The sequence below is a fragment of the Paraburkholderia metrosideri genome, from assembly GCF_904848625.1.
In the GTDB taxonomy this organism is placed as follows: Bacteria; Pseudomonadota; Gammaproteobacteria; order Burkholderiales; family Burkholderiaceae; genus Paraburkholderia; species Paraburkholderia metrosideri.
On sequence record NZ_CAJHCP010000001.1, the window covers coordinates 287281 to 399485 of the forward strand.

Here is a 112205-nt window from a genome sequence, read left to right on the forward strand (position 1 = left end):
GTCCTGTGGCGCTCGTGATGGGCGCGGAAGGCGAGGGCATGCGTCGCCTCACCCGCGATACCTGCGACGTCGTGATGCAGATTCCGATGGCCGGCACGGTCGAAAGCCTGAACGTCTCGGTGGCGTCGGGCGTCTGCCTGTTCGAAGCGGTTCGTCAGCGCTCGGTGAAGAAGAAGTAATCCAGCGGCGCTCGCGCGCCACTCCGGTAAACTAGGCGTTTTTACTGCACGCCAGCCTTTCCCATGACCCAAGACGAACTCAAGCAACTGGTCGGCCAGGCCGCCGCCGACTACGTGAACGCCAACGTGCCCGAGGGCGCGATAGTCGGCGTCGGCACCGGCTCCACCGCGAACTGTTTTATCGACGCGCTGGCCGCCAACAAGTCGCGCTATCGCGGCGCGGTGTCGAGCTCGCTCGCCACCACCGCACGGTTGCAATCGCACGGCTTCAAGGTGCTCGACCTGAACGAAATCGACTCGCTGCCGGTGTATGTGGACGGCGCGGACGAGATCGACCACAGCGGCGCGATGATCAAGGGCGGCGGCGGTGCGCTGACGCGCGAGAAGATCGTCGCGTCGGTGTCGGACGTGTTCGTCTGCATTGCCGACGCGAGCAAGCTGGTCGACACGCTCGGCAACTTCGCGCTGCCCATCGAGGTGGTGCCGATGGCGCGTACCGCAATCGGTCGCCGTGTCACGGCTCTCGGCGGTGTGCCGGTCGTGCGCGTGACGAAAGAAGGCGTGCCTTTCATTACCGATAACGGTAACGAAATCATCGACGTCAAAGGTTTGCGTATCAGCGATCCGCGCACCCTGGAAATGCACATCAATGCATGGCCGGGCGTGGTGACGGTCGGGCTGTTCGCCGGCCGTGGTGCGAATCTGTGCCTGCTCGGCACGGATACCGGCGTCGAAACGATCGAGTACAGCAAGGGCTGAGCGGGATCGTTCTGAAGTCGTACATGAACCCGTTCCGACGGGTTCATGCTTGCGGCGGTTGCACGGCCGGCATCTGACCGACTGTGTTATCCGCTGCAAACATTCACTCAATCACTTACTGAAAACTCTTTCCGCAGATCATCGTCACGCAACGTGACGCGCGCATTAACCGATCATTGCAGTAGCAATCACCGGATGCCACTTCCTCACTGCACATTCCCCTGCTGAAAACGCATGACGCGGTTCGACTCGGACTGACCTGCATCCGTCTATCCGGACGCAGCCGAGGCGATAAAACGGCTCCATCAGAACACGTTAAACAGAGGTATTAAGCAACCGGCATAGCGTCAAAAGCAGCGACTCTCGTAACGCGTTGTAATGAAGCGTAGCGCTTTGTCGCAAGAGAGCCAGGAGGCCTGATTATTCGCGCACTGTCGCATGTCGAATGTGGGCACCCGCACGCACAGCAACTAATGTGGCACATACACTCGTTGCTATGCCAAGGCCTGAAGGCCTGACCCCGACACGCAGGAGAGTTCATGAAAGTGGCGATCGTGCATGACTGGCTCGTTGCGCCGGGTGGAGCAGAGAAAGTGCTCGAGCAGATTATCGAGTGCTTTCCCGACGCCGACCTTTTCAGTCTTGTCGATTTCCTCGAAGACCGCAGACTGCTCGGTGGCCGGACGGTGACGACCTCGTTTATCCAGCGTCTGCCGTTTGCACGGCATCGCCTCAGCACGTATCTGCCGTTGATGCCGCGCGCGATCAGGCAATTCGATCTGTCGGAGTATGACCTCGTCATCACGAGTTCCTCTGCGGTCGCGAAGGGGGTCGTAATCGGCCCGCATCAGACGCATGTGAGTTACGTGCACTCGCCGATGCGCTGCGCGTGGGATCTGCAACATCAGTATCTGCGTGAAAGGAAGCTGACGCGTGGGCCGAAGTCGTGGGCGGCGCGTGCATGGCTGCACTATCTGCGTGGCTGGGACGCGCGATCCGCGAATAGTGTGGATCGGTTGATTACGGGTTCGCATTTCATCGCGCGTCGGATGATGAAAACGTATCGGCGCGACGCGGCCGTGATTCCGCCGCCGGTCAACGTGCATGAGTTCGAACTGCGTACGCACAAGGACGACTTCTATCTGACCGCATCGCGCATGGTGTCTTACAAGCGCATCGATCTGATCGTCGATGCGTTCAACGCGACGCCGCACCGCAAGCTGGTGGTGATTGGCGACGGCCCGCAGATGGCGGCGATCCGTGCGAGGGCGGGTCCGAATGTGACGGTCCTCGGCTATCAACCGGCCGAGGTGTTCAAGGACTACTTGCAGCGCGCGCGGGCTTTCGTGTTTGCCGCCGAAGAAGACTTCGGCATCGTTGCGCTCGAAGCCCAGGCATGCGGCACGCCGGTGATTGCATTCGGTAAGGGCGGTGCGCTCGAAGCGGTTGTGCCGGTTGGCGAACCACGCGCCACGGGCGTCTATTTCGCACGACAAACCGTGGAATCGATGCGCGACGCGATCGACCGCTTCGAACGGCTTCGCGACCGCATCACCCCGGCGGCTTGCCGCGCAAACGCCGAACGTTTCTCAGCAGCAGTTTTCCGGCGCGCGTTCATGGCGGAAGTGACGCGCACGATCGCGGCGGCGGGTTTGGATCGACAGGCGGCAAGCGTGGTGTCGGCCGAACACGATCGGGCGACCGCGGACGTCGCCTGGTCACGCGAGACATCGCCGAAAAACAATTAGCGACACTGATTGACCGAAAACCAGAGGCGTCGGCCGGATCCGCTCACGCGTCAGCCAGTGCACGAGGATGGACCAGAGGACCGCACAGCCCGTCCCGATACGCGTGCATCGACAGGCTCACAGTGCGCGAATAAAACGAGTTTTGTCTTACTGTAGTGTGTTGTAAACCGTCGCTCGGGCGATGCCAGTCCGACCGGCTATCGATGTCGATCCGGTTTGCCACGCCTCGCAGGCGAGCGCGCATGTTCGATGCGCGGTCACCTGCGGGGAACAACGATGCGGGTCACTTCAAAGAAAGCGTTGTTGGACTTCATAAAGAGACATCCGGGGGCGTGCAGGCGCTATTGACGAGCTATTCACTGGCGCAGGCTTGCCTCGCGTATGGCCATAACGACCTGAAGCAGACGTTCGCTAGCGTGGACTGCGACCCGCCCCCATGCACCGTTTTCGGTGGGGATGGGAACCAGTACCGGATAGTCGCGGCGATTCACTACAACAGGCAGTCGTTATTCGTTCGTCACCTATCGACGCATGCGGAGTACGACCTTTGGACGAGGAAGAATTTAAACTCATGAACGCCGATCGCCTTCCGGGAGCCTTTCCCGACATCGCTCAAACCTGGGCCGCGCTGCAAGCCGAACTGCCGATCAAACCGATTCGCACAGAAGAGGATTATCAGCAGATGGTGCGGGTCGCCAACTCGTTGTCCGATCATCTGAATGGCAGCGCGGAGAACCCGCTTGCCGATCTGTTTGCGATCGTGACGGATCTGGTCGAAAGCTGGGAAATACACCACGTGACGATTCCGAAAGCGGAGCCTCGCGAGGTGCTCCGGCATCTGCTGGAAACGCACGGGCTCAAGCAGAAGGACCTGATAGGTATCGCGTCGCCCACGGTGGTGAGCGATATTCTCGCGGGGCGGCGCGCCATCAGCAAGAAGGTGGCGAAAGCGCTCGCACTGCGTTTTCATACGGACGTCAGCGCGTTTCTGTAGAACACCGGGCGGCGCGAGGCGGCTTCTGCTTGCCGCGCGCTGTGCCGGGCAAACCTGCCTCTCGCACTTCAACGTCACGTTCTAATTCACGCGACGCTGGCGGCTTGTGTTTCGGTCGCCGGCGTCAGCGGTTTTTCTGTACTTCGTATTCCGCAGCCGCTGAAAAATTCTTGAGCCCATGCAAAAGGGCCGCGCCTCGATCCGGCGCGGCCCTGCTTGTCCCATACGAAATCAGGCGACGTTCGACGCGCTCGTCATGAGTGTCTTGCCGGATACGATTCGCTACCGGTATCGCGGGCATCGCGCCATTCACGGTGAACCTTGCCGATGCGCGCGGCTTCCTGCGACGCGGCGCGCATCGAATGCAAACCTAACTGCCATTTGCGAAGCGCAAGCGCAACGCCGCCACGCGCGAAGATCTGCAACAACGCGCGCAGCAAGCCCGGTTCCGTGCGCTCGCCGATCAACGCAGAATAGGCGACGAATGCCCGTCGACCGGCAGGTGTCAGGTATTCGCACAGGATCAGTCGCAGATTGAACGATGCGTGGTAGAAGGCCGTGTCGTTGAAGGCTGAAGCGATGCGCGCATCGTCGTCGCTGCGTCGGGGCGGGAAGTGATCGACCCGTAGCGAAGGATCGTAAATCAGGGTCCAGCCGCGCCGTTGCACGTCCAGGCTGAACGCCATGTCGCAGTGAGCTTCAGCACCGCTGCCGCGCAAGCGCCGGTCGAACCGCAGCGCGCCGATCGCGGCGCGCCGGAACGCCATGTTCACGCCCTTGAGCACCTGAACGGCGCGGGCTTCACCGGAGCCGATCGCATGATTGCCGATCACGCGTCCATACCAGCTGACGAGTCCGACCTGCGGCTTCTGTGCCGGCGCCATGCCGTCGCGTTCATGCAGGACGTCGCGGCCGCCCAGGCCACCTAGCTCTGGCACGCTTTCAAAGGCGCGGGCAATGCGTGCGATCCAGTCCGGATGCGGAGCGGCGTCGTCTTCGGTAAAGCAGAGCACGTCGCCGCTCGCGCTTTCTATGCCGAGGTTGTACGCGGCCACCATGCCGGGTTTGCGCACGAGCACGACACAACGGCGCGGATCGGGACGGCTGGCTTCGCGGCTGCGCAGCCAGTCGAGCGTCGCGTAATCGTCGTGGCGTGCGATCACGATCACTTCGTCCGCGCGGCGCTGCTGCGCATCGAGCGCGGCGAGACAACGCGCGAGATCGGCGGTGCGTCGCCAGGTCGGCACGATCACGGAGACTCTCACGGTCGGTTCCCGTAGCGGCATGGTCAGAATGCGTTGCGTCCGATAAACCCTTTGAAGATCGTGATGAACACAATTTTCATATCGAACCAGAACGACCAGTTGTGGATATAGAACAGGTCGAATTTGACGCGTGCTTCCATCTTCTCGACCTTGTTGGTAGCGCCGCGATAGCCGTTCACCTGGGCCCAGCCGGTGATGCCCGGCTTGATCCGGTAGCGGTACATGTAGCCGTACACCTGATCCTTGTAAAGATCGTCGTGTTCGACCGCATGCGGACGTGGGCCGACCACTGACATTTGACCCAGCAGCACGTTCAGAAACTGCGGCAGTTCGTCGAGGCTCGTGCGACGCATGAAGCCGCCGAGTTTCGTCACGCGCGAATCGTTGCGCGAGGCCTGCGTGATCTGGCCGTGCGTTTCTTGATGCACGCTCATCGAACGGAATTTGTAGATGCCAAACGGCTGGCCGTCCACGCCTTTGCGCGTTTGCCGGAAAAACACCGGTCCCGGCGACGTGAGCTTGATGCCAATCGCGAGCACGACGAACACCGGGGCGAGGGCGAGCAGCGCGCACATCGCGAACAGGCGGTCGAAGATCAGCTTGGGCCACATCTGCGGCGACGAGAACGGCGTCGCGCTCAGGTTGAGTGTCGGCAGGCCGACCACGTCGACCAGCGTGTGATTGAACAGCGAGAGGCTGCGAATATCGGGAATGAAGCGCAGGTTCACGAAGTCATGTCGGAACGTGCGCGTGAAGCGGTAAATCGTATGTTCTTCTGACAACGGCAACGCGAGCCAGACTTCGTTCACGCGATCGTTGCGGACCTTGTCGGCGAACGCATCGAGATCGGTCAGCACCGGCAGGCGGTTAAGACGTGGGCCATAGCTCTGCGCGCCTTCAATGCTGGTGTCGAAAACGCACACTGGCTTAAAGCCGGCTTGCGGCGCATGTTCGAGATGGGCGAGCAGCGTGCGCGAAAAACCGGGCGCGCCGACAATCGCGACTGTGCGCGAATTCATCCCACGGCGCCGCACGCTGCGCAGTGCGACATGCACAATGCACTTGGCGACGACGATCAGCGCACCGGAGATCAGCGTGGAATAGCCGAACCACAGCCGCGACACCGCATCCATACGATGCAGCGTGAACGCCAGCACGAGGGCGGTGGCGACCACGACCATCCATGCGGCGGCGACTCGAGCCAGCATCGGCGCGAGTGCCTTGCCGCGCCACGTGTCGTAGACGCCAAAGCCTGGAAACAGCAGCAACACGAGCACGCAGTTAAACGCAATCAGAAGGCGCTCGGTATCCGACAACGCGATAGGCGGCGAAAAACGCATCCAGTGAGCGATCAGGCCTCCCGCAATCACGAAGAGTGCGTCGAGGCATCGCGCAGTATTCCTGAACATAGTTGAGTTTTATCCGGTAGTCGGACCAACGATGCTGTGCTTATTCGACAGTCTCGGCCTGACGCAGGCGCGGCAGAAGGCGGTCGAATTCGCGCTTGACGAGGCCGTAGCATTCGCATGCACGTGCTTCGAGGCCGGCGCGGTCGAGCACCTTGATGTGGCCGCGGCTGTGATGAATCAGGCCTTCGTCGTGCAACTTGCCGGCTGCTTCGGTAATGCCTTCGCGGCGCACGCCGAGCATGTCGGCGATCAGCTGCTGGGTCACGGTCAGATCGTTCGAGGCGACGCGATCCACTTCGATCAGCAGCCAGCGGCACAGCTGCTTGTTCAGCGCGTGGTGGCGATTGCACGCGGCCGTTTGCGCGACCTGAGTGAGAAGGGCGTGCATGTACAGCAGCATCAGGCGGCGCAGGAAGTCGGAGCGGCCGAATTGCTGCTTGAGCGCCTGTGCGCTCATCCGGTACGCGAAGCCGGCGCATTGCACCTGTACGCGGTTCGGCATGGTTTCGCCGCCGGTCAATACGGGAACGCCGGTCATGCCTTCACGGCCGACCGCGGCGATTTCGACCGAGCTGCCGTCTTCCATCGTCGAGAGCATCGAGATAATGGCGGTGGTCGGGAAATAGACGTGGTGAATACGTTGGCCGGAATCACACAGCAATTGCTCAGTGCGCAGGTGAACCAGTTCAAGATGAGGAGCTAGCGCTTGCCATTCATGGGACGGCAGTGCGCCGAGCAAATGGTTACCGTGCAGATCTGATTGAAGTGTCAACATGATCGGTCCTCGCGTGAAAGTCGCGGTGTGCGTGACTTTCTGATTTTTTGATCCGATGCCTGCATCCGCTGATAAACAGCGCGCTGCCTGGCGAGCAGCTAAAGGATGAACAGGACCGGCCCCGTATTGGCCTTGGTGCGTCGCCGCTTGTTTGTAAATGCCGTTTGCGATGACGCTGCGTTGCGCTCATCTATTAGCGAGGAGCGTGCCAACGACAGGGAAAACGAGCACTGGTGCGGCGCAGCGAACCAGGTCCGGGCTCCGCGCTAAGCGAAACGACGCTTTTTGTTTCATATTTGTACAACGACCGTTTGAATAGTCCGCGTTTCGCGGGGCATTTTTATCCGGCCTAAGTCCTTGACGGGATTGGCTTTGCCGCTGCTGGGCGGGGTCCTCGGGAGGGGCGAGAAGCGTTGCACTATGCCTTCAAAGCCTGTTTTAACGTGATGTCCGGGATGTGCCGGAATTGATTCAGATGTGTTCAGCCCGCTTCGTACGCTGCCGTACCGATCGTGTTTTTGCAGAGGAAAGAGTCGCGTCGAACCCAACAGTGATTCCGCAGACCAGACAGTTGATTCATATGACGCTGGTTCAGGCGCTCCAGTGGTCACGCGAGTAGAGCGCAGCAGACGGCAAGCAGCAGGAGTGGCGGATAACACCTTGGGCGCCGGTAGTTTGTTCACGATGCAAGCGTTGTTTCGTCAGTTCAAAAGGAGTGAGTGGATGCGCTCACAACGATGCATTAGTGAGAAACAGACGGTCTGTGACCGACTCGAAGACAGGTAAGCGGATCTAGACGCCAGCTTCCGACGAAACATCAGATCAGAGGCTTGGTAGTTGAAAACGGCCATACGTAGATGACCTGGATCGCGGACTGCGTTTTTTGTCCGAAGGTTCGCATGCAGCATTCACGACGGGTCGGTCATGAGCACTCGATGCTTTCAACCTTCAACAGGGAAGCCTGGCGTCATTCTCTGTCGTGCTAAATGGTCATGTGCAAGTGCAATGTCGCGGCACCGGCGGCGATTAAGTTACCGATATCGGCATCTTCTCTATAGTTGAATTTCGCCATCGGGAAGTCTTGCTTCGGAGCACGCTGTGCTCGCGTGCAAATGCAGAAAATGTATCGCACTCGAACACCCTGTCGCGGTTTGCGAAAAATGCGTTCGGGCGGGGCCTGTGACCGAGCAAAGAGCGCAGCGCAATTGCATGTGAGCAATGATGAGCGTGGACATCGGCTCGTCATAATCATGAGGTTCAAAGCTTGCACGATTCGACGATGGCAGAGCGGTGGATAGGCATCGAACCACGTCAGCGAAGAGTCGAGCGGCATCCGATTGGAGGTCTCACAGCAGGTTGCGAAGCTGGGCCCGCGCGCGAAATGTACCGGGAATGAAACGACGGCTTCGACATTTTCGAAGTAGGCCACCCGCTACGATTGATGTCGGTTCGCGCCGCGCTCATTGCCATTCGCCTACGTGATCGGCGTGTAGTGCTTTATCGCCACTAGTGGCGGTAATGAGCGCACGTCAATGGTTATGCCGCAAGATTCTCCGCAAGTGCGCTTCATCATCAGTAATGTCCGACTTATCGTTGAATTCATGTCGGCATCAACACCGCGGCTTTCATGAAACGCTCAATGGCCCCTTAAATAAAGGTGTTTTAAAGAAAATCGGACCGCTCGTTTTTCGTTTATCGACCCTCGCCATCACTTCTGTCGTCGATAAATCTCATACAGGTTTTATCAAACTCCAGCGTCAGTGCGAAAGCGCACGGAAACACGCGCGTCACAAGACGTACCGTGTAGCCATCACAACGGCCGGCATGTTGAGCCAGGCCATCGAGGGTGGCGTGTGCTTGTCCGCCGTGCTGAACTAAATTGACCGCTGGGGAACGTGATGAACTGGAAAACGCTGGAATTCGATCAGCTTTCGGCGCGTGAGTTGTATCTGATCTTGCGTGCGCGCAGCGCGGTGTTCGTGGTCGAACAGTCGCATGTCTGCCTCGACGCCGACGGCCGCGATGAAAACGCGCTGCACGTGTTCGCGGTGGAGGACATGGCGCGCCCGATGCCGATTCTTGCGTACGCACGTGTGCTGCCTGGCGATGCCGAAGATCCCGACATCACCATCGACAAAGTATTGACGAGTCCGCTGCGACGCGGCGACGGCACCGCCGAACTGCTGGTCGAACGCATCCTCGAGGCCATCGCGCAGCGTTGGCCCGGGCACGCCGCGCGCGTGAGTGCGCCGCTCGGCTTGCGCACCTTCTACGAGCAATTCGGTTTTCGCAAGACAGAAGGTCCGTACCTCGAACACGGTGTGCCGTTTATCGGCCTCACGCGTCAGGTGCGCGGCAGTCAACCGCGGTTTGGCGTATTGCGTCGCGCGCGTGAAGGCGCGTCACTAGTGAATACGTTTGAGTTGCTTTGAGTGCGGGCGCAGGTTAGCAGTACCTTGTTTTTGACGCAGGCCAGCGACGAACGCCATTCACTGTGCGTGCGATTTTTGTTGTCGTCGTGATTCTGCAAGTTCCCTGGGATGGACTCTGACGCACCCAGGCCAGCGGGTCGACTGTTTGATGACGACCCGCTCATTCGGCTTCGTCTGCTGGCCGTTTTTCCTGACGCCGCAAGTGCGGCGCTTCGCAGACTCGTCAACGATTCGTGTCGTCACCCATGTCGGATCACCGGGACATCGTCGCGCTCTTTGCCATGCGCAACATCAAACCGGATCGCGACGTCGGCACGTATCGGGCCACGACGAAACCTCCCACGCACTGCATGTGATTGTCTAACGACGCTGTCTGAACGGCGCGGGCAACCTGACATAGACCGGCCTATCAGGCAGTCTGGGTTCAGGCTGCCATCAAGGCGAGTAGATCGCCGCCAATATGGGAGACAGCGACGCCAGGTGGTTTCAATCTATCGTTCACCAATCGTTTGCCGTCTGCTGCTTTGACTGACTTTCGTGGATCGGAGGGGGGCATACGCGCGGTGTTTCGCGTCACCCCTACGACAGGAACAGACCAGATTGAACAGGGACTCGCTCATGAATCGCATCGTGGAACCAGGCAATCCGCTCGCTTCGGGCGCGGGCAATAACGAAACGCTCACGCGTCTATCCGTGCAGCCCGCGATTCTCGCGGGCGGCGCGAGTTCGCGGCTTTGGCCGCTGTCGCGCGAGCGCAATCCGAAACAGTTGATCGATCTGATGGGAGACGAATCGTTGCTCGAAGCCACGTTGCGTCGTCTCGATGCAGCGTTCGTCGTGGCGGCGCGCAGTGCGACAGCGTCCGGCATGGCGACTGCCGAGCCACTCGCGACGAGCACGCCGCTGGTGGTGTGCTGCGAGGACCTGCGCTTGCAGACGCTAGGCTGTCTCGAACAATGCGGACGTCGCGCGCGCATGGTGCTGGAACCGGCGTCGCGTAATACCGCTCCCGCGCTGACCGTCGCTGCGCTGGCCGCGCGCGCGGCAGCGGCGGAGGGCGACGACCCGATCCTCGTCGCTTTGCCGTCGGATCATCTGATCGTCGATCACGCGGCATTCGGTGCGGCGCTCGCCGAAGCGCTGGTACATGCAGCGCGCGGTGCGATCGTCTCGCTGGGTGTGCCGCCGCATCGTGCGGCGACGGGATACGGTTATATCCGTACAGGTATGGCGCTTGGCGCGCAGGGTGCGCGTGCAATCGATCGCTTTGTCGAGAAGCCCGACGCCGAACTCGCGGAACGTTATGTCGCGTCCGGCGAGTATTGGTGGAATAGCGGCATGTTCGTCGTGCGCGCGTCGGTGTGGCTGGCGGCGATCAAGTTGTGCCGCCCGGTGATTGCGGCGGCATGTGGGCAAGCCTTCGAGCACGCCACGGTAGATAGCGACGGCGCAGTGCATCTCGCGCGCGATTCGTTTGCCGCGTGCCCATCCGATTCGATCGACTACGCGGTGATGGAGCGTATCGGCACCGATGCGCGCCTGGCTGGCGTCGCGGTGCCGCTCGTCGCCGGATGGTCGGACGTGGGGGCGTGGGACTCGGTGTGGGACGCTTCGACCAAGGACGCCGATGGCAATGTCGCGCGAGGCCGCGTGGTGTTTGCCGGATCGACCGGCAGCTTCGCGCATTCGGAGGGGCGACTGGTGGCGTGCGTGGGCGTGAAGGGCGTGGTCGTGGTCGAGACCGCCGACGCGGTGCTGGTCGCCGCCAAAGACCGCGTGCAGGACGTCAAGGCGATTGTCAGCCGTCTGAAGGCGCAGCGTAGCGCTGAAGCACACGAGCATCGCAAGGTCTCGCGGCCATGGGGCTATTACGATTCGCTCGAACACGGGGAGCGCTTCCACGTGAAGCGCATTGTCGTCAAACCGGGCGGACGCCTTTCGTTGCAGATGCATCATCATCGCGCCGAGCACTGGATCGTGGTGCGCGGCACGGCTCTCGTCACGCGCGCCGACGAGCAGTTCCTGCTCTCGGAGAACCAGTCGACGTTCATTCCGCTTGGCGTCACGCACCGGCTCGAAAACCCGGGCAAAACACCGCTGGAATTGATCGAGGTGCAGTCGGGCACGTATCTCGGCGAAGACGACATCGTGCGCTTTGACGATCAGTATGGCCGCGACCAGCAAGCCAGCGACGCGGGCAACAGCGTTTCACGTTGACGCTTCATATTGACCGCTCGCATCGACGCTGCGCTCTCGCGCCTCCCACGGAAACGGACGCCGGTCCGGCAACGCTGGGGGCGCTTTCATTATCGTGATGCAGGGCGTTTTCGCGCTGTCCATCTCCCCATCTTTTCGACGAGCCTGGCAACACGAGAGCGACACGGATCAGACAATTCGTGCCGCTACGTGCGTATTCGCACGATGCAAATTTAGTAACGCAGGCACGCTTGAGACGCAAGCTTATGGCCCGTCAAAACATGCTGCGTTACATAGAAGAAACAATTCTCCAGAGGGATAACCCTGTCAGGAAGTATCCCACTGGCGCATCTGTTTTGAAGCTAGCAACGTATCGTAAAAGAACAGATCGACTGATAAAAAAACGACACGCAAGGGCCGCTTCATCAACAGGCTACGCGGGGGAAACACCGCTTCGGGGAGAGTGTCATGGAACAGGCAAATAAAGATCGATCGTTGGTGAGCAAAGTGATGGATGGGCTTGTCACCGGGATCGTCGAAGAGAAATACGGCGCCATCCTGCCACCGCAGGATGTGTTGTCAAAGGAGTTCGATGTCAGCCGCACCGTCATGCGCGAGGCGCTGTCGATGCTGCTCGCGCGCGACATGCTGGACGTGCGGCCGAAGATCGGCACGCGTATCAGGTCGATGAGCGACTGGCGCATGATCGACGAGGATGTCGTGAACTGGCGCTTTCGCGCGAAGCCTGATCCGCTGTTTCTGCGCGACGTGATCGAGTTTCGCATCCTGATCGAACCACGTGCATCGGCGCAGGCTGCTGCGCGCGGCAGCGCCGCGGACATCGCCGCGATTCGGGAGGCGTTCGAAGCGTTTCGCGCAATCCGCCCGGGCGATCCCGGTTATCAGGAGGCCGATGAACTGTTCCACACCCGCATCGTCGTGGCGAGTGGCAATCAGTTTTTCAAGCAGATGGCGGCGATCATTCGCGGCGCGTTGTCGACCACCAATCCGATCGTTACCGACAAGGATGGCTTGTGGGAAACCGCGGTGAATTCGCATCGGCGAGTGGTGGAAGCGATCGAACGGCGCGATCCGAAGGAAGCGGAAATCGCGTCGCTCGCGATGATCGACTACACGGCGGAAGAAGTGGGCGGCGCGTTATCCGCCGAGCCGCCTTCGCACGGCTAGAGGTGCGGCTGTGGTCGCATCGTGTGATTGGCGAGACTGTGCATGAAGAACGGCGTGAGCCCGTGTCCGCGCATTGACGTGCGGCATGCGCGACAATAGCGCCTGTTCTGAACTGCATGGACTCGAAGACACGATGACAATCGCAACACAGGAAAACCCGTCGGATCGCGTGATCCGCTGGGGGATCGTCGGCACCGGACGGATTGCCCGCCGCTTTGCTCAAGGCCTCGCTTATGTGCCGCACGCGCAACTCACCGCGCTGTGGTCGCGTCGCGTGGAACCGGCCAAAGCGTTCGCCGAAGAATTTGGCGCCGGCACCTGTGAGGTCTGCGCCGATTTCGACGCGCTGCTCGCCAGCGGCATCGACGCGCTGTATATCGCCACCGTTCAGGACAGTCACGCCGACTACGCAGTCGCCGCGTTGCAGGCCGGTTTGCACGTGTTGTGCGAAAAACCCGCCACTATCAATACGCCGCAACTCGAACGGGTACTCGACACCGCGCGTGCGTCGCAACGGCTGTTCATGGAAGCGATGAAGCCGCCGTTTTATCCGCTGTACAAAAAATTGCGCGAGCATCTGGCCGGCGAGCCGATCGGCGATGTCGGACTGGTGCGCGCGGGTTGTTCGGTGCCGGGTGTGCCGGATGATCATCCGTCTCTGTCGTTCGAGCATGCGGGCGGCGCGCTGCTCGATATCGGCGTCTACGAAATGTTCCTCGCGGTGGACTGGCTCGGCGCACCGCTCGACGTGCAGACGCTCGGCCGGCTCGGTGCGACCGGCGTCGATACATTTGCGAGTCTGAATAGCCAGCATGAACGCGGTATCGCGCAGTTGTTCTGCGGACTCGATCTGCACGGCAAGGGCGACGCGCTGCTGATGGCCCCCCATGGCCACGTGACGATTCACGAGCCGTGGTGGAATCCGTCGCGCGCAACGATCCGTTATAAAGACGGGCATACGGTCGAACTCGACGAGCCGTTCGAAGGCGGCGGTCTGAACTACGAGACCGCGCACTTCTGCGAACTGATTCGCGCGGGGCAGGTGGAAAGCCCGGTCATGCCGCATCACAAATCGTTGCAGATGATCGCCATGGCCGATGCCGCGCGCGCGGCGCTGGGGCTCAAATTCGCGGGTGAGTGAGCGGCGCCGCGGTTGCGCTCTGGCGGTCGTTCAGTACCGCCGCAGTGATACGATTTGCGCGGGCACGGGAATGCGCAGTCAGGCGTCCGTGCTTGCCGCTTTCGAACACATTCCGTTGGAACTGGAGTCGCTTGCCATGCGCATAGCTGGAAAATTGTGGCGCGAGAGTAAAAGCCTCATCGCGTTTATCTTTCTGATGGTGCTGTTTCGCAGCGCCGTCGCCGACTGGAACGTCGTACCGAGCGGTTCGATGCTGCCGACCATCCGCGAAGGCGACCGGATTGTCGTCGACAAGATGGCTTACGACCTGCGTGTGCCGCTGACCCATATCACCATCGCGCATCTGCACGACCCGCAGCGCGGCGATATCGTCACGATCGATTCGTCGGCCGCGCATGAGCTGCTCGTCAAACGGCTGATCGGTTTGCCAGGCGACAGCGTGGCGATGCGTGACAACGTGCTGGTTGTGAATGGCGTGCGCGCCGATTATCAGCCGCTCAAACTGAAGCCGCTACCGGGCGACGCCGCGTCTCCCGGCGATTATCTGACCGAACGCTTTGACGGCGTCGCGCACACTGTGCGGCTTTCGGTCGATGCGCCGAGCTCACGCGATTCGTTCGGTCCGGTCACGGTGCCCGCCGGCGAGTATCTGATGTTGGGCGACAACCGCGATAACAGCGCCGATTCGCGCTATTTCGGTTTCTTTCCGCGTAACGAGTTGATGGGCCGCACGCGTCACGTCGCGTTCTCGCTCGACCCGGATCACTATTACAAGCCGCGTTTCGAGCGCTTTGGCGCGGCGCTGGATGGGGCGTCGAAGGTGGCGAGCCGCTAGCTCTGAGGGGCGTCGGTGCTGCCTGATGCAGCCTGGCGTCGTTCAGTGCCGCGACGGCAGCGCAAGCCGTCGCTCATACCAGCGCTGCGCCCATTCCAGCACCTGACACAACACCCAGTACACGGCGGCCGCCGCCAGATAAAGCGGCAGCGGTTGATACGTCGATGCGATGATTTCCTGCGCGCTGCGCAGCAGTTCGGTCACGGTAATCACCGACACGAGCGAGGTGTCCTTGATCAGGCTGATAAGACTGTTCGACAGACTAGGCACTGCAATGCGCAGCGCTTGCGGTGCGATCACGTAGCGCAGCGTCTGACGGCGCGACAGCCCCAGGCTGTACGCGGCCAGCCATTGACCGTCGTGAATTCCGAGAATCGCGCCGCGCATGCTCTCCGACAGATATGCCGCGACATTCGCCGACAGCGCGATGACGCCGGCGGGCGTGGGATCGAGCGAGATGCCGAAACTCGGCAAGCCGTAATAAATCACGAAAATCTGCACCAGCAGCGGCGTGCCGCGCATCACGCTGACATAGATGCGCGCGAGCCAGTTCAGCGGACGGCTGTGGCTGACACCCATCAACGCGAGCACAGCCCCGGCGATCAGGCCGAAGATCATCGACAGGATCGCGAACTTGACCGTCAGGAGGGCGCCCTGTGCGAGCACAGGAAGCGATTGGACGAGCAGGGAGGTGATAGACATGAGCGGTGGTCGGGTTGGCGCACGAAGCGCACATCATAAACTTTGGCGGGGAATTGGGGATCAGGTGCGCGTGCACGGGGCCGGCGTGAGGTGCGCACTAGCTGCGCCGCTGCCAGGCGCGCGGCGACATCCTGATGGTAACGCCCGGTCGGCGTTTTAAAAGCACAAAGGGCGGCATCGTACACGATGCCGCCCTTTGCTTCATCCCGCGTGTCTTACTGGATCGGCTTGCTGACGTCGATACCGAACCACTTGTCCGAGATCTTCGCGAACGTGCCGTCGGCTTCGAGTTGAGCCATTGCGTCGGAGATCGCCTTGGCGAACTTCGGATTGCCCTTCTTGAACGGAATGCCCGACGGGTTGCCCGGGCCGACGTTCGAGCCGGTGCGCAGCGGCAACTGCGAGTTCTTCAGCAGGTACGCGAGCATCAGACGGTCGTTGAGCGCCGCGTCCAGACGGCCGGCGGCCAGATCGCGCAGATATTCAGGCGCGCCCGGGTACGTCTTCACATCGATGCCCGGCACCGACTTGGCCATGTCCATGTAGTTCGTGCCCAGACCGACGCCGAGCTTCTTGCCCTTCAGGTCGTCGAGCGTCTTGAACTCGCGCGTGTCGTCCTTGCGCTGGATCAACTGCGCGGCCGAGTACGTGTAAGCCGGCGAGAAATCGAGCGCCTGCTTGCGCGCATCCGTAATGCCGACCTGGTTGACGATCACGTCGAACTTGCCAGCCTGCAGACCGGCAATGATGCCGCTCCACTCGGTCGTGACGAATTCCGGCTTCACGCCGAGCTTCGCCGCGACGGCTTTGGCGATGTCGACGTCATAGCCGACCAGTTCGCCCGACGGCGATTTCGAGTTGAACGGCGGGAAGGTGCCCTCCAGGCCGATGCGCAGCGTGCCGCGTTGCTTGACCTGGTCGAGCAGGTCGTCGGCGTGCGCGGTGACGGCAGTGAACGACGCGCCGATCAGACCGGCGACGAGAATCTTTTTCAGCAGGCCAAATTTCATCGTGTTCCTTGGTTGTTCGACTGGCGTTTTAACGGACGAAAGCATAGCAAAGCAGGCTATCGAAACGTAAATACCGTTTGTTTATGTCTATATTCCATGCGGGCCGCATAAGTCTCGTCGACCAGGCCGCCCGCGTTGCTGCCGCTCAGCGCAGCGCCTGCGCACATTCGGCGACCAGCGCCGGTCCGCGGTAGATGAACCCAGTATAGAGTTGCACCAGCGCCGCGCCGGCTGCCAGCTTGGCGCGCGCATCGTCGCCGGAGAAAATTCCGCCGACACCGATGATCGGCACCGTCTCGCCCACTTCCGCGCGCAGCTTGCGGATCACTTCGTTCGACGCGTCGAATACCGGCTTGCCCGACAGGCCGCCAGCTTCGTCGCCGTGCTGCATGCCGGTGACGGCGGTGCGCGACAGCGTCGTGTTGGTGGCGATCACGCCTTCGAATTGATGGCGCAGCAGGGTGTCGGCGATCGACTTGATCTGTTCGTCGTCGAGATCCGGCGCGATTTTCAGCGCGAGCGGCACCAGCTTGCCGTGCAGGTCGGCGAGGCGTTGCTGCTTGTCCTTGAGCGCTGCCAGCAGCGCGTCCAGTTCGCCCGCGCCTTGCAACTGACGCAGATTCTTCGTATTCGGCGACGAAATGTTGACCGTCACGTAGCTCGCGAACGGGTACACGCGTTCGAGGCAGTACAGATAGTCTTCGGCGGCGCGTTCGATCGGCGTGTCGGCGTTCTTGCCGATGTTCAGTCCGAGCGTGCCGCGATAGCGCGCGGCCTGCACGTTCTTCACGAACTGGTCGACCCCGGCGTTGTTAAAACCCATCCGGTTGATGATGCCGCCCGCCTGCGGCAGACGGAACATGCGTGGACGCGGGTTGCCCGGCTGCGCGCGCGGCGTGACCGTGCCGACTTCGATAAAGCCGAAGCCGAGCGCGGCCAGCCCGTCGATGCAGGCGCCGTCTTTATCGAGGCCCGCGGCGAGCCCGACCGGATTGCGGAACGTCAGCCCCATCACGGTACGCGGCGCATCCGGCACGCGTGGCGCAAACGCGCCCGCGAGGCCGGTGCGGCCGGCGGCGCCGAGCATGCGCAAGGTGAGGTGGTGAGCGTCTTCCGCGTCCATGCGAAAGAGTTGGGCGCGTACGAGCGGATAGAGGGAACTGAACACGGGACGAAGCCGGGCGGCCGAAAAATGGGAACCCGTCATTTTACCGGCTTTGGCGCGTTAATGAGACGGAGTGGTGGGGCGCGGGTGGATTTGGGCTGAGCGATGGGGATGGCTGGGTGGTCGAGGTGGAGGCGAGGGGCGGCTTGTTGCTGCGGAAGGGGCTGCAGTTGGGTTGCGGTTGCGGGCTTGTGCCGTTGCTACCTTGAGGTTCCTGGTTCCTGGTTCCTGGTTCCTGGTTCTTGGTTCCAGCGAAGCGTGCTGGAGGTTTTTTAGGGCACTGACTCGTGGCGAGGGGCGCCGCAGCTTTGCAAGGCGAGATGAAGGCAACGGGTGGTGCCAACCGCCAACCGCCAACCGCCGCCCATCCCCTTGGGAAACCCGCCAAGCCGAAACCCGCCAAGCCGAAACCCGCCCCTACGGCTTAAGCGGCCCACGCCGTCCATGAATCGCCAGATCGACCGGCGGCAGGTCCACTCCGGCCGGGTCCAGCACCCGCCACGCTCCGTCGATCAAACCTTCCAGCGGCCGGAAATTCGCCTTATACGCCATCTTCGGACTCTCGCGAATCCAGTAGCCGAGATAGACGTAAGGCAGCTTCAGGCTGCGCGCCTGTTCGATCTGCCAGTAAATGTTGTACGTGCCGAAGCTGGTTTGCTCGAGCCCGGGCTCGAAGAACGTATAAACCGACGACAACCCGTCGCCGAGAATATCGATCATGCTGATCATGCGCAGAATGCCCGGCGCGTCCGGCCGATCGGGTAATGGCTCACGGAATTCGACCAGCCGGGAATTGATCCGGCTTTGCAGCAGGAACTGCTCGTACTGGTCGCGGCTGTCGCGGTCCATGCCGCCGCCCGCATGCCGCGCCGACTGATAACGCATGTACAGCGCGTAATGTTCCTCGTCGTAATGGAGCGGCGCGACCGTCGCAATCAGTTCGCCATGCTTTTTCCAGACCCGGCGCTGCGTGCGGTTCGGCTCGAACTGCTCGACCGGCACTCGCACCGGCACGCATGCCCGGCAACCGTCGCAATACGGACGGTAGGTGAATACGCCCGAGCGCCGGAAGCCCGCCTTGACGAGATCGGTGTAGACGTCGGAGTTGATCAGATGACTGGGGGTGGCGACCTGCGAGCGCGCGATGCGCCCGTCCAGATAACTGCAGGGATAGGGCGCCGTTGCATAAAATTGCAGCGCTGAAAGCGGGGAAAGAGGCAGCTCGTTAGGATGAGTCACGTTGGCAGCTCTCGAAGCATCTCTGGTAATGCAAACCCGGCGCCATGCGATCTGAAACTCGCGGCTCGTGACCCGCGGCCCGTAGACGGCGGATCCGGATTCGGCCTGATTCTTCCTACGCCGCCCGCGTGACGACCTCGAGCAACGCGGTCTTGTCGAAGCGCCATGGAATAGACGGTGCACCGACAGACGCGCGAACATGCGCGACGAACGCCTTGCGTGCTATCTCGCGACCGCCTAGCGATGCCAGATGCGACGTGTTCTGCTGGCAGTCTATCATTTCTATTTTGTGACGTCGCAGGTGTCCGACAAGCGCGGCCAGAGCCATTTTCGACGCATCGGTGACCTCCGCGAACATCGATTCGCCGAAGAACATTGTGCCGAACGACACGCCGTATAAGCCGCCCACGCGCCTGCCTTCGAACCAGGTTTCGATGCTGTGCGCATCGCCCACCCGATGCAGCGACGAATACGCTTCGATCACGTCGGCGGTGATCCACGTGCCGCGCTGTCCATGTCGCGGTGCCTGCGCACAGGCGCGCATCACGGCGGCAAAATTATCGTCGACGCGAATTTCCCACGCGTCGTCGCGCAGCACGCGCTTGAGCGTTTTACGCAGTGACGGTGACACCTTGAACTCGGCGGGGCGCAGGATCATGCGTGGATCGGGGCTCCACCACAGCACCGGTTGTCCGTCCGAATACCAGGGGAAAATGCCGCGCCGGTAAGCATCGATCAAACGTGACGGCAGCAGGTCCGCGCTGGCCGCGAGCAGGCCGGGTGCGCCGCTGGACGCGCCAAGTGCGCGTTCAACGGACGGGAACGGATCGTCAGCACCGAGCCAGGGGACCATGCGCGACGCTCAACCTTCGCGCAGCGAGCGGAAAATGTCGCCCGTGTGCAGGCCGAAACTGCCGGCAGAGCGGTCGGCGAAGAAGAACCGCAAGGTCTGGCCGACCGTGGGGAACGCGATCTCGTCCCACGGAATTTCGTGCTCCTCGAAGAGCTTCACTTCGAGACTTTCCTCGCCGGCGGCAATGTCGAGATCGAGCAGGCGCGCCATGTAAAACAGATGAACCTGATGCACGTGCGGCACGTTCAGCAGAGAGAACAGGCTCTGTACTTCGACGCGCGCGCCGGCTTCTTCCAGCGTTTCGCGCGAGGCGGCCTCGGCGGTCGTTTCACCCATTTCCATGAAGCCTGCGGGGAGCGTCCAGTAGCCATAGCGCGGTTCGATCGCGCGACGGCACAGCAGCACCTTGTTGTCCCACACCGGGACGGTGCCGACCACGTTGCGCGGATTTTGATAATGCACCGTGCCGCAACTGCCGCAGACGAAGCGCTCGCGGTTGTCGCCCGGTGGAATGCTCAGACTGACTCCGTGACCGCAGACAGAACAGAATTTCATAGGAGGGGGACGAGAAAGAGTGATGGGAGTTTATCACTGGCCCGGGCTTTTTCTGAGGTCGGGCTGAGGTGGATGGCGCAACGCGATCCCCTGGCGCGGCGAATTCCGCAACCCACGTCGCACTGCAAGCAGCCGCGAGAAGGTGGGATGTCTATTCGGAGTCCGGATATTTGGCGCACGCGATCACGCTGCGGACACAGAGATCGAGTCGAAGCCAGCGTCCGTTGATGCGCGGCGTCCGCGAGATGCCGGCCAGCTCGCGTGAATCGCGTGGCCGTCGGATAGGGCAAGGGAAGGGCGTGAGAAAGGTGTGACTCGTCGAAGTGACTTTCATGTTGCGCATCAACACAAGCGACAGCACAAACAAAAAAAGCTTGCCGAATTGGCAAGCTTTCAATGTTTTTCGACGTCTCGAACCAAAAGTGATACTTGGTTGCGGGGGTAGGATTTGAACCTACGACCTTCGGGTTATGAGCCCGACGAGCTGCCAGACTGCTCCACCCCGCGTCCGTCGAAGAAAAGATTATAGAACAATGTATATGCCAATGCAATAGCTAATTAAGAACGGGCTTCAATTGACGCTTGCGCCGACCGCCGCGTAACGACACGACGTGTCATGCGGACGCCTTCGCGAAGTCGCTGCATGTATCGACACGTGTCGTATGCCCGAAAGGTTGCGTCATACGCTGCGCTAGAATCCAGATTCTGTTCGCGGTTCGCCACGCCTGCAGGCTCTCATGCTCCCAGGCACCAAGGCGAGCGCCTCAACTCCTACCTTGCTCTGAATTCCATGGATATCGCACACGATCTGCAGGTGATTGCCGCTCAGGAACACACGCTGGTGTTTCCTCAATTCGACGCCGACCGCGCGTGGCAAATCGGCGCGTACTTGCACGAAGTCGCGAAGGCGCGCGGCATCGCGGCGGCCATCGACGTGCGTACTTTCGGTCAGCCGTTGTTCTTCAGTTCGCTCGGCGGCGCGACCCCGGACAACGTCGATTGGGCTCGCCGCAAAGGCAACACGGTCGCGCATTTCCGCCGCAGTTCGTACGCGATCGGCCTGAAAATGCAACAGGCTGGCAGCACGCTCGCCGACAAACACGGTTTAGCCGCCACGGAATACGCGTCGCATGGCGGCGCATTTCCGCTGACGGTGGCAAGCGCTGGCGTCATCGGTTCGATCACGGTGTCCGGACTGCCGCAACGTGCCGATCACGAACTCGTCGTCGAGGCGCTGTGCGCGCATCTCGGCCACGACTACAGCAAGCTCGCCCTTGCGAAGGCCTGAGGCGATGCGGCTGCCTCCTTATGCCTTGCTCGGGATCGCTATCGTCGCCGAAGTGATTGCGACTTCGGCGATGCGCGCGTCGGAAGGATTCTCGCGGCTGTGGCCGTCGGCGATCGTGGTGGCTGGCTACGGCGTGGCGTTTTACTGCCTGTCGCTCACGCTCAGGAGCATTCCGGTCGGCATCGTGTACGCGGTGTGGTCCGGCGCGGGGATCGTACTGATCACGCTGGTCGCGTTGCTGTTGTACCGGCAGGTGCCCGATGTGCCGGCCATCATCGGACTCGGGCTCATCATTGCCGGCGTCGCGGTGCTGAACATTTTTTCGAAGATGCAGGCGCATTGACGCCGTGAAGCATGACCGCGACAGCTGGCCTCAGGCGCGCGTCTCGTGCTTTCCCGTGCTTATTTGCAGCGCACGATCATCGAGCGGTTTTTCACGTTGGCCGAGACAACGTTGGTGATGCTGCCGCCCGTCACACCGCTTTCGTCGTCTTTCGACACGATGTCGTAGCCGGTCGCGCCGCATACCTTGCCCGCCTGCACGTAGCAGGAAGCCCAACTGGAAGCGGCGTCCGCGCCGCTGCAGTTCACTGCAAAACCGGTCTGGCCGTTCGGCAGATTGATCAGCGAAGTCGTGTTCGACGACGCACAGCCCGCCAGACCCGCACCCATCAGAACGACGGCCGGCAGCGTCGCGCGCCGAACCAAGGCAAGCGCGGCGCTGGGCTGGATACGATGGAATAGGCCGGTGCGGCGCGGTTGCGTCATGAAATGCATTGTGATGTTCCTTTCAGATTGAAAATCGGGCCTGCCGCCGACCCCCCGCGTCTGTGCTGGAAGTCAGGGCGTTTCGATCGTGATGCCCGCCGCGCCGATCAACCGGCGGCTTTCAGCGCCTTCTTCGGTGGCGGCGTCTTCCCAGATGCTGATGGCTTTCGGAACGTCGATGCCGTGGCTTTCGGCGTACGCGAACCATTTGTTTGCCGCATCGGGCTCGGGCAGTTCGTGGCTCTGCAGAAAATATTTTCCCATATTGCGCTCGCTGGACTCGAAAAGGCGGTTTGTGGGCAGCACGGATCGTGCCGACGACGGGTTCGACCGGTACCGGCAGAACAAGTGCGATTCAATCGATGCAAGTGGGATTGCGCAGAACTTATTGGTGGATGACGCGCCTTACTTATCGATTGCGGGTTTATCGCGTTGTCGGGCGCGCTTGACGGCGCGGTGCGCTCGACAGGTCTGGATGCAAGCGTGAGCTTGCCGGGCAGGCGGGTCTGCGGACTCGTCTGCGACGCGTATCGAATCACGCGCGCAGGTTGGCCGAGGTCGACGCTGCGCCCGTCCATCAATTGCAACGAGGAGAAAGAATATGGCTGAACGGGTCAGCGGTCCCTATCGCGGCTATTACATCAGTGCCGCCGCGCGTCTCGTGCCGGCGGTCGAGACCTCGGCTGCGGGTGAGAGTGCGAAGGGCGGTACTTACGTCGGATCGGTGAGCCTCGCCGAACTGGGTCCGGACGACCCGCATCGAATGGAAACATTGCTCGAGCTTGGCGGTGAGCAACGCTTCGGCAGCGAAGAGGAAGCGCTGGTTTTCGTCGAACAGGCGGCGCGCAATTACATCGACCGCTTGCTGGGAGCTAATTGATGGTGGCACGCAATAGCGAACCCGGTGCGACCGGAAGCGAAGCGGAAGAGTTCGGCACCCACACGCGTGACCGCAACGACGTTCGCGAACAAGCCGCGGTAGCGACCCCCACAAACCTCCGCGACAATCTCCGCGCGACACGCGACACAACCGCTCAAGACCGCGGCTTCCATAACACTGACAAAAGCCCCGCCGCAGGCTGGACCGCCGTCCAGCCCCGCGAGTACCATAGCGGGGTCGACGGCGGCCGGCTGTTTCTGGCAGGCGCCGCTCTCATGCCGGAACCTTCTGATGAGGCGACCATGGAAATTCGCTTCCCCGCGGAAGCGCCTGCTTACCGCGGCTCCAATCTGACCGTTGTCTTTGCCGCGCTGGTAGATGGCGAAACGGTGCCATGCGCGATCTCGGTCGAAGCGCTGGAAGATCACTTTGGTGCCTATTCCGAAGATCTCGAAGGCTGGATGCGCGCCTTCGACGCCGGCCGTCCCCGCATCGAGGCCGTTGCGCGCGAACATCTGCAGATCAGCAACGGCACGCCGGTATTGCTCAAGAGCGGCCACTTCCCGCCCGGAAACGTCGCGGACTAGTCAGATCCTGCCGCGCAGATCGTGACGTTTGCAGCGGACATCCCACCGACCGAATAGTGCTCTCAGGCAAGCCGCCAGCAAGCGGGTGCTGCCGTTATTCAGCGTGCAGCCCGTTGCTCACTTTGCGTGGCGTGCCGATGCGGCGGCGCGGGCGGCATCGAACGAATGCCGGATTCCCTCTTCATACGACGTCTTTGCGATCGGCCCGATCAGCCTGGTCAACGCGGAGTCGTCGAGCACGAGCGGTTCGGTCATCAGATAGTTCATCTCCACCAGTTCGCGCATCAACGGATTGAACAGGCCGAGCACCCGCAGCATGGATTTGCCGGCGACTATCAGTTTCGGCTCGCGGCCCGCCAGCGTGTAGGCCTGTCGTGCGACTTCACGTTGCGTAATCGTGCCCGTGCCGGCAAGGTGCCACCAGCGGCCATAAACCTCGGGCGTGCGCGTAAGCGTTTCGACCACGGGCCCGACGTCCGGCAGATAGATGAATTCGTGCGGGACATCCACCGGGCCGACCACCTGCGCCCGTTTGCCCGTCGCGGCGCCGTCGAACACGCCGTTCAGCAGGCTGCGCTCGATGCACGGACCGTAGAAATCGGGCAGGCGCAGCACCAGCGTTGAAAGACCATTCTGGCCATGGGCGGCCAGCACCAGGTTTTCCTGCGCGAGCCGCATTTGTCCTTTGAACGTATGCGGCTCCCGTGGATGCCCCTCGCTCACCGGATTGATACGCGCCCGGCCATACGGATACACCGTTCCAATCAGAATGAAGCGTTCGACGCCTGCCGCCTTGACGCCGGCCAGCGTTCTCTCCACCAGCGGCGGATGTTTGGCGAACTGGTCGTAAGGCACGCCGACGAGGTAGATCACGGTTTGCAAACCGGCTGCAGCGGCGCGAATCGAAGCAGGGTCGTCAGGGTTCCACGTGACGATTTCCGCGTGCGGATCGTGACCGAAAGCCTTCTCGAGCGGCTCCCGCGTGCGGCCGACCACCCGGTAGTCCCGTCCCGCTTCGTTCAATGCCGCCGCGATGCTTTGTCCCGCTGCGCCCGCCGCGCCGAATAAACCAACCTTTCCCGTGGCTTGCATGACAACTCCTCCAAGGTGGCGCGGCAACGCGCGCGGATGCATCTGACTGCATCGAATTGATGATTGAGAATTTACTGAACGCCGTTCACTAAACAGCGTTCAGTTTAATTTGACTTTTCAGTTTGTCAAACTGAAAATGCCTGTCATGGGAATCGCTGAAAGAAAAAGCCGTCAGAAACATGCGCTGCGCGAACGCATCCTCGATGCCGCGCGGCGCATCGTAATGCGCGAAGGTTTCGCTGCGCTGTCCATGCGCAAGATTGCCGACGCCATTGAATATTCGCCCGCCACGCTGTATCTGCATTTTGCGAGCCGCGATGAGATCGCGCACGCGTTGTGCGAAGAGGGCTTTGCGCAATTGCTGAAGACGTTCGAGCCGCTCGTGGCAATCGCCGATCCGGCAGAGCGGCTCAAGGCGTTCGGGCGCGCCTACGTGGCGTTCGGAGTGACGTATCCGCAGACGTATCGGTTGATCTTCATGGAAGATCCGAGCTACACGGGGGCGGCGTTTGGCGGAGCGGGGAAAGCAAGGGCGCTTGCAGACGACGCGTCCGGTCGGAGCGGTGAAGACGATGTGCCGCCGCCCGCAGCGACTACCGCCTCCGATCCTGGCGCGAACGGTCAGGCGGCCAACCCGCCACTAGCAGCCGATGACGACGCCGGCACGGCGTCGCTGCTCATCATGATCGCCGCGCTCGAAGAACTGAAAGCCGCGGGGCGCCTGCCTGCATCGACGGATGCCGCTGTGTGGGCCGAGGCTTTCTGGGCGACCATGCACGGTATCGTTGCACTTCACCTCACCTGTCCGGTGTTCCCGGTCGCCCCGCTCGACACGGTGGTGGACGTTTCGCTCGACGCCTGGCTGGGGGCGGCCTCGACGGCGCCGCGGCTCGCACGTCAAACGGCTAAACGGGCCGCACGACTGAAGGGCGGCGCGGCTGCTGTGGAAGCAGGCGGCGAGGATTAACCGGCCCGTGCGCCGATAGCGTCGTTGCCGGGTCAGAGTGGGTCAGAGCGGGGCAGAGCGGGGCAGACGGTGCAGCAAACGACGCAGCAGGAACCAGCCGCCACCAGACGCCGCCCCGCAACCCTGCCCGAACCGCAAATCCGTCCTCGCGTGATAACGTTCAGTTTCACCTTATCTCGCGCCGGTGCGCGTCGTTCTCCATGTCCATTTCCGTCTCGCCCGCTGTCAGCGACGAAGTCGCGACGTACATCGCCAACCGCATCGGTTTCATCGAGCTGGAACGGCCGAAGGCGCTCAACGCGCTGTCAACCGGCATGATCCGCGCGATCCACGCTGCGCTCGACCAGTGGCGCGAAAATCCCGACGTGCTGGCCGTCGTGATCCGTAGTCGGCATCCGCGCGCGTTCTGTGCGGGCGGCGATATCCGTTTCCTGTACGAGTCGGCGCAACGTGGCGAAAACGAAGCACGCGACACGTTCTTCACCGAGGAATACCGCCTCAATCACCTGATCTTCACGTATCCCAAGCCGTATATCGCGTTGATGAACGGCGTCGTGATGGGAGGCGGCATGGGTATTTCGCAGGGCGCGCATCGCACCGGCGGTCTGCGCGTCGTGACTCAATCGACCAAAATGGCGATGCCCGAAACGCGTATCGGCCTATTCCCCGATGTCGGAGCAAGCTGGTTTCTGGCCCGCACGCCGGGCGCGATCGGGCGCTATCTGGCGGTGACCGGAGAGACGATCGGCGCGGCGGATGCGCTCTACGCCGGTCTCGCCGACGTCTATATCGACGATGCCGCGTTGCCCGCGCTCGTCGACACCTTGCGCAGCGAACTGTTCGAACGGGGCGCAGACGTGGTGGCCTGTGTCGAGCGCGAGGCGCTCGCTTATCAGGTCGAGCCGAAGCCCGACGCTGCGCCGCTCGCGAACGCACGCGCGTTGATCGACCGGCATTTTGCGTTGCCCGATCTCGCGCGCATTCTCGCGTCGCTCGAACAGGAGCGCGATCGCAACGGCGATGCCGCTGGATGGGCCGAACAGACGATTGGCGTGCTACGCGAACGCTCGCCGCTGTCGATGGCGGTCTCGCTGCAAGTGGTGACGCGCGCCGAGGGGTCGATGGCCGAGGTGCTGCGCGGCGATCTCGATCTGACGCGGTCGAGCTTTCTTATGGGCGATTCGATCGAAGGCATTCGGGCGCGCATCATCGACAAGGACAACGCGCCACGCTGGCGCTTTGCGCGCATTGAAGACGTGAGCGCCGTGGACGTCGACAGGATGTTCGAAAGCCCGTGGGCCGCCGGCGAACATCCGCTGCGCGATCTGCGGGGGTAACCAGCCAGCGAAAAAAAAGCGGGCGGCCATGTTTCGATTGCCGCCCGCCCGCCCGCCCGCCCGCCCGCCTGACCTTGCAACCCGCCAGCCGCCGAACCTTCAGGCGGCAAGTCGTGCCAGCGCGTTATTCCTCGTCCTCACTCGCCATGAACGCGCGCATGAACACCAATGCGCCCCAGCCCCACATTGCGTTTGCCGCGAAACCCACCGCCAGCCGCGGCAGCATATTGCCGCTCGGCCAGATACCGCGCAGCGGATCGACCACGAACACGCTCGCCGCCGTCAGCACGATTCCGCCAAACACAAAGGCCGGCACCCACGGCGCGCGGCGATGCGGCGCGACGCGCAGCAGCCATGCCATCAGTACCGCCCAGAACGCGCTCCAGATCGCGTTCGCGATGAACTCAGGCAAGCCGAGCGGTAAAAACGGCGCAGTGGAAAATCCGGTTGGGTCGATCAGGCCGGCAGCGTGCATCAGCGCCAGCGTCGATTCATGGAAGAACAGGGAAGCCAGAAAGCCGGCAACGAAAGGCAGAATGAGTTTTTGCATGCATTGCACCGCCAGGGTACAGGCGGCGTGCTTCGCGTGGCCTGCACCGGGTTATTGGAAACGAGCGCCATTATATATAGGGGTCCCTCGTTTTCCGCGTGCTTAAAGCGCAACACCCGTATGCTTTAGCGTCGGGCTAATCACGAAAGTGGAAAACCTAAGCTAAAAAAAATCGTTCAAAAGGCGCGGCCCGATCCATAGACTGCTTCTTCATACAGACGGCAATCGTTGCCGTCGTCCGTTGAGTCGAGCGCGTGACGCGCCCGTTTGGTCGAGGGAAGCCGTTGTGATGTCCTGCCTGATGCCGATCTTCACCCGCCGTATCTGCCGTATCCCGCATACGGAACGCTTGCGCCGCGGTTCGCGCTGTCGCCAGTAAGCCGCGTCAACACCGCTCAGAGCTTGGTCCTTTTTTGCGCAGCATCGCCCGGCCGCTGTCAATGGCCGGCTGGATGCGCGTGGCCGGCGTGTGCGCAGGCGCTTCGCGCACCGTCTCCATTCAATCCAGTTTCGAATTAGCAGGAGCAGCACATGAATGTGTTCTGGTTCATTCCGACTCACGGCGATAGCCGCTATCTCGGCACCTCCCGCGGCGCACGCGCAGCCGATAGTGACTACTTCAACCAGATCGCGGTCGCCGCCGATACGCTCGGCTATGACGGCGTGCTGTTGCCCACGGGCCGTTCGTGTGAAGACGCGTGGGTGGTCGCGTCGAGTCTGATCGCCGCGACCAAACGGCTGAAATTCCTGGTGGCGGTTCGGCCGGGTCTGTCGTCGCCGGGTCTGGCTGCGCGGATGGCGTCGACCTTCGACCGTCTGTCGAATGGACGCCTGTTGATCAACGTGGTGACCGGCGGCGACGTGGTCGAACTGGAAGGCGACGGCCTGTTCGTCGATCACGACACGCGCTACGAAATCACCGACGAGTTCCTGCACATCTGGCGCAAGCTGCTGAGCGCATCGCATAAGAAAGAATCGATCGACTTCAACGGCAAGCATCTGGTTTCGAAAGGCGGCAAGGTGTTGTATCCGCCGGTGCAGAACCCGCATCCGCCGTTGTGGTTCGGCGGCTCGTCGCCGGCTGCGCACGAACTGGCGGGCGAACATATCGATACCTATCTGACGTGGGGCGAGCCGCCCGAAGCGGTGGCGGCAAAGATCGCCGACGTGCGCGCGCGGGCCGCAGCGCATGGCCGCGAGATCAAGTTCGGGATTCGCTTTCACGTGATCGTCCGCGAGACCGAAGAGGAAGCGTGGGCCGCGGCTGACAAACTGATCAGCCGCCTCACGGACGAAACTGTCTCGCGTGCGCAGACCTCGTTCTCGAAGATGGACTCCGAAGGACAGCGCCGCATGGCCGCGTTGCATGGCGGCAAGATCGGCAGCCGTGAAGAACTGGAGGTCTATCCGAACGTGTGGGCCGGTGTGGGCCTCGTGCGCGGCGGCGCGGGCACGGCGCTGGTCGGCAGCCCCGAGCAGGTGGTCGAGCGGATGAACGAGTACGCCGCACTCGGCGTGGACACCTTCATTCTGTCCGGCTATCCGCATCTCGAAGAGTCGTATCGCTTCGCCGAACTCGTGTTCCCGCTGTTGGACCGCAAAGTCAAGGTTTCGAACGGACCGTTGTCGGGACCGTTCGGCGAAATCATCGGCAATCACCATGTGCCGGAAGCGGTGAGCGCGAGCTGAACGTATAGCGCTGAAAGTCGCGGTGGGTTTAAACGGACCCGGCCGACTTTAGGCAAGCAATGAGGAACGCAATCATGGCTTCATCGAGTTTGACCATGCAACGGGACCCCCGCGCCAGTGCGCTGCGCCGGATCGGCGCGCACCTCGCACCGTGGCTCGCGCCGCTCGCGATCCTGCTGGCCTGGGAGTTCGCCGCGCGCAGCGGCGTGCTGTCCACGCGCGTGCTGCCCGAACCGCTCGCGGTCGTGAAGGCGGCGTGGTCGCTGATCCAGTCCGGCGAAATGTGGGCGGACGTCAAGGTCAGCACGTGGCGCGCGGTGTCGGGGTTCGCGATTGGCGGCGGCATCGGTCTCGTGCTCGGACTCGCCACGGGGCTGTTCAAGCCGATGGAAATCGCGCTCGACTCGACCGTGCAGATGGTCCGCAACATCCCCGCGCTGGCGATGATCCCGCTCGTGATCCTGTGGTTCGGCATCGAAGAAGAGGCGAAGGTGTTGCTCGTCGCGCTGGGCGTGTTTTTCCCGATCTACGTGAATACGTTTCACGGTATCCGGTCGGTTGACGCGAACCTGATCGAGATGGCGCGCAGTTATGGCGTGAAGGGTTTCGCGCTGTACCGGCATGTGATTCTGCCCGGCGCGTTGCCGTCGATTCTGGTCGGCGTGCGCTTCGCGTTCGGTCTGATGTGGGTCACGCTGATCGTCGCCGAAACCATTTCCGCGCAATCCGGGATCGGCTACATGACGATGAATGCGCGCGAATTCCTGCAAACCGATGTGGTGGTCGTCGGCATTCTGCTGTACGCGGCGCTCGGCAAACTCGCCGACGTGCTCGCCAAGGGGCTGGAGCGCGTGTCGCTGCGCTGGCATCCGGCTTATCAATCGGGAGCGAAATCATGAGCGCAACGACCTGGTCGACATCGTTCAGCGGAATCACGGGCAGCGACCTCGAAGCCGAACTGGCGCAGCCGCGCATTGCCGATCATGACGCGGATCAGGCGGCTGATCTGGAATACGCCGATCAACCGCACTCGCACGAGCACTCGCTGGCCGAAGCCATTCAGCCGGCTGGCCCGCTTGCACGCAAGGACGCAGGCAGTCCCGCCGATTACGCGGTGCAACTGCGCGGGGTCGGCAAGCGCTACGGCGAGCGCACGGTGCTGTCGGATTTCGATCTGTCGATCGAACGGGGCAGTTTCGTGGCGATCGTGGGCCGCAGCGGTTGCGGCAAGTCGACGTTGCTGCGGCTGGTTGCCGAGCTGGAAAAAAGCACCTCGGGCGTGCTCGACAAGCGTGCCGCCGATGGTGGTCCGCTCGACACCCGCATCATGTTTCAGGATGCCCGTCTGCTGCCGTGGAAAAGCGTGCTGCAAAACGTGATGCTCGGCCTCGGCCGCGGCGCGCGCGAAGATGCGCGTGCCGTGCTCGCTGAGGTCGGCCTGCTCGAACGCGCAAACGACTGGCCCGCGCAGTTGTCGGGCGGTCAGCGTCAACGCGTGGCGTTGGCGCGGGCGCTGGTGCATCGTCCGCAACTGCTGTTGCTCGATGAGCCGCTCGGCGCACTCGATGCGTTGACGCGAATCGAAATGCACGCGTTGATCGAACGGCTGTGGCGCACGCACCAGTTCACCGCGCTGCTGGTTACGCACGACGTGCATGAAGCAGTCGCGCTGGGTGACCGGATTCTGCTGATCGAAGAAGGGCGGATCGCGCTCGATCAACCGGTGGCGCTGGCACGTCCGCGCGCGCGAGCGTCGGCGGGATTTGCGGCGCTCGAAGAACATGTGTTGCAACGCGTGCTGAAAACCGCGCCAAACGACGATGCGTTGTCTCGACGCATTGACGACGCGCGTGATGAAGGCCGCTCAGTCAAGCCGACCGAAGTCCGCTGGGCCATCTGATTCTCGCTGCTATTAATCGCCTTGTTTTTTATCGCTTCACTGGAGCCACTCGCTATGAGCATTTCCGCAATCAACGTACGTAATCAGTTCAAAGGCAAGATCAAGGAAATCATCCGGGGATCGGTGGTGTCCGAGGTCGATGTGGAAACGCCGTTTGGTATCGTCACGTCCGTCATCACCACGCGCTCCGTCGACGAACTCGAATTGAAGGTCGGTTCGGAAGTCGTCGCGCTGGTGAAGTCGACCGAGGTGTCGATCGCCCGGCTTTGATCGGCAACCATCGACAGAGAACCCCACAAAAACCGCGCTATTTCGCGTTCGCGCCGCTCGCGGGCGGCTGACGGCTCATCTTGTCGTTAGTCGGCTGGTCGGGGCGCCTGATCGGCATGTTGTCGGGATTGGCGGAACCGGTCGTGCCGGACGCGGCGTTGGGCGGCTTGACCATCGGCGACTGGGCCGGCGGCGCGGGCTGCGAGTTTGACTCGGCGATTTTTTCCACCTGAGCGGCCTGGGCCGCGCGCACGATATCTACCGTTTGTGCAAGTGCGGTCGTGGCATGGGTGCCGACCAGTGCCAGCGCGACGCCAGCCGTCAGCATGGTCCGTTTGCTTCGATTCATATCGCCCTCCGTTTGTGACGCGGCGCGCCGGTGATAAAAACGGCGGCATCACCTTTCCCAATACTGACTGCAGGCACCAATGGAATGTCGGAAAGGCCTTCTGACGTTGTGGGCCGGGTGTGTTCGGTGTGTCCGTCCGCCGGCGGTGCGTTGCCCGCATCAGATTTCCAATGGCTTGCGCCAATCTTCGCACGCAATGTGCGTGCCTTGACGTTCACCGGCCGGCGCATATGCAACTGTCCCCGAAACTTGCTACGATGAATTGATCATCTCGACGGAGACGGCCATGTCGAAGTCATTGAGTCCCGAAGCCATTGAAGCCCTGCGACGTCTGAACGACATTGGCGTCGGATTGACGGCGCCGGAGCTGGCGCCGTCGGTCAAGGCGGAATTGCTCGCGAACGGTCTGGCGGCCGAGGCGGGTAGCGGGGAGATCGAGATTACCTGCAACGGCCGGCAATATCTGTCAGGCGATTGCGATTGATCGTCGGACAAAGCGGGTCGGGTAGCGGGTTCATCAACGAATGCCGCGAGCACGACGGGTACCGTCACGTGTAGCGATGAATCGCGCGCGGCACCGTCATTCAGGGCGTACCAACACCCACTACACCACGGAGACGAACATGAAGCCGAAGGGCCTCGATATGGGGGACTACGAGGAGCGTTATCAGGCCTACGACATCGAAGTCGCGGTTGAACAGGTGCTGACCGGTGTAAAAGCGCACTTTCGAGTCTTGCGTGACGCCGTGGTGGTCGTCGACTGGCGGCTAGTGCATATCGACAGTTTGTGGCCAACCGAGCATGCCGCCGCCGAGGCTGCGCTACGTGCCGCGCGCGAGTTGATCGACGCGGGTTTGCCGACATAGCCGCGAGCGCGTGATTTCACCTGTAGTCGCTGATTCCCCGCTCTGATCCCCCGATTTGACCCGCAGGAGACCTCTGTGCATTTTTCGCGCGCAATTCCGATCATCCGTATTTTTTCCGAGGACAACGCCCGGGAGTTCTATGTCGGCTTTCTCGGCTTTGCAGTCGAATGGGAACACCGCTTCGAGGACAATTTCCCGCTTTACATGCAGGTGCGGCGCGCTGACCTGATCTTGCATCTGAGCGAGCATCATGGCGACGCGACCCCGGGGTCGGCGATTTTCGTACCGATTCAGGACATCGAGGCGTTCCACGACGAATTGCTCGGCAAACAGTACAAGTATGGGAAGCCCGGAATCGAGGTGCTGCCTTGGGGGAAGGTGCTGGAGACAACGGATCCGTTTGGCAATCGCATCCGCTTCTGCGAATCGCCGAAAGAGGAATAGCCTTGAAGCGGGACATCATCGAATTGGCGCAAAGCACCTTGGATTGCGGCGTAAACGCAACCAGACGCCGGCATTAGTACTCCATGCGCGGCGCTTGGTTGATCCGCGGCCCTGACGGGCAGCGGGATCGGCTACGAGTGCTTAGTGACCGAAGTAGACCGATTGCGGGCCCGAAGTCGGCGTACGCGTACCCGATTGCGACGACACGTTGTTCACGCCGCCGTATGCATTCGATTCGCTGTTAGCACGTTCAGCCGCGACGGTCTGCGAATTCTGGCCTTGTTGCGATGCCGGTGCGCCAACCGCAGGGCGGTAGAACGGTGCCGGGCCGTAGCCGCTAGCGAATGCGGGAGCAGCGATCGAGGCGGAAACAGCAACCAGCAGGGCAGCGATGAACTTGGTCTTCATGGTAGGACTCCGATAACGTTTCGACTTCATGTGTCAGGAAAGCGTCGCAGGGGCCAAAGAGCTTGTGTCTGCAACGTCGATGGAAGGCAGTGTATACCCCTACTATCGAAAATTTGTACCGATAATGTGAATTAACTGTTCTCTAAGCTGAAATAATCCTTCAGACGTAGAGATGAGAAGGGTGAGCGGTGGTCCGACCCCGTTGACCAAGCGTTTTTGAGGGCAAAAGACCTGATTGCGAGAGCGGGTATCCGAGGGCGGAGAACGGCGGAATAGACCGCGTGGGGTGGCGGGGACCACGATGGCGAGCGTCCGGGCGGCCGCGCCAAACAAAAACGGCGCTGTGATTTTTCACAGCGCCGTTTGCAAAACTCTTTACTACCTGAATTCTTTGGGGTGGCTGATGGGGCTCGAACCCACGACAACAGGAATCACAATCCTGGACTCTACCAACTGAGCTACAGCCACCACTGTCTGACATCTGCCAACCATCGGCAGGCGGGCATTGTACACATTGCGGTAAAATCTGTCCTTTGAATTTCAGCCGTCGGGCCGCCCCATGTCTTTTCCTCAATCTTCCAGCCCGCGCCGCGTCTCCGTTGCGCCCATGATGGACTGGACCGATCGGCATTGTCGCTCGCTGCATCGGGTCATTTCCCGTCATACGTGGCTTTACACGGAAATGGTGACGACTGGCGCGTTGCTGCATGGCGACGTGCCGCGTCATCTGGCGTTTACGCCCGACGAAGCACCGGTCGCATTGCAACTCGGCGGAAGCGAGCCGGACGATCTCGCGCGCTCGGCGAAGCTCGGCGAGCAATGGGGCTACGACGAAATCAATCTGAACTGTGGCTGCCCGTCCGAGCGCGTCCAGCGCGGCGCGTTCGGCGCGTGTCTGATGAACGAGCCGCAACTCGTCGCTGACTGCGTGAAGGCAATGCGCGACGTGGTGTCTGTGCCGGTCACGGTCAAGCATCGTATTGGCGTCGACGCAGTGGAAGACTATGGCTTCGTGCGCGATTTCGTCGGCGCAGTGGCCGATGCTGGCTGCACTGTCTTTATCGTTCACGCGCGCAATGCGATTCTGAAAGGCTTGAGCCCTAAGGAAAATCGCGAGATCCCGCCGCTCAAATACGAATACGCGTATCAGCTGAAACGCGACTTCCCAGAGATGGAAATCATCATCAACGGCGGTATCAAGACGCTTGATGAAGTGGAGACCCATCTTCAACACGTCGACGGTGTGATGCTTGGGCGCGAGGCTTATCACAACCCGTATCTGCTCGCCGATGTCGACGCACGCTTCTACGGCTCGACCGAAACGCCGCTGACCCGCGAGCAGGTCGAAGCGAAACTGATTGAATATTGCGCGGCTGAAATGGCGCGCGGCACGCATCTCGCGCATATCACACGCCATGCACTCGGTCTGTATCGCGGCGAAGCGGGGGCTCGTGGATGGCGTCGCGTGTTGTCCGACAGCAAGCGTCTCGCCGCACGCGATCTGAGCATCTTCGACGAGGCAAGGCAGCATCTGCGCGAGCCAGTCGAATTTTTTGAATAAAGGGCTAGGCAAACGAGATTCTTGTTGGCATACTCTCGTTTCTTCACTGACTTGCAGAGTTTCTCGGCAACGAGATGCAAGCAAGTTAAGCAGATGTCAGTGGTGGCTGTAGCTCAGTTGGTAGAGTCCAGGATTGTGATTCCTGTTGTCGTGGGTTCGAGCCCCATCAGCCACCCCAAAGAATTCCGGCAGTAAAGACTTTTGCAAGCGGCGCTGTGAGAAATCACAGCGCCGCTTTTGTTTTTGCTGAGCCGTTTTGAACGTTGCATCAACGTGCGCGCAAACGCGCGTTCGCCGCCGTCGCGTCAATGCCCGTGGCCGCCGCTGCCATGGCCCCCGCCGCTCCACGCGCTGCCGCCATGCCCGCCATATCCGCCGCCGTGCCATCCGCCATGGCCACCGCCATGGCCGTGCCAGTACCCATGGCCTCCATGGTAGTAACAGCAGCCGCCCCATCCGCCGTAGATTCCCACTGTGCCGAACCCGGGATAGTAGGGCGGCCCATACGCGTAGCCGTAGCCGGGATAGTACGGCTGGCCGTACGCATAGTAGGGCTGCCCGTATGCATAGTCATAACCTGGCGCGACTGCGCATCCAGCGAGTCCGGCTGCTGCCGCCAACAACGCGATCGATGCAATGAGCCTGCTCACGATTTTCTCCTTCACGTAAGAGTCAGAAAAATCGCCTGCGGCGGAGTTCACCGGCATTTGTGTCCGCGCATTACTGTTAATACGCGCCGACTTGTAGCGCGGATTCATACGCGCGAATCGAATGCCATGACAGCGAGGCATCGCGGCTATCTTCCTGCACCTTACCAATTCCGCTTGCTGTAACAGTTAGTTAAATATTCGAAAAGAAACTGTAGGGCGGCGCTGTTAAGTTGGGTCAGACAATTGGCTTTGAATCCGGTCCGATGTGCGTGGTGTGCTACGTCCACGCATATCGGGGTGCGCTAACTCGCATTGAAGCGCAGAAAGCACCCTGGCGCCGGACGAGAAGATCGCATTCGCCCCAAGTCAGGGCCGCTTCACGCGACCCCTGCATACCACCAGCCGTCAATGACGAAAGATCTACAGCCGGCTACCGCGTCCGAATGGCGCGTTCAAGGCGAAGCGCACGCCGCGCGCAACGAACTCGACGCCGCGCTGCACTGTTTCGAAGCCGCCCGCACGCTCGATCCCGCCGATGCCGCCAATTACGAGCGCCTCGCCGCGACGCTCTCCGCGCTAACCCGCTATGCCGAGGCGGCTGAGCGATACCGCGAAGCGATCGCGCGCAGTCCACTCAACGCGGACTTGTATCATGCGCTCGGCTGGACGCTCGAACTCTTGCATCAACTCGAGGACGCGATCGCCGCCTACGGCGAAGCGGTACGCCGCAATCCACAAGCAGACGGCTCGCACAACAACATGGGCAATTGCCTTCAGGCGCTCGGCCGTTTCGACGAAGCGCATGAAGCGTACCGCCGCGCCATCACCGGTGCGCCACGGGTCCCGCTGTATTACCGCAACTTCGTGCAGACCAAGCGTCTGTCAGCTGACGACCCCGTGTTCGTGTCGCTTCAGCGGCTCGTTGCCGATACCGCTTCGCTGAGCGTCGCCAACCAGGCGGAGGTTCACTTCGCGTATGGCCAGGCGTTATCGGATGTGGGCCGCAACGACGACTCGTTCGATCATCAACTGAAGGGCAACGCGTTGCATCGCGCCGGCGTGCGCTATAACGAAGCGGATTCGCTCGGCCTGTTCGCCCATATGCCGACTTTGATGAATGCGGAGGTACTGGCGGCGGCGCGCGGTCTTGGCGATCCATCGGCCGCGCCGGTTTTTATCATCGGCATGCCGCGTTCGGGTTCGACGTTGATCGAGCAGGTGCTGGCGAGTCATCCGCAGGTGTTCGGCGCCGGTGAGCGCACGGAATTCGGCGAGGCGCTGGTCACGAGTATTCGTCGTCCGCCGGACGATCCGCTGAGGATCAGCATCGAGGCGATGCAGGGCGTGGGCGCTGCGCAACTGAGCACGCTGGGGGGGGGACTATCTGCGGTTCATGCACAGGTCGCTGCCGGACATTCAACGCGAAGCGAGCAGCGATGCGCCGCGCTACACTCGTTTCACCGACAAATATCCGTTCAATTTCATCAACGTCGGGCTGATTCATCTGGCGTTGCCGAATGCGCGCTTCATCCATAGCAGCCGGTCGCCGTTGCAAACCTGTCTGTCGATTTTTTCGCGGATTTTCCACGACGTGCCGTTCGGTTACGACCTCGGCGAACTCGGCCGCTACTATCGTGCGTACGATACGTTGATGAAGTACTGGCATAGCGTGCTGCCCGAGGGCGTGATGATCGAAGTCAAATATGAAGACCTGGTCGGCGATTTCGAAGGCAACGTGCGGCGCATGCTCGCGCATTGCGGACTCGATTGGGACGAGCGCTGCCTCGCGTTTCATCAGACGACGCGCCAGGTCAACACCGCGAGTTCGGCTCAGGTGCGTCAGCCGATCTACAAGACATCGCTGCGGCGCTGGCAACCGGCAGCGGAGTTGCTCAAGCCGCTGTTCGAAGGGTTGGGGCCGGAGTTGGCGTACGCCGATGAGCTTGTCGAGCCGCACTCGCGCGCCGCGACTCCAGGCACTGTTGCCGTCACGGAGAGCCGGTCATGAGCGAGTCACGCGGTGCCGTGGTCTGGATGACGGGTTTGTCCGGTGCCGGTAAATCGACGCTGGCCGACGCGCTGCACCGGCGACTTACTAAGGAAGGACGCGCGTCGATCGTGCTCGACGGCGATGTGTTGCGACGCGGACTGAACGCGGACCTTGGCTTCACTGCCGAAGATCGCACCGAGAACCTGCGTCGCGTCGCGCACGTTGCGGCGCTTTTCATGCAGCAGGGTTTCATCGCGATTGCCGCGGTGATTTCGCCCGAGCATCAGCATCGGCGCGCCGCGCGTGACATCGTCGGCAACGGGTTCGTTGAAGTATTCGTGAATACGCCGCTGGAGGTGTGTGAAGCACGCGATGTCAAAGGACTTTACGCACGCGCAAGACGTGGCGAGATTCCTCATTTCACCGGTATTTCCGGGGCCTACGACACGCCGGTCGAACCCGACGTCGTGATTGAAACCGCGTGTATGTCGGTTGATCAATCGGTTGATCAGCTGATTGCCAGACTGATTTTGACGGGACGTTTGTCCTGACTTCCGACTATCGCCACTGCCACGACACGCGCGTGACGTCGTGTCGCGTCAGGTGTGAGCGGATCAATGCATCAGTACCGTCGAATGATGCAACGCGGGGTACACCCCGACAATAAACGCCGCGTATAAAGCGGCCATCGTTACGCCGGCGGCGGTGCCCCAGATATCGCGCGACGCAGCGCCCTGGCGAAAATGCACGGGCAACCCGACGATCAGGTAACCGATCAGAAAAAATGCAATCACCGCGCGGACGGGAGACAGGTCGTGACCGATAAATTCCAGTAGGGCGGGCAGATTAAAAGCGGGCATGAACAGGCGGCAAGATGACAAGCGAACGGTTGCGTGTGAGTGTTTCGCTGCGCAACGACCTATGCCGATTTAAGTCCACTAACGCATGACGCGCAAGCAAAAGTCTGTATGAATTTGTACAAGCCTACATTGCTTGCATGCTGCCTTCGAAGCAACTTTCATCTGGCTTCGTTGCGCTTCAACTGGCTTTCAGTTTTGTGGTTTTGTGCGCGGGTTTCGATAGCGATCAGCGTTTGCGCAATGGTTCGAGCAGCGGCTTCAAACCGTTGTGATCGATCTCCTGCATCAACGCCAGCAGGCGGCCAATTTCGCCGGGCGGAAAGCCTTGGCTCGCGAACCAGTTCAGATAGTGACCGGGCAGGTCCGCAATCACGCGCCCCTTGTATTTGCCATAGGGCATGACACGTGTGACCAGCAGTTCGAGGTGTTCGGGATTCATGGCAGGCGAGGGCGGTGCACAGTGCGTTGAGCGTGAAATGGCGGGCGACGTGTAGAAACACCACCGGACCACGATGCAGCGAGGAGGCATGTCTGTCGCTCGAGCATTCTAGCGTTGCTGCAGGCATTGCGCCGGCGTGGTAACTTCAGCGTTTTCATTTCACACCTTCAACAGGACAATTAGATGGAATACCGCAGACTTGGCGACTCCGATGTGCAGGTCAGCCTGATCGGTCTCGGCACCATGACTTGGGGCGAGCAGAACAACGAACAGGAAGCCCATGCGCAGATCGATTACGCGCTGGATCACGGCGTCAACCTGATCGATACCGCAGAGATGTACCCGGTGCCTCCGCGTGCGGAAACGCAGGGTTCGACGGAGCGTTATATCGGTACGTGGCTCGCGCAGCATCGCAGCGCACGCGAAAAAATCGTGCTTGCCACCAAGATCGCCGGTCCGGCACGCCAGCCGCACAATCCGCGCCATATTCGCGGCGAAGGCAATCAGTTCGACCGCAAGAATCTGGAAGAGGCGCTCAACGATAGCCTCAAGCGTCTGCAAACGGATTACGTCGATCTGTATCAACTGCACTGGCCAGATCGCAGCACGATGACGTTCGGCCGTCCGTCGTACCCATGGGTCGACGACGCTTATACGGTGCCGATCGAAGAAACGCTGTCGGTGCTCGGCGAGTTCGTGAAGGCCGGCAAGGTGCGTCACATCGGTGTGTCGAATGAAACGCCGTGGGGCGTCGCGCAGTTTCTGCGCGCGGCTGAGAAGCTCGGCTTGCCACGCATTGTCAGCATCCAGAATCCGTATAGCCTGGTGAACCGCACGTACGAAGTGGGTCTGTCCGAGTACGCGCATCGAGACAATATCGGCTTGCTCGCGTATTCACCGTTGGCGTTCGGCTGGCTGTCCGGCAAGTACGAAGGCGGCGCGCGTCCGGCCGGTGCGCGCATTTCGCTGTACGAGCGCTTCGCGCGCTATAGCAAGCCGCAAGCCGTTCAGGCAACGACGCGCTATGTTGAACTGGCGAAGCGTCATGGCATGACGCCCGCGCAATTCGCGCTCGCATTCGTCAATAGCCGCCCCTTCGTGACGAGCAATCTGATCGGCGCGACGTCGCTCGAGCAGTTGAAGGAAAACATTGCCAGCGCCGAGGTGACACTGTCGGCGGACGTGCTCGCGGAAATCGACCAGTTGCACGAACTGCAGCCGAATCCGGCGCCTTGAGGTTCTAGCGCTCCGGATTGCCACCCCGGCTCGATAGTCGGGGTGGCGTTGCTGTTTCAGTTATCTCTGCCTCCTCAGCGAATTTTCAGTGCCCCCCGCATCGCATACCGCCCCAGCGGGCTCACCGCTGCGCACGATCCGCTCAACCATCGGCAGGCAGACCGCGCGCGAGCCGCGTTGAGCCGATGCAATGACAGGCCAGCGCAAATGTCCCTGCTGGAACGCAAATCACGACCTACACTGTGGTGGACGGTCGGCCTGGCAAGGCGGCCTGTCCGGCTGGCCATGCTGCAACGCACACCGATGGTAGCATTCAGCCCGAAAAATGGAGCGCGGTGTGCAATCGACGCCGCATGCCGCGCACAACAGAGCGATAGGACTCAGGACATCGAATGGCGCAACAAAAAACAAACCCAAAACTTGAACAGGCGCTGACGCGCGGGGATCTGGCAATCCGTCAGGCGAACTCGGCACGCGCCACCGCGCTGCTGCGTGCGTTGGGCAAGATGATCGTGGACGCATCGGCGACCATCGGCGTGGAAGCGTTCACGCTGATCCCCGATGGCGACAAGATTTACGATCCGGCCGATGGTCTGTGGCCGCAGGAATTGCAGATTTCGCTCGACGGTCCTGTCGAGGATTCCGATCCGGACGAGGTCCGCACGGTCCGATTGATCTCCGACGATCCAGGCACGGTGTTCCGGGTTGAATGGCAACGCGCCGACGGCAAGATCGGGCGTCAGGATGGCGGCCCGTTCGCGACCGTCGCGTTCATCTCGGACGTGGATATTCCATGGACCGACGACGAGGACTGAACTCGTTTGTGATGCCGCAGGCGGACAGGTCCAATGCCTGCGGCTTTTGATTACCTCAAGCCTATTTCATCATCCTGCGACGGAACAGAAGCGCGCAAACGATGAAGCCGCCCACCGCGTACGCGGCCAGCACGGCCAGATGCAAAACCGCATTGTCGATTGGCCGACCGAGCATGGCCGGCCGGATCAGATCGACCGCATGCGCGAGTGGCAATACGCTGGTGGCGATCCGTGCGGCAGCGGGCAGTTGTGACGACGGAAAGAACACGCCGGAGAGCAATAGCATCGGCGTCAACACCAGCGTCTGGTAAAACATAAAGAAGTCATACGACGGCGCGAGCGCTGTCACCACCATGGCAACCGACGCGAACGCGAGGCCAGTCAGCACGATGACCGGCAAAGCCAGCAGCATCGACGGAAACGTGGCGTAGCCAAGCGAGCCGGCCACCAGCATGATCGCGGCCCCGGAGAGCATCGATTTACTGCCGGCCCACACGACCTCGCCGAGCACGATGTCGCCGAGAGTCAACGGCGTATGCATGATCGCCTCCCACGTGCGCTGAACATGCATCCGCGAAAAGCCCGAATACATCGACTCGAAACTCGCCGACATCATCACGCTCGACGCCACCGTGCCCGCGGCCAGAAACGAGATGTACGGCACGCCGTCGACATGCCCGACCATCAGTCCAAGCCCGAAGCCGAGGCCGAACAGGTAGATCATCGGGTCGGCGAGATTGCCGAACATCGACGCGAGTGCGAGCTTTTTCCACACCAGATAGTTGCGCCGCCACACGGCGATCCAGTTCACGGCGTTGGCCGGGAAGGCGGCGAAGAATTCCTGTCTCGACGAGGCGTCGCCCGGCGGGTCGTAAGTGCGTGCGTCCATTGCTTCGTGTCTCTTGCTGGGTTGTGATGGCCGTAGCGGCTTGCAGCAGGCGGGCACGCCTGTGCCGCTGTTCGTGAGCGTTAGTCCTGCATTTCGCGGCCCGTGAGCCGCAAAAACACATCCTCCAGATTGGCCGGCCGATGCAGATAGCGCAGATCGGCGCGTTGCTTGAGTCGCGCGTGCACAGGTTGCGCGTCGTTCACGTAGCAGAACAGCGTCTCACCGCTGATTTCGCTGCGCTCGACCAGCGGCGCCAGTTCGTCGCGCAACGTGAACGGATCAGGACCAAATATCTCGATGACATCGCAGCCGATCTCGGTGGCGATCAACTCGCTCGGCGCACCTTCGGCGATCTTGCGGCCTTCTTCGATCACGCACAGGCGATGACACAGGCGCTCGGCCTCTTCCATGAAATGGGTGGTCAGCAGAATGGTCTTACCGCGCGCCAGCAACGAGCGCAGCCGCTCCCAGATCAGATGCCGCGCTTGCGGATCGAGGCCGGTGGTCGGCTCGTCCATGATCAGGACGTCGGGATCGTTGACGAGCGCGCGTGCCAACGTGAGGCGACGCTTCATGCCGCCTGACAGTTCGCTCACGCGTGCGTCCGCCTTGCTTTCGAGCCGCGCGAATTCGAGTAGCGACGGCACGACCGCGCGGCATTGCGCGGCGCTCAGCCCGAAGTAGCGGCCGAATACCAGCAGGTTTTCACGCACCGTGAAATCAGGATCGAGGTTGTCGAACTGCGGCACCACGCCGACGCGCGCCCGCGCTACCCGCGCGCGGCCGGGAATCGGTTCGCCGCACAGATGGATCGCGCCGGAGTCGGGTGAGGCAATGCCGAGCAGCATCCGCAACGTGGTGGTCTTGCCCGCGCCGTTCGGGCCGAGCAGGCCGAAACATTCACCGGCGTTGACATGAAACGACAGGCCGTCGACGACGGTCTTTTCGCCGTAGCTCTTCCTGACCTGGTGAAACTCGATGGCGGCTTCAGACATAAATCAGCTCGATGCTCCGGAAAAGAACGCGAATGGCCGAGGAGGCCGCTTATTCTAGGGCATCGCGATGCGGATGTTAGCGGGGGCGAATTCGCCCGATGCCGCGTTTTGCACTGCCGCAATGCCCGCGTTCTTCCCCGCCATGGTGCAGAGGTTCGCCCAAACCTGCTGCGCGTAGAGGTTTAGGCCGAATTGGCCGCTAGTTAGCGTTTTCCATCCCTTGCAACCTGAATTGCGGCGCACCATGATTGAATCAGATCGCGCTTTCCGCGCGAGGGGAGAAAATCATGGCGAGCTACCAGAAAATCCTGCTGTGCTACGACGGCTCGCGCGAAGGCCGAAAGGCGCTGCGCTGCGGCGCCGATCTCGCGCTGGACCTGAAGGCCGAAACGCATTTGTTGTCGGTCGTGGATATGCGATCGAGCATTGCGCAAAGCGCCGGGCTACTCACCGACGTAGCCTGTGGCAGTTTCGAAAAGACCGCTCGTGACATTCTTCAGGAAGGGGTGAACTGGCTCACCGAGCGAGGCGTCAGTGCGCAAGGGCACTTTGCGTTCGGTCACCCTATCGACGAAATTGCGAATCTCGCCAATGACCTGAATGTCGACCTCGTCGTGGTAGGACACCGCTGCCGCACGGGTTTGTCGCGCTGGTGGATGGGGGCGGGTAACACGCCGCTGCTCGATCGGATTTCATGCAGCATCCTGGTGGCTTGCTCGTCAGCGCAGGAGCAGCAGCAAGCCGAGGCGGCTTGATGCGTGGCGGATAGTCGCGACGGCTTCGGCTTCGCTTCGCCATGAAGCGAAGCCGTCCGCTGCAAGTGGGCAGCACTCGCTGCGGTTATTGCCGCCGAGCGCGGCCTGAACGCTTTGATGCGCTCCTCCACGCACGGCAGACATTCGCGCTCCACACGTGCGCGACGAGCCAGCCGGCTCTCCGATCCACCATTCACGCTCACTCGTTCAGATTGATTGCAGTGAGTTTCCAGGTGAACAAACCTTCGCGCTGAAAGATCGCCGAATAATTTGCGTTCGCTTCGCCACGCCGGTAGGTGACGACAAACTCGTTGATGCCGCGATAACCCGCCGTGGTTTCCCGCGCTGGTGGTTGCGTTGCGTTGGCCGCGTCTGCAGCCGGAGGTGAGGCGGGTGTATCTGCTGCTGCGGGCGGATTGTTTGCATCAGGCGGCGCGGCCGGCCGCTCGCCCGGATCGCCGCGCGGCGGCATTCCGTTCAGCAATGCCGCGACGCCGTCTGGTGTCGCGTAGGAATCCACTAGCGGACCAATCAACGTGACGCCGATCATTGCGCCAATGGTGGCTAACTTGCTGTTGGCATCGGCGTCCAGCCGACGCGTCAGCATGCCTGTGATCTGCTGCTTGAGGCTGTCGCGTAACGCAGGAAAGTCGACGTACTGGTTGACGGTTTCTGCGTCGCGCGCATCGGCTGCGCGTTTGAGGTTTCTTAGCGCGATATAGGGCGACGCGTACGCGAACCCAAGTGCAGCGATCACCACAATCACGATCAACGTAATGATCAGCGGACGAGCGGCGCTGCCCTTCATGCGTGTCGGAACTGTCATCGAATGGGACTCCCGATCAGGTTTAATGTAATCGTGGACCACGGCCCCGCAAAAACAATCCCATTCTATGCAAATATCTGAGTGCCAGGTCTTAAAAGCGCGCAGAGCAAGCGACGATGTGTCATGTGGCAGGACCGGCTTCTTACTTGGCACTTGCTCAAACCTCACTCGCGTGAGTCAACCAGATTGCGGCGCGACCAGGCACTGAACCCGGTTTCACTCAGCCTTCGAACACGGCGCCGTGAAGGTTGGCTTCTTCCGCAATGCAGTGATCGATCATCCGGCATACCGCGTCGACCGTGCCGACCATGATGAGTCGCGACGGCCCGTGATAGACCCGCACCGGCGCACGCCGGGCAGGTTCCGCGGTATTCAGCCCGGAATTCAACGACACGCGAGCAAACGCCGGCAACGAAGAAGGCAAGCCAGCGACACCCTCTGACGCGTCGAACAGCGATGGAGTGCTCGCCGCCGGTGCCTCGTTCAATGAGCAGGGCACCAACTTGCGCAGATGGCGCAAACGACCGAACTGGCGAAAAGGCAGCAGGCGGGCAAGGCGTTCCATAAGTCTCTCCGATGCAGCAGTGATGCAGCGTGGGTTAAGCGAGCCGGCGCAAGCGGGACAAAGCGAACCAAAGGTGAAGCAAACGCGTGCGCGGACAAAGTGAAAACTCAGCGCGGACCAGGCGCTGACGAAGCACGAAGCAGGCGCAGGCGGTTAGAACTCGCCCGGCCGAATCAACCCGACGGCGATACCTTCCAGCGCAAATTCCGCGCTGCCGGTTTCGACGAAGATGTTGTCGTAATCGGGGTTTTCCGCGATCAACTCAAGGCCGTTGGGCCGACGCTTCAGCCGCTTGACCGTTACGTCGTCGCCCAGCCGCGCAATGATGATCTGGCCGTCTTTGGCCTCGCTCTTCTTCTGCACTGCAAGCAGGTCGCCGTCGAAGATGCCTGCGTCGCGCATGGACAGCCCGCGCACCTTCAGCAGATAGTCAGGCTTGCTCGAGAACAGCGCCGGGTCGCACGCAAAGTGCTGCGAGATATGTTCTTGCGCAAGGATCGGGCTGCCTGCGGCCACCCGGCCGATGAGCGGCAGCGACAACTGCATGATGCTGGGATGCGGCAGCGTGAACTGATGCGGTGCGTCGTCAGGGCCCGCCAGCAGGCGAATGCCACGCGAGGCGCCAGCCGCGAGTTCGATCACGCCCTTGCGAGCAAGCGCGCGCAAATGCTCTTCTGCCGAGTTGGCCGAGCTGAAGCCCAGCTCGGCGGCAATTTCCGCGCGGGTGGGCGGGAAACCGGTGCGTTCGATCGCCCGGCGGATCAGATCGAAAACCTGCTGCTGTCGTGCGGTGAGTTTTGTCATGGCCACTGTATGTATGAACAGGTAACTGTATTTTTATACAGTATTCGGCGTAATTCAAGCTTTACTTTAAGTTCGTCACGAAAGGGGCCGCTCCAGCGTCGGTGCAGGATGTCAAAACAGCCGTTTTCGTGCCGCAACGCCTTATCCCGCTGTCGTTACCACTTTTACGTATTAAAGAATGAATAAACATTATTTTTAATGATGAAAGCCCTTCGATAGACTGGCCTCCGAGTTGGCGCTCATGTGCACGTGACCGCGACGCAAAACAACATCACACGCTGTTTTCAGCGGACCACACGCGGAGAAAGTTGGCATGAACCATCGCAACACGGGACTGGCGGGTAGAACGAAAAAACTGATCGCGGCGCTGGCGTTCGGCGCGGCGAGTGTCGCGGGTGTCGTTGGTGTGGTTACCCAGGCGCACGCGGACACCACGCTGCTGAACGTCTCCTACGACCCGACGCGCGAGTTGTATCAGGACGTCAATCAGGCCTTCGGCAAGGAATGGAAGGCGAAGACCGGCGAGAGCGTCACGTTCAAGCAGTCGCACGGCGGCTCGGGTGCCCAGGCGCGCTCGGTGCTCGACGGCCTGCAGGCGGATGTCGTCACGCTGGCACTGGCTTACGACATCGACGCGCTGGCGAACAAGGGCATCGTCGACAAGGGTTGGCAAAAGCGTTTGCCGGATAACGCGTCGCCGTACACGTCGACGATCGTGTTCCTCGTGCGCAAGGGCAACCCGAAGCACATCAAGGACTGGGACGATCTGGCGAAGCCGGGCGTGTCGATCGTCACGCCGAATCCGAAGACCTCGGGTGGCGCGCGCTGGAACTACCTCGCAGCATGGGCGTATGCCGAACATCAGCCGGGCGGCAACGCGCAGAAGGCGAAGGAATTCGTCAGCGCGGTCTACAAGAATGCGGGCGTGCTGGATTCGGGCGCGCGTGGCGCGACCACCAGCTTCGTGCAACGCGGTATCGGCGACGTGCTGATCGCGTGGGAAAACGAGGCGTTCCTGTCGCTGAAGGAATTCGGTCCGGACAAGTTTGAAATCGTCGTGCCGTCGGTGAGCATTCTGGCCGAGCCGCCGGTTGCGGTGGTGGACAAGGTGGTCGACAAGCACGGTACGCGCAAGCTGGCTGAGGCTTACCTGAACTTCCTGTACAGCGAGGAAGGCCAGGAAATCGCCGCGAAGAACTTCTATCGCCCGCGTTCGAACAAGGTGCCCGCTGAGCTGACCGCGAAGTTTCCGAAGCTGAAGCTGTACACGGTAGATGACTCGTTTGGCGGCTGGGCGAACGCGCAGAAAACGCACTTTGCCGATGGCGGCGTGTTCGATTCGATCTACCAGCCTCAGTAATTCCGCCGCGGCCTGAAATGGCAAAGGCATAGCGGCGCGGTAACGCGCCGCTTCCGAGCGCGCCCAGTGGGCGCGCTTTTGGCTAACCGGAGCACGGTGGCCACAAGCGGTGATCAAAACCGGTGATCGAAGCCAGTGATCAAAAACGTAAGCATCAACCTGAAAGAGTATCCAGCATGACGACGTTCACCTTCCGGAAACCGAGCGCGTTGCCCGGTTTTGGTCTGACACTCGGCATCACGGTGGCTTATCTGAGCCTCGTGGTGCTGATTCCGCTTGCGGCGACCTTTCTGAAAACCGCCACGCTCGACTGGAATCAGTTTGTGCGCGCGGTCACGTCGCCGCGCGTGCTCGCGTCGTATCGGCTGACGTTTTTCTCCGCGCTGGGCGGCGCGTTGATCAATGCGGTGTTCGGCTTTCTGGTTGCGTGGGTGCTGGTGCGTTATACGTTTCCGTTCAAGCGCATTGTCGATGCCGTGGTCGATCTGCCGTTCGCGCTGCCCACGTCGGTTGCCGGTATTTCGCTGGCGGCGGTGTACTCGGGCAACGGCTGGATCGGGCAGTTTCTCGAACCGCTCGGCATCAAGATTGCGTTTACGCCCGCGGGCGTGCTGGTCGCGTTGACCTTCATCGGTTTGCCGTTCGTCGTGCGCACGGTGCAGCCGGTGCTCGAAGAGTTCGAACGTGAGCAGGAAGAAGCGGCTGCGTGCCTGGGTGCGACGCGCTGGCTGACGTTCCGGCGAGTGGTCTTGCCGGCTGTTTTTCCGGCGTTGCTGACGGGCTTCGCGCTCGCGTTCGCGCGTGCGCTGGGTGAATACGGTTCGGTGATTTTCATCGCCGGTAATGTGCCGATGAAGTCGGAAATCACCTCGCTGCTGATCATCACGAAGCTCGAGCAATACGACTATGCCGGGGCAACCGCGCTGGCCGTGGTGATGCTGGTCGTGTCGTTCCTCATGCTGTTGCTGATCAACACGTTGCAGTGGTATTTGCAGCGTCGCACGAAGCGCGGCAGTGCGGGGCCGGCGCCAGGCCCGACTGTGCCGGGTGTCGCAGCGATTGGCGGAGGTGCGCAATGAGCCGCCATTCCGTGAACGATGCAAAGAGCGCAAATGGCAAGAATGGCACGAATGGCGCGGCGGCTGTCGCGCTCGCGCCGCGTTCGCCGCTGAATGCGTCGCGCCGTCCCGATCCCGTTACCGAGCGCCCTCTCGTGCGCTGGGTTCTGATCGGCATCGCGCTGCTGTTCCTCGCGCTGTTTCTGGTCGTGCCGCTGGTTTCCGTGTTCTACCAGGCGTTGAGCAAGGGCCTCGGCTTCTATTTCGAGTCGCTTGCCGATCCGGATGCGCTGTCCGCGATCAAGCTGACCGTGATCACCGCCGCCATTGCAGTGCCGCTGAACCTCGTGTTCGGTCTGGTTGCGTCGTGGTGTATCGCCAAGTTCGAATTCCGCGGCAAGGCGCTCCTGACCACGTTGATCGATCTGCCGTTCTCGGTGTCGCCGGTGATTTCCGGCCTGATCTACGTGTTGATGTTCGGCGCACAAGGCTGGTTCGGCCCGTGGCTCGAAGACCATAACGTGCAGATCATTTTTGCGGTGCCGGGCATCGTGCTCGCCACCATCTTCGTCACGTTCCCGTTCGTCGCACGCGAACTGATTCCGTTGATGCAGGCGCAAGGCAACGACGAAGAAGAGGCCGCGCACGTGCTCGGCGCGTCGGGATGGCAGATTTTCCGCCGCGTCACGCTGCCCAATATCAAATGGGGCCTGCTGTATGGCGTGATTCTGTGTAATGCACGCGCGATGGGCGAGTTCGGCGCGGTGTCGGTGGTGTCCGGTCATATTCGCGGACAGACCGACACGATGCCGCTGCACGTCGAAATTCTCTACAACGAATACAACTTCTCGGCAGCGTTCGCCGTGGCGTCGGTGCTGGCTCTACTCGCACTCGTGACGCTCGGGTTGAAGCTGCTCGCCGAGCGTCATATGTCGGCGGAACTGTCGTCCGCACGCGATGTGCCCGCATACGCCGGTCCTGTGCCGCAATCCGCGCAAGCTGGCGGTTCGCAGTCAGGCCACGCGTCGCCGGGTGGGCCGAAGTCCGTCAATGCAACGCATGCACCCCAGCAACACCCGCTCAAGCAAGGAGAGCTGTAATGGGTATCACCGTTCGTAACCTGCAGAAGCGCTTCGGCGATTTCGTCGCGCTCGATAATGTCTCACTCGACTTTCCGCCGGGTGAACTGGTTGCGCTGCTCGGGCCATCGGGTTGTGGCAAGACCACGTTGTTGCGTGTGATCGCCGGTCTCGAATATGCGGATGGCGGCCAGGTCGTGCTGCAAGGTCAGGACGTCGCGACGGTCGGCGCACGTGAGCGTGAGGTCGGCTTCGTGTTCCAGCATTACGCGCTGTTCCGTCATATGACGGTGTTCGAGAACGTCGCGTTCGGACTGCGCGTGAAGCCGCGCAAGGAGCGTCCGTCGGAAGCGGTGATTCGCGAGAAGGTGCATGAACTGCTGAAGCTCGTGCAACTCGACTGGCTGGCACAGCGGTATCCGTCGGAATTGTCGGGCGGTCAGCGGCAACGGATTGCACTGGCGCGCGCGCTGGCTGTCGAGCCGAAAGTGCTGTTGCTCGACGAACCATTCGGCGCGCTCGACGCGAAGGTGCGCAAGGAGTTGCGTAGCTGGCTGCGTCGTCTGCATGACGATCTGCATATCTCGACGATTTTCGTCACGCACGATCAGGAAGAAGCGCTCGAAGTGGCCGACCGTATCGTCGTGCTCAATCGTGGGCATGTGGAGCAGGTGGGCAGTCCGCAAGACGTGTACGACCATCCGCAAACCTCGTTCGTCTATGAGTTTCTCGGCGCGGCGAACCGTCTGCATGGCAATGTCGATGCCAGAGGCTTCGTCGTCGACGGCGCGGCGCTGCCGGTATCGGTCACGGCCGGTTTTAGCGGCCCGGCGTTTGCGTATGTGCGGCCGCACGACCTGCAGTTGTATCCGCAGGCGGCGGGGCATCGCGAAGGCATCGTCGTCGACGTGCGGCGCGTGGTCACGCTCGGCGGCTCGGTGCGCGTCGAACTCGCGGGCCGCGAGGGCAATCTGCTCGAAGCCGAACTCGACCGCGAATCGTGGCGCGATCTGCAACTGTCCGTTGGCGATGGCGTGACGGCCGTGCCGCGAGCGCTGCGTGTCTTCCCTGCGCAATGAGCCGGATGAACGCGCGAGACAGGAAACGGTAACGCAGCATAAACCGGCGTTTTAGCCGAACCCAAGAACTCAAATAACTTAACTCTGGCCGAACCGGAGAGACAAAGATGAATTTCCAGCAATTGCGCTTCGTGCGCGAAGCCGTGCGTCAGAACATGAATCTGACGGAAGTCGCGAACGTGTTGTACACGTCGCAGTCGGGCGTGTCGAAACAGATCAAGGATCTGGAAGACGAACTCGGCGTCGACATTTTCATTCGACGCGGCAAGCGTTTGACGGGTCTGACCGAGCCGGGCAAGGCGGTGCATCAGCTGATCGAACGGATGCTGCTCGACGCGGAAAATCTGCGCCGCGTGGCCCGTCAGTTCGCCGATCAGGACAGCGGCCATCTGGTCGTCGCAACGACCCACACGCAGGCGCGTTACGCGCTGCCGAAGGTGATCCGCCAGTTCACCGAAGTATTCCCGAAGGTGCATCTGGCGCTGCGTCAGGGCAGCCCGCAACAGATCGCGCAGATGATCATCAACGGTGAAGCGGATATCGGTATCTCGACTGAAGCGCTCGACCGTTTCCCGGACATCGTCACGTTCGCATGCTACTCGTGGCATCACATCGTGGTGGTGCCGAAGGGGCATCCGCTGGTGGGCCGCGAAAACCTCACGCTCGACGAGATCGCCGAATTCCCGATCGTCACGTACGACCAGGACTTCACGGGCCGCTCGCACATCGACCAGGCGTTCGCCAAAGCGGGCGCGTTGCCCGACGTCGTGCTGACCGCAATCGACGCCGACGTGATCAAGACCTACGTCGAACTCGGCATGGGTATCGGCGTGGTCGCGGCGATGGCTTACGATCCGAAGCGCGACACCGAACTCGTCGCGCTCGACACGCAGCATCTGTTCGAAGCGAGCACGACGCGAATCGGCCTGCGCAAGGGCGCGTTCCTGCGGGCGTACGCATATCGGCTGATCGAGATGTTCGCGCCGCAACTGAAAGAGGCGGACATCGCCGCGCAACTGCGCGAAGCGGTCTGATCTGCGTGCCGGGCGTTTGACGCCTGGCATGCATGGCGACGCGTTCCGAATCGAACGGCCATCCGTTTATTTCTCACGTGGCGGCGTGCGGGCATCGCTTACAATCGCCGCCATGACTACTTTGACCTCTTCTTCCGCAACGCCTTCGGGCGAGGACGCCACGCCTGTGTTGCCGCGCATCGCCGTGCTGGCAACGGGCGGCACGATTGCCGGGGCGGCGGCGGACGCCACCAACACGTCCGGTTATCAGGCGGGTGTGGTCGGTGTCGATCGCTTGCTGGCGGTGGTGCCGGCTTTGTCGACGGTGGCGCGTATTGCGCCGGAGCAGATTGCCAGCGTCGACAGTAAAGACATGGCGATGCCGCTGTGGACCACGCTCGCACAACGCATCAACATGCTGCTGGCTTCCAGTGAAATCGACGGCGTCGTGATCACGCATGGCACCGACACGCTCGAAGAAACCGCCTACCTGCTGCATCTGACGATCAAATCGGCCAAGCCGGTCGTGCTGACCGCGGCGATGCGTCCAGCGTCGGCGCTCTCCGCCGATGGACCGCTGAATCTGCTGAACGCGGTGACGGTGGCAGCGCACGCGGGTTCACGCGGGCAGGGCGTGCTGGTCGCGTTCAACAACCGGATCCATAGCGCACGCGATGTGGTCAAGACGAGCACGTACGCTGTCGACGCATTCCAGTCGCCGGAAATCGGTGCACTCGGTTGGGTTCAGGATGGCCGCGTCGAATTCCAGCGCAGCGTGGTGCGGCCCCACACGGTCGCGACCGAATTCGTGATCGGCCCGAACTGGCCGCATGTGGAAATTGTGACGAGTTATGCGGGCGTGTCGCGGATCGCCGTAGATGCCCTGGTGACCGCCGGCGTGCGCGGTATCGTTGTCGCCGGAACGGGTAACGGTTCGATTCACGTGTCGATGCAGCAGGCACTCGCCGATGCCGCATCGCAAGGCGTGGCGGTGATACGCGCGTCGCGTGTGGGCTCGGGGCATGTGATGCGCAATGGCGCAGCCGCCGATGACGCACTTGGCTTCGTCAGCGCGGGTTCGCTGAATCCGTACAAGGCGCGCGTGCTGCTGATGCTGGCACTGGCCGCAGGCGGCACAGGGCCAGTTGCATTGCAGAAGATATTCGATACGTATTGATGTGACGCGATGTGACGCTGCGCAGTGTCGCAATGGCAATCGCGCAGATTTTTCTTAAAGCACGACCGTCAAACGACAACGCGGCTTCGGGACTATCCGTCTCGAAGCCGCGTTGTCGTTTCAGCAAGCAGTTTAATGCGGGCCGTCACACTTGAAGGCAAACCTCACACCGGCGGAATGACCAGCACCTGGCCCGGGTAAATCTTGTCCGGGCTTTTCAGCATCGGCGTGTTCGCCTGAAAGATCACGTCGTTCTTCGCGCCGCTGCCATAGTATTTCTCCGCGATCTTCCACAGATTGTCGCCGGCCACGACAGTGTGAAATTGCGTTGGCGCAGCGGCGGGCGTGGTGACGGTCAGTTGATCGTCGACCTTGTCGACGTTCTGCACATTGCCGGCCGCGACCAGAATTTTGTCCTTGGTCGGCTGATCGGCGGCTTCACCTGACACCGTGACCGCGTGACTCGTGCCGTCATACGCGACTTGCAGGTTAGTGGCGTCCAGACCCTGGCTGCGGATATACGTGGCGATCGCGTCGCCTGCCGTTTTATTCAGCGCGGCAAGATCGGGCGCGGCGGGAGCGGCTGCGGCCTGAGCGGGCGCAGAACCGGCGCTGAACAGTTTTTCGCCGGCTTCCTTGATAAAGCTGAGAATACCCATCGATCACACTCCTGACGTGGCGGCGCAAAAACAGATTGCGCACGGGGTTGGGACACTGGTCGTGAAGCAAACGAATGACGTGGAATACGCACCTGTGTGACGCGAGATGCGCGTGCCGAAGCAGGCAAATGCGCGCAATAGCGACATGCGAAGCGTCATGCAGATGCAGGCAACCAGACTCAACGAGTGTAGGAGAAAAGTGCGCGACGAAGTGTCAAAAAACGTACGGCGAACAGCGCGGAGTTGCAAGCAAATGCAAGCGTGCGTGCACGCAAGCGGCGTGCATGCTTGCCTCGCGTTGCGAGAGATTGGCGGAAAAAGCAGAACGATGAATCCGACAGCCGGACACCCGACGACGACGTCTGACCGACCAAGGCTTCCCCGGCGTCGCCGGGTGCCGCTGCGGACCCCACTTGCCGCTCTCAGCCCAGAGCGGCACGATTTGCCCGTTCCACCGCGCAAGCTGCGCACGATGAACGGACGCCCCACCTGTGATTGCGATGACGTTAAACATTCGACGCTCATCGCAATCTGTATGACTGCATGATGTATTTTTTATGTTCCGTGTATGACGCTCGCCATACACGCTCCCAGTGCGGCCTGTCGTTGGGCTTCGCCGCCGTTGAGTGTTCCCGGCGCTGCGGCGCGACTCATACGGGCATCGTGCGTGGTACGAATTGCGCAGCAGCGTCTGCACCGGCCCTGTCGATAAAACCTCTCACGCGACCTTAAGCTGCCTTCGCTTCGCTATCCGGCGCTTGCGCGACTTCGTAATTCGCCATGATTTCCAGCGCGCGCACCATGGCCGAGTGATCCCATGCCTTGCCGCCGTTCGCTGCGCACACGCTGAACAATTGTTGCGCGCTAGCCGTATGCGGCAGAGCGATGCCCAGCTTGCGTGCACCATCGAGTGCGAGGTTCAGGTCTTTCTGGTGCAGTTCGATACGGAAGCCCGGATTGAACGTGCGCTTCGTCATCCGCTCGCCATGTACTTCGAGAATCCGCGATGACGCGAAGCCGCCCATCAGTGCCTTGCGCACGCGCTCGGGATCTGCGCCCGAACGCGACGCGAACAGCAGCGCTTCAGCTACCGCTTCGATATTCAACGCGACGATGATCTGGTTCGCGACCTTGCAGGTTTGACCCGCACCGTTGTCGCCGATCAGCGAGATGTTTTTGCCCATCAACTCGAACAGCGGCTTGGCCAGTGCGAACGCTTTTTCCGGACCGCCAACCATGATTGTCAGCGACGCTTCACGCGCACCGACTTCGCCACCCGATACCGGCGCATCGAGATAGTCGACCCCGAGTGTATTGATCTTCTTCGCGAACGCCTGTGTGTCGAGCGGGGAGATCGAGCTCATGTCGATCACCAGCTTGCCCTTCGTGAGACCGGCGGCGACGCCGTCGTCGGCGAACAGCACGTTGGCGACGTCAGGGGTATCCGGCACCATGATGATGACGATCTCGGCGGCTTGCGCAACGGCGGTGGAATCGGCGACGACGCTGGTGGTTTTCGCGAGGTCTTCCGGCACCGGGTACGCGCCGTTCACGACCAGCGAGTGACCGCCCTTGATGAGGTTGCGCGCCATATGCGCGCCCATGATGCCGAGGCCGATGAAACCGATCTTTGCCATGTGTCTGAATCTCCAGTGTTGTGTGATGCGTCCCGTTCAGCGACTTCGGGACGTCGTGCGCCTGCTATGCGTTGCTCACGCCGCTGCGTGCGCTGCGCCGCGAGTTTGTCCGGCCACGCTTTGCACCCAGCCAAGGCCGGCCGCCGTCGTCGTACGCGGCTTGTATTCGCAACCGATGTAGCCGTCGTAACCCAGCGAGTCGAGCAGCGCGAACAGATACGGATAGTTGATTTCGCCCGTGCCCGGCTCATTGCGGCCCGGGTTGTCGGCAAGTTGAATATGCGCAATCTGCGGCAGATTCTTTTTGATCGTGGCGGCGAGTTCGCCTTCCATCCGCTGCATGTGATAGATGTCGTATTGCAGGAACAGATTGTCGGAATCGACTGCGCGAATCACATCGAGACCTTCGTCCGAACGGTTCAGCGCGAAGCCGGGGATGTCGTACGAATTGCACGGTTCGACCAGCAGTCTGATGCCGGCCTTTTTCAGTTCGCCCGCGGCAAAACGCAGGTTGTCGACGATGGTCGACCGCGCTTTATCCACATCGACGCCGGCAGTCGGAATGCCGACGAGGCAATTCAGTTGCGGCACTTTCAGCGCGCGTGCATATTCAATTGCGCGGCCCACGCCTTCCTGGAATTCGCCCACCCGATCAGGCAGGCATGCGATGCCGCGTTCACCTGCTTCCCAGTTGCCCGCAGGCAGGTTGTGCAGCACGAGCTTCAGGCGATTCTGTTGCAGGCGTTCGCTCAGTTCCGCGATCTGATACGGATACGGGAACAGGAATTCGACGGCGTGAAAGCCCGCATCCGCTGCTGCTGAAAAGCGCTCGAGGAACGGGACTTCGTTGAACAGCATGGTGAGGTTCGCTGCGAATTTCGGCATGATGCGTGTGTCTCTCTGGTCGGTCAGTGAAGTGGCGTGATGAAGCGACGCGCGGGTCTCAGTCGCGATGCCGCGCAGTCGCTTTCATACGTAGCCAGTTGATGCAGTTCAGTCGAGCATGCTGATCGCGGTCGGCGCGTCTTCACGCTTCGCGGCCAGTTCCTCGAACTCGTTGATCGCGTCGATCTCGGTGCCCATCGAAATGTTCGTCACCCGTTCGAGAATCACTTCGACGATCACCGGCACGTTGAATTCGGAGAGCATCGCCTGCGCTTTTTGCAGCGCCGGCTTCAACTCTTCCGGCTTGAACACGCGAATCGCCTTGCAACCCAGACCCTCGGCGACTGCCACGTGATCCACGCCGTAACCGTTCATCTCCGGCGCGTTGATGTTCTCGAAGCCGAGTTGCACGCAGAAGTCCATATCGAATGCACGTTGTGCCTGGCGGATCAAACCCAGGTACGAGTTGTTCACGACCACATGCACGTACGGCAGCTTGAATTGCGCACCGACCGCGAGTTCTTCGATCATGAACTGGAAGTCGTAGTCGCCCGAGAGCGCGACGATCGGACGTTGCGGGTCGGCCGCACGCACGCCGAGCGCAGCCGGAATGGTCCAGCCGAGCGGGCCGGCCTGGCCACAGTTGATCCAGTTGCGCGCCTTGTACACGTGCAGGAATTGCGCGCCGGCAATCTGCGACAAACCGATCGTGCTCACGTAGCAGGTATCGCGGCCGAACACCTGGTTCATCTCTTCGTACACGCGCTGCGGCTTCATCGGCACGTTGTCGAAGTGGGTCTTGCGCTGCAGGGTCTGCTTGCGTTGCTGGCAATCGGCGACCCATGCGCTGCGGTCCTTCAGCTTGCCCGCGACCTTCCATTCCTTCGCGACTTCGACGAACAGTTCGAGCGCAGCCTTCGCGTCCGATACGATGCCCAGGTCCGGTCCGAACACGCGGCCGATCTGCGTCGGTTCGATATCGACGTGCACGAACTTGCGGCCCTTCGTATAGACCTCGACGCTGCCCGTGTGGCGGTTCGCCCAGCGATTGCCGATGCCGAGCACGAAGTCGGACGCGAGCATCGTCGCGTTGCCGTAGCGGTGCGAGGTTTGCAGACCGACCATGCCGGCCATCAACGGATGGTCGTCGGGAATCGCACCCCACGACATCAGCGTCGGGATCACCGGCACGCCAACGGTTTCGGCGAACGCGACGAGCAGGTCTTCAGCCGCTGCGTTCAGCACGCCGCCGCCCGAGACGATCAACGGCTTGTCGGCGTCGTTCAACAGCGTCAGCGCCGCTTCGATTTGCTTGCGCGACGCTTTCGGCTTGTAGACCGGCAGCGGCTCGTAGGTGTCGATATCGAATTCGATTTCAGCGAGTTGCACGTCGATCGGCAGATCGACCAGCACTGGACCCGGGCGGCCCGAGCGCATCAAATGAAATGCCTGCTGGAACACGCGCGGCACCAGCGCCGGCTCGCGCACGGTCACGGCCCACTTGGTGACGGGCTTCGCGATCGATTCGATATCGACGGCCTGGAAGTCTTCCTTGTAAAGACGCGCGCGCGGCGCCTGACCTGTGATAGCCAGAATAGGAATCGAGTCGGCCTGGGCAGAGTACAAACCGGTGATCATGTCGGTACCGGCGGGCCCCGACGTGCCGATGCACACGCCGATGTTGCCCGGCTGCGCACGGGTGTAGCCCTCGGCCATGTGCGATGCGCCTTCGACGTGGCGCGCCAGCACGTGGCTGATGTTGCCGGCCTTGCGCATCGCCGAATAGAACGGGTTGATCGCGGCGCCGGGTACGCCGAACGCGGTGTCGATGCCTTCTTTTTCGAGCACCAGAACGGCTGCGTCGACGGCTCTCATCTTGGCCATGAATGTCTCCTGAATGTCTTTGAATCGGGCGAATCAAGGGGGTTGAGAGCACTTTAGGACCGACTCAAAGGTTTGATAAGATCAGTCCGGGTCGCTTATTTCGAAACAAAAAGTATGGAATGGCGCGCAGCCTGGGATTTCGGCTGACGCGCGACGGCTGGCAGGAGACCACCATGGATCGCTTCAAACAGATCGAGACCTTCGTGCGCGTAGCCGATGCGGGCAGCCTGGCGGCGGCCGCGCTGGAGGAGGGGGTGTCGCCGGTGATTCTCGGTCGCCGGATCGACGCGCTGGAAAAACGCCTCGGCGTGAAGCTGATGTATCGCTCGACGCGGCGGCTGGTGGTGAGCGAGGAGGGCGCCGCGTTTCTGGAGCGCTGCCGGGGTCTGCTGACCGATTGGGATCAGGCGGAAAACGAATTGAGCGCCGGGCGGCGGGCGGTGAACGGTCACCTGATTGTGTCGGCGCCGGCTGCGTTCGGGCGCAAACATGTCGCGCCGCTCGCGCCGGATTTTCTCGCCGACAAGCCCGGATTACAGCTGTCGTTCAATCTGACCGACCGGGTGGTGGACCTGGTGCGCGAAGGCTATGACCTGTCGATCCGGATCGGCGGCGCGGTCGATCCGAATTTTGTCGCGGTGAAGCTGGCGTCGAACCGGCGCGTGGTGTGCGGCACGCCCGACTATTTCCGCCGGCACGGCAAGCCGAAAACACTCGAAGACTTGCCGCAGCACAACTGTCTCGCGTTCAATCTGCAGGGCGGGCAAAACCGCGGCTGGTATTTTCGGCGCAACGGCAAGCTGGCGACGGTGCGGGTCGGCGGATCGCTGGATTGCAACGACGGGGAATTGCTGCACCGGTGGGTATCGGAAGGGCTTGGGCTCGGCTGGCGCTCCACGTGGGAGATCCAGCAGCAACTGGCGCGCGGCGAACTCGAAACCGTGCTCGACGAATTCGCACTGCCCGATTACGACATTCTCGCGGTGTATCCGCAGCAGCGTTATGTGCCGGCGAGGGTGCGGTATTTCATCGACTATCTGAAAGAGGTGTATGCGAGCGAGGATTATTGGAATCGGCCGGGGTATTAGGGGTGGGGGGGCGAGAGGTGCGCGCTGGAGGACCAGCTTGGCAGTTCACCAGCGCACCAGCTCGCCAGTTCACGAGGTCACCAGCTCACCAGCTTGCCAGCTCACCAGCTCACCAGCGCACCAGCGCACCAGCGCACCAGTTCACCAGCGCACCAGCTCACCAGCTCACCAGCTCACCAGCTCACCAGCTCACCAGCTCACCAGCTCACCAGCGCACCAGCGCACCAGCTCACCAGCCCACCAGTCCACCAGTCCACCAGTCCACCAGTCCACCAGTCCACCAGTCCACCAGTCCACCAGTCCACCAGCCCACCAGCCCACCAGCTCACCAGCCAAGCACTGCTGCGTGGCGCCGCGACTACGCTGATCGCGCCGTTGTATCGCCCGCCCCGCCGGTTCTGCCGCCCCTCCCGGCAAGCGGGCCGCTGCGCCGCGCATCTTTTCGCCGATCTGCGGCGATAGCGGGAATAAACTCGCCAGAAGCCCGGTTATGCATTGAAAGGAAGTCACGACGAGCCGCACCGCATAGCCGCAATGCCCTGGAGGGCCGAGGTGGTCCAGACCGAAACAGATGCCGTCGCCCGCGAGCGAGGCGATACCGATGCAGCGAGGAGCCGCCGTTTTCAGCAGCTCGCGCTGCCGCATCTCGACGCTGCGTACAATCTCGCGCGCTGGCTGTGCGGCAACCCGAGCGATGCCGATGACGTAGTCCAGGAAGCCTTCCTGCGCGCCTTCCGCTTCTTCGACACGTTTCGCGGCGACACCGCGCGTCCCTGGTTGCTGGCGATTGTGCGCCGGACCTGGTACACGGAATGGCGGCGTCGGGCGCCGTCGCACGACATGCTTGAGTTCGACGACACCATGGACGATGCGACCTTCGATGGCTGGAGCGCAGGCGGTGACGATCCACAGACACTGCTGATCCGCGATGAGGATACGAAGCTCGTGCACGAGGCGCTGGCGCAGTTGCCGGTGGAGTATCGGGAGGTATTGATCCTGCGCGAACTTGAGGAGATGGGCTATCGGGAAATCGCCGTGGTGGCGGATTTGCCGATTGGGACGGTGATGTCGCGGCTTGCACGAGGGCGCCGGAAGCTGGCGGACGTGTTGATGAAGAAGCAGGGGGCGAAGCCCTCGAGCGCGGGCACATCGGCCTGCAAGGTGCGGATGCCGGCGGGCGGGGCCGCATCGCAATCAGCACGTCAGGAGGATTCGGACGATCCGGCGTCTTCCGGCTCTCCGGAGCCGCCGCAACATTTGGCTCGCCCGGATCAATCCGCGCAATCGATGGGTAGGCCGCCGGATTCGTCCGGCAGCGCCCATCCCGGCACTGGAAGCCAGGCAGCGCCGCAGCGTGCCGATGGACGCGCCGCAGACGGACCCGCTGCCGCGTCCGTTACCGGCAAGTCTGGCACCGCGGCCACCGCAACTGTCACCCCGCTCCGGGCGTCTGCAAACGGCCGGCCACTCAATTCGCCCGGCGCAAGCGCCGCGGGCTCCGCTCAGGAGACGCCAGATGGACTGTAAAGAAGCCCGGCCGCTCCTCGATGCGAACGCCGATCATGAGTTGCCCGCGCCGGATGCGCGGCGCGTCCAGCAGCATATTGAAAGTTGCGATGCCTGCCGTCGTGAAAGCGACGGCCTGCGGGAATTGAGCGGTGCGCTGCGCGCGGCGCCTTATCATCGCGCGCCGCCTTCGCTGAAGGATCGGATCATTGCGGGGTTGCCGCCATTGGAGGACATGCTGGCCGTGACGGCGGCGGAGGGTCGTCCTGCCGCGACCGAGGAACCCGGTACAGCTGGCGCGAGGGGGAGCAGCGGGTTCAGCGAAGCCGGCGACCCAGACGGCGCGCCGGACCCAGTGGCGAAGTCGCGTCCGCGTCAACGGCGCCGGCCCTTCTGGTCCGCGTTGCTCGACGGCTGGCGCGGCCAGCCGGGTGGCTTCGGAGGCCCGCTCGCCACCGGCGGCGCCAACCGGCTGTTTGCTTCGGGCTGGCTGGCCGCGCTGATCGTCGCATTGGGCGCGGTGGCGGCGGGCGTCGCGTTGAACGCCCATCGTTCCGCGGATATTTCTCCATTTACCGACGAACTGGTGGAAAGCCACGTGCGAGCCCAGGTGTCGGGCCGCGACATCGACGTGATTTCGACCGACCGACACACGGTCAAGCCGTGGTTTAACGGCCGGCTGGACTACTCGCCGCCGGTCGAGGATCTGGCCGCCAGCGGCTTCCCGTTACAGGGTGGGCGGCTCGACTACCTCGCGCATCAGCGGGTGGCGGTGCTGGTGTACCGGTATGGCAAGCACGTGATCGACGTGTACGTGTTTCCGCAGAGCGGCTCGGGTGCGGCGCCGTCGACGCTGGGGCGGGAGGGCTACTCGATCGCCCACTGGAACGCTGAAGGCATGACCTGGTGGGCGATTTCCGATGCCGCGCCCGATGCGTTGACGGGACTGGAGACTGCGTTGAAAGCGCGTCTGCAAAGCGGCAGCGAGCGCACGGAAGGTGGCTCGTAGCCGGCTTACGGGAACGTGTGCCGCATGGGTGTGCGGGTGGCTTTGGCGGAATCGCCCCGGTCGCGCATGTTGGCTGCTGCACAGAACAGCGGCCGCGCGCATCTCAAGTGCACCAGGCCGTTCTACGACCGTTCAAACGAGGTCCAGACGGCACCCGGGACCAGCCGGGTGTCGCTCTCCGCTCCGATTCCCACCTTTAACGGGTCGCCGCCTTCCGGCCAGTCTTGGCCCTAAACCTTTGAAAACACACCCGATTCGTGCGTTTCATTAACGGGATATCTTGCAACCCGGCCCCATTCGGGTTACACTCTTTGGCTTCTCACTTGCCGCACCGGTTCGACGCCCGGGTGGCTTTTATCCATAAGTCAGCACAAGGAGTGAATATGCGTCATTACGAAATCGTTTTTATCGTGCACCCGGATCAGAGCGAGCAAGTGCCCGCCATGATCGAGCGTTACAAGTCCACGATCACCTCGCACGGTGGCCAGATCCACCGTATCGAAGACTGGGGCCGCCGCCAACTGGCCTACATGATCGAGAAACTCGCTAAGGCTCACTACGTCTGCATGAACATCGAATGCGACCAGGCTACGCTCGACGAGCTGGAACACGCATTCAAGTTCAACGACGCTGTTCTGCGTCACCTGATCGTCAAGCTGAAGAAGGCCGAAACGGCCCCGTCGCCGATGATGAAGGAAGTGCAGCGCGAAGAAGCCAAGAAGTCGGCTGCTACGCAACCGTCCGAAGCGCAGGCTTAAGACACACTATTTAAGCTACCAGAACAGGCGTCGTTTTCGCCCAAGGCTACATGAACCGGCTGCAACTCAAGGCCAGCGTCGTCGAACGCGAACCGGTGCGGTACACCCCCGCCGGCGTTCCGATTGCAGGTTGCACGTTGCACCATCGCACGGAAGTCGTCGAAGCCGGCATCGCCCGGCAAGTCGAACTCACCATGCAGGCAGTAGCGGCAGGCGAGGCGAGCGGTAGGCTGGAAAGCTGTCCGATGGGCGTGGAAACGCTCTTCACAGGCTTCCTGGCAAAAAAGCACCGCAACGCACGAACTCTGGTATTTCACATCACAGAATTGCAGGACATTGGAAAGGACTGAACATGCCCCGCCCGACTGGTAAGAAATTCGACAAGCGTCGTCAGCAACAAAATCCGCTCTTCAAGCGCAAGAAGTTCTGCCGTTTCACGGCCGCTGGCGTCGATCACATCGACTACAAGGACCTCGAAACGCTGAAGGACTTCATCGGCGAAAACGGCAAGATCACGCCGGCGCGTCTCACGGGTACGAAGTCGCATTATCAACGCCAGCTGGATACGGCAATCAAGCGCGCACGTTTCCTCGCGCTGGTGCCGTACACCGACCAGCACAAGGCCTAACCCGACGACGCGATAAGGAGCATCTGAATGCAAATCATTCTTCTGGAAAAAGTCGTCAATCTGGGCAACCTGGGCGATATCGTGAAGGTCAAGGACGGTTACGCACGTAACTTCCTGATCCCGAACAAGCAAGCTCGCCGTGCAACGAAGGAAGCCCTGGCTGAATTCGAAGTCCGCCGCGCAGAACTCGAAAAGATCGCCGCTGAAAAGCTGGCTGCAGCTCAAGCTCAAGGCGAAAAGCTGGGTGGCTCGACGGTTCAGATCGGTCAGAAGGCTGGCGTCGACGGCCGTCTGTTCGGCTCGGTGACCAACGCTGACATCGCTGACGCGCTGGTCAAGCAAGGCTTCGCAGTGGAAAAGGCGCAAGTGCGTCTGCCGGAAGGCCCGCTGAAGATCGTCGGCGACCACGCAGTTCAAGTCTCGCTGCACACCGACGTTCTCGTCGATGTGACGGTGGCTGTGATCGGCGAACACGCCTAAGCATCATGTAGTATTTGCCAGGATTCAGCTGGCGAAAGGCAGGGGCCGGGTAACCGGCCCCTGCTTTTTTTGTGCCCGTTTTTTTAGTTTTTGCGCTCGCCGTCGCCGCCTGATTACCCGATAATTCCTCTCCATGAACGCACCGTCCAAAGATCCCCAACTCGAGTCGCTGAAAGTCCCGCCGCATTCGATCGAGGCCGAGCAATCGGTGCTGGGCGGCTTGCTGCTCGACAACGCGGCTTGGGACCGCATCGCCGACTTCCTGTCGCAGAGCGATTTTTACCGCTACGACCACCGCATCATCTTCGAACACATCGGCAAACTGATCGCGGCCACGCGTCCGGCCGACGTGATTACCGTGTACGAGGCGCTCGGCACCTCGGGCAAGGCAGAGGAGGTCGGCGGTCTTGCGTATCTGAATGCGCTGGCGCAGAACACGCCGAGTGCGGCCAATATTCGCCGCTATGCGGAAATCGTGCGCGATCGCGCGGTGCTGCGCCGGCTGGTTTCCGTGGCCGATGAAATTTCGGCTGATGCATTCAACCCGCAGGGCAAGGAAGTCCGGCAACTGCTGGACGAAGCGGAATCGAAAGTGTTCTCGATCGCCGAAGACGGCGCCCGCGGCACACAGGGCTTCCTCGAAATCGGGCCTTTGCTGACTCAGGTGGTCGAGCGGATCGACACGCTGTACCACACCGCCAACCCAAGCGATGTGACCGGCACGCCGACCGGCTTCGTCGATCTGGACCGCATGACCTCGGGCATGCACGGCGGCGAACTGATCATCGTGGCAGGACGTCCGTCAATGGGTAAAACGGCGTTTTCGATGAACATCGGCGAATACGTGGCGGTCGAGTATGGTCTGCCGGTGGCTGTGTTCTCGATGGAAATGCCGGGTTCGCAGCTCACCATGCGTATGCTCGGCTCGGTTGGCCGGCTGGATCAGCACCGTATGCGTACCGGCCGCCTGACCGACGAAGATTGGCCGAAGCTCACGCACGCGGTGCAGAAAATGAGCGAAGCGCAGATTTTCATCGACGAAACCGGCGGTTTGAACCCGATGGAATTGCGTTCGCGCGCACGCCGGTTGTCGCGCCAGTGCGGCAAGCTTGGGCTCATCATCATCGACTATTTGCAACTGATGAGCGGATCGTCTTCCGGTGAAAACCGCGCGACAGAAATTTCAGAAATTTCGCGCTCATTGAAGAGTCTCGCCAAAGAGCTCGACGTGCCGGTGATCGCGTTGTCGCAGCTTAACCGTGGCCTCGAACAACGTCCGAATAAGCGGCCGATCATGTCGGATCTGCGCGAATCCGGCGCTATCGAGCAGGATGCGGACGTTATCCTGTTCATTTACCGCGACGAAGTCTACAACCCGGATAGCCCGGATAAAGGCACCGCCGAAATCATCATCGGTAAGCAGCGGAACGGTCCGATCGGCCCAGTTCGGCTCACGTTCCATGGTCAATTCACGAAGTTTGACAACTTTGCCGGGGCGCAGAATTTCTACAGCGATTAAAAACGCAGATTCGCCGATAAGTGAAGCGATAACTGAAGCGCCGTTGTAACGGCGCTTTCAAAGTGCGGCATCGGTCTCGCAACGGTACAATGTGGCGGTTTTATGTCAGCCATAATGTGACCAATTTTCGGGATCCCAATGTTCGGTCGTTTCATGCCCACCGAGGGCAAATTTTTTGAAATTTTCAATGCACACGCCACGTGCATCGTCTCGGCGAGCCGCGAACTCGAGCTGCTGATCGACAATCTGCAAGACGCGGAGACCCACAAGCAAAACGTGCAGAAGGCCGAAAAGGCCGCTGACAAGCTCACGCACGAAACCATCGACTTGCTGCACAAGACCTTCATCACGCCGCTCGATCGCGATGAAATCCACAAGCTGATCACCACGATGGACGACATCCTCGACCTGATGGAGGACGTCGCCACCGCAATCTCGCTGTACGACGTGCAGGCTGTCACGTCCGAAGCCAGCCAGTTGGCGCATATCTGCACGGCGACGTCCGAGCGCGTGCAGTTCGCCGTCAGCCTGCTGTCGGATATGAAGCAGGCGGGGCAGATCCTGAAGGCTTGCGAGGAAATCGACCGTCTGGAGTCGGAAGCCGATCGCGTGCTGCGCTCGGCCATGTCGAAACTGTTCCGCGAAGAGGACAACGTCAAGACGCTGATCAAGCTGAAGGCAATTTATGAACTGCTCGAAACGATCACGGACAAGTGTGAAGATGTAGCGAACATCATCGAAGGCATCGTGCTGGAAAACGCATAATGCAATCGATACAACTCGCTATCTGGGTCGTGGCCGGCCTGGTCGCCGTCGCGTTGATTTTCGACTTCATGAACGGCTTTCACGACGCGGCAAACTCCATTGCCACGGTGGTTTCCACCGGCGTGCTGAAGCCGCAGCAGGCCGTCGCCTTCGCTGCTGCGTTCAACGTCATCGCGTATTTCGTGTTTCACCTGAAGGTCGCGGCGACCGTTGGCAAGGGCACGATCGACCCTGACATCGTCGACCATTACGTGATTTTTGGGGCGCTGGTCGGTGCGATCGGCTGGAACATCATCACGTGGCATTACGGTATTCCGTCCAGTTCCTCGCATGCGCTGATCGGCGGACTGGTAGGGGCGGCGCTCGCCAAATCGGGCTGGGGCTCGCTCAATATGGACGGCCTGCTGAAAACGGTCGCTTTCATCTTTATTTCGCCGCTGCTGGGCTTCGTGCTCGGGTCGTTCTTCATGCTGGCGGTGTCGTGGATCTATTTCCGCACGCCACCCAGCAAGGTCGACCGGCGATTCCGGCGTTTGCAGTTGATCTCGGCGGGGCTCTATAGCCTTGGGCACGGCGGCAATGACGCGCAGAAGACCATCGGCATTATCTGGATGCTGCTGATCGCGACCGGTTACGCGTCGTCGTTCGCCGATGCGCCGCCGCTGTGGGTGATCGGCGGCTGCTATCTGTCGATGGGCTTGGGCACGCTGTTTGGCGGCTGGAGAATCGTCCGCACGATGGGACAGAAGATCACCAAGCTGAAGCCGGTTGGCGGGTTTTGCGCGGAGTCGGGTGGGGCAATTACGCTGTTCACCGCTTCGGCGCTCGGCATTCCGGTGTCGACCACGCACACGATTACCGGCGCGATCGTCGGTGTCGGCGCGACGCAAAAGCTGAGCGCGGTGCGTTGGGGTGTTGCCGGGAATATTGTCTGGGCGTGGATTCTGACGATTCCGGCTTCGGCGGTGCTTTCCGCGGCAGGCTGGTGGTTTGGCCACCGCTTTCTTTGAGCCCTTCTGTGAGCCTGACAGCCCCAGCTATAGGCGTCTTGAGCACGATCAGCTGGCAATTTCAGGCGTAATACCCATTGCGCCGCATTTTTAACGCTACTCGTGCAGCGTTTGCTGCCGGGTGGCGTCGCCGACCTGTCGAGCGGGTCGGCGCACAACCGGCTTGTGCGTACGCCGAGGCGCCCCCACGCAGGCACCTGACGCGGCAAACTTCGACCGGCATCAGTTCTGATGCCGCCGAGCCTTTCTCCACCATGCCGACAACCGCGCCGTTCAGATCAACGGCGCGCTGCCTCCGTCCATCGGCACGATCGCGCCCGTCACATAGCTCGCCCGGCGGCTAGCCAGAAACAATGCGACGTCGGCGATTTCCTCCGGTTTTGCATAGCGCCCGAGTGGCACTTTAGCCTGACCGCGCGCCAGCGCGTCCGCGCTCTCGATGCCTTGCTGCGCCGCTTCCAGTTTGACCGCTTCCTCGACGCGTTCCGTCAGCGTCGACCCGGGGTTGATCGCGTTGATGCGGATGCCATAGCGTGCGTAATAGTGAGCGAGACCGACAGTGGCAAGCATCAGCGCGGCATTTGCAGCGCCGCCGGCGATATGGATGTCGCTCGCAATCTTGCCGCCCATGCCGATGATATTGACGATCGTGCCGGGTTCCGTGCCGCCACCGGCTTTTACCCGCTCGGCCATGCGCCGCAGAACTTCCTGCTGCGGATAGATGTACGGGAAATACTTCGCTTCCATCGTCGCGCGGAACGCGTCGGCATCGAGCGTTTCCGGATCGTAGCGGCGGGCCGCGCCCGCGCTGTTGATCAGCACATCGATCGGGCCGACGGCAGTGCTGACTTCTTCGACGATATCGGCGGCGCTATGCGGTTCGTGCAGATCGGCGCGAGTCCGGTGCACATGCAGACCTTCCTGCTTCAACTGCTCGTAGGCGCGAGCAAGATTGGCGGGGTCGCGCGAAACGATCGCGACTTTCGCGCCTTCAACGGCGAACGCACGCGCGCAGGCGAGCCCGATTCCCTTGCTGCCGCCTGTGATCAATACCACCTTGTCTTTGAGCCCGAGATCCATCGTCACCACCTGCAGTCGGAAGAATATCGATGACGATAGCAGATCGGCGGCGTCGCTGGGACAAGCGGTCCTTGGTGCGGCGCGGGAAGGAGGGCGGCGTGACACAGCGCGGGTGCGCGTCGTATAGAGGTAATGCGTGAAGGAGCGGAGAAGGTCGAAAGGCTCCGGACATTGAACGCATCACTCAGGTCGAGGACGTCGCAAATCGCGGCGGGAAACGCTCAGCGACACCGGCCACCGGCGGCGTGTATTAGCGTGGGGAGCCGTTCTGACCAACCGGTCCGTTAGTACTGTGCTAAGCAGGCATGCCGGCCATTGGAAAACCGGAAAACCCGATGCGTTCGCCCCACATCACTCATCCGTCCACGAACGCGAATAAAGCATGCGAATTGCCGACGTCAGAAATTACCGTTGGCGAACCGGGCAATGGGATCGTCGTTGGTTTGCGTGGGGGCGGGCGTGCCGCGTGAGCCAGTCGACGCGCGCATGATCTGCACGCTGTCATTCTCTTCCCCTTGCTGCGCCTGCCGAGCCTGTCGCGCGGCGACCGAAGCGGGCGGCGGCGGTTCAAATGCATCGGCGGCGGCATCGATGGCATCTGGCTCGTGACCCGCAGCACCCTGCGAAACGGAGCGCGCGGTTATCGCCGGTTGCGTAGAAGTGCCGCCAGCGGCGTCATACGCACGAGCCTGAGAGTTCGACGCGGTCGCGGGAGAGACGGCACCCGCCGCACGCGCCTGCATTTGCGCCGCGCTCAGGCCGGGCGGTGGCGGCTCGAACTGATCCGCCTGACCTGGGGCCGGGCCGCTTGCGGCAGCGCCAGTGGTGGACTGAGCCGCTGTAGCAGTCAAAGGTGCGTGAGCCTCAACGACGCGGGCCGCCCGTTGCGATTGATTTTGCGGCGGCTGCGGTTCGGCAGCATAAACCGGCGGTGGGGCTGAAACCGCTGCCACCGGCGGCGCGACTTCCGCACTTGCCACACCAGCCGCGCTCGCAGGCGGGATGCCACGTTCCGGCTGAGGCGCCGCGGCCTGATAGCTCGGCGTGTCAAACGGTGCAGGCGCAGCAGCAGGCGCCGCCATCCGCCGGATGCCGTCGAAGCGCTTGGCCCAGTAAGGATTGGTCAGATAGTCGAGCCGCACCGTACCACCGGTCGACGGCGCGTTGACGAAGCGCAGCTTGCCCACATAAATGCCGACATGCGAATGCGCGCGCCCGGTCGTATTGAAAAAAATCAGGTCACCTGGCGCGACCTGATCGGGTTCAATCGATTCACCCCGCACGCTCATATCCGCAGTCGTTCTCGGTAGATTCACCGACGCTGCGCGCAAGACGACGTAGCGAACCAGTCCGCTGCAATCGAAGCCGCTATCAGGCGTATTGCCGCCCCACCGGTACGGCACGCCTACGAGACTCATCGCCTGAATCGAGATTTCCTCGCGGCCGATGCTGTGATCGACGAAATTCGGAAAGCCCGGGGGCGGCGCATGATAGGCGCCGTTTGCCACGATCACCGAGTTGCCCGACCCGCGCGACACTTTCTGCGGCGCGCCGGCACAGGCCGCGAGCAACAGGATAGTCAGCAGGGACAACGCAAGTCGGCGCATGAAAACGGGACGAGCGTTAAACGCTCGTAGACTGACGGACGATTTCCGGATGGTAGCCCGCCCAACGCGGCGGCGGCAAGAATTCTTGATAAATTACTTGAAGTTTGTGCGCTAAGTGTTGCCTGAGTGTCTTTTTTCAGGCCCATGGGGCAATAGAAAAGCCGCGTCTGGAGCAACTCCAGACGCGGCTTCGAATGATGCTAACTAGCTGAAACTTAGAGAATTTCCGACGCGTAATCGGCCAGTCGCGAACGCTCGCCGCGCGCCAGCGTCACGTGCCCGCTGTGCGCCCAACCCTTGAAGCGATCAACCACATACGTCAGCCCGGAACTGCCTTCGGTCAGGTAGGGCGTGTCGATCTGCGCAATATTGCCCAGACAGATGATCTTCGTGCCCGGACCCGCGCGCGTGACCAGCGTTTTCATCTGTTTCGGCGTCAGATTCTGCGCTTCGTCGATGATCAGGTATTTATCCACGAACGTGCGGCCACGCATGAAGTTCATGCTCTTGACCTTCAGACGCGAGCGGATCAGCTCCTGGGTCGCAGCGCGGCCCCATTCACCGGCAGCGTCGTCGGTCTTTTGCAGGACTTCGAGGTTGTCGTCGAATGCACCCATCCACGGCTGCATTTTTTCCTCTTCCGTACCCGGCAGGAAGCCGATGTCTTCGCCGACCGGCACCGTCGCGCGCGTGACGATGATCTCGTTGTAGCGCTTGTCGTCGAGTACCTGCGCGAGGCCGGCCGCGAGCGCGACCAGCGTCTTGCCCGTGCCCGCCTGACCCAGCAGCGTGACGAAGTCGATTTCCGGATTCATCAACAGATTCAGCGCGAAATTCTGCTCGCGATTGCGCGCCGTGATGCCCCACACGTTGTTCTTGTGGTGACCGTAGTCGCGCAGCGTTTGCAGCAACGCCGTCTTGCCGTTCAACTCACGCACCAGCGCGTGAAACGCCGGCTCGCCGTTTTGCGGTTCCAGATAGACGAACTCGTTGACTAGCATCGACGGACACAGCGGACCGGTCACGCGGTAATACGTGGTGCCGGTTTTAGTGTCCTGCCAGCTCTCCATGCCCTTTGCGTGCTTGGTCCAGAAGTCCTGCGGCAGCGCGCGGATGCCGGAGTACAGCAGATCGCTGTCTTCGAGCACCTGGTCATTGAAGTAATCTTCAGCGGGCAGGCCGAGCGCATGCGCCTTGATGCGCATGTTGATGTCTTTCGACACCAGCACGACCTGGCGATCCGCGCGGTCGCGCTGCAACGCACGCACGACACCCAGAATCTGGTTGTCGGCCTTGCCTTCCGGCAGACCTTCGACCGGCTCGATCGCAGTCAGCTTGGTCTGGAAGTACAGACGCCCGGATGCCTCGCGGCTGCCCAGACGCGCGAGCGAAATGCCGTCGGACATATTGCCCGCGTTGGCGACCAGCGCGTCCAGCGTACGGCTCACCTGACGCGCGTTACGCGCGACTTCCGACATGCCCTTCTTGTGGTTGTCGAGTTCTTCCAACGTCATCATCGGCAGATAGACGTCGTGTTCCTCGAAACGGAACAGGCAGCTCGGATCGTGCATCAGCACGTTCGTGTCGAGCACGAACAGCTTCTGGATTTCGACCGGGTCGGTAGCCGCCCCGCGTTTCTTGCTAGTGCCGCGGGTGGCCGGCGCGGCAGCCGCGGGCGAGCTCGCCGCGGGCTGTCTGGCGCTCGGCGCACGGGCGACGACTGGTTGCGGTTCGGCAACAGGCGCGGACGGCTCGGCTTGCGGGCGGGCAGCCGGAACCGGCTGCAACAACGCAGCGGTTTGTTTGGACTTGCGGCTGCGCGCCGGGGCGGCTTGCCCAGCGGATTCGGACGCAGCGGTGGAGGCCGACGACGCCGGCACGGGGCGCAGCGTAGTGGCTGCATTGGCGGCGTGCGCCATCGGCGTGGCGACGTTCGCGCGGCCGTAATCGGCCGATTCTGTAGGCTCCCCAACGCCAGCCTGTTTCTTCGCGGCGGAGCGCGCCGGGGTGGCGGCTTTGGCCTTGTATTCGTCAGGCGGCAGGAGATTGCCGAGCTTGCTGGGGGGGGTAGGCAAAGGCATGGTTTCCCTCGAATTAATCGGGTCACATATCGTGCGCCGCCTGTCGCATTCTGCCGGTGCCAGTCAATGCGCACGCAGTTTGCGCCCGGAGGCGCGCATTCGGTCTAGAGATGCCGGTTCGCCTGGTCTTCGATCGGCTCCTTAACGGAAGCGCGCAACCGAGTGAACGAACGGCAGCGCGCAATTAAAAAAGCCGCCGCCCCAGCGTGTGGAGCAAGCGGCTCGCCTACAGTGCTCGCGTTGCACCTCACGACTCCGACGGTACCGGTATAAGCAACGAAACCGGTAAAACGACCGTCGAGTCTGGCGCAGCTGCGGGAAATTTGGGATGGACAGGCACTCATTGGAACCCAATATATCGCGCCTCAAAGCGCTTGTACAGCCTCCAGAATATCGTCGACGTGGCCTGGTACTTTTACGCCACGCCACTCCTGGCGCAGCACCCCTTCGGCGTCGATCAGGAACGTGGAGCGTTCAATTCCACGCACTTCTTTGCCATACATTTTCTTCATTTTGATGACGTTGAAGAGCGCGCAAAGATTTTCTTCCGGGTCTGAAATCAGTGGGAAAGGTAATTCGAGCTTTGCCTTGAAATTGTCATGCGAGCGCAGGCTGTCGCGCGACACGCCGAGGATTTCCGCGCCGGCCTTCTTGAACTTAGGGTACAGGTCGCGGAATTGCAGACCTTCGGTCGTGCAGCCTGGCGTGTTGTCCTTCGGGTAGAAATACAGCACCACCTTTTTGCCCCGCAGTTTGGACAGCGTGATCTCGCCGCCGGTAGCGGGGGCGGTGAAGTCGGGGATGGGTTGGTCGACTGCGATGGACACGAGGTTCTCCGGTTGTTATGGTCGGCGCCGCCCGCGGTTGACTGCTGCGTCGGCGTCGGCCTGGCATCGAGGCTTTTGGGGAGGTCGGCCTGGCGCGCGGCCTGTTCTCGCGCGTGGGCCGGGTCGTCAGGGGTGGCGGCTGGTTGCCCGGTCAGGGCTGGACAATCAGTTCGCCGGAACGCCCTGGAATTTCGCCCCACGTAACAGGGTACGATGGCAGCGTGTTGCGGTCCAGCGTGGCGTAGTAATCGCCCATGGTTGCGAACGTGTGGCCTTGCGCGCGCCAGCCTTCAAGCAGCTGTTCGAAAATGGGCGCGAGCTTTTGCCCTTCGAGTTCTGCGTGCAGCGTGAACACCTGGTCGTGCGGGTTGCTGTCGGTGTGCTTCAACATCCAGCCGGCGACGTTGTGCAGATCGACGCCGTCCACGCCCAGCACTTCGTCGAGCGTGGGCAGCGTGGTCGGCATCTGCACATGCGCTAGCGTCTTGCCGTCGACGACCGGCAGATACGGCGAATGTCCGCGGCCGTCGGACGCGTAGTGCATGCCCCACGCGTCGATCTGCTCGAACGCGTAGCCGTTCATCTGCCAGCCCGCCGCGCCGTGCGTCACCGGCGGCGCGCCGAAAATATCGGCGAAACGGTCGTGGCTTTTCTGCATTTGCGCGGTCGTCCACGCGCGGTCTTTCGAACGCACGTTGTCCTGCCAGACCACGTGATCCCACGTATGAATGCCGCATTCGAAGCCGGCTTCATGAATCGCACGCATTTCCGCCGATGTCTTCGCGCCGATGTCAGGCCCCGGCAGCAGCACGCCGTACATCAACTGCTTGATGCCGTAGTGTTCGACCACCGAAGTACGCGACACCTTCTTCAGAAACCCCGGCCGCAGCACGCGCCGCATCGCCCAACCGGTGTGGTCGGGCCCGAGGCTGAACAGGAAGGTGGCGCGCGCCTTGAAGCGGTCGAAGATACGCGCGAGATTCGGCACGCCTTCGCGGGTGCCGCGCAGCGTGTCGACGTCGATCTTCAGGACGATACGGGCCAAGGATCAGCCCTTATTGCTGTTCGACGAGCGCGCGCGCTTCGCCGACATGGCCGCGATACGCTTCGAAAATTTTGCGCAGCGCTTCGTCGAACGTCGACTTCGGCGCCCAGCCGAGTTCCTGCATCGTGTTGTCGATCTTCGGCACGCGGTTCTGCACGTCCTGATAGCCGGCGCCGTAGTAAGCGCCCGACGACGTTTCGACCAGTTGAACCTGCTTGGCCATGTCCGCGTATTCGGGGAATTCGGCGGCCAGCGTCAGCATCTTGTGCGCGAGCTCACGCACCGAGAAGTTGTTGGTCGGGTTGCCGATGTTGTAGATCTTGCCCGTGGCAATGCCGTCCTTGTTCTCGATGATCTTCATCAGCGCGCCGATGCCGTCGTCGATATCGGTGAACGCACGCTTCTGCGCGCCGCCGTCGACGAGGCTAATGTTCTCGCCGCGCACGATATGGCCGAGGAACTGCGTGACCACGCGCGAGCTGCCTTCCTTCGGCGTGTAGATCGAGTCGAGGCCCGGGCCGATCCAGTTGAACGGGCGGAACAGCGTGAAGTTCAGGCCTTCCATGCCGTAGCCCCAGATCACGCGGTCCATCAACTGCTTCGAGCACGCGTAGATCCAGCGCGGCTTGTTGATCGGGCCGTACGACAGTTGCGATTCTTCCGGATCGAACTGCTCGTCCGTGCACATGCCGTAGACCTCGGAGGTCGACGGAAACACGAGGTGCTTGCCGTACTTGACGGCCGAACGCACGATCGGCAGGTTCGCTTCGAAGTCGAGTTCGAACACGCGCAACGGCTGCTTCACGTAGGTAGCGGGCGTGGCGATCGCGACCAGCGGCAGGATCACGTCGCACTTCTTGACGTGATATTCGACCCACTCCTTGTTGATCGTGATGTCGCCTTCGAAGAAGTGCATCCGCTCATGATTGATGAGGTCGCCCAGACGTTCAGTCTGCATGTCCATCCCGAAGACTTCCCAGTCGGTCGTTTCGAGAATGCGTTTGGACAGGTGATGGCCGATGAAGCCGTTCACACCCAGAATCAGGACTTTTTTCATGAGTAACGGGGACTTTGGAGGGGAGTTCGAATGAGCTGGGCGAATTCGGCCGGGGAGACGACAGTTTCGCTGCCGTCGTGCTGGTGCCGCAATTCGTGGATGGCAATCGTGCGACCGTCGCCGCAGATCGCGAAAACGGCATTATCGCTTACGTGCAGGCCGGGCGGCAAATCCGAGCGAAGCGCGCCAGGCGCGGCCAGGCGTGCACGTGCGACGATAAAACGCTGTTCGCCGATGTCGGTGAAAGCGCCGGGATAGGGCGGCGCGACCGCGCGAATCAGGTTGTACACCTGCTGCGCGGGCTGGCTCCAGTCGATCCGGCCGTCTTCCGGCTTGCGGCCGCCGTAGTAGCTGCCGTGCGAGAGGTCGTTCGGCAGATGCGGCGCTTCGCCCGCGAGCAAAGCGGGCAGCACGCGCCAGAGCGTTTGCTCGGCGGCGACCGTGACTTTGTCGAATACCTGCGCGGCGGTATCGTCGGGCAGGATCGGTACCGGCGTCTGCGCGATGATCGCGCCCGCGTCGGGCTTCGCGGCCATTTCGTGCAGCGTCGCGCCGGTTTCGGTTTCGCCGTAAATCACCGCCCAGTTAGTCGGCACGCGGCCGCGGTATTTCGGCAGCAACGAGCCGTGCATGTTGTAAGCGCCCCGTGAAGCGATGGCCAACAGGTCGACCGGCAACATATGGCGGTAGTAGAACGAGAAGATGAAATCCGGGCGCGCAGCGCTGATGGCGGCGCGCAGTTCCGGACTTTTCGGATCAGCGGGCGTGACAACCGGAATGCCGTGTTCAGCCGCGACCGAAGCCACACTGCCGAACCAGATGTTTTCGCTCGGGTTGTCCTCGTGCGTGACGACCAGCGCCACGTCGACGCCGCGCGCGAGCAACACCTGCAGGCAGCGCACGCCGACGTTGTGATACGCGAATACGACAGCGCGCGGCTTCATGGATTCGGCCCCTGATCGACCAGCGGAGCGGTTTGCACAGCCTGCACCACGGCTTGACGCGGCGCTTCGGTCACGGTCGTGCCGTCGCGCTGTTCCAGAATGGTCTGCACCAGATAGCGCGGACGCGCGCGCACCTGCTGATAAATCCGGCCGATGTATTCACCAAGCAGCCCGAGCGCGAAAATAATCACGCCGAGCAGGAAGAACATCACGGCGAACAGCGTGAACACACCTTGCACTTCCGCGCCGATGATGAAGCGTCGAATCAGCAGCAACACGAACAACGCGGCCGACCCGAGCGACAGGATCACGCCAATGAACGACAGCCATTGCAACGGCACCACCGAGAAACCGGTGACGAGGTCGAAATTCAAACGGATCAGCGAATACAGCGAGTACTTTGATTCACCGGCAAAACGCTCTTCGTGCGCGACTTCGATCTCGACCGGGTTCTGCGCAAACGTATACGCGAGCGCCGGAATGAACGTGTTGATTTCGCCGCAACGATTGATCGTGTCGATGATGTGCCGGCTGTACGCGCGCAGCATGCAGCCCTGGTCGGTCATCTTGATGCGGGTGATGCGCTCGCGCAGCCGGTTCATCGCGCGCGAGGCCTTGCGGCGCCACAAGCTGTCCTGGCGTTGCAGGCGGATCGTGCCGACATAGTCGTAGCCTTCGCGCATCTTCGAGACCAGCTTGCCGATTTCTTCCGGCGGATTCTGCAGGTCGGCGTCGAGCGTGATGACGATGTCGCCGCGCGACTGTTCGAAGCCCGCCAGAATCGCCATGTGCTGACCGTAGTTGCCGTTCAGCAGGATCACGCGGCTCGTGTCAGGCCGCGCGCGGAACTGCTCGGCGAGCAGAGCGGCGGATTTGTCGCGGCTGCCGTCGTTGATGAAGATCACTTCATAACCGGTGCCGAGCGCGTCGAGCGCCGGGTAGAGGCGCTCGAATAGCGCGGCCAGCCCGGCTTCCTCGTTGTACACCGGAATGATGATCGACACTTCCGGGGCAACAGCGCGATGTTCCGAATAAGTCATTTCGGCTTTACTTTCCGTATTGTTCGCAAATTTCGTTGACCGCGCGGCATACGCGCTCCACGTCGCTTTCGTTCATCAACGTGAAGAGCGGCAGCGTGACCGTGGTCGCGCCAAAGCGCTCCGCATGCGGGAACATGCCTTCCTTGAAGCCGCGTTCGCGGTACAGCGTGAACAGATGCAGCGCAGGATAATGCACGCCCGAGCCAACGCCGCGCTCTTTCAGTTCATTCATGAAGCCGGCGCGGTCGATCGACAGTTTTTCGAGCGGCAGCGTGATCTGGAACATGTGCCAGTTGCTGTTCTCGAGGTCGGCAAACGGCAGGCCGACGCCCAGCTCCGCCGCCGGGCCCTTGCCCAGTCCAGCGAAATAGAGGCGCACCAGCTTCTTGCGTTGTTCGATGAACCGCTCCATATGCGGCAGCTGACCGAGCCCGACGCGCGCGGCGACGTCCGTCAGATTGTATTTGCCGCCGAGCACGTCGCAGTCCATGCCGTCGAAACCCGTGCGGGTGATGCCTTGCAGCCGGTACTTCTGGGCCAGCACGGCTTCTTCGTCGTTGTTCAGCACCAGCGCGCCGCCTTCGATCGAGGTCAGATTCTTGTTTGCGTGGAAGCTGAACGACACGATGTCGCCGAGCTTGCCGATGCGCTCGCCGTTCCACGTCGAGCCGAACGCCTGCGCCGCATCTTCGACCACGCGCAGCTTGTGCTCGCGGGCAATCGCGTACAGGCGGTCCATGTCGACCGGCAGGCCCGACAGATACACCGGCAGCAGCGCCTTGGTGCGCGGCGTGATGGCCTTTTCCAGCAGATTCAGGTCGATATTGCGGGTGACCGGATCGATGTCGACGAATACCGGTGTCGCGCCGACCTGAAGGATCACATTGCAGGTGGACACCCACGTGGCGGGCGTGGTGATGACTTCGTCGCCGGGACCGACGCCGGCGATGCGCAGGCCGATCTCCATCGTCGCGGTGCCGGAGTTGAACGTGCGCACCGGACGGCCGCCGCAGTACCCGGACAGCGCCGCTTCGAACTTCTGGTTCTGCGGACCGGTGGTGATCCAGCCGGAGCGCAGCACGTCGGCGACGCCCTGGATCGTTTCTTCATCGATCTCAGGTTTGACGAACGGCAAAAACGGCAAAACTGGAACTGTTGACTGGCTCATGAATGCTTCGCTCGATTGAGAGGGGCGCTACCCGAAGGGCGCGAAGTAAACCACAAACTACGCGCAAACCCAAGGCCGCGGCAAAAAAGGCGCAACCGGAGAGCTTACCGCGGGCAACCTTAACTGTCGCTTAGCCTGGCGGCGGAGTCCGCTTACGGTATCTTGTACTGGTTGCGCCGGGCTAGCCGGCGCGGACGATAAACGGTAATAAATCGTTTCAGACTACGCGTTTCAAACCGCGTATGTCAGGCCCGAGGCCGCCTCGCCGCCGCCATCACGACTAGCTGCGCGCCAGCACCACCACGCCGATCAGGATGATGCCGATCCCAACCAGCTTCTGCACCGACATCACTTCGCCGAACAGGTACCACGCCGCAAACGCGTTGACGACATAGCCGAGCGACAGCATCGGATAGGCGATCGACACGTCCACGCGCGACAGCCCGACGATCCACACGGCCACACTGATCACATAGCAGGCGAGGCCGCCGATCACCGGCGCCTGGGTCGCGAGTCGCCAGCCGATGGGCAGGATGTTCGCACGGGTGAATTCGAAGTGTCCAACGGCATTGGTGCCGGCTTTCAGCAGCAACTGCGCACCCGCGTTCAGCGTGACGCCCGCCAGGATGCAAATAAGGGAAATCGGGTTCATCGAACGGTCAGATCCTGAGATGGGGTCATGGTTGTGGTTTTTCCACCGGCGCTGGCGCCGGGGCGGCGGGCGCGGCCTGCGGCGCCTGCGGCACGAGCGGCTCAAGCGGCTTCATCACCACCACGCGACGCGAATCGCGCGCGATCACCTGCATCGGCAGACCCTGGGTAACGAGGCGGTCGTAGGTCGACGGCGGGATCAGCGCGAGTGCGTAGCGGTCGGCCTTCCAGAGCGCGATCCACTGGTCGATCGTCGGCACCCACTTCTGCGGTTCGACGCTCACGCCGAACGTCAGTTCGTCGGCATGCTCGACCATGATCATCGTGTGGCCGACGTAAAACGGCAGCGTGTGATCGAGCACGCCGACCGAGTAAAACGGCGTATCGGGCGGCAGCTTCGCGAGCTGGGCCTTGATCGCGGGCGCCAGCAGGACCCCGGAACTCTGACGCCCAAACACGTCGTGCCCCGTGCCGGCGATCGTGCCGAGCAGCAGCCAGGCGGCCCCGAAACTGGCGACGGCGCCGAGAATCCCCGCCTTGCTGCGGCGGTTCAGCCACAGCGCGACCAGCGTCAGCACGAAGGCAACTCCGAGCGCGGCCAGCACCCAGCTTCGATATTCGATATACAGCTCGGCCGGATTGCGTCCGCTGCCCAGCCGCCCGAGAAATAGCGCGGCAAACGCAGCCGCCACTAAGAACAGCGCATAGCCCGCCAGATGGCGGCGCCACTGGTCGCGCGTGACGAGCGGCAGGTACATGCCGATCAGCATCGCGATCGGCGGCGCGATCGGCAGCGTGTAGGACAGCAGTTTCGAGTGCGACGCGCTGAAGAACAGGAAGATGAAGACGACCCACGTCAACATCAGCGTGACGGGGGCGAAGCCGTTCGGCTGACGCGGCTGGCGCCACGCATGGCGCACGCTTTGCACCGTCACCGACAGCCACGGCAGGAAGCCCACCAGCAGCACCGGCACGAAGTAGTAAAACGCACCGGGACGATTCTGCTCCGGCGTCAGGTAGCGCTTGAACTGCTGCACGATGAAGAAGAAATTCAGGAATTCGGGATTGCGTTGCTGCACCAGCACGAACCACGGCGTGACGATCGCGAAAAACACGATCAGGCCGCCGATCAGGTGCAGGCGCTTCCACATTGCCCAGTCACGCGCGATCAGCGTGTACAGCACCAGCACCGCGCCCGGCAGGATCACGCCGACCAGTCCCTTGGACAGCACGGCCATCGCCATCGACGCCCAGCAGAGCCACATCCAGCCGCGCACGCACGAGTTCGACAGGTTCGGGCGCTGCGCGAGCAGCAGCGAGCACAGGGTCAGCGCCATCCAGAACGACAGGCCCATGTCGAGCGTGTTGAAGTGGCCCATCAGGTTCCAGTACGGCGAACAGGCCAGCACGATCGCTGCGAACACGCCGGTTGCCGCGTTGAACACGCGCGCGCCGGTGAAGCCGATCAGCAGCACGCCGGCAAAGCCGGTCAGCGCCGTGTAAAGGCGCGCTTGCCATTCGCCGATGCCGAACCACGCGAAGGTCAGCGCGTTCGCCCAGGTTTGCAGCGGCGGCTTTTCGAAATATTTGTAGGCGTTGTAGCGCGGCGTGATCCAGTCGCCGGTGACGAACATCTCGCGTGCCATTTCGGCATAGCGGCCTTCGTCGCTCGGCAGCAGGTGGCGCCAGCCGAGCGGTACGAACCAGATCACGGCGAGGGCCAGCACCAGCAGCAGGATCGTGGTGCGATTGAGCGGTAGCCTCGTCGGCGTATCGTTCATGGATTTCAACCTGTTGGGCGACGCCGCGTGGGCGGCGAAGCGATGTTGTCTGGGAACGGCGGGGGCGGCTACCGGCGGGCGCCTGCGCACGAAGACCGCTGTTCTGCCCGTCGTCAGCTTGCCGGAGCGCCGGTTATCGATGGCCGACCGCCGTTGCCTGACGCAGACCCAGCAGCGCTCCAATCTCCGGCGAGCGGGCCCGGCGTGAGATCGATTCCGATGTAAGAGCAGCGCACCGATGGCGCGCAGTGTACGTTATCGGCCAGGTCGCGGCGAGGGTGTGCGGGTCAACCGGCGGCGGTGGGCATGCTGAATACATGGCGTGCGCCAGCTGGATTGCAGACTTTGCCACGCTGACTGACCCACTTGCAGGCCGTGCTAGGAGCGCTGCGAATGTCGTATGCAGGGACGCCGTAAGACCTCTGAATCACCGCAAGGCCGCTGGCCACCGTCACGAAGCCACCGCCGAGACCGCCGACGTCCACCGGCCAGCACCGCAGGCCGCCGGGATCCCGCACGAAGACCATTGCGCTACGCTTCGATCAACAGCGCCGCGGCAACCTTGCGGCCCTCGGCCATCAGAATGTTGTAGGTGCGGCAGGCGGCCTTGAAATCCATCGTCTCGACGCCGATGCGTTTGGCGGTGAGCGCGGCGGTCAGGCGAGGATGCGGAAAGCGCAGCTTTTCGCCGCTGCCGAACACGACCACCTCGGGCGCCGAATCGACCAGCATGGCGAAGTGCTCGGCGCTCAACTGGTCGAAAGAAGCAACGGGCCACGGGATGACCGGTGCCTGCGGCAGCACGAGAATGCTGCCCGAATGACGCACCAGGTTGATTTCGACATAGTCGGCGCCATAGCCGGTAACGGTGTTGAGCGCGCCGCTGGAGTCCTGATGTAATTTCAAATTGGTTTTCCGAAGTCGTCGTGAGACGTCGTGCGTGCCGGCGGGCCTGACTGGATGGAGCGAGAGCAGGGCGGCGCGACGCGCGTGGAACACGAAAGGGCCGAAAAGGCTTGCCGATGCGGGTGGTGCATTGCGGAAGTCGGCCAAAATCCGCTAAATTATAACTTTTTAGCCGCCTTGCGGCGCCCCTCGCTCAAGCGCTGCCACAAGCCGCGTTGGGCGCAGCGGCGCAGCCCACCGGCTACCTGCCTTGGTTTTGCACGCTTTCGGCCGCTTTTCGTTCGTTTTTTGCCCATTTTCAACCTAAGTGGTCTCGGGTTCCGTTGCGGGCCTGTCCGCGCGGCGGCTGAGCCGTTGCCACTCGCCGCCGGCGCACGTTGCGAGTCTGGCGAAGCCGCGGGATGCCGAACGGGCTCGTCGAGCCGCCCGGTAGGCGGCTGGAAAGCAGAAAATGCGGCGGCTCGCGGCATCTGAAGCGCGGCGCATCGTTGCGCCGCGGCTCGCCAGTGTCGAAGAGAAGCGTCGAAAAGGGATGTCGAAGCGCGGCGACCCGAGGGCAGCCCCAATCCACGTCTGGCGGCCTTCGCCGGCCTGCCGCGCACCCGAAATCCACGATTCGGCGAATTTGCCGGGTTCGGCGTTTAGCCGGCCGGCCGGTTCGTCCAAGCCATCAAGCCATCAAGTCATTAACCAGGATGAAGTGCCCGCCGTGAAACCGATTCTCAAATCCAACAAGTTGTTGAATGTCTGCTACGACATTCGCGGGCCCGTCCTCGAACATGCGAAGCGGCTCGAAGAAGAAGGTCATCGCATCATCAAGCTGAACATCGGCAATCTCGCGCCGTTCGGCTTCGATGCGCCCGACGAGATCATTCAGGACATGATCCTGAATCTGCCGGGATCGTCCGGCTACTCGGACTCCAAAGGTGTGTTCGCCGCGCGCAAGGCGATCATGCATTACACGCAGCAAAAGGGCGTGCACGGCGTCGAACTGGACGACATCTACATCGGCAACGGCGCGTCCGAGCTGATCGTGATGGCGCTGCAGGGGCTGCTGAACGACGGCGACGAAGTGCTGCTGCCCGCGCCGGATTACCCGCTGTGGACCGCCGGCGTCAGCCTGTCGGGCGGCACGCCGGTGCACTACATCTGCGACGAGTCGAATAGCTGGATGCCCGATCTGGACGACATCCGCGCGAAAATCACGCCGAACACGCGTGCGCTCGTCGTGATCAACCCGAACAATCCGACCGGCGCGCTGTATTCGGACGAACTGCTGCTCGGCCTGATCGAAATCGCGCGCCAGCACGGCCTCGTGATCTTCGCCGATGAGGTCTACGACAAGATCGTCTACGACGGCAAGAAGCACACGGCCATGGCGGCGCTGTCGGACGACGTGCTGACCGTCACGTTCAACAGCCTGTCGAAAAGCTACCGTGCGTGCGGCTATCGCGCGGGCTGGATGTTCATTTCGGGCCTGACCGGCGAAAACCGCCGCAACGGCCGCGACTATTTCGAAGGGCTAGGCATTCTGGCCTCGATGCGCCTGTGCCCGAACGTGCCGGGCCAGTATGCGATCCAGACCGCGCTCGGCGGCTATCAGAGCATCAACGATCTGATCGTGCCGAGCGGGCGCCTGTACAAACAGCGCGAACTCGCGTATGACATGCTGACGGCCATTCCCGGCGTGAGCTGCGTGAAGCCGGAAGCGGCGTTGTACATGTTTCCGCGCCTCGACCCGAAAATTTATCCGATCAAGGACGACCAGCAGTTCATCCTCGATCTTCTGCTCGAAGAGCGCGTGCTGCTTGTGCAAGGCACCGGTTTCAACTGGAAAACGCCGGATCACTTCCGCGTCGTGTTCCTGCCGAACGTCGACGATCTCGCCGATTCGATCAACCGGATCGCGCGTTTCCTCGACGGTTACCGCAAGCGTCACACGGCCTAGCGCACAATGTGGCGCAAGGCGCGCCACAACCGACACCCGTTTCCGCGTGAGAAAACGCCGGGCCGCCCAAGCGGGTCGCCCCACATTTCCTCACCCCCCGCGAGGGGCCTGGCGCAAAGCGCTGGGGCGGTGCCACTTTTTAATCACCTACTCGAAAACACACGCTGCATGGAACCGATCAAAGTTGGACTGCTGGGCTTCGGCACGGTAGGCAGCGGCACCTTCACGGTACTGCGTCGCAATCAGGAAGAAATCAAACGTCGCGCGGGTCGCGGCATCGAGATTGCGCGCATTGCCGTGCGCAATCCCGCGAAGGCAACCGCGGCGCTCGGCACCGATGCCGGCACGGTCGCGCTGACCGAGGATTTCAACGCGGTGGTCGACGATCCGTCGATCGATATCGTGGCCGAAATGATCGGCGGTACGGGTCTGGCTCGCGACCTCGTATTGCGCGCGATCCGCAATCGCAAGCACGTGGTCACGGCCAACAAGGCGCTGCTCGCGGTGCACGGCACCGAGATTTTCGAAGCGGCGCGCGCCAACGGCGTGATGGTGTCGTTCGAAGCCGCGGTGGCCGGCGGCATTCCGATTATCAAGGCGCTGCGCGAAGGGCTGACGGCCAATCGCATCCAGTACATCGCGGGCATCATCAACGGCACGACGAATTACATCCTGTCGGAAATGCGTGACCGTGGCCTCGACTTCGCGACCGCGCTGAAGGCCGCACAGGAACTGGGTTACGCCGAAGCCGATCCGACTTTCGACATCGAAGGCGTGGACGCCGCGCACAAGGCGACGATCATGAGCGCGATCGCGTTCGGCGTGCCGGTGCAGTTCGACAAGGCGTACGTCGAAGGCATCAGCAAGCTCGCGGCAATCGACATCAGGTACGCGGAAGAACTCGGCTACCGCATCAAGCTGCTGGGCATTGCGCGGCGTGCCGAGAAGGGCATCGAATTGCGCGTGCATCCCACGCTGATTCCGGAAAAGCGTCTGCTGGCGAACGTGGAAGGCGCGATGAACGCGGTCGTCGTGCATGGCGACGCCGTGGGCACGACGCTGTACTACGGCAAGGGCGCGGGCGCCGAGCCGACCGCATCGGCCGTGGTCGCCGATCTGGTCGACGTGACGCGTCTGCATACGGCCGATCCGGAGCATCGCGTGCCGCATCTGGCGTTCCAGCCGGACAGCCTGTCGAACACGCCGATTTTGCCGATCGACGAAGTGACGAGCGGCTACTACCTGCGTCTGCGGGTGGCGGACGTGACCGGCGTGCTGGCCGACATCACGCGCATTCTCGCCGACACCGGTATCTCGATCGACGCGCTGTTGCAGAAGGAATCGGAACAGGTCGACGCGAACGGCAAGGGCGAAACCGACATCATCCTGATTACGCACGAAACGGTTGAAAAGCACGTCAATGCCGCGATCAAAACGATCGAAGGGCTGAAGACCGTTGTCTCGCAAGTCACGAAGCTGCGCATGGAAGCGCTGAACTAGGCCGAACTATGAACTATCTCTCCACGCGCGGCGCCGGAGCCGGCGAGCACCACACCTTCTCGGACATCCTGCTGGGCGGCCTCGCGAAAGACGGCGGCCTGTACCTGCCAGCCGAATATCCGCGCGTCAGCGCCGACGAACTCACGCGCTGGCGCACGCTGCCGTACGCGGACCTCGCGTTCGAAGTGCTGTCGAAATTCGTCGACGACATTCCTGCTGAAGATCTGCGCGCACTGACGCGCAAGACCTACACGGCCGACACGTATTGCAATGTGCGCGACGACGAAAGCGCCGCGCAGATCACGCCGCTGAAGACGCTGGGTGTCGAGAACGGCGCGCCGCTGTCGCTGCTGGAACTGTCGAACGGTCCGACGCTCGCGTTCAAGGACATGGCGATGCAGTTGATCGGCAATCTGTTCGAATACGCGCTGGCAAAGCACGGCGAGACGCTGAACATTCTCGGCGCGACCTCGGGCGACACCGGTAGCGCTGCCGAATACGCGATGCGCGGCAAGCAGGGCATCCGCGTGTTCATGCTGTCGCCGCACAAGAAAATGAGCGCGTTCCAGACCGCGCAGATGTACAGCCTGCAAGATCCGAACATCTTCAACCTCGCGGTCGAAGGCGTGTTCGACGACGCGCAGGACATAGTCAAGGCCGTCTCGAACGATCACGCGTTCAAGGCGAAGTACAAGATCGGCACGGTCAATTCGATCAACTGGGCACGGGTCGTCGCGCAGGTCGTGTACTACTTCAAGGGCTACTTTGCCGCGACGAAATCGAACGACGAGCGCGTGTCGTTCACGGTGCCGTCGGGCAACTTCGGCAACGTGTGCGCGGGTCACATCGCGCGCATGATGGGTCTGCCGGTCGAGAAGCTGGTCGTCGCGACGAACGAAAACGACGTGCTCGACGAGTTCTTCCGCACAGGTATTTATCGCGTGCGCAAGGCGGCTGAGACGTATCACACGACCAGCCCGAGCATGGACATTTCGAAGGCGTCGAACTTCGAGCGTTTCGTGTTCGATCTGCTGGATCGCGATCCGGCGCGCGTGCTGCAATTGTTCCGCGACGTCGAAGAGAAGGGTGGTTTCGATCTCGCGGCGAGCGGCGATTTTGCGCGCGTGAAGGAGTTCGGTTTCGTATCGGGCCGTAGCAGCCACGACACGCGCGTCGAGACGATTCGCGACGTGTTCGAGCGGTACGACACGATGATCGACACGCATACGGCCGACGGTCTGAAGGTGGCGCGCGAGCATCTGCAAGCGGGCATTCCGATGATCGTGCTGGAGACCGCGCAACCCATCAAGTTCGGCGAGACGATCCGCGAAGCGCTGCTGCGCGAACCGGAACGGCCGGCCGCGTTCTCCGGGCTGGAGTCGTTGCCGCAGCGCTTTGAAGTACTGCCGGCGGATGCCCAACGGGTGAAGGACTTTATCGTCGCGAATACGGGCGACTAAGCGTCGGGCTGGGCAGGTCTGACGGCTTGCCCAGCTTCGATCGCACGTGGCGGCTGGAGTTGCCTCGCGGCAGTTTGCCGAGGTGCCGCACGCCGCAGCGCGGTAGAAAAAATCCGCTTGCCATCAAGGTCTCTGGCAAGCGTTGCTCACGCAGAAATCCCCTCATAACGCCAGGCCCCCCAACCTGACGGCATCGACCGCTACAATGTTCTTTTAACCAGCGGCTTCGAAATCCCCGATGTCCACACCGACGCCCCGCGCTCCGATGCTCGCCACCGCCGACGCGTTGGCGACCCTGCTCGCCGCCGCCAGCCCGATTTCCGGCACTGAATCGATTCCTACCTTGCAGGCGCTGAACCGCGTGCTTTGCGCGGATGTGACGTCGCCGCTAGACGTCCCGCCAATGAACACCAGCGCGATGGACGGGTACGCAATCCGCACGACAGATCTGACGCACGGCGCTCACAGCACACTGCCGGTGTCGCAGCGCATTCCCGCAGGCCACGCACCCACGCCGCTGACGCCTGGCAGCGCGGCCCGCATTTTCACCGGCGCGACGGTGCCGGCTGGTGCCGACGCCATCGTGATGCAGGAGCAAACCGCATCCACGGGTGACGAAGTCACGATTCAGCACACGCCGCAACCCGGCGAATGGATCACCGCTCAAGGGGCGGACATCCGCAGCGGCTCGGTCATTCTGCCGGCGGGTACGCGGCTGACTCCGCAGGCGTTGGGGCTGGCGGCGTCGGTTGGCTGTGCGGCGCTCGAGGTGCACCGTCGCGTGAAGGTCGCTGTTTTCTTCACCGGCGACGAACTGACCATGCCTGGCGAGCCGCTGAAACCCGGCGCGATCTACAACTCGAATCGCTTTACGTTGCGTGCGCTGCTCGACAAGCTCGGCTGCGAAGTGACCGACTACGGCATCGTCGCCGACCGGCTCGACGCGACCCGCGCGACCTTGCGTGAAGCCGCTCAGGCGCACGATCTGATTCTGACCTGCGGCGGCGTGTCGGTGGGCGAGGAAGATCACGTGAAGCCGGCAGTGGAGGCGGAAGGGCGCCTGTCGATGTGGCAGATCGCGATGAAGCCAGGCAAGCCGCTTGCGTTCGGTGCGGTGCGCCGTGGTGGAACGGCATCGGCATCGGCGGAAACCTTTTTTATCGGCTTGCCTGGCAATCCGGTTTCGAGTTTCGCGACCTTCGTGCTGTTCGTGCGGCCCTTCCTGTTGCGCCTCGCCGGCGTCCAGACCGTCGCGCCGCGTGCGCTGTCACTGCGGGCCGACTTCACGCAGAGCAAAGCCGATCGCCGCAACGAATTCCTGCGTGCGCGCATCAACGCGCAGGGCGGCCTCGATCTGTTCCCGAACCAGAGTTCCGCTGTGCTGACTTCGACGGTCTGGGGCGATGGCCTGATCGACAATCCGCCGAATCACGCGATCAGCGCGGGCGAGACCGTGCGCTTCATTCCCTTTTCCGAATTGCTGAACTGAAAGCCGTCCCGATGAAGATTCAACTGCGATATTTTGCGAGCGTGCGTGAAGCGCTCGATCTGGCCAACGAGACGGTCGAACTGCCCGACGGCATCGCGACCGTCGGTGATGTGCGCGCGTGGCTGCGCGTGCGCGGCGGAATCTGGGCCGACACCCTCGCCGAGGGCCGCGCGCTGCGCATGGCCTGCAATCACGTGATGACCGACGCCGGCACGCGCGTCACCGAAGGCTGCGAAGTCGCGTTTTTTCCGCCCGTCACCGGCGGTTGAGCCGAACTGCGTCGATTCATCCTGATCGCGTCGATTACCCCGCGCTCAAGCACAGGAGCCACTCATGCCCGTTCGCGTTCAGACGGAAGATTTCGACCTCACCACCGAGGTGGCGGCGCTGCGTACGCGCAATCCGAAGATCGGGGCGGTCGCGTGCTTCGTCGGCACCGTGCGCGACCTGAATGACGGCAGCGTCGTCGAGGCGATGGAGCTCGAACACTATCCGGGCATGACGGAGAAATCGCTTGAAGCGATCGTCGTGAGTGCGCGCGAGCGTTGGCCGGGCATCGACGTGCTGATCGTGCACCGCGTCGGCAAGCTTTATCCGCTAGACCAGATCGTGCTGGTGGCGACGACGGCCGCGCATCGAGGCGACGCGTTCGCGTCGTGTGAGTTCGTGATGGACTATCTGAAGACTCAGGCGCCGTTCTGGAAGAAAGAGAAAACCGAAGCCGGTGAGCGCTGGGTCGATGCCCGTGTGACCGACGACGCGGCGCTCGCGCGATGGGGCGTTGAAGCGGGGAATCGGGAAGGGGTGGATTAAGCCCAAGCCCAAGCCCAGGGCGGATTCAGGCTTGCCCATGTGGGAATGAGCTGTTTGCAGTGCCTGTCGGCACAGGCGCTCGAAGGCCGAGTGCTTTTGCGTCAAGTCGTGGCCGCCAACGCGCGACCCAATCAGCCTCAATCGTCCCGCTGCCGCCCCACGATCCGCGTCGGAAACGGCTCCCCAGCCGGTCGCCGTGCATGAGGCGCGTCATCCTCATCGCGCGGACGCCGAGGCGCCACGCGCTCCAGTAACGCCTGCTGCTCGGCCGGAATCTTGTAATCCCAGCCAAAACGGCTCAATTGCAAGCTCTGCGCGATCCGCAGCGCCGGTTCCATGAACCTGACCGCCGCCGCCGGCTGATAGCGCGATTCGACCGTGTCCAGAAACAGATACAGCCAGCGGCTGAAATGCTGTGGCTCGACCCCCTCGATCGGTTGATGCGCCTGCTGCACGTTGCCGCGATACTGTTTTGCCCCGAGCACCAGGCTGCCCCAGAACGTACACATTTTCGGCAGATGATCGTCCCATCGCCCGGCCAGCGTCGCGTCGAAAACCGGGCCGAGCAGCGGATCCGCGCGAACGCGGTCATAGAAACCGTAGACGAGGTCGCGAATATTCGCTTCTGTCGGCTCGGCGGCGCGCTCGACCACCGGCGCAGCGGGGAAAGAGGGGTTCATGCAAATTCCAGAAAAAATCGGCTTCTGACGCCCATTGGGCAGAATGTCGGTGAAGTCCGCCAGGACAGTCGGAGATGGCGTCAAACGATGTCTTAACGACATGAGGAAGGGCGCGAATACCCTGCTTTTCGCACGAATGGTTTATGCGGGAAACGCTACCATTACTAACGAGAGAACAAGAGAAAATCCCGCCTGACCTAACGCAGAAAAATCAAACATGCGTCATGCCCGCATCTTAGGGCGAAGCGGCGGCCCCCGGCAACCCTTGCACCGACGCGGTTAATTCCGGATCGCGACTTGCACGCATTGTGACACCCGCCCTATGAGACTCACCGACTATACGGATTACTCACTACGCGTCCTGCTATATCTCGCCGTTCGCGGCGCGGGCTTGTCGACCATTCAGGATATTTCGCAGGCGTACGGAATATCTAAGAATCATCTGATGAAAGTCGTGCAGCAGCTTGGCGAACGCGGTTGGGTCGAGACTGTGCGCGGCCGCAATGGCGGATTGCGAATTGCGGAACAAACTCGCCTGCTGACCGTGGGCCAGGTCGTCCGCGCGACGGAAAGCGATTTCGCCGTGGTGTCGTGTCTGCCGGACCAGCACGGGGTTCAGCGCGCGTGCGTGATCACTTCGCAGTGTCAGCTGCGGGGCGCGCTTCAGGCCGCGAGCAATGCGTTTCTCGCCGAACTCGACCGTTATACGATCGGCGAGGTTGCGCAACCGCACGCGCCGCTCGCGGCGCTGCTCGGTTTGAGCAGCGTGATTCCTATCGTGCCGCTCGCGGCCGCCGCCGGCAGCCCAGCGGCGGCTCCCTGAATTGGGGCAGGTGGTTCCTTCGCGTCAAATGTTAAATAGTTGCCTTTGAGCGCAAAAAAGCGCTTGAAACTTGAAGAAAACGCCTCAATTTGGTGGTAATCGAAAATTGGAGGTCTCTTGATGAGAATCGACAAGCTCACCACTAAGTTCCAGGAAGCGCTCTCGGATGCGCAGAGTCTGGCCGTCGGCCATGACAATCAATATATCGAACCGGTTCACGTCCTGTCGGCGCTCGTCGCCCAGCAGGATGGCTCGGCTCGCTCGCTGCTCTCGCGTGCCGGCGTGCACGTGCAGGCGCTGCAAACCGCGTTGAACGACGCGATGACGCGTCTGCCGCAAGTCAAGGGTACCGACGGCAACGTGCAGATCGGCCGCGAATTGACCGGTTTGCTGAATCAGGCGGACAAGGAAGCGCAAAAGCTCAACGACACGTTCATCGCGAGCGAAATGTTCCTGCTCGCAGTCGCGGACGACAAAGGCGAAGCCGGGCGTCTCGCGCGCCAGCACGGCCTGTCACGCAAGTCGCTCGAAAGCGCGATTGCGGCGGTGCGCGGCGGCTCGCAGGTGCATAGCCAGGACGCCGAAAGCCAGCGCGAAGCCCTGAAGAAATACACCGTCGACCTGACCGAACGGGCGCGGGCCGGCAAGCTCGACCCGGTGATCGGCCGCGACGACGAAATCCGTCGCTCGATTCAGATCCTGCAACGGCGTACCAAGAACAATCCGGTGCTGATCGGCGAACCGGGTGTGGGTAAGACCGCGATCGTCGAAGGATTGGCGCAGCGGATCGTCAACGGCGAAGTGCCGGAAACGCTGAAAGGTAAGCGCGTGTTGTCGCTCGACATGGCTGCGTTGCTGGCCGGCGCGAAATACCGCGGCGAGTTCGAAGAACGGCTGAAGGCCGTGCTCAGCGACATCGCCAAGGACGAAGGCCAGACCATCGTCTTCATCGACGAAATCCACACGATGGTCGGTGCAGGCAAGGCCGAAGGCGCGATGGACGCGGGCAACATGCTGAAGCCGGCGCTCTCGCGCGGCGAACTGCATTGCGTCGGCGCGACCACGCTCGACGAGTACCGCAAGTACATCGAGAAGGATGCGGCGCTCGAACGTCGTTTCCAGAAAGTGCTGGTCGACGAGCCGTCGGTGGAAGCGACCATCGCGATCCTGCGCGGCTTGCAGGAAAAGTACGAACTGCATCACGGCGTGGACATCACCGATCCGGCGATCGTCGCGGCGGCGGAACTGTCGCATCGCTACATCACCGATCGTTTCCTGCCGGACAAGGCAATCGATCTGATCGACGAAGCCGCGTCGAAGATCAAGATGGAAATCGACTCGAAGCCTGAAGAGATGGACCGGCTCGACCGTCGTCTGATCCAGTTGAAGATCGAACGCGAAGCGGTCAAGAAGGAAAAGGACGAAGCGTCGCAAAAGCGTCTGCAACTGATCGAAGAAGAAATCGAGCGTTTGAATCGCGAATATTCGGACCTCGAAGAAATCTGGACCGCGGAAAAGGCGGCGGTGCAGGGCAGCGCGCAACTGAAGGAAGACATCGAGAAAACCCGCGCGGAAATCACGCGCTTGCAGCGTGAAGGCAAGCTCGAAAAGGTTGCCGAATTGCAGTACGGCAAGTTGCCGGAACTGGAAGCGCAGTTGAAGGCGGTGACCCAGGCCGAGGCTGTCGAGCAGAACAATCCACAGCGGCCGCGTCTGTTGCGCACGCGGGTCGGCGCGGAGGAAATCGCCGAAGTCGTGTCGCGTTCCACCGGTATTCCGGTTTCGCGGATGATGCAGGGCGAGCGCGAAAAGCTGTTGCAGATCGAGGAAAAGCTGCACGACCGCGTGGTTGGTCAGGACGAGGCGATCAGCGCAGTGGCCGACGCGATCCGCCGCTCGCGCGCGGGTCTGGCGGATCCGAACCGTCCGTATGGTTCGTTCCTGTTCCTCGGCCCGACCGGGGTGGGCAAGACCGAGCTGTGCAAGGCGCTGGCGTCGTTCCTGTTCGATTCGGAAGATCATCTGATCCGCATCGACATGAGCGAGTTCATGGAGAAGCACAGCGTCGCGCGGTTGATTGGGGCGCCGCCGGGATACGTCGGTTATGAAGAGGGCGGTTATCTGACCGAAGCCGTGCGCCGCAAACCGTACAGCGTGATCCTGCTCGACGAAATCGAGAAGGCGCATCCGGACGTGTTCAACGTGTTGCTGCAGGTGCTCGACGACGGCCGTATGACCGATGGCCAGGGCCGTACCGTGGACTTCAAGAACACGGTGATCGTGATGACGTCGAACCTCGGTTCGCAGGTGATCCAGGCGATGGTCGGCGAGCCCCAGGAAGCGGTCAAGGACGCGGTCTGGGAAGAGGTGAAGCTGCACTTCCGGCCCGAGTTCCTGAACCGGATCGACGACGTCGTGGTGTTCCATGCGCTTGACCGCTCGAACATCCAGTCGATCGCGCGGATCCAGTTGCAGCGTCTGCACGAACGGCTCGCGAAGCTCGACATGCAGCTGCTGGTGTCGGACGAAGCGTTGGAGCACATCGGCAAGGTTGGCTACGATCCGCTGTTCGGCGCGCGGCCGTTGAAGCGCGCGATCCAGCAGGAGATCGAGAACCCGGTCGCCAAGCTGATCCTGGCCGGCAAGTTCGGTCCGAAGGATGTGATTCCGGTCGAAGTGGAAGACGGCAAGCTGGTGTTCGACCGCGTCGTGCATTAAGCGACGCGCCTGCGGCCAGGTCAGGAACAGTGGCGGTTTGGCTGTTCCGGGCCGTATGGCAAAAAGAGGCAACGAAGGTCACTTCGTTGCCTCTTTTTTTGCTCACGCCTTGCGTGTCGCTCCGCTTTTCACGTCAGGCAAAAAGCGGGGTGACATCTACGCATCTGCGCATCTACGCAAAATTACGTGCTCTTGTTGCCGCCGAACAGCGCCGACAGCCCGCCGAGCGCGCCCAGCACGGTCGTCGCGTTCAGTTTGCCCTCGGCCGGCACTTCGCCTTCCGGCGTCGCGGCATTGACCACATGCGGCAGGATTTGCGACAGCAGACCGGTAACCTGATCCGGTTGCACACCGGCTTTCGCCGCGAGATTAGTGACGGCGTCGGAGCCGAGCACGCTATGCAGCGCATCCGGTGCAATCGGCTGATTTTCGCCGTTGCTGACCCACGACGTCACCACGTCGCCGAGGCCTTTTTCCTTGAAGCGTTCGATCAGCCCATTCAGGCCGCCTGGCTGGTTGTTGACGAATTCGAGTGCGGCCGAAACCAGTTGCTGCTGGCCACCGCCTTCAGGGGATTTCCCAATCAGGGAACCGATAGTGTCGAGTAGGCTCATGACGCTCTCTCTTGAATGCCGACTCGTGATTGACGTGTCAGCGGGTGAAAACGCCGCGCGACTGCGCGGCGCGGTGGAAAGGAAGGCAGCAGGGTGGTGTCGACGCCAGCACGAGCATCACATGGGTCGTGGATCATGCGCGTCTCGCGTGGCCTGCTGCCGGTTCCTTGTACGTACGTGTTCTCTGCGCTGCCGCTACGCTTAACTCGAGGCCGCCGCAGCCGATGCGGCCTTGCTCTTCTTCGCCTTCTTCTTCGATGCCTTGGTGCCCGACGCATCAGCGGGCGCCGCTGCTGCTGTTGCGGCTGTGGTTGCCGCCGGTGCGGACGCCGCTGCTTCGGATGCCGCGGCCTTGCTCTTCTTCTTCGACTTTTTGGTGCCGGACGCGGCGTCTGCGGGCGCTGCCGTCGTCGTGGTGGCTGCCGTGGTGGCGGGCGCGGCAGTCGTCGCCGCTGGCGCCGCCTTGGTGCTCGCCGTGCTAGTGGACTTCGGCGCGGCCTTGACGCCGCTCGGCGGCGCGGAGGAGCCGTTGATCGTCAAGCCCGCCGCTTCGAGATTCGTGACTGATTTGGTGCCGATGCCCTTGACGCGGGTGGCAAGATCGCCGGCGTCCTTGAATGGCCCATTCTTCGTGCGTTCGTCGATGATCGCCTTGGCGTGCACCGGCCCAATACCCTTGACCGATTCGAGCGCAGCCTGATCGGCGGAATTGACTTCGACCGCAGCCGCGAATCCGGCCGACAGCGACAAAGCCAAAGCAACGCAAAGCATTAAAAGCTTCTTCAGCATGGCAAGCACTCCATTGAGGGCAAAAAAGTTAGCCGGGAACGGACGACGCATTCTGTCAGCAGGCGTTGCGCTTAAGCATAGGACAAATCGTGAGCCCTTATTTGCGAACGCCGATGATTTATACCGATCGATTCATGACAAGTAAATCAGTCCGGACAATATTTAAACCTTTTGCTTTGGCATTAGGCTGATCTGAGTTTATCGATTAATGCCGTAAGTCATAAAAAATGACAACCCAGACAAATGACCTCGATGAAGACATTCACGGACGCTTGACTTAGAGTGCACTCGAAGTCCTAACCTGAGTCTGTCATGTCAAATAACGCCACCGCGCTCACCATTGGTCAGGTTGCCGAAACGATCGGCGTGTCCACTCACACGCTGCGCTATTACGAACAGGCCGCGCTGATCCGGCCAGTGGGGCGCACGCAGTCGGGGCATCGGCTGTATTCGCCGGCCGATCTCGACTGGCTGCGTTTCCTGATGCGTCTGAAGGCGACCGGTATGCCGATCGCCGGAATGCAGGCGTTCGCGGCATTACGCGCACAAGGTCGGTCGACCCAGGCCGCCCGCCGCGATCTGCTGATGGCGCACCGGGATGCGGTTTTGGCGCGGATTGCCGAGTTGCAACTGAACCTCGGCGCGATCGTCGACAAGATCGCGTACTACGAGGACGAGGTGGCCGGGCACGGTACTGCGCACAGTGATGTGACACGGCAGATTGACACTCCATCGACTTCACTTTCGGAAAAGGACTCACCGTGAACAACTCACACAACGATCGCTACACCCGAGGCTGGGACAAGCTGAAGGAAATCGACGGCTCAGCAGGGGAACAGGTGATTGCCGCGCTCGCGCCGATTGCGCCGGAGTTTGGCCGTCTGCTGATCGAATTTGCCTTCGGCGATATTTACAGCCGGCCGCAGCTCGATTTGCGCTCACGCGAAATCGCGACGATTGCGTCTCTGGCCACGCTCGGCTGCGCGCAACCCCAATTGAAGGTGCATATCGAGGCGGCGTTGAATGTCGGCTGCACCCGCGAGGAGATTGTCGAGGTGTTGATGCAGATGGCCTTGTATGCTGGCTTTCCGGCGGCCTTGAATGGGTTGTTTGCGGCGAAGGAGGTTTTCGAGCGGATCGGGGCGACGGGTGATGAGACGGGGCGGGCGCAGACGGCCCAGATCGCGGACCCGGTGAGTGCCGAGGCGGTGTGATTTCCACGCAGATTAAACCGGCGGCTATCTGATTTCCTGGCCGCTTTTTTAGACTGCCTATAACGCAACTAACCGTCATTGTTGAGGGAATACCACGATGCTGGCCTCGGCGGTTCGCCCCAAACATCCGTTTACCAGAGAAGGGCTTTCAGGCGTTGGCGAGGGTGCGATTGGGCAAACCGCGATCTCAAACCATGGACGGCTCTTCAACGACCATCCCCGGTCTACGCACCACAACAGGGCCGCCCGAACGCCACGCCCTTCACACCGCCGGATCCACCGCCTGCGTCGCATCTGCCCGCAGATACCGCTCACTGACCACCCGCCAGTAAATCAGCAAGCCCACTCCGGCAATCGCCAGACTGGCCGTATTGGCGACCCAGAAACCCCGCGCGCCGGTGAGCCATTCGGGTATGACGCCGCCCACATCGAAGCCCAGCAGATATCCGCCGCCGAGCCCCACACCCCACAACGCGACCGCGTAGATCACCGTCGGCACGACCGCTACCTTGTAGGCGCGCAGCACGAACGCGGTCGTGATCTGCAATGCATCAAACAGGTGATAGCAGATGACGATCAGCACCAGCGGCATCGCGGCCGTCATGACCTGCGCATCCGGCGTATAGCCTTTGATGATGTAAGGCCGCAGCACCAGCATAATCGCGCCATAGCAGCAGGCGATCGACACCGCCATCACAATGCCGTGCCGCGATAACGTGCGAGCCGCTTCCGGCCGTCCGGCGCCGAGCGCCTGGGCGACCAGCGTCGACGCGGCGATGCCGATCGACAGCGGTGTCATATACAAGACCGCGCCGATGTTGCCGGCGATCTGATGTCCGGCAAGCGTCGTCGTTCCGAAACGCGCGATGAACAGCGCCATGAACGTGTACGACGTCACTTCGATCAGATACGACAAACCCATCGGAATACCGAGCCGTAACTGCGCGGCCTGGCGTCGCCAGACCGGCCAGCAGAAATGGGCGAAGATCGCGAACGGCCTGAACACGTCGACGCGCGTGAGCAGCACCATGCCGACCGTCGCCAGCCCCCAGTTGATCGCTGTGCTGGCCAGTGCGCAACCCGGTCCGCCGAGTGCCGGCACACCCCATCCGCCGAAAATAAACCAGGTGTTGAGCGGAAACTTCAGCAACAGCGCACCGACCTGCAGGATCATCACGAGCCGCGGTTGACCCACTGCATTGGTGATCGAACTGTAAATCCGGAAAATGAGGCCGGCCGGCAGACCAAAAGCCAGAATCCGCAGATACGCAAGCGTGCGCTCGTGCAGCGCGTCGGGCACGCGCGCCAGATGCAGAATGGGCTCGGGAAAAAACAGGATCAGAAAACCGATCACGTTCAGCGCGAGCGCGAGCCATAACGACTGGCGGACTTCCTCGCCGATTTCGGTGTCGCGGCCCGCGCCGTAGAGTTGCGCGGTGATCGGCTGAAGGGCGGTCAGAATGCCGGTCAGCCCGATGTAGACGGAAATATAGATCGACGAGCCGAGGCCGAGTGCGGCCAGATCGACCGCGGAGTAGCGGCCGACCATCGCGGTGTCGATCACGCCGAACGCGATGATCGCCAGCTGGCCGATCAATACCGGCCACGCCAGTCCGGCGATTTTTCTCGCATCGGCGAACATGATCAGTCGACCGGCTTGTGGTAGGTGCGGCGCTTCACGATGGGCGGCTTGGGCCGGTCGATCCGCACGTATAGCCGGAAGCGTTCGTCGCGGTCGGCCACACGGCGGCCTTCCCACACCAGCTTCCAGATGTAGTCGGGCATCGCGCTCGGGTCGCCGTACTCCGTCGCGTCCTGGCGCAGGATCACGTCGCAATCCTGGTCGAACGAGAAATGCATGTCGCCGAAATAAGCGAACGTGGCGATCTGCGCGTTGCCGAGCCGGACCGGCGAAATACAGGTGTAGTCGTCCGGCAGATGACTTGCGATCTGCTCGGCGACGTCTTTATAGGTCCGGCTGTAGTTGACGACCGGCAACCACAAGGTCATCAGCAGCACCCACATCAGCGTCGTTCCGGCGCTGGAGAGCACCACGCTGCGCCACAAGACTTTCGGATGACGCGCGAGGCGCCAGCGTACCAGCACGAACCAGCACACCGTCACGGCAACCGCGCACACGAACGACAGAATCTTGAACTGCGGCGAGAACCCCGGCGCGAGACGCGCGAGGTTGCGGGCCAGCGGATGCGGAAAGCCGGTCAGCCCCGCCACGTACACCAGCCACACAAAGCTGCCGAGAATCGTGAAGCTCAGCAGCGCGAACCAGTCGATCGCGTTGATTGCGCCGCGCTTGAGCGTGGGCAACGCGAAGGTGGCGAGCACCGCGAGCGGCGGCAGCAACAGCATGTACAGCCGGTTCGACTGATGGCTCTGCAGGATCACCAGCACCAGCAGCGGCCCGATCACCGACAGCGGAATCGCCACGTGCGGCGCGCGCCGCAGGCCCTTCCAGCTAAACCACGCCCATACGGCCAACGGCCATGCCGGCCAGGTGAAGAGCGGGAGGTTTTTCAACGCATACGCCGCAACCGAGCCGGGCGGCCCCGCGAACGAAGTCAGGCTGACGTGCAGCCATTGATTCAGATACCAGACGGCGTCGTCGGGAAAGGCGGCGAGGGCGGCGATCGGCCACGATACCGACACCACCAGCGCGACCGGCAAGCCCGCCAGCAGCAGCCAGCGGGAGCGCCCCTCGCGCACGATCACACTCATTGCCAGCGTGCCGACCAGCAGCGCGGCGACCAGCACCGGACTGCTTGCCAGCGTGACGAGCCCGAGCGCGAGGCCCCAGATCGCCGCGCCTTGCACCGGTTTGTCGATCATCCGCACGAGCCCGTACACCAGCATGGCTATGCCGACGAACTGCGCGAGTTGCGGTGTGGTTTCGTGGCCGCGTTCGGCCAGGCCGAAGCAGGCGAGCAGGATCAGCAGTGCGCCGTCGGCGAGCGTGCGGCCGTAGTCGCGCGGTTCCGGTTCGCCGCCGAACGCATATTTGAACGGCTGCACTTCGGCGCGGCGGCCGAGCAGATAGGCGGCGTACCAGACGAACGCGCAGCCCGCACAGAACAGCAGGCCGGTAAAGACACGCGACGCGTTGCTTGCATCGACCCAGGGCCCGAGCGCGCGGATTGCGCTGGCGCCGAGCCAGTAGCCGAGCGGGCCGTCTTCGGTCATGTATTTGCCGACCAGATTCGGCAGAAGCCAGTCGTGTGCGCTGCCGTTCGCCATGGTCCACATGACACCGAAACCGGCTGCGTCCTCGTTCTTCCACGGATCGCGGCCGAATAGCCCGAACGCCGCGTAGACGATACAGATGGTCAGCAGCAGCCAGCGCGGTAGCGCACTGGTCGCGGAGGCAGTCAGACGAACGACAGGTCTCATGCGGTATGTTGATATTGGATAAGCGATGCTGCCGGGACCGGACGGCATGTCCGGCTGGAATGGCCCCTTTGGAGCATCCGGCATTGTAGTCGTGCGATGCAATGCACGTCACGGCTGGTAACGGCCCGCAACGTGGTTGTGAAAGCTGTTACACGGCGCCGGACGCGGGGCGGGACGGCCCCTGGGTTCTTCACTGCTGAACTGCGACGCACTAAACGACCGGATTAACCGGTTTGAATCGGCGGATCGAACCGGCGGGCAGATCCGCCAGGCGACAAAAAAGGGCAGCTTGCGCTGCCCTTTTTTGCTCCTTCGCTGCCGGTAAAACCGGCGACGAGGCGGGTATTACTTCGCTGCTGCCTTGCCGGTAGCGCGCGAACCGAACTTCTTGTTGAACTTCTCGACGCGGCCTGCCGTGTCCATGATCTTTTGCTGGCCGGTGTAGAACGGATGCGATTCCGACGACACTTCGATCTTGGCGAGCGGGTAGGTCTTGCCGTTGAATTCGGCGGTTTCACGCGTCAGGATGGTCGAGCGCGTGACAAACTTGAAGTCGATCGACATGTCGACGAACAGGACTTCGCGGTAATCCGGGTGAATGCCTTCTTTCATGGTCTTTCCTTTAATCTGGCGGTAGCCAACCCGCGAGCAGCCGCGTTTGAGCGGACAGCATCTAGGCGCGAGCCACTTGCCTGTGGTCGAAAAACGGCGATTATGCCAGAAAATCAGTTGCTTGGCGACTTTTATGCCGGCTTTCCGCGAGGAATCGGGGGTGTTTCGGCGCGTGGCCGGGCGGGCCGTACGCGATCAACGTGAACCGGCTGCGGGCCTTATACGGCGGGCGTTAGCGGCTGGGTCGCAACGCCTTCCGGCGCTACCCCTGAGCGAACGCAACCCCAACTCGCGCCGGATCCTGCCGGTAATAGCGAGCCAGCAACCGGTAAAGCTCCGGATATTCCGCCTCGAACGCATGCGGTTTCACGAACAGCGCTTCGCTGCACACGGCAAAAAATTCCGACGGATGGTCCGCTGCGTAGGGATCGATCAACGATTCGCGCTCGAAACGCAGCCAACGACGCTCCGGCACCGCGTCGACCTTCGCGCAGAAGTGGTCGTACGCAGCGTCGAACACGTCGCTCCAGGCCTGCGAATCGAGCGGCGCGTGCCAGCGGCGCGTCAGCGGCGGGTGGCCATCCGCTTCGCCGTTCAGCATGTCGATCTTGTGCGCGAATTCGTGGATCACGACGTTGTAGGCCTCTGCGCCGTCTGTCATCTGCGCGTCTTCCCACGACAACACCACCGGACCGCCTTCCCATGCTTCACCGCTCGCGTCGTGTTCGACTTCGTGCACGACGCCGTCTTCATCTTCGACGGTCTTGCGGATCACGAACTCGCCGGGGTAGACAATCACGCCGACCCAGCCACGATACAGGTCGAGATCCAGATTCAACACTGGCAGGCATGCCTGCGCGGCGATCGCTACCGTCATCGCGTCGGTCAACTCGAGCTCGTGCGCGGTCGAAAATTCCTTTTGCGCGATGAACAGGCTGGTCAACTCGCGCAGGCGCTCGAGGTCCGGCGCGTCGAGCCACGCGAGAAACGGCAGGCCGTCGAGCGTGGCTTGCCACAAGGCGTCGTCGATCGCGTAATCGCGCAGCGCGCGGTCGCGCCGCCGGGTGCCCAGCCATTGAGTGAGTTTCGAGAGCATGGTCCGATGAAACCCTTAGTCGATCTGTTTCTGCCACGCGGCAAACATGCCGCCGACAATCGCAATGCCAATCAGAAAATAGAAGCCGTCGAGCGACGCCAGAAAGCTGGCCTGCTGGGTGACCATCCGGCTAATCTCGACGATCGCCAGCGAGTGCGCTTGGGACGCTGAATGACCATTGCCGGCAAAGCCGTTTGTCAACGTGGCAAGCGTGTTCTGGAACAATGGATTGTACGGATTCACGAACTCCGCCAGGCGGGTTTGATGCAATGCCTGCCGATGCTGTTCGACGATGATCACCGAAGCGGTGGCGAACGAGATCGTCAATTGCCGCACGATGTTTTTGAGCCGGTAGCCGTGCGTGAACTCCTCGATTGCAAAGATTCTGAACGTCAGATTGGCAACCGGCAAGACGATGAACAGCAACAGCAGCCCGCGTAATAACAGCGGTACGATCAGCGCCGCCTCGCCGACATTCGGCGCCATGCGCGTCATCCACGCGGCGGCGAACGCGGCTACCGCGAAGCCCGGCACGATGATCCATTTCTTGCGCGGCAACAGCTTCGCATAGCGCAGATAGACTAACAGCGCGCTCGCGGAAATCAGCGACGTCACGCCGACCAGTTGACCCGCGTTTTCGACCGGATAGCCGAGACCGCTTTCGAGAAAGCGCGAGATCAGATAGCTGAATACGGTCGAGATGTAGTAGTAGAACATGTACAGCACGAGGCCGACCTGGAAGACTTTCTCGCGCAGCGCGTGCAGTCGCATCAGCGGTGACGGATGGTGCCACTGCTGATACACGAACCAGGCGAGTGCACCGATGCCGGCGACCGTCAGCATGATCAGTCCCGGCGACGCGCTAAACAGCTGGAAGCGCACCTGCTGCATGACGATTTGCAACGCGCCTTGCGCGAACGCGAAGATCAGGTACGGCCAGAAATGCGCGGTTCCGCGTTCTTCGGGCTGACGGCTGCCGGCGTCGGGAAGCGCGAGCAAAGCCAGCACGGCAAACAGAACGCCGATAGGCGCTGTGCACGCAAACAATGCGCGCCAGTCGAAATGCGCGACCAGTTGGCCGCCGATCAACGGCGCGAGTGCGCTGCATAGCACGATCAACAGCAAAAACGCGCGCGTTGCCGCAGGCCGCTGTTGTGGGGTGAAGCTCATCTGGATCAGGATGCGGCAAGTACCCATCATCGGGCCGATGAAATAGCCTTGAAAACCGCGTGCGAGTGCAAGTTCAATCGACGATTCGCAGAGCGCGGCGGCCACCGCGCCAGCGGAATAGAGCAGCATGCAGCCGGCCACGTAGCGCCGGTAGCCAAAGCGGTCGACCCACCATTGCTGCTGCAGGATGCCGAGCACCGCTGCGACCGCGTAAGCGCTCGACGCCCACACGAGTTCATCGGGCGACGCGTTGATGCCGCCGGCGATATAGCTGGTAAAAAACGAGAAGATCGAGTTGTCGAAGTAGTCGAGACCGGTGACGACCGCCAGCACCCACGGGAAGAAATCGCCGCGTAGTTTTTCGACGCTGAATAGCGCCACGCGGGACGACGCTGGGTTCATGACGACTCGTCCGGCGTGGATTTGCCCGGCGTGGATTCGCCCGGCGTGGTGTTGTTCGGTTCGGTTTTGTGAGGTTTTTTGGCGCGTCTTGCTGACGTTGCGTCAGCCGCATTGGCCGTACCAGCCGCTTTAGCCGACCTCCCGGTGTTGGAGGCTTTCGCGGTCGTCGCCGCTTTCGCCGCGGCGCTGCGCCGTTGCTCAAGCAATGTGTCCGCATTTTCACCAGCGAGACGTCGTTCGAGATAGTCGAGGTCGGGACTCAGTTCGGCGCGTAGCTTTTGCGCTTCCTTCAACTCGCGGCGCATCGTTTCGATGCGCGCGTCGAGCGCTTCGACCTGCTGGGCAATTGCGTCTCGAATCTGTTGCAACGATTCGGTCGAAAAACGATGCCCGCCGTCGACGGATTCAAGCGGGCGCTTAAGCATTTCGGTTATGCCGTGAAGCGAAAAACCCAGCGAGCGCAAACGCAAAATACGAGCGAAGCGCTTCAGGTCCTCCTCGTCATACAGCCGGTAACGGCCTTCGCTGCGGGTAGGAGATACGAGTCCGCGCTCCTCGTAATACTTCAGCGTACGTGGCGTAACGCCGAGGCGTTCAGCGGCGTCGCGTACGGTGAGCAGGGCGGGCGAGTCCTTTGACATAAGGTATTTCAGGCATGACGGGTGGGTCGCATTGTACTCCAACGTGTACGTTCACGTTCATGTTGCGGGCAAGTTCCAGGTTCATCGAGCGGACTTTTCCGCGATACCGGAAACAACAAAACGAGCAGACGAAAAAAAGCCGCTCGTTGGTAGCGAGCGGCTTTTCTATGCGAGGCGGCTGATTCAGCTACTTCGGCCGGGCTATGGCCTACTTAGCTACCGCCACCACGGCGCATCATGTCGAAGAACTCGGAGTTGCTCTTCGTTTGACGAATCTTGTCGAGCAGGAATTCCATCGATTCGACTTCGTCCATGTCGTGAATAAACTTGCGCAGCACCCAGATTTTTTGCAGCACTTCGGGCTTGATCAGCAGTTCTTCACGGCGCGTGCCGGACTTGTTCAGGTTGATCGACGGGTACACACGTTTTTCAGCAAGGCGACGTTCCAGGTGCACTTCCATGTTGCCGGTGCCCTTGAACTCTTCGTAGATCACGTCGTCCATGCGGCTGCCGGTTTCGATCAGTGCCGTACCGATGATGGTCAGCGAACCGCCTTCCTCGATATTGCGAGCCGCGCCGAAGAAGCGCTTCGGACGTTGCAGCGCGTTGGCGTCGACACCACCCGTCAGCACCTTGCCCGAGGCCGGCACGACGGTGTTGTACGCACGCGCGAGACGCGTGATCGAGTCGAGCAGAATCACCACGTCGTTCTTCATTTCGACGAGGCGCTTGGCTTTTTCGATCACCATTTCGGCAACTTGCACGTGACGCGCAGCCGGTTCGTCGAACGTGGAGGCGATCACTTCGCCGGCCACCGAACGCTGCATTTCGGTCACTTCTTCAGGGCGTTCGTCGATCAGCAGCACGAACAGCACGACGTCGGGATGGTTCTGCTTGATCGCGTGTGCGATGTGCTGAAGCATTACGGTCTTACCGGACTTCGGCGACGCCACCAGCAAGCCGCGCTGGCCTTTGCCGATCGGCGCGATCATGTCGATGATGCGGCCCGTGACGTTTTCTTCGCCACGCATTTCACGTTCGAGCAGCAGCACCTTGTTCGGGTGCAGCGGCGTCAGGTTTTCGAACATGATCTTGTGCTTCGAGGCTTCCGGCGGCTGGCCGTTGACCTTGTCCACCTTCACCAGCGCGAAATAGCGCTCGCCGTCTTTCGGCGTACGCACTTCACCTTCGATCGTGTCGCCCGTATGCAGGTTGAAACGGCGGATTTGCGACGGGCTGATGTAAATATCATCCGTGCTGGCGAGGTACGAGGTTTCCGGCGAACGCAGGAAGCCGAAGCCGTCCGGCAGCACTTCGAGCGTGCCGTCGCCGAAGATCGTGTCGCCCGTTTTGGCGCGTTTTTTTAGAATGGCGAACATCAGTTCCTGCTTGCGCAGGCGGTTCGCACTTTCGATCTCGAGGCCATTGGCCATCTCGATCAATTCGGAGACGTGCAGAGTCTTAAGCTCGGATAAATGCATACGGAGAACCCGCAGGAGAAGGTGCGACGAAATGAAATCTGGGAGGAGGTGAGCGGAACCGCTCAAGGACTTACACGTCTTTTCGACGTTTTGCGGATTCTAGCATAGCACACGCCAATTTCCGCCAGTGCGACGGCATGGCATCTTTCTTGTCAGGCGTGTTGCCGGTTGACAACACGCCCCGAACCAGTGCGCTCGTGGGTCTTGAGGGACCTGGAGCGCGCCGATGCGTGCCGCTTTACAGGTTGCCGTCGAGGAACGCGGTGAGTTGCGACTTCGACAATGCGCCAACCTTTTGAGCGGCGACAGCGCCGTTCTTGAACAGGATCAGCGTGGGGATGCCGCGCACGCCGAACTTGACCGGCGTCGATTGATGTTCGTCGACATTGATCTTGGCGATTTGCAGACGATCGGCATAATCCTTCGCGACTTCGTCGAGGATCGGCGCGATCATCTTGCACGGACCGCACCATTCAGCCCAGAAATCGAGCAGCACGGGTTTATCGGATTTAACGACGTCCTGTTCGAACGATGCGTCGCTAATATGCTTGATTTGTTCGCTCATTGTATGAATACCTCTATCGGTTCGAGGCCCGCCTGAATTGCTCGCCACGATACGTCAAAACCTAAGGAAACTTCCGTTCGCTTTGCCGCAAACTGCGATCTTGCCAACCCATGCCCGAACCGTTGAAAACTGCCCGGGACGGGCGGAAAGCTCACGCTTGCGGGTCATCCGTACGGCAGTTTAGCTTAATTCGCTATGCGTTGCCGGGGGCGATAGTACTCATCAGGGGCAGTGGGGCCAACGGCTGCCGGTGAAGTGCCATCCTGTTTCGATCACTGCGACGCTGCTTATCTGGAGGCGGGCGACGCGAACTCAAGTGGCTTCCGAATGTACTATCGGTGATAGCGACTATATGGTGCGAAGAGCCTGATTCAACGCGTCGATGTCGGTTTGCTCGTATTAACAGTCGCGCGATCGGCCAAGCGGTGATAGAATGTTTCGTGACGGGCCTCCTCGCATGGAGGGATGGTCAATCTGGTCAGGTCGGGAACGAAGCAGCCACAGCCGTTTTCCACCAGTGCCGAGGGTCGGGCTCGTCACCTTCCTTTTTCTGTTTTTCTTTGCGGTGTTCTTCCGCAATCTCTCATCTCCGGTTTTATCCTTGGCCTTGTCGTCATGGTTCGTCTGAACCTGTCGCAATTGCGTCTTCCGTATCGGTTTCGCGCTCGCTCTATTTTTTTCTATAGATCCGTTAGGCTCCTTCAATGAAGCGGCAACACGCGTTCCTATGCCATCTGGTTTCGGTTTTCGGCGGCATTGTTACTGATACAATTTCCCGATGACCTATCAAGTTCTCGCACGCAAATGGCGGCCGAAGGATTTTGCTTCGCTCGTCGGACAGGAGCACGTGGTGCGCGCGCTCACGCACGCGCTCGACGGCGGCCGTCTGCACCATGCCTATCTGTTTACCGGCACACGCGGCGTCGGCAAAACCACGCTGTCGCGCATCTTCGCCAAGGCGCTGAATTGCGAAACCGGCGTGACTTCTACGCCGTGCGGTGTGTGTCGCGCGTGTCGTGAGATCGACGAAGGTCGCTTTGTCGATTACGTGGAAATGGACGCGGCGAGTAATCGCGGTGTCGACGAGATGGCGGCGCTGCTCGAACGTGCTGTGTATGCGCCGGTCGACGCACGCTTCAAGGTCTACATGATCGACGAAGTGCACATGCTGACCAACCACGCGTTCAACGCCATGTTGAAGACGCTGGAAGAACCGCCGCCGCACGTCAAATTCATTCTTGCTACCACTGATCCGCAGAAAATTCCGGTCACGGTGCTGTCGCGCTGTTTGCAGTTCAATCTGAAGCAGATGCCGGCCGGGCATATCGTGTCGCATCTCGAGCACATTCTCGGCGAAGAGAATGTGCCATATGACTTGCAGGCGCTGCGTCTTCTGGCGCGCGCGGCTGATGGGTCGATGCGCGACGCGCTGTCGCTGACCGATCAGGCGATTGCCTATTCGGCGAACCAGGTCAATGAAGAAGCCGTGCGCGGCATGCTTGGCGCGCTCGATCAAAGCTATCTGATCCGTCTGCTCGACGCGCTGGCCGACGGCGACGGTGCCGCGGTGCTGGCAGTGGCCGACGAGATGGCGTTGCGCAGCCTGTCGTTCTCGACCGCGCTACAGGATCTGGCGAGCCTGCTGCATCGGATCGCCTGGGCGCAGTTCGCACCGTCTTCGGTGCTGGACGAGTGGCCGGAAGCGGCTGACCTGCGGCGCTTCGCCGAGGCGCTCAGTGCCGAGCGGGTGCAGTTGTTCTATCAGATCGCGACAATTGGTCGAAGCGAGTTGGGTCTTGCGCCGGATGAATACGCCGGTTTCACGATGACCCTGCTGCGGATGCTGGCGTTCGAGCCGGCGCCTACGGGCGGTGGTGGCGCGGTGGGTGGCGGTGCCCGTTCGGCGGGGCAGCCGGGTGCTGCCGGTGGAGCGGGTGGCCGGCGTGCGGGTGCGGCGACTGTCGCTGCGTTGCCGGCTTCCGCGCCTCGTGCGGCTGCTCCGGCGGCGAGTGCTATTGCGCCGGTACGTGATACGCAATCCGCTGGCAACGCTTCTTCGAACAACGTAGCGAACGACGGTGTTGTACCCGGTGATTCTGTTGAGTTGAATGCACTCGCCGCAGAGCGTGGCGCGCAGGAGTCGACTGGCGCAGAGCGAACCGCAACGACGTTTTCCGGGCAAGACGCAGCAACCCCGCACTCATCGGGTAGCGCGCCTGCGGCGGCAGCGGTCGATACGCGGTCCGGGGTTTCCAGCATGCATGCGTTGGCCCCGTGGGACGACGAACCCGCTGCAGCGACTACCGGCGCAGTTCCGGCCGGCCCGGTTGCGAACGAATTCAACGCTCGAACTGCCAATGAAGCCTCGGTAGAGTCGCCTTCCCTCGACACGGCGCCGGCCTCTGCGTTGACCGCCCCCGCCGCGGCAGCATTCGCGCGCACAGAGGCGGTCGCGGCATCGCGTGAGCCTTCGCCCGCGGACGGATTCGCACCGCGTCGAGCAGGCGGCGCGAGCGCCGCACTCGACGTGTTGCGCAGCGCAGGCCTGAAAGTATCATCGGATCGCGGCCGTGCTGGCGCCGCTGCATCTGCCGCGAAGGCCGCTGCGCCGGCTACGCCGGTCGCACTTAAACCCGTCACGCCGCGCACGGTCGTTCCGGTGCCGACGCCCGATGCCGCGCGCCGCGCGCCGCAGCAGGATACAGCGCCCGCCGCGCGTCCGCAGCCGTCGGCGGCCGCGCGCAACGGCAACGGCCACAGCAACAGCGCCGAGCAAAACGGCTCGTCGATTCCGCCGTGGGACGACATTCCGCCAGACGACTACATGCCGATTTCGGCATCGGACGACGGCTATTTCGGTCCGCCCGACGACAACTACATGCCGGTGTTCGATCGTGGTCCGGACGACGTTCGCGTGAACGCCGCGCCCGCATCCTCGCCGGCGCCTGCGGCCGACTCGCGTCCGCTGCCGCCTGCCGTGCCGCTCGATCCGCTCGGCTTTGACGGTGACTGGCCGGCGCTTGCCGTCGATCTGCCGCTCAAGGGCATTTCGTATCAGCTCGCGTTCAACAGCGAATTGATGGCGCTCGAAGGCAATACGCTGAAGCTGAACGTGCCCGTTCCGCAGTACGCGGAAGCGTCGCAGGTCGCTAAACTGAAAGCCGCGCTCGCCGACAGGCTCGGCCTGAATATCGAGGTGCTGGTCGAAGTCGGGGTCGCGCGCCGTACCGCCGCCGCGCACGACGCGGCGACCCGCGCACAGCGTCAACGGGACGCCGAGCGCGAGATCGGTGCCGATCCGTTCGTGCAGTCGCTGATCCGCGAGTTCGGTGCGAGCATCGTGCCCGGCTCGATTCGCCCGATTACCCCGGACGCCGCCTCGAATGGCGCATCACCGGTCCACTGATTCGCCGCGCTAGCTTTATAAGCGCGCCTGATTTCCAGATCTCAAGCTATCAAGAAGGAGCATGTCCATGATGAAAGGTCAACTCGCCGGGCTGATGAAACAAGCCCAGCAGATGCAGGAAAACATGAAGAAGATGCAGGAGCAACTCGCTCTGATCGAAGTCGAGGGGCAGTCGGGCGCCGGTCTCGTGAAGGTGACGATGACCTGCAAGAACGACGTGCGCCGCGTATCGATCGACCCGAGCCTGCTCGCCGACGACAAGGACATGCTGGAAGACCTCGTCGCCGCTGCGTTCAACGACGCCGTGCGCAAGGCTGAAGCCACCGCCGCAGAAAAAATGGGCGGCATGACCTCGGGCCTGCCGCTGCCGCCGGGCTTCAAAATGCCGTTCTGATTCCGAACGAGGCCGCCGCAAGGGGGCCGGGCGCCGTGGCAGATATTGCCAATATCGCCGCGGCGCGAATCGTAAATGCGCGGCAACTGCTTGGCCAATGCTGGACGCAGGCGCGAACGGAATCTGTAACCTCAACGTGCGGAATTGAACCTGAGACCATGAGTCCGGTTGAAGGCCCGATAGGAACGGACGAATCGACGCGTACCCGTCAACGCTGACGAACCAATCCGCAAAACAAAGCAGAACAAGGCAGTACCAAGCAATCGACCGCGCCGGATTTGCCTTTTGCACCCGCGTAAAGATTGATCGAATCGATTTAGTCCGCTTTGGTTTCCTGATGCTGTCCATCAATCAGGTTTCTTCAACTGATGATCCGCAGCCAGCCTGCCAGGCGTTAGCCGAACAACCATCGCATCGCGACCCGCATCCACGGGCACTATCCACCTCGACGCCGATTCCGCATGAAACAACCTTCCGCCTTGTCGGCGCTCGTCGAAGCGCTGCGCGTGCTGCCCGGAGTCGGACCGAAGTCCGCGCAACGCATGGCCTATCACCTGATGCAGCACGACCGCGATGGCGCCGCGAAACTCGGCCGCTCGTTGCTGTTCGCGACCGAGCATCTGCAACACTGTGAAAAGTGCAACACCTTTACCGAAGCGCAGATCTGCGAGGTCTGTCTCGACGAAGAGCGCGACCCGACTTTGCTGTGCGTCGTCGAAACACCTGCCGATCAGATCATGCTCGAGCAGACCATGACTTACCGGGGCCTGTATTTCGTGCTGATGGGGCGGCTGAGCCCGCTCGACGGCATCGGTCCGAAAGAGATTCATTTCGACCGGCTCGTCAAACGTGCGTCGGACGGCATCGTCACGGAGGTCGTGCTCGCCACCAATTTCACCAACGAAGGCGAAGCGACTGCCCATTACCTCGGGCAGACGCTCAAGGCGCGTGGCCTCGCTGTCACTCGTCTGGCGCGCGGCGTGCCGGTTGGTGGCGAACTCGAGTATGTCGACGCGGGCACGATTGCCCGCGCGATGCTCGACCGCCGTTCGATGTAACTGCGGCGGCTGCAGATTTTCTAGCGCATGACATGCACGACACGCATCGCGCGCAGGATTGCTGAAGCAGCCCCGCGCCAACTGTCGAGCATCAGACCGAGCACCACGCTCCGCAAGCGCTGCATGTCCAAAGCCGCTTCACACGTCCCCGCAGAATCCGCGCACGCATGCCGTGCGCGTCGTCAACGTCAAAGGTCCGATCGTCGGGACCAGAAGAAAGGAGACACATGAGCGCCACCCCCGAATCAGACGCGAGTGCCGCGTCTCAACCCGCGCAAGGCCCACTCGCCGGCGTCAAGGTGCTGGAACTCGGCACGCTGATCGCCGGCCCGTTCGCCGCACGCTTTCTCGGCGAGTTCGGCGCAGACGTCATCAAGATCGAAGACCCCAAAGGCGGCGATCCGCTGCGCAAATGGCGCAAGCTCTATCCGGAAGTCGGCGGCACGTCATTGTGGTGGGCCGTGCAGGCGCGCAACAAGAAATCTGTCACGATCAATCTGAAGGCCGAAGAGGGTAAGGAGATCGTGCGGCGTCTGGCCAAAGAGGCGGATATCGTCGTCGAAAATTTCCGGCCCGGGTTGCTGGAGAAACTGGGGCTTGGCTATGACGTGCTGTCCGCGGAAAACCCCGGGCTGGTGATGGTGCGTCTGTCTGGCTATGGCCAGACCGGACCGTATCGCGACCGGCCTGGATTCGGCGCGATTGCCGAATCGATGGGCGGTTTGCGTCACATCACCGGTTATCCGGATTTGCCGCCGCCGCGTATCGGCATTTCGATCGGCGATTCGATCGCTGCGCTGCACGGCGTGATCGGCGCGTTGATGGCGCTACATCACAAGCAGGTGAACGGCGGCAAAGGGCAGGTGGTCGACGTCGCGTTGTACGAAGCCGTCTTCAACATGATGGAAAGCGTGGTGCCCGAATACGGCGTGTACGGGATGGTGCGCGAGCGCACCGGCGCGTCGCTGCCGGGTATCGTGCCGTCGAATACGTATCCGTGCCGTGACGGCAGCATCGTGATTGGCGGCAATAGCGATCCGATTTTCAAACGGCTGATGGTGGCGATCGAACGCGACGATCTCGCGAACGATCCGGCGCTTGCGCATAACGACGGGCGCGTGCCGCGTACTCAGGAAATCGACGGTGCCATTGCCGCGTGGCTCGCCAGCCGTACGATCGACGAAGCGCTCGCGGTGCTGAATGCGGCGGATGTGCCGGTGGGCCGCATCTACAGTGTCGCGGATATGTTCACCGATCCGCAGTTCATGGCACGCCAGATGATTCAGCGCTTCAAGTGGCAGGACGGTCAGGAAATCACCCTCCCGGCAGTGACGCCGAAGCTCTCGGCGACCCCGGGACAGACGCGCTGGCTGGGTCCCGAACTGGGTGAACATACCGATGAAGTCCTGCAATCGCTAGGTTATGATGCAGACGATATTGCGAGGTTGCACGCGCAACAGATCGTGTGACGCGCGGCGCGGCTTTTGACGATGCCGCGCCGTGTAGCCAGTTGATCCGAAGTGCGCGTGGGCAATGCAGCGCAATGCAACGCGGCGACCAGATAGCGGGCTCAAAAGACCCCGGTGGTTCGAAAGAAACAGCCGAAAAGAAGGCCGGAAAAGAGCCTGAAAAAACTCAGGAAGCGCCCGAAAAAAGTAGCCGGTAAAGAGCGACGCAGAGCGGCAAAAAAGTCGCACCACAAAAGATTGGAGACGACAGACCATGCAACGCAGAACCTTCCTCGCCGGAAGCGCAGCGCTCGCGGGCGCCACGCTTGCCGCTACACCGCTCGCGTTTGCGCAGGGCAAACCGGAAACCAGCAAAGTCGCGATTGCGGTTGGCGGCAAAAATCTTTTCTATTACCTGCCACTCACCATTGCCGAGCGTCGCAATTATTTCAGGGACGAAGGGCTCGACGTCGACATTTCCGATTTCGCGGGCGGCTCACAAGCGCTGAAGGCAGCAGTCGGCGGCAGCGCGGACGTCGTGTCCGGCGCGTTCGAACACACGCTGCTGTTGCAGGCGCAAAAGCAGTACTTCCGTGAATTCGTGCTGCAGGGTCGTGCGCCGCAAATCGTGCTCGCGGTGTCGAAGAAAACCATGCCGAACTACAAGTCGATCGCCGATCTCAAGGGCAAGAAGATCGGCGTGACCGCGCCGGGTTCGTCGACGTCGATCATGGCCAGTTTTGTGCTGGCGAAAGCGGGGCTGAGCGCGAAAGACGTCGCGTTCATTGGTGTGGGAGCGGGCGCGGGCGCCATCGCGGCGTTGCAGTCGGGGCAGATCGACGCGATCGCCAATCTCGATCCGGTGATGACGCGGCTCGAGCGCACCGGCGATATCCGCGTGGTGTCGGATACGCGCACGCTTGCCGATACGCACACGGTGTTTGGCGGCGATATGCCGGCGGGGTGCCTGTACGCATCGCAAAGTTTTATCACGAAGAATCCGAACACGACCCAGGCGTTGACCAATGCGATGGTGCGCGCGCTCAAATGGCTGCAGACGGCGACCGGCAGCGAATTGATCAGCACCGTGCCGGAAGGGTATCTGCTTGGCGATCGCGCGGTGTATCTGGATGCGTGGCAGCACGTGAAGGAAGCGATGTCGCCCGATGGCCTGATGCCGGCGGACGGTCCCGCGACGTCGCTAAAAACATTGCAGGCGTTCGATCCGAACATCCAGGGCAAGCCGATCGATCTGTCGAAGGCGTGGACCAATGACTTCGTCAAGAAGGCGTTGACGACGGTCAAGTCGTAAAGCCGGCGTGCAAGACGGCGAGGCCGGCGCGCGTGCGCGCTCGCCCGGCGACCTCAACCGCAGAATCCGATCCTCGAAGAAAAAGCGAGCCGAACGATGACCGTTGCCGCCCTGTCGCTCGACAACATCACCTGCACGTTCGCCGCGCGCGATAAGCGCACGCA

General features: G+C 61.8%; 110 protein-coding genes, 3 tRNA genes, 1 other RNA gene and 3 pseudogenes (2 of these 117 only partly in view). 65 read left to right on the top strand and 52 right to left on the bottom strand.

All coding sequences use genetic code 11. The annotated features are described in order from the left end of the window. From rlmB to LMG28727_RS01190, 5 genes are all read left to right on the top strand, one after another. A protein-coding gene (gene rlmB, locus LMG28727_RS01170; RefSeq protein WP_201640486.1) for a 23S rRNA (guanosine(2251)-2'-O)-methyltransferase RlmB crosses the window boundary here: on the top strand, window positions 1–179 show its 3' portion. 568 nt of this gene lie to the left of the window's left edge; only the last 179 of its 747 coding nucleotides appear in the window; the start codon falls outside the window, past its left edge; its stop codon occupies window positions 177–179. A 63-nt stretch (window positions 180–242) separates the two neighbouring features. Then, window positions 243–938 (top strand): ribose-5-phosphate isomerase RpiA, encoded by a 696-nt coding sequence (gene rpiA / locus LMG28727_RS01175; protein ID WP_201640487.1) that lies wholly within the window; start codon window positions 243–245, stop codon window positions 936–938. Between the two features lie 539 nt (window positions 939–1477). After that, window positions 1478–2686: a glycosyltransferase family 4 protein gene (locus LMG28727_RS01180; RefSeq protein ID WP_201640488.1), complete on the top strand. Its 1209-nt coding sequence runs from the start codon at window positions 1478–1480 to the stop codon at window positions 2684–2686. 242 nt (window positions 2687–2928) lie between these two features. After that, window positions 2929–3261 carry a type II toxin-antitoxin system HigB family toxin gene (locus LMG28727_RS01185; RefSeq protein ID WP_236591553.1) on the top strand — a complete coding sequence of 111 codons (333 nt, stop codon included), beginning with the start codon at window positions 2929–2931 and terminating at the stop codon, window positions 3259–3261. Then, a complete protein-coding gene (locus LMG28727_RS01190; protein ID WP_201640489.1) occupies window positions 3258–3680 on the top strand; it encodes a helix-turn-helix domain-containing protein in 423 nt (140 codons plus the stop codon). Before LMG28727_RS01185 ends, LMG28727_RS01190 begins: the two co-directional genes overlap by 4 nt. A 254-nt stretch (window positions 3681–3934) precedes the next feature. Here the strand turns inward: LMG28727_RS01190 and LMG28727_RS01195 are convergent, their stop codons facing one another. The 3 genes from LMG28727_RS01195 to LMG28727_RS01205 are packed head-to-tail and all read right to left on the bottom strand — an operon-like array spanning window position 3935 to window position 7129. After that, a complete protein-coding gene (locus LMG28727_RS01195; RefSeq protein WP_201640490.1) occupies window positions 3935–4966 on the bottom strand; it encodes a glycosyltransferase family 2 protein in 1032 nt (343 codons plus the stop codon). 2 nt (window positions 4967–4968) lie between these two features. Beyond that, the gene (locus LMG28727_RS01200) at window positions 4969–6354 is read right to left on the bottom strand and encodes an undecaprenyl-phosphate glucose phosphotransferase (RefSeq protein WP_201640491.1); all 1386 of its coding nucleotides are present in this window, start codon (window positions 6352–6354) and stop codon (window positions 4969–4971) included. A 40-nt stretch (window positions 6355–6394) separates the two neighbouring features. Continuing rightward, complete coding sequence (locus LMG28727_RS01205) at window positions 6395–7129, bottom strand: Crp/Fnr family transcriptional regulator (RefSeq protein ID WP_201640492.1); 735 nt, start codon at window positions 7127–7129, stop codon at window positions 6395–6397. 1518 nt (window positions 7130–8647) lie between these two features. On the opposite strand from LMG28727_RS01205, the gene LMG28727_RS01210 reads away from it, so the two are divergent. The 6 genes from LMG28727_RS01210 to lepB all read left to right on the top strand — a co-directional run bounded on the left by LMG28727_RS01210 (window position 8648) and on the right by lepB (window position 14921). Then, the gene (locus tag LMG28727_RS01210; protein WP_201640493.1) at window positions 8648–9007 is read left to right on the top strand and encodes a hypothetical protein; all 360 of its coding nucleotides are present in this window, start codon (window positions 8648–8650) and stop codon (window positions 9005–9007) included. Window positions 9008–9027: 20 nt separating this feature from the next. Then, window positions 9028–9561 carry a GNAT family N-acetyltransferase gene (locus tag LMG28727_RS01215; protein ID WP_201640494.1) on the top strand — a complete coding sequence of 178 codons (534 nt, stop codon included), beginning with the start codon at window positions 9028–9030 and terminating at the stop codon, window positions 9559–9561. A 618-nt stretch (window positions 9562–10179) separates the two neighbouring features. Continuing rightward, complete coding sequence (locus LMG28727_RS01220) at window positions 10180–11778, top strand: mannose-1-phosphate guanylyltransferase/mannose-6-phosphate isomerase (RefSeq protein WP_201640495.1); 1599 nt, start codon at window positions 10180–10182, stop codon at window positions 11776–11778. Between the two features lie 447 nt (window positions 11779–12225). Continuing rightward, window positions 12226–12945, top strand: coding sequence for a FadR/GntR family transcriptional regulator (locus tag LMG28727_RS01225; protein WP_201640496.1), 720 nt, complete (start codon window positions 12226–12228; stop codon window positions 12943–12945). Window positions 12946–13078: 133 nt separating this feature from the next. Further along, the gene (locus LMG28727_RS01230) at window positions 13079–14086 is read left to right on the top strand and encodes a Gfo/Idh/MocA family protein (protein ID WP_236591555.1); all 1008 of its coding nucleotides are present in this window, start codon (window positions 13079–13081) and stop codon (window positions 14084–14086) included. Window positions 14087–14222: 136 nt separating this feature from the next. After that, the gene (gene lepB / locus LMG28727_RS01235; RefSeq protein ID WP_201640498.1) at window positions 14223–14921 is read left to right on the top strand and encodes a signal peptidase I; all 699 of its coding nucleotides are present in this window, start codon (window positions 14223–14225) and stop codon (window positions 14919–14921) included. Window positions 14922–14963: 42 nt separating this feature from the next. On the opposite strand, the gene LMG28727_RS01240 is transcribed toward lepB, so the two are convergent. The 7 genes from LMG28727_RS01240 to LMG28727_RS01270 all read right to left on the bottom strand — a co-directional run bounded on the left by LMG28727_RS01240 (window position 14964) and on the right by LMG28727_RS01270 (window position 20952). After that, entirely contained in the window at window positions 14964–15623 is a 660-nt protein-coding gene (locus LMG28727_RS01240) for an amino acid ABC transporter permease (protein ID WP_201640499.1), read from the bottom strand. A gap of 215 nt (window positions 15624–15838) precedes the next feature. Continuing rightward, entirely contained in the window at window positions 15839–16633 is a 795-nt protein-coding gene (locus LMG28727_RS01245; protein WP_201640500.1) for a cystine ABC transporter substrate-binding protein, read from the bottom strand. Window positions 16634–16778: 145 nt separating this feature from the next. Beyond that, window positions 16779–17840: a quinone-dependent dihydroorotate dehydrogenase gene (locus tag LMG28727_RS01250; RefSeq protein ID WP_201640501.1), complete on the bottom strand. Its 1062-nt coding sequence runs from the start codon at window positions 17838–17840 to the stop codon at window positions 16779–16781. Between the two features lie 375 nt (window positions 17841–18215). After that, the gene (locus LMG28727_RS01255; RefSeq protein WP_201640502.1) at window positions 18216–19037 is read right to left on the bottom strand and encodes an arginyltransferase; all 822 of its coding nucleotides are present in this window, start codon (window positions 19035–19037) and stop codon (window positions 18216–18218) included. 115 nt (window positions 19038–19152) lie between these two features. Next, a complete protein-coding gene (gene aat, locus LMG28727_RS01260) occupies window positions 19153–19890 on the bottom strand; it encodes a leucyl/phenylalanyl-tRNA--protein transferase (protein ID WP_201640503.1) in 738 nt (245 codons plus the stop codon). 9 nt (window positions 19891–19899) lie between these two features. Further along, window positions 19900–20445 carry an NUDIX hydrolase gene (locus LMG28727_RS01265; protein WP_201640504.1) on the bottom strand — a complete coding sequence of 182 codons (546 nt, stop codon included), beginning with the start codon at window positions 20443–20445 and terminating at the stop codon, window positions 19900–19902. Window positions 20446–20875: 430 nt separating this feature from the next. Further along, window positions 20876–20952 (bottom strand) — tRNA-Met (locus LMG28727_RS01270). Window positions 20953–21235: 283 nt separating this feature from the next. Between LMG28727_RS01270 and LMG28727_RS01275 the strand changes: the two genes are divergently transcribed. Further along, the gene (locus tag LMG28727_RS01275) at window positions 21236–21733 is read left to right on the top strand and encodes a heme-degrading domain-containing protein (RefSeq protein ID WP_201640505.1); all 498 of its coding nucleotides are present in this window, start codon (window positions 21236–21238) and stop codon (window positions 21731–21733) included. A 10-nt stretch (window positions 21734–21743) separates the two neighbouring features. After that, complete coding sequence (locus tag LMG28727_RS01280; RefSeq protein ID WP_407945819.1) at window positions 21744–22076, top strand: SMR family transporter; 333 nt, start codon at window positions 21744–21746, stop codon at window positions 22074–22076. 59 nt (window positions 22077–22135) lie between these two features. Here the strand turns inward: LMG28727_RS01280 and LMG28727_RS01285 are convergent, their stop codons facing one another. Further along, on the bottom strand, window positions 22136–22510 hold the full coding sequence (locus LMG28727_RS01285) for a hypothetical protein (protein ID WP_201640507.1): 375 nt from the start codon (window positions 22508–22510) through the stop codon (window positions 22136–22138). A 63-nt stretch (window positions 22511–22573) separates the two neighbouring features. Next, window positions 22574–22765: a hypothetical protein gene (locus tag LMG28727_RS01290; protein ID WP_201640508.1), complete on the bottom strand. Its 192-nt coding sequence runs from the start codon at window positions 22763–22765 to the stop codon at window positions 22574–22576. 337 nt (window positions 22766–23102) lie between these two features. Here LMG28727_RS01290 and LMG28727_RS01295 point away from each other — a divergent pair, with 337 nt between their 5' ends. Beyond that, window positions 23103–23381, top strand: coding sequence for a hypothetical protein (locus LMG28727_RS01295; RefSeq protein WP_201640509.1), 279 nt, complete (start codon window positions 23103–23105; stop codon window positions 23379–23381). Beyond that, entirely contained in the window at window positions 23381–23968 is a 588-nt protein-coding gene (locus LMG28727_RS33950; protein WP_236591556.1) for a DUF1488 family protein, read from the top strand. Before LMG28727_RS01295 ends, LMG28727_RS33950 begins: the two co-directional genes overlap by 1 nt. 117 nt (window positions 23969–24085) lie before the next feature. On the opposite strand, the gene LMG28727_RS01305 is transcribed toward LMG28727_RS33950, so the two are convergent. Further along, window positions 24086–25060, bottom strand: a complete 975-nt coding sequence (locus LMG28727_RS01305; RefSeq protein WP_201640510.1) for an NAD-dependent epimerase/dehydratase family protein — start codon at window positions 25058–25060, stop codon at window positions 24086–24088. Between the two features lie 145 nt (window positions 25061–25205). Between LMG28727_RS01305 and LMG28727_RS01310 the strand changes: the two genes are divergently transcribed. Both LMG28727_RS01310 and LMG28727_RS01315 read left to right on the top strand, forming a co-directional pair. Then, the gene (locus LMG28727_RS01310; RefSeq protein WP_201640511.1) at window positions 25206–26027 is read left to right on the top strand and encodes a TetR/AcrR family transcriptional regulator; all 822 of its coding nucleotides are present in this window, start codon (window positions 25206–25208) and stop codon (window positions 26025–26027) included. A gap of 200 nt (window positions 26028–26227) precedes the next feature. Then, entirely contained in the window at window positions 26228–27364 is a 1137-nt protein-coding gene (locus LMG28727_RS01315) for an enoyl-CoA hydratase/isomerase family protein (RefSeq protein ID WP_201640512.1), read from the top strand. Between the two features lie 124 nt (window positions 27365–27488). On the opposite strand, the gene LMG28727_RS01320 is transcribed toward LMG28727_RS01315, so the two are convergent. Beyond that, entirely contained in the window at window positions 27489–27914 is a 426-nt protein-coding gene (locus tag LMG28727_RS01320; RefSeq protein ID WP_201640513.1) for a hypothetical protein, read from the bottom strand. A gap of 531 nt (window positions 27915–28445) precedes the next feature. Here LMG28727_RS01320 and ssuD point away from each other — a divergent pair. From ssuD to LMG28727_RS01340, 4 genes are all read left to right on the top strand, one after another. Then, window positions 28446–29603: an FMNH2-dependent alkanesulfonate monooxygenase gene (gene ssuD / locus LMG28727_RS01325; RefSeq protein WP_201640514.1), complete on the top strand. Its 1158-nt coding sequence runs from the start codon at window positions 28446–28448 to the stop codon at window positions 29601–29603. Window positions 29604–29677: 74 nt separating this feature from the next. After that, the gene (ssuC, locus tag LMG28727_RS01330; protein ID WP_201640515.1) at window positions 29678–30502 is read left to right on the top strand and encodes an aliphatic sulfonate ABC transporter permease SsuC; all 825 of its coding nucleotides are present in this window, start codon (window positions 29678–29680) and stop codon (window positions 30500–30502) included. Further along, window positions 30499–31503, top strand: a complete 1005-nt coding sequence (locus LMG28727_RS01335; protein WP_201640516.1) for an ATP-binding cassette domain-containing protein — start codon at window positions 30499–30501, stop codon at window positions 31501–31503. The genes ssuC and LMG28727_RS01335 overlap by 4 nt, the downstream gene beginning before the upstream one ends. 54 nt (window positions 31504–31557) lie before the next feature. Next, complete coding sequence (locus LMG28727_RS01340) at window positions 31558–31773, top strand: TOBE domain-containing protein (protein WP_074763818.1); 216 nt, start codon at window positions 31558–31560, stop codon at window positions 31771–31773. 37 nt (window positions 31774–31810) lie between these two features. On the opposite strand, the gene LMG28727_RS01345 is transcribed toward LMG28727_RS01340, so the two are convergent. Further along, window positions 31811–32122, bottom strand: coding sequence for a hypothetical protein (locus LMG28727_RS01345; protein WP_201640517.1), 312 nt, complete (start codon window positions 32120–32122; stop codon window positions 31811–31813). Between the two features lie 286 nt (window positions 32123–32408). On the opposite strand from LMG28727_RS01345, the gene LMG28727_RS01350 reads away from it, so the two are divergent. The 3 genes from LMG28727_RS01350 (at window position 32409) to LMG28727_RS01360 (ending at window position 33432) form a co-directional block, all read left to right on the top strand. Continuing rightward, window positions 32409–32606 carry a hypothetical protein gene (locus tag LMG28727_RS01350; RefSeq protein ID WP_201640518.1) on the top strand — a complete coding sequence of 66 codons (198 nt, stop codon included), beginning with the start codon at window positions 32409–32411 and terminating at the stop codon, window positions 32604–32606. Between the two features lie 139 nt (window positions 32607–32745). Continuing rightward, window positions 32746–32988 (top strand): DUF6566 family protein, encoded by a 243-nt coding sequence (locus LMG28727_RS01355; RefSeq protein ID WP_201640519.1) that lies wholly within the window; start codon window positions 32746–32748, stop codon window positions 32986–32988. Between the two features lie 75 nt (window positions 32989–33063). Further along, complete coding sequence (locus LMG28727_RS01360) at window positions 33064–33432, top strand: glyoxalase superfamily protein (protein WP_201640520.1); 369 nt, start codon at window positions 33064–33066, stop codon at window positions 33430–33432. Window positions 33433–33573: 141 nt separating this feature from the next. Here the strand turns inward: LMG28727_RS01360 and LMG28727_RS01365 are convergent, their stop codons facing one another. Together LMG28727_RS01365 and LMG28727_RS01370 are read right to left on the bottom strand one after the other, a co-directional pair. Continuing rightward, window positions 33574–33840 (bottom strand): hypothetical protein, encoded by a 267-nt coding sequence (locus tag LMG28727_RS01365; protein ID WP_201640521.1) that lies wholly within the window; start codon window positions 33838–33840, stop codon window positions 33574–33576. Between the two features lie 392 nt (window positions 33841–34232). Next, a tRNA-His gene (locus LMG28727_RS01370) sits at window positions 34233–34308 on the bottom strand. A gap of 91 nt (window positions 34309–34399) precedes the next feature. Between LMG28727_RS01370 and dusA the strand changes: the two genes are divergently transcribed. After that, window positions 34400–35401, top strand: a complete 1002-nt coding sequence (gene dusA / locus LMG28727_RS01375; protein WP_201640522.1) for a tRNA dihydrouridine(20/20a) synthase DusA — start codon at window positions 34400–34402, stop codon at window positions 35399–35401. 102 nt (window positions 35402–35503) lie between these two features. Continuing rightward, window positions 35504–35579, top strand: a tRNA-His gene (locus LMG28727_RS01380). A 127-nt stretch (window positions 35580–35706) separates the two neighbouring features. Here the strand turns inward: LMG28727_RS01380 and LMG28727_RS01385 are convergent. After that, entirely contained in the window at window positions 35707–36051 is a 345-nt protein-coding gene (locus LMG28727_RS01385; RefSeq protein ID WP_201640523.1) for a hypothetical protein, read from the bottom strand. A 408-nt stretch (window positions 36052–36459) separates the two neighbouring features. Between LMG28727_RS01385 and LMG28727_RS34725 the strand changes: the two are divergent. Both LMG28727_RS34725 and cysC read left to right on the top strand, forming a co-directional pair. Further along, window positions 36460–38059, top strand: a pseudogene (locus tag LMG28727_RS34725) (sulfotransferase). Continuing rightward, entirely contained in the window at window positions 38056–38592 is a 537-nt protein-coding gene (cysC, locus tag LMG28727_RS01395) for an adenylyl-sulfate kinase (protein WP_201640524.1), read from the top strand. The pseudogene LMG28727_RS34725 and the gene cysC overlap by 4 nt, the downstream one beginning before the upstream one ends. 63 nt (window positions 38593–38655) lie before the next feature. Here cysC and LMG28727_RS01400 read toward each other — a convergent pair whose 3' ends face one another. After that, window positions 38656–38901 carry a hypothetical protein gene (locus LMG28727_RS01400; RefSeq protein WP_201640525.1) on the bottom strand — a complete coding sequence of 82 codons (246 nt, stop codon included), beginning with the start codon at window positions 38899–38901 and terminating at the stop codon, window positions 38656–38658. Window positions 38902–39127: 226 nt separating this feature from the next. Continuing rightward, window positions 39128–39340, bottom strand: a complete 213-nt coding sequence (locus LMG28727_RS01405) for a DUF3820 family protein (RefSeq protein WP_042323893.1) — start codon at window positions 39338–39340, stop codon at window positions 39128–39130. Between the two features lie 183 nt (window positions 39341–39523). On the opposite strand from LMG28727_RS01405, the gene LMG28727_RS01410 reads away from it, so the two are divergent. Both LMG28727_RS01410 and LMG28727_RS01415 read left to right on the top strand, forming a co-directional pair. Further along, on the top strand, window positions 39524–40576 hold the full coding sequence (locus tag LMG28727_RS01410) for an NADP(H)-dependent aldo-keto reductase (RefSeq protein ID WP_201640526.1): 1053 nt from the start codon (window positions 39524–39526) through the stop codon (window positions 40574–40576). A 392-nt stretch (window positions 40577–40968) separates the two neighbouring features. Continuing rightward, on the top strand, window positions 40969–41391 hold the full coding sequence (locus tag LMG28727_RS01415) for a hypothetical protein (RefSeq protein WP_074763828.1): 423 nt from the start codon (window positions 40969–40971) through the stop codon (window positions 41389–41391). 61 nt (window positions 41392–41452) lie between these two features. Here LMG28727_RS01415 and LMG28727_RS01420 read toward each other — a convergent pair whose 3' ends face one another. After that, window positions 41453–42280 (bottom strand): ABC transporter permease, encoded by an 828-nt coding sequence (locus tag LMG28727_RS01420; protein WP_201640527.1) that lies wholly within the window; start codon window positions 42278–42280, stop codon window positions 41453–41455. Between the two features lie 80 nt (window positions 42281–42360). Beyond that, the gene (gene nodI / locus LMG28727_RS01425; protein ID WP_201640528.1) at window positions 42361–43275 is read right to left on the bottom strand and encodes a nodulation factor ABC transporter ATP-binding protein NodI; all 915 of its coding nucleotides are present in this window, start codon (window positions 43273–43275) and stop codon (window positions 42361–42363) included. A gap of 287 nt (window positions 43276–43562) precedes the next feature. Between nodI and LMG28727_RS01430 the strand changes: the two genes are divergently transcribed. Continuing rightward, a complete protein-coding gene (locus LMG28727_RS01430; protein WP_201640529.1) occupies window positions 43563–44030 on the top strand; it encodes a universal stress protein in 468 nt (155 codons plus the stop codon). A 199-nt stretch (window positions 44031–44229) separates the two neighbouring features. Here LMG28727_RS01430 and LMG28727_RS01435 read toward each other — a convergent pair whose 3' ends face one another. From LMG28727_RS01435 to lexA, 3 genes are all read right to left on the bottom strand, one after another. Then, a complete protein-coding gene (locus LMG28727_RS01435) occupies window positions 44230–44856 on the bottom strand; it encodes a DUF2939 domain-containing protein (protein WP_201640530.1) in 627 nt (208 codons plus the stop codon). A 220-nt stretch (window positions 44857–45076) separates the two neighbouring features. After that, window positions 45077–45421, bottom strand: coding sequence for a hypothetical protein (locus LMG28727_RS01440; RefSeq protein WP_201640531.1), 345 nt, complete (start codon window positions 45419–45421; stop codon window positions 45077–45079). A 153-nt stretch (window positions 45422–45574) separates the two neighbouring features. Further along, entirely contained in the window at window positions 45575–46225 is a 651-nt protein-coding gene (gene lexA / locus LMG28727_RS01445; protein ID WP_201640532.1) for a transcriptional repressor LexA, read from the bottom strand. A gap of 313 nt (window positions 46226–46538) precedes the next feature. Here lexA and LMG28727_RS01450 point away from each other — a divergent pair, with 313 nt between their 5' ends. From LMG28727_RS01450 to LMG28727_RS01475, 6 genes are all read left to right on the top strand, one after another. Continuing rightward, entirely contained in the window at window positions 46539–47585 is a 1047-nt protein-coding gene (locus LMG28727_RS01450) for a sulfate ABC transporter substrate-binding protein (RefSeq protein ID WP_201640533.1), read from the top strand. A 176-nt stretch (window positions 47586–47761) separates the two neighbouring features. Continuing rightward, entirely contained in the window at window positions 47762–48664 is a 903-nt protein-coding gene (cysT, locus tag LMG28727_RS01455; RefSeq protein WP_201640534.1) for a sulfate ABC transporter permease subunit CysT, read from the top strand. Beyond that, complete coding sequence (gene cysW, locus LMG28727_RS01460; RefSeq protein WP_201640535.1) at window positions 48661–49743, top strand: sulfate ABC transporter permease subunit CysW; 1083 nt, start codon at window positions 48661–48663, stop codon at window positions 49741–49743. Before cysT ends, cysW begins: the two co-directional genes overlap by 4 nt. Beyond that, the gene (locus LMG28727_RS01465; RefSeq protein ID WP_201640536.1) at window positions 49743–50801 is read left to right on the top strand and encodes a sulfate/molybdate ABC transporter ATP-binding protein; all 1059 of its coding nucleotides are present in this window, start codon (window positions 49743–49745) and stop codon (window positions 50799–50801) included. The genes cysW and LMG28727_RS01465 overlap by 1 nt, the downstream gene beginning before the upstream one ends. 107 nt (window positions 50802–50908) lie before the next feature. Beyond that, the gene (locus tag LMG28727_RS01470) at window positions 50909–51835 is read left to right on the top strand and encodes a CysB family HTH-type transcriptional regulator (RefSeq protein WP_201640537.1); all 927 of its coding nucleotides are present in this window, start codon (window positions 50909–50911) and stop codon (window positions 51833–51835) included. Between the two features lie 112 nt (window positions 51836–51947). Then, a complete protein-coding gene (locus LMG28727_RS01475; RefSeq protein ID WP_201640538.1) occupies window positions 51948–52991 on the top strand; it encodes an asparaginase in 1044 nt (347 codons plus the stop codon). Between the two features lie 164 nt (window positions 52992–53155). On the opposite strand, the gene lysM is transcribed toward LMG28727_RS01475, so the two are convergent. The 4 genes from lysM to gcl all read right to left on the bottom strand — a co-directional run bounded on the left by lysM (window position 53156) and on the right by gcl (window position 58056). Next, window positions 53156–53650 carry a peptidoglycan-binding protein LysM gene (gene lysM / locus LMG28727_RS01480; RefSeq protein WP_074763840.1) on the bottom strand — a complete coding sequence of 165 codons (495 nt, stop codon included), beginning with the start codon at window positions 53648–53650 and terminating at the stop codon, window positions 53156–53158. 728 nt (window positions 53651–54378) lie between these two features. Next, complete coding sequence (locus LMG28727_RS01485) at window positions 54379–55287, bottom strand: 2-hydroxy-3-oxopropionate reductase (RefSeq protein ID WP_201640539.1); 909 nt, start codon at window positions 55285–55287, stop codon at window positions 54379–54381. A 75-nt stretch (window positions 55288–55362) separates the two neighbouring features. Beyond that, entirely contained in the window at window positions 55363–56172 is an 810-nt protein-coding gene (otnI, locus tag LMG28727_RS01490) for a 2-oxo-tetronate isomerase (RefSeq protein ID WP_201640540.1), read from the bottom strand. A 108-nt stretch (window positions 56173–56280) separates the two neighbouring features. Continuing rightward, on the bottom strand, window positions 56281–58056 hold the full coding sequence (gene gcl, locus LMG28727_RS01495) for a glyoxylate carboligase (protein WP_201640541.1): 1776 nt from the start codon (window positions 58054–58056) through the stop codon (window positions 56281–56283). A 173-nt stretch (window positions 58057–58229) separates the two neighbouring features. Here gcl and LMG28727_RS01500 point away from each other — a divergent pair, with 173 nt between their 5' ends. The 10 genes from LMG28727_RS01500 (at window position 58230) to LMG28727_RS01545 (ending at window position 66819) form a co-directional block, all read left to right on the top strand. Then, window positions 58230–59144, top strand: coding sequence for a LysR family transcriptional regulator (locus LMG28727_RS01500; protein WP_201640542.1), 915 nt, complete (start codon window positions 58230–58232; stop codon window positions 59142–59144). A gap of 552 nt (window positions 59145–59696) precedes the next feature. Beyond that, window positions 59697–60671 (top strand): RNA polymerase sigma factor, encoded by a 975-nt coding sequence (locus LMG28727_RS01505; protein WP_201640543.1) that lies wholly within the window; start codon window positions 59697–59699, stop codon window positions 60669–60671. Next, complete coding sequence (locus LMG28727_RS01510; RefSeq protein WP_201640544.1) at window positions 60661–61659, top strand: anti-sigma factor family protein; 999 nt, start codon at window positions 60661–60663, stop codon at window positions 61657–61659. Before LMG28727_RS01505 ends, LMG28727_RS01510 begins: the two co-directional genes overlap by 11 nt. A 383-nt stretch (window positions 61660–62042) precedes the next feature. Then, the gene (rpsF, locus tag LMG28727_RS01515) at window positions 62043–62417 is read left to right on the top strand and encodes a 30S ribosomal protein S6 (protein WP_201640545.1); all 375 of its coding nucleotides are present in this window, start codon (window positions 62043–62045) and stop codon (window positions 62415–62417) included. 50 nt (window positions 62418–62467) lie between these two features. Continuing rightward, the gene (gene priB, locus LMG28727_RS01520; protein ID WP_201640546.1) at window positions 62468–62767 is read left to right on the top strand and encodes a primosomal replication protein N; all 300 of its coding nucleotides are present in this window, start codon (window positions 62468–62470) and stop codon (window positions 62765–62767) included. A gap of 2 nt (window positions 62768–62769) precedes the next feature. Next, the gene (rpsR, locus tag LMG28727_RS01525) at window positions 62770–63045 is read left to right on the top strand and encodes a 30S ribosomal protein S18 (protein ID WP_007182109.1); all 276 of its coding nucleotides are present in this window, start codon (window positions 62770–62772) and stop codon (window positions 63043–63045) included. A gap of 27 nt (window positions 63046–63072) precedes the next feature. Continuing rightward, the gene (rplI, locus tag LMG28727_RS01530; protein ID WP_201640547.1) at window positions 63073–63525 is read left to right on the top strand and encodes a 50S ribosomal protein L9; all 453 of its coding nucleotides are present in this window, start codon (window positions 63073–63075) and stop codon (window positions 63523–63525) included. Between the two features lie 133 nt (window positions 63526–63658). After that, window positions 63659–65044 (top strand): replicative DNA helicase, encoded by a 1386-nt coding sequence (locus LMG28727_RS01535; protein WP_074763850.1) that lies wholly within the window; start codon window positions 63659–63661, stop codon window positions 65042–65044. Between the two features lie 138 nt (window positions 65045–65182). After that, a complete protein-coding gene (locus tag LMG28727_RS01540) occupies window positions 65183–65809 on the top strand; it encodes a DUF47 domain-containing protein (RefSeq protein WP_074763851.1) in 627 nt (208 codons plus the stop codon). Continuing rightward, complete coding sequence (locus tag LMG28727_RS01545; RefSeq protein ID WP_201640548.1) at window positions 65809–66819, top strand: inorganic phosphate transporter; 1011 nt, start codon at window positions 65809–65811, stop codon at window positions 66817–66819. The genes LMG28727_RS01540 and LMG28727_RS01545 overlap by 1 nt, the downstream gene beginning before the upstream one ends. 273 nt (window positions 66820–67092) lie before the next feature. Here the strand turns inward: LMG28727_RS01545 and LMG28727_RS01550 are convergent, their stop codons facing one another. From LMG28727_RS01550 to LMG28727_RS01600, 11 genes are all read right to left on the bottom strand, one after another. Beyond that, window positions 67093–67899, bottom strand: coding sequence for an SDR family oxidoreductase (locus LMG28727_RS01550; protein WP_201640549.1), 807 nt, complete (start codon window positions 67897–67899; stop codon window positions 67093–67095). A gap of 398 nt (window positions 67900–68297) precedes the next feature. After that, window positions 68298–69506 carry a C40 family peptidase gene (locus LMG28727_RS01555; protein WP_201640550.1) on the bottom strand — a complete coding sequence of 403 codons (1209 nt, stop codon included), beginning with the start codon at window positions 69504–69506 and terminating at the stop codon, window positions 68298–68300. A 215-nt stretch (window positions 69507–69721) separates the two neighbouring features. Further along, the gene (locus LMG28727_RS01560; protein ID WP_201640551.1) at window positions 69722–71587 is read right to left on the bottom strand and encodes a PhoH family protein; all 1866 of its coding nucleotides are present in this window, start codon (window positions 71585–71587) and stop codon (window positions 69722–69724) included. Between the two features lie 365 nt (window positions 71588–71952). Then, a complete protein-coding gene (locus tag LMG28727_RS01565) occupies window positions 71953–72414 on the bottom strand; it encodes a peroxiredoxin (RefSeq protein WP_201640552.1) in 462 nt (153 codons plus the stop codon). A 151-nt stretch (window positions 72415–72565) separates the two neighbouring features. Continuing rightward, window positions 72566–73459 carry a polysaccharide deacetylase family protein gene (locus LMG28727_RS01570; protein ID WP_201640553.1) on the bottom strand — a complete coding sequence of 298 codons (894 nt, stop codon included), beginning with the start codon at window positions 73457–73459 and terminating at the stop codon, window positions 72566–72568. 10 nt (window positions 73460–73469) lie between these two features. Further along, entirely contained in the window at window positions 73470–74516 is a 1047-nt protein-coding gene (locus LMG28727_RS01575; protein WP_201640554.1) for a bifunctional UDP-4-keto-pentose/UDP-xylose synthase, read from the bottom strand. Further along, on the bottom strand, window positions 74513–75460 hold the full coding sequence (locus LMG28727_RS01580; RefSeq protein ID WP_201640555.1) for a formyltransferase: 948 nt from the start codon (window positions 75458–75460) through the stop codon (window positions 74513–74515). Before LMG28727_RS01580 ends, LMG28727_RS01575 begins: the two co-directional genes overlap by 4 nt. Then, complete coding sequence (locus LMG28727_RS01585; protein WP_201640556.1) at window positions 75457–76500, bottom strand: glycosyltransferase; 1044 nt, start codon at window positions 76498–76500, stop codon at window positions 75457–75459. The genes LMG28727_RS01580 and LMG28727_RS01585 overlap by 4 nt, the downstream gene beginning before the upstream one ends. Window positions 76501–76507: 7 nt before the next feature. Next, the gene (locus LMG28727_RS01590; RefSeq protein ID WP_201640557.1) at window positions 76508–77668 is read right to left on the bottom strand and encodes a DegT/DnrJ/EryC1/StrS family aminotransferase; all 1161 of its coding nucleotides are present in this window, start codon (window positions 77666–77668) and stop codon (window positions 76508–76510) included. Window positions 77669–77948: 280 nt separating this feature from the next. Beyond that, window positions 77949–78320, bottom strand: coding sequence for an SMR family transporter (locus LMG28727_RS01595; RefSeq protein ID WP_201640558.1), 372 nt, complete (start codon window positions 78318–78320; stop codon window positions 77949–77951). A gap of 25 nt (window positions 78321–78345) precedes the next feature. Then, window positions 78346–80100, bottom strand: coding sequence for a glycosyltransferase family 39 protein (locus tag LMG28727_RS01600; protein WP_201640559.1), 1755 nt, complete (start codon window positions 80098–80100; stop codon window positions 78346–78348). On the opposite strand from LMG28727_RS01600, the gene LMG28727_RS01605 reads away from it, so the two are divergent. Continuing rightward, complete coding sequence (locus tag LMG28727_RS01605; protein ID WP_201640560.1) at window positions 80099–80308, top strand: hypothetical protein; 210 nt, start codon at window positions 80099–80101, stop codon at window positions 80306–80308. The two genes, LMG28727_RS01600 and LMG28727_RS01605, sit on opposite strands and share 2 nt — an antisense overlap. Before the next feature lie 323 nt (window positions 80309–80631). On the opposite strand, the gene LMG28727_RS01610 is transcribed toward LMG28727_RS01605, so the two are convergent. Beyond that, window positions 80632–81006, bottom strand: a complete 375-nt coding sequence (locus LMG28727_RS01610) for an Mth938-like domain-containing protein (RefSeq protein ID WP_201640807.1) — start codon at window positions 81004–81006, stop codon at window positions 80632–80634. A 700-nt stretch (window positions 81007–81706) separates the two neighbouring features. Here LMG28727_RS01610 and LMG28727_RS01615 point away from each other — a divergent pair. The 6 genes from LMG28727_RS01615 to LMG28727_RS01640 all read left to right on the top strand — a co-directional run bounded on the left by LMG28727_RS01615 (window position 81707) and on the right by LMG28727_RS01640 (window position 88216). After that, window positions 81707–82954 (top strand): pyridoxal phosphate-dependent aminotransferase, encoded by a 1248-nt coding sequence (locus LMG28727_RS01615; protein ID WP_328810049.1) that lies wholly within the window; start codon window positions 81707–81709, stop codon window positions 82952–82954. 168 nt (window positions 82955–83122) lie between these two features. Beyond that, window positions 83123–84454, top strand: a complete 1332-nt coding sequence (locus LMG28727_RS01620) for a homoserine dehydrogenase (protein ID WP_201640562.1) — start codon at window positions 83123–83125, stop codon at window positions 84452–84454. 8 nt (window positions 84455–84462) lie between these two features. Continuing rightward, complete coding sequence (thrC, locus tag LMG28727_RS01625; RefSeq protein WP_201640563.1) at window positions 84463–85914, top strand: threonine synthase; 1452 nt, start codon at window positions 84463–84465, stop codon at window positions 85912–85914. A gap of 265 nt (window positions 85915–86179) precedes the next feature. Continuing rightward, window positions 86180–87403, top strand: a complete 1224-nt coding sequence (locus LMG28727_RS01630) for a molybdopterin molybdotransferase MoeA (protein ID WP_201640808.1) — start codon at window positions 86180–86182, stop codon at window positions 87401–87403. 11 nt (window positions 87404–87414) lie between these two features. Beyond that, a complete protein-coding gene (moaD, locus tag LMG28727_RS01635; RefSeq protein ID WP_201640564.1) occupies window positions 87415–87672 on the top strand; it encodes a molybdopterin converting factor subunit 1 in 258 nt (85 codons plus the stop codon). A gap of 64 nt (window positions 87673–87736) precedes the next feature. After that, window positions 87737–88216, top strand: coding sequence for a molybdenum cofactor biosynthesis protein MoaE (locus LMG28727_RS01640; RefSeq protein WP_201640565.1), 480 nt, complete (start codon window positions 87737–87739; stop codon window positions 88214–88216). Between the two features lie 137 nt (window positions 88217–88353). Here the strand turns inward: LMG28727_RS01640 and LMG28727_RS01645 are convergent, their stop codons facing one another. After that, on the bottom strand, window positions 88354–88896 hold the full coding sequence (locus tag LMG28727_RS01645; protein ID WP_201640566.1) for a group III truncated hemoglobin: 543 nt from the start codon (window positions 88894–88896) through the stop codon (window positions 88354–88356). Between the two features lie 322 nt (window positions 88897–89218). On the opposite strand from LMG28727_RS01645, the gene LMG28727_RS01650 reads away from it, so the two are divergent. Beyond that, window positions 89219–89719: an Rrf2 family transcriptional regulator gene (locus LMG28727_RS01650; protein ID WP_201640567.1), complete on the top strand. Its 501-nt coding sequence runs from the start codon at window positions 89219–89221 to the stop codon at window positions 89717–89719. 120 nt (window positions 89720–89839) lie between these two features. Then, window positions 89840–92437, top strand: coding sequence for an ATP-dependent chaperone ClpB (clpB, locus tag LMG28727_RS01655; protein WP_201640568.1), 2598 nt, complete (start codon window positions 89840–89842; stop codon window positions 92435–92437). A gap of 182 nt (window positions 92438–92619) precedes the next feature. Here the strand turns inward: clpB and LMG28727_RS01660 are convergent. Together LMG28727_RS01660 and LMG28727_RS01665 are read right to left on the bottom strand one after the other, a co-directional pair. After that, window positions 92620–93087: pseudogene (locus tag LMG28727_RS01660) on the bottom strand (YidB family protein); the annotation flags it as partial. A gap of 165 nt (window positions 93088–93252) precedes the next feature. Next, window positions 93253–93840: a ComEA family DNA-binding protein gene (locus LMG28727_RS01665; RefSeq protein ID WP_201640570.1), complete on the bottom strand. Its 588-nt coding sequence runs from the start codon at window positions 93838–93840 to the stop codon at window positions 93253–93255. 312 nt (window positions 93841–94152) lie between these two features. On the opposite strand from LMG28727_RS01665, the gene LMG28727_RS01670 reads away from it, so the two are divergent. Further along, a complete protein-coding gene (locus LMG28727_RS01670; protein ID WP_201640571.1) occupies window positions 94153–94605 on the top strand; it encodes a MerR family transcriptional regulator in 453 nt (150 codons plus the stop codon). Beyond that, window positions 94602–95054: a carboxymuconolactone decarboxylase family protein gene (locus LMG28727_RS01675; RefSeq protein WP_236591557.1), complete on the top strand. Its 453-nt coding sequence runs from the start codon at window positions 94602–94604 to the stop codon at window positions 95052–95054. Before LMG28727_RS01670 ends, LMG28727_RS01675 begins: the two co-directional genes overlap by 4 nt. A 262-nt stretch (window positions 95055–95316) precedes the next feature. Here the strand turns inward: LMG28727_RS01675 and LMG28727_RS01680 are convergent, their stop codons facing one another. The 8 genes and pseudogenes from LMG28727_RS01680 to trxA all read right to left on the bottom strand — a co-directional run bounded on the left by LMG28727_RS01680 (window position 95317) and on the right by trxA (window position 104423). Continuing rightward, on the bottom strand, window positions 95317–96696 hold the full coding sequence (locus LMG28727_RS01680; protein ID WP_201640572.1) for an MATE family efflux transporter: 1380 nt from the start codon (window positions 96694–96696) through the stop codon (window positions 95317–95319). 2 nt (window positions 96697–96698) lie between these two features. Then, window positions 96699–98456, bottom strand: a complete 1758-nt coding sequence (locus LMG28727_RS01685; protein WP_201640573.1) for an ArnT family glycosyltransferase — start codon at window positions 98454–98456, stop codon at window positions 96699–96701. Window positions 98457–98801: 345 nt separating this feature from the next. After that, a complete protein-coding gene (locus LMG28727_RS01690) occupies window positions 98802–99068 on the bottom strand; it encodes a type B 50S ribosomal protein L31 (RefSeq protein WP_074763880.1) in 267 nt (88 codons plus the stop codon). Window positions 99069–99330: 262 nt separating this feature from the next. Then, window positions 99331–100164 carry a M90 family metallopeptidase gene (locus LMG28727_RS01695; protein WP_201640574.1) on the bottom strand — a complete coding sequence of 278 codons (834 nt, stop codon included), beginning with the start codon at window positions 100162–100164 and terminating at the stop codon, window positions 99331–99333. Window positions 100165–100179: 15 nt separating this feature from the next. Then, on the bottom strand, window positions 100180–101736 hold the full coding sequence (locus LMG28727_RS01700; protein WP_201640575.1) for an MFS transporter: 1557 nt from the start codon (window positions 101734–101736) through the stop codon (window positions 100180–100182). Between the two features lie 164 nt (window positions 101737–101900). Continuing rightward, window positions 101901–102377: pseudogene (locus LMG28727_RS01705) on the bottom strand (MerR family transcriptional regulator); the annotation flags it as partial. Between the two features lie 212 nt (window positions 102378–102589). Beyond that, window positions 102590–103858 (bottom strand): transcription termination factor Rho, encoded by a 1269-nt coding sequence (gene rho / locus LMG28727_RS01710; protein WP_006048863.1) that lies wholly within the window; start codon window positions 103856–103858, stop codon window positions 102590–102592. A gap of 238 nt (window positions 103859–104096) precedes the next feature. Then, window positions 104097–104423, bottom strand: coding sequence for a thioredoxin TrxA (trxA, locus tag LMG28727_RS01715; RefSeq protein WP_006048864.1), 327 nt, complete (start codon window positions 104421–104423; stop codon window positions 104097–104099). 442 nt (window positions 104424–104865) lie between these two features. Between trxA and ffs the strand changes: the two genes are divergently transcribed. From ffs to LMG28727_RS01750, 7 genes are all read left to right on the top strand, one after another. Further along, window positions 104866–104964: signal recognition particle sRNA small type (gene ffs, locus LMG28727_RS01720), an RNA gene on the top strand. 237 nt (window positions 104965–105201) lie between these two features. After that, window positions 105202–107829 (top strand): DNA polymerase III subunit gamma/tau, encoded by a 2628-nt coding sequence (locus LMG28727_RS01725; RefSeq protein WP_201640577.1) that lies wholly within the window; start codon window positions 105202–105204, stop codon window positions 107827–107829. A gap of 67 nt (window positions 107830–107896) precedes the next feature. Then, window positions 107897–108223 (top strand): YbaB/EbfC family nucleoid-associated protein, encoded by a 327-nt coding sequence (locus tag LMG28727_RS01730; protein WP_201640578.1) that lies wholly within the window; start codon window positions 107897–107899, stop codon window positions 108221–108223. Window positions 108224–108684: 461 nt separating this feature from the next. Then, window positions 108685–109281, top strand: coding sequence for a recombination mediator RecR (gene recR / locus LMG28727_RS01735; RefSeq protein WP_201640579.1), 597 nt, complete (start codon window positions 108685–108687; stop codon window positions 109279–109281). 227 nt (window positions 109282–109508) lie between these two features. Beyond that, window positions 109509–110750: a CaiB/BaiF CoA transferase family protein gene (locus tag LMG28727_RS01740; protein ID WP_201640580.1), complete on the top strand. Its 1242-nt coding sequence runs from the start codon at window positions 109509–109511 to the stop codon at window positions 110748–110750. A 253-nt stretch (window positions 110751–111003) separates the two neighbouring features. Beyond that, window positions 111004–112041: an ABC transporter substrate-binding protein gene (locus LMG28727_RS01745; RefSeq protein WP_201640581.1), complete on the top strand. Its 1038-nt coding sequence runs from the start codon at window positions 111004–111006 to the stop codon at window positions 112039–112041. Between the two features lie 96 nt (window positions 112042–112137). Further along, on the top strand, window positions 112138–112205 hold the 5' portion of the coding sequence (locus tag LMG28727_RS01750; RefSeq protein WP_201640582.1) for an ABC transporter ATP-binding protein. It continues 745 nt past the right edge of the window; the window shows 68 of its 813 coding nt (coding positions 1–68); the start codon lies at window positions 112138–112140; the stop codon falls past the right edge of the window.

Excerpts from the sequence above, each read along its gene's own strand:
- LMG28727_RS01245 (WP_201640500.1), bottom strand. The coding sequence starts at position 16,633 with ATGAAATTTGGCCTGCTGAAAAAGATTCTCGTCGCCGGTCTGATCGGC.
- LMG28727_RS01305 (WP_201640510.1), bottom strand. The coding sequence starts at position 25,060 with ATGCAAGCCACGGGAAAGGTTGGTTTATTCGGCGCGGCGGGCGCAGCG.
- LMG28727_RS01690 (WP_074763880.1), bottom strand. The coding sequence starts at position 99,068 with ATGAAAGAAGGCATTCACCCGGATTACCGCGAAGTCCTGTTCGTCGAC.
- LMG28727_RS01440 (WP_201640531.1), bottom strand. The coding sequence starts at position 45,421 with ATGGAACGCCTTGCCCGCCTGCTGCCTTTTCGCCAGTTCGGTCGTTTG.
- LMG28727_RS01485 (WP_201640539.1), bottom strand. The coding sequence starts at position 55,287 with ATGGCAAAGATCGGTTTCATCGGCCTCGGCATCATGGGCGCGCATATG.
- LMG28727_RS01285 (WP_201640507.1), bottom strand. The coding sequence starts at position 22,510 with ATGCATTTCATGACGCAACCGCGCCGCACCGGCCTATTCCATCGTATC.
- LMG28727_RS01190 (WP_201640489.1), top strand. The coding sequence starts at position 3,258 with ATGAACGCCGATCGCCTTCCGGGAGCCTTTCCCGACATCGCTCAAACC.
- LMG28727_RS01205 (WP_201640492.1), bottom strand. The coding sequence starts at position 7,129 with ATGTTGACACTTCAATCAGATCTGCACGGTAACCATTTGCTCGGCGCA.
- otnI (WP_201640540.1), bottom strand. The coding sequence starts at position 56,172 with ATGCCGAAATTCGCAGCGAACCTCACCATGCTGTTCAACGAAGTCCCG.
- rplI (WP_201640547.1), top strand. The coding sequence starts at position 63,073 with ATGCAAATCATTCTTCTGGAAAAAGTCGTCAATCTGGGCAACCTGGGC.
- LMG28727_RS01215 (WP_201640494.1), top strand. The coding sequence starts at position 9,028 with ATGAACTGGAAAACGCTGGAATTCGATCAGCTTTCGGCGCGTGAGTTG.
- LMG28727_RS01240 (WP_201640499.1), bottom strand. The coding sequence starts at position 15,623 with ATGTCTATCACCTCCCTGCTCGTCCAATCGCTTCCTGTGCTCGCACAG.
- LMG28727_RS01365 (WP_201640521.1), bottom strand. The coding sequence starts at position 33,840 with ATGAAGACCAAGTTCATCGCTGCCCTGCTGGTTGCTGTTTCCGCCTCG.
- ssuC (WP_201640515.1), top strand. The coding sequence starts at position 29,678 with ATGGCTTCATCGAGTTTGACCATGCAACGGGACCCCCGCGCCAGTGCG.
- LMG28727_RS01595 (WP_201640558.1), bottom strand. The coding sequence starts at position 78,320 with ATGAACCCGATTTCCCTTATTTGCATCCTGGCGGGCGTCACGCTGAAC.
- ssuD (WP_201640514.1), top strand. The coding sequence starts at position 28,446 with ATGAATGTGTTCTGGTTCATTCCGACTCACGGCGATAGCCGCTATCTC.
- LMG28727_RS01695 (WP_201640574.1), bottom strand. The coding sequence starts at position 100,164 with ATGCTCTCGAAACTCACTCAATGGCTGGGCACCCGGCGGCGCGACCGC.
- LMG28727_RS01555 (WP_201640550.1), bottom strand. The coding sequence starts at position 69,506 with ATGCGCCGACTTGCGTTGTCCCTGCTGACTATCCTGTTGCTCGCGGCC.
- moaD (WP_201640564.1), top strand. The coding sequence starts at position 87,415 with ATGAAGATTCAACTGCGATATTTTGCGAGCGTGCGTGAAGCGCTCGAT.
- thrC (WP_201640563.1), top strand. The coding sequence starts at position 84,463 with ATGAACTATCTCTCCACGCGCGGCGCCGGAGCCGGCGAGCACCACACC.
- LMG28727_RS01640 (WP_201640565.1), top strand. The coding sequence starts at position 87,737 with ATGCCCGTTCGCGTTCAGACGGAAGATTTCGACCTCACCACCGAGGTG.
- LMG28727_RS01730 (WP_201640578.1), top strand. The coding sequence starts at position 107,897 with ATGATGAAAGGTCAACTCGCCGGGCTGATGAAACAAGCCCAGCAGATG.
- LMG28727_RS01420 (WP_201640527.1), bottom strand. The coding sequence starts at position 42,280 with ATGGACGCACGCACTTACGACCCGCCGGGCGACGCCTCGTCGAGACAG.
- LMG28727_RS01430 (WP_201640529.1), top strand. The coding sequence starts at position 43,563 with ATGGCGAGCTACCAGAAAATCCTGCTGTGCTACGACGGCTCGCGCGAA.
- LMG28727_RS01475 (WP_201640538.1), top strand. The coding sequence starts at position 51,948 with ATGACTACTTTGACCTCTTCTTCCGCAACGCCTTCGGGCGAGGACGCC.
- LMG28727_RS01540 (WP_074763851.1), top strand. The coding sequence starts at position 65,183 with ATGTTCGGTCGTTTCATGCCCACCGAGGGCAAATTTTTTGAAATTTTC.
- LMG28727_RS01575 (WP_201640554.1), bottom strand. The coding sequence starts at position 74,516 with ATGAAAAAAGTCCTGATTCTGGGTGTGAACGGCTTCATCGGCCATCAC.
- LMG28727_RS01605 (WP_201640560.1), top strand. The coding sequence starts at position 80,099 with ATGGATTTCAACCTGTTGGGCGACGCCGCGTGGGCGGCGAAGCGATGT.
- LMG28727_RS01510 (WP_201640544.1), top strand. The coding sequence starts at position 60,661 with ATGGACTGTAAAGAAGCCCGGCCGCTCCTCGATGCGAACGCCGATCAT.
- lepB (WP_201640498.1), top strand. The coding sequence starts at position 14,223 with ATGCGCATAGCTGGAAAATTGTGGCGCGAGAGTAAAAGCCTCATCGCG.
- LMG28727_RS01210 (WP_201640493.1), top strand. The coding sequence starts at position 8,648 with ATGAGCGCACGTCAATGGTTATGCCGCAAGATTCTCCGCAAGTGCGCT.
- LMG28727_RS01500 (WP_201640542.1), top strand. The coding sequence starts at position 58,230 with ATGGATCGCTTCAAACAGATCGAGACCTTCGTGCGCGTAGCCGATGCG.
- LMG28727_RS01545 (WP_201640548.1), top strand. The coding sequence starts at position 65,809 with ATGCAATCGATACAACTCGCTATCTGGGTCGTGGCCGGCCTGGTCGCC.
- LMG28727_RS01265 (WP_201640504.1), bottom strand. The coding sequence starts at position 20,445 with ATGAAATTCTGTTCTGTCTGCGGTCACGGAGTCAGTCTGAGCATTCCA.
- nodI (WP_201640528.1), bottom strand. The coding sequence starts at position 43,275 with ATGTCTGAAGCCGCCATCGAGTTTCACCAGGTCAGGAAGAGCTACGGC.
- LMG28727_RS01400 (WP_201640525.1), bottom strand. The coding sequence starts at position 38,901 with ATGCCCGCTTTTAATCTGCCCGCCCTACTGGAATTTATCGGTCACGAC.
- LMG28727_RS01315 (WP_201640512.1), top strand. The coding sequence starts at position 26,228 with ATGTCCATTTCCGTCTCGCCCGCTGTCAGCGACGAAGTCGCGACGTAC.
- LMG28727_RS01680 (WP_201640572.1), bottom strand. The coding sequence starts at position 96,696 with ATGTTCGCCGATGCGAGAAAAATCGCCGGACTGGCGTGGCCGGTATTG.
- priB (WP_201640546.1), top strand. The coding sequence starts at position 62,468 with ATGAACCGGCTGCAACTCAAGGCCAGCGTCGTCGAACGCGAACCGGTG.
- LMG28727_RS01550 (WP_201640549.1), bottom strand. The coding sequence starts at position 67,899 with ATGGATCTCGGGCTCAAAGACAAGGTGGTATTGATCACAGGCGGCAGC.
- LMG28727_RS01185 (WP_236591553.1), top strand. The coding sequence starts at position 2,929 with ATGTTCGATGCGCGGTCACCTGCGGGGAACAACGATGCGGGTCACTTC.
- LMG28727_RS01335 (WP_201640516.1), top strand. The coding sequence starts at position 30,499 with ATGAGCGCAACGACCTGGTCGACATCGTTCAGCGGAATCACGGGCAGC.
- LMG28727_RS01405 (WP_042323893.1), bottom strand. The coding sequence starts at position 39,340 with ATGAATCCCGAACACCTCGAACTGCTGGTCACACGTGTCATGCCCTAT.
- LMG28727_RS01645 (WP_201640566.1), bottom strand. The coding sequence starts at position 88,896 with ATGAACCCCTCTTTCCCCGCTGCGCCGGTGGTCGAGCGCGCCGCCGAG.
- LMG28727_RS01225 (WP_201640496.1), top strand. The coding sequence starts at position 12,226 with ATGGAACAGGCAAATAAAGATCGATCGTTGGTGAGCAAAGTGATGGAT.
- lysM (WP_074763840.1), bottom strand. The coding sequence starts at position 53,650 with ATGGGTATTCTCAGCTTTATCAAGGAAGCCGGCGAAAAACTGTTCAGC.
- LMG28727_RS01345 (WP_201640517.1), bottom strand. The coding sequence starts at position 32,122 with ATGAATCGAAGCAAACGGACCATGCTGACGGCTGGCGTCGCGCTGGCA.
- LMG28727_RS01600 (WP_201640559.1), bottom strand. The coding sequence starts at position 80,100 with ATGAACGATACGCCGACGAGGCTACCGCTCAATCGCACCACGATCCTG.
- LMG28727_RS01435 (WP_201640530.1), bottom strand. The coding sequence starts at position 44,856 with ATGACAGTTCCGACACGCATGAAGGGCAGCGCCGCTCGTCCGCTGATC.
- lexA (WP_201640532.1), bottom strand. The coding sequence starts at position 46,225 with ATGACAAAACTCACCGCACGACAGCAGCAGGTTTTCGATCTGATCCGC.
- LMG28727_RS01350 (WP_201640518.1), top strand. The coding sequence starts at position 32,409 with ATGTCGAAGTCATTGAGTCCCGAAGCCATTGAAGCCCTGCGACGTCTG.
- LMG28727_RS01745 (WP_201640581.1), top strand. The coding sequence starts at position 111,004 with ATGCAACGCAGAACCTTCCTCGCCGGAAGCGCAGCGCTCGCGGGCGCC.
- LMG28727_RS01320 (WP_201640513.1), bottom strand. The coding sequence starts at position 27,914 with ATGCAAAAACTCATTCTGCCTTTCGTTGCCGGCTTTCTGGCTTCCCTG.
- cysT (WP_201640534.1), top strand. The coding sequence starts at position 47,762 with ATGACGACGTTCACCTTCCGGAAACCGAGCGCGTTGCCCGGTTTTGGT.
- LMG28727_RS01630 (WP_201640808.1), top strand. The coding sequence starts at position 86,180 with ATGCTCGCCACCGCCGACGCGTTGGCGACCCTGCTCGCCGCCGCCAGC.
- LMG28727_RS01580 (WP_201640555.1), bottom strand. The coding sequence starts at position 75,460 with ATGAAGCCGCGCGCTGTCGTATTCGCGTATCACAACGTCGGCGTGCGC.
- LMG28727_RS01295 (WP_201640509.1), top strand. The coding sequence starts at position 23,103 with ATGGCTGAACGGGTCAGCGGTCCCTATCGCGGCTATTACATCAGTGCC.
- LMG28727_RS01535 (WP_074763850.1), top strand. The coding sequence starts at position 63,659 with ATGAACGCACCGTCCAAAGATCCCCAACTCGAGTCGCTGAAAGTCCCG.
- LMG28727_RS01585 (WP_201640556.1), bottom strand. The coding sequence starts at position 76,500 with ATGACTTATTCGGAACATCGCGCTGTTGCCCCGGAAGTGTCGATCATC.
- LMG28727_RS01740 (WP_201640580.1), top strand. The coding sequence starts at position 109,509 with ATGAGCGCCACCCCCGAATCAGACGCGAGTGCCGCGTCTCAACCCGCG.
- LMG28727_RS01340 (WP_074763818.1), top strand. The coding sequence starts at position 31,558 with ATGAGCATTTCCGCAATCAACGTACGTAATCAGTTCAAAGGCAAGATC.
- clpB (WP_201640568.1), top strand. The coding sequence starts at position 89,840 with ATGAGAATCGACAAGCTCACCACTAAGTTCCAGGAAGCGCTCTCGGAT.
- LMG28727_RS01195 (WP_201640490.1), bottom strand. The coding sequence starts at position 4,966 with ATGCCGCTACGGGAACCGACCGTGAGAGTCTCCGTGATCGTGCCGACC.
- LMG28727_RS01590 (WP_201640557.1), bottom strand. The coding sequence starts at position 77,668 with ATGAGCCAGTCAACAGTTCCAGTTTTGCCGTTTTTGCCGTTCGTCAAA.
- LMG28727_RS01620 (WP_201640562.1), top strand. The coding sequence starts at position 83,123 with ATGGAACCGATCAAAGTTGGACTGCTGGGCTTCGGCACGGTAGGCAGC.
- cysW (WP_201640535.1), top strand. The coding sequence starts at position 48,661 with ATGAGCCGCCATTCCGTGAACGATGCAAAGAGCGCAAATGGCAAGAAT.
- rpsR (WP_007182109.1), top strand. The coding sequence starts at position 62,770 with ATGCCCCGCCCGACTGGTAAGAAATTCGACAAGCGTCGTCAGCAACAA.
- LMG28727_RS01290 (WP_201640508.1), bottom strand. The coding sequence starts at position 22,765 with ATGGGAAAATATTTTCTGCAGAGCCACGAACTGCCCGAGCCCGATGCG.
- LMG28727_RS01665 (WP_201640570.1), bottom strand. The coding sequence starts at position 93,840 with ATGCTGAAGAAGCTTTTAATGCTTTGCGTTGCTTTGGCTTTGTCGCTG.
- LMG28727_RS01685 (WP_201640573.1), bottom strand. The coding sequence starts at position 98,456 with ATGAGACCTGTCGTTCGTCTGACTGCCTCCGCGACCAGTGCGCTACCG.
- LMG28727_RS01725 (WP_201640577.1), top strand. The coding sequence starts at position 105,202 with ATGACCTATCAAGTTCTCGCACGCAAATGGCGGCCGAAGGATTTTGCT.
- LMG28727_RS01250 (WP_201640501.1), bottom strand. The coding sequence starts at position 17,840 with ATGACGGGTTCCCATTTTTCGGCCGCCCGGCTTCGTCCCGTGTTCAGT.
- LMG28727_RS01650 (WP_201640567.1), top strand. The coding sequence starts at position 89,219 with ATGAGACTCACCGACTATACGGATTACTCACTACGCGTCCTGCTATAT.
- LMG28727_RS01415 (WP_074763828.1), top strand. The coding sequence starts at position 40,969 with ATGGCGCAACAAAAAACAAACCCAAAACTTGAACAGGCGCTGACGCGC.
- recR (WP_201640579.1), top strand. The coding sequence starts at position 108,685 with ATGAAACAACCTTCCGCCTTGTCGGCGCTCGTCGAAGCGCTGCGCGTG.
- trxA (WP_006048864.1), bottom strand. The coding sequence starts at position 104,423 with ATGAGCGAACAAATCAAGCATATTAGCGACGCATCGTTCGAACAGGAC.
- rpsF (WP_201640545.1), top strand. The coding sequence starts at position 62,043 with ATGCGTCATTACGAAATCGTTTTTATCGTGCACCCGGATCAGAGCGAG.
- LMG28727_RS01560 (WP_201640551.1), bottom strand. The coding sequence starts at position 71,587 with ATGCCTTTGCCTACCCCCCCCAGCAAGCTCGGCAATCTCCTGCCGCCT.
- LMG28727_RS01470 (WP_201640537.1), top strand. The coding sequence starts at position 50,909 with ATGAATTTCCAGCAATTGCGCTTCGTGCGCGAAGCCGTGCGTCAGAAC.
- LMG28727_RS01700 (WP_201640575.1), bottom strand. The coding sequence starts at position 101,736 with ATGAACCCAGCGTCGTCCCGCGTGGCGCTATTCAGCGTCGAAAAACTA.
- LMG28727_RS01275 (WP_201640505.1), top strand. The coding sequence starts at position 21,236 with ATGGATATCGCACACGATCTGCAGGTGATTGCCGCTCAGGAACACACG.
- LMG28727_RS01410 (WP_201640526.1), top strand. The coding sequence starts at position 39,524 with ATGGAATACCGCAGACTTGGCGACTCCGATGTGCAGGTCAGCCTGATC.
- LMG28727_RS01355 (WP_201640519.1), top strand. The coding sequence starts at position 32,746 with ATGAAGCCGAAGGGCCTCGATATGGGGGACTACGAGGAGCGTTATCAG.
- LMG28727_RS01200 (WP_201640491.1), bottom strand. The coding sequence starts at position 6,354 with ATGTTCAGGAATACTGCGCGATGCCTCGACGCACTCTTCGTGATTGCG.
- cysC (WP_201640524.1), top strand. The coding sequence starts at position 38,056 with ATGAGCGAGTCACGCGGTGCCGTGGTCTGGATGACGGGTTTGTCCGGT.
- LMG28727_RS01180 (WP_201640488.1), top strand. The coding sequence starts at position 1,478 with ATGAAAGTGGCGATCGTGCATGACTGGCTCGTTGCGCCGGGTGGAGCA.
- LMG28727_RS01220 (WP_201640495.1), top strand. The coding sequence starts at position 10,180 with ATGAATCGCATCGTGGAACCAGGCAATCCGCTCGCTTCGGGCGCGGGC.
- LMG28727_RS01310 (WP_201640511.1), top strand. The coding sequence starts at position 25,206 with ATGGGAATCGCTGAAAGAAAAAGCCGTCAGAAACATGCGCTGCGCGAA.
- rho (WP_006048863.1), bottom strand. The coding sequence starts at position 103,858 with ATGCATTTATCCGAGCTTAAGACTCTGCACGTCTCCGAATTGATCGAG.
- LMG28727_RS01670 (WP_201640571.1), top strand. The coding sequence starts at position 94,153 with ATGTCAAATAACGCCACCGCGCTCACCATTGGTCAGGTTGCCGAAACG.
- LMG28727_RS01230 (WP_236591555.1), top strand. The coding sequence starts at position 13,079 with ATGACAATCGCAACACAGGAAAACCCGTCGGATCGCGTGATCCGCTGG.
- aat (WP_201640503.1), bottom strand. The coding sequence starts at position 19,890 with ATGGTCCCCTGGCTCGGTGCTGACGATCCGTTCCCGTCCGTTGAACGC.
- LMG28727_RS33950 (WP_236591556.1), top strand. The coding sequence starts at position 23,381 with ATGGTGGCACGCAATAGCGAACCCGGTGCGACCGGAAGCGAAGCGGAA.
- rpiA (WP_201640487.1), top strand. The coding sequence starts at position 243 with ATGACCCAAGACGAACTCAAGCAACTGGTCGGCCAGGCCGCCGCCGAC.
- gcl (WP_201640541.1), bottom strand. The coding sequence starts at position 58,056 with ATGGCCAAGATGAGAGCCGTCGACGCAGCCGTTCTGGTGCTCGAAAAA.
- dusA (WP_201640522.1), top strand. The coding sequence starts at position 34,400 with ATGTCTTTTCCTCAATCTTCCAGCCCGCGCCGCGTCTCCGTTGCGCCC.
- LMG28727_RS01450 (WP_201640533.1), top strand. The coding sequence starts at position 46,539 with ATGAACCATCGCAACACGGGACTGGCGGGTAGAACGAAAAAACTGATC.
- LMG28727_RS01465 (WP_201640536.1), top strand. The coding sequence starts at position 49,743 with ATGGGTATCACCGTTCGTAACCTGCAGAAGCGCTTCGGCGATTTCGTC.